The 115064-nt window shown below is 53.3% G+C and carries 111 protein-coding genes, 3 tRNA genes and 1 pseudogene (2 of these 115 running past the window's edge); 67 read left to right on the top strand and 48 right to left on the bottom strand.

The genetic code is table 11. The annotated features are described in order from the left end of the window. Window positions 1-1450 carry the 3' portion of a murein biosynthesis integral membrane protein MurJ gene (murJ, locus tag OGY08_RS18520; RefSeq protein ID WP_003832150.1) on the top strand. Its footprint begins 86 nt before the window's first position, so the window shows 1450 of its 1536 coding nt (coding positions 87-1536); its start codon lies beyond the left edge, outside the window; the stop codon is at window positions 1448-1450. Between the two features lie 85 nt (window positions 1451-1535). Here the strand turns inward: murJ and flgN are convergent, their stop codons facing one another. From flgN to flgA, 3 genes are all read right to left on the bottom strand, one after another. Next, complete coding sequence (gene flgN, locus OGY08_RS18515; RefSeq protein WP_003036178.1) at window positions 1536-1958, bottom strand: flagella biosynthesis chaperone FlgN; 423 nt, start codon at window positions 1956-1958, stop codon at window positions 1536-1538. Window positions 1959-1961: 3 nt separating this feature from the next. Beyond that, the gene (flgM, locus tag OGY08_RS18510; RefSeq protein WP_032942956.1) at window positions 1962-2255 is read right to left on the bottom strand and encodes a flagellar biosynthesis anti-sigma factor FlgM; all 294 of its coding nucleotides are present in this window, start codon (window positions 2253-2255) and stop codon (window positions 1962-1964) included. 93 nt (window positions 2256-2348) lie between these two features. Continuing rightward, window positions 2349-3008, bottom strand: a complete 660-nt coding sequence (flgA, locus tag OGY08_RS18505) for a flagellar basal body P-ring formation chaperone FlgA (protein ID WP_008784358.1) — start codon at window positions 3006-3008, stop codon at window positions 2349-2351. Window positions 3009-3165: 157 nt separating this feature from the next. On the opposite strand from flgA, the gene flgB reads away from it, so the two are divergent. From flgB to flgL, 11 genes are all read left to right on the top strand, one after another. Then, window positions 3166-3582, top strand: a complete 417-nt coding sequence (gene flgB / locus OGY08_RS18500; RefSeq protein ID WP_003036189.1) for a flagellar basal body rod protein FlgB — start codon at window positions 3166-3168, stop codon at window positions 3580-3582. A 3-nt stretch (window positions 3583-3585) separates the two neighbouring features. Then, on the top strand, window positions 3586-3990 hold the full coding sequence (gene flgC, locus OGY08_RS18495; RefSeq protein ID WP_003036191.1) for a flagellar basal body rod protein FlgC: 405 nt from the start codon (window positions 3586-3588) through the stop codon (window positions 3988-3990). An 11-nt stretch (window positions 3991-4001) separates the two neighbouring features. Next, window positions 4002-4700 carry a flagellar hook assembly protein FlgD gene (gene flgD, locus OGY08_RS18490; protein ID WP_125363406.1) on the top strand — a complete coding sequence of 233 codons (699 nt, stop codon included), beginning with the start codon at window positions 4002-4004 and terminating at the stop codon, window positions 4698-4700. A gap of 26 nt (window positions 4701-4726) precedes the next feature. Next, on the top strand, window positions 4727-6013 hold the full coding sequence (gene flgE, locus OGY08_RS18485) for a flagellar hook protein FlgE (RefSeq protein WP_125363407.1): 1287 nt from the start codon (window positions 4727-4729) through the stop codon (window positions 6011-6013). A 20-nt stretch (window positions 6014-6033) separates the two neighbouring features. Further along, the gene (locus tag OGY08_RS18480) at window positions 6034-6789 is read left to right on the top strand and encodes a flagellar basal body rod protein FlgF (RefSeq protein WP_003832161.1); all 756 of its coding nucleotides are present in this window, start codon (window positions 6034-6036) and stop codon (window positions 6787-6789) included. A 13-nt stretch (window positions 6790-6802) separates the two neighbouring features. Continuing rightward, a complete protein-coding gene (gene flgG / locus OGY08_RS18475; RefSeq protein WP_003036202.1) occupies window positions 6803-7585 on the top strand; it encodes a flagellar basal-body rod protein FlgG in 783 nt (260 codons plus the stop codon). A gap of 57 nt (window positions 7586-7642) precedes the next feature. Then, window positions 7643-8341 (top strand): flagellar basal body L-ring protein FlgH, encoded by a 699-nt coding sequence (locus OGY08_RS18470; RefSeq protein ID WP_032934415.1) that lies wholly within the window; start codon window positions 7643-7645, stop codon window positions 8339-8341. Between the two features lie 33 nt (window positions 8342-8374). Then, complete coding sequence (locus tag OGY08_RS18465) at window positions 8375-9451, top strand: flagellar basal body P-ring protein FlgI (protein WP_050579918.1); 1077 nt, start codon at window positions 8375-8377, stop codon at window positions 9449-9451. Next, complete coding sequence (gene flgJ, locus OGY08_RS18460) at window positions 9451-10401, top strand: flagellar assembly peptidoglycan hydrolase FlgJ (protein WP_016152632.1); 951 nt, start codon at window positions 9451-9453, stop codon at window positions 10399-10401. Before OGY08_RS18465 ends, flgJ begins: the two co-directional genes overlap by 1 nt. A gap of 64 nt (window positions 10402-10465) precedes the next feature. After that, on the top strand, window positions 10466-12124 hold the full coding sequence (gene flgK / locus OGY08_RS18455) for a flagellar hook-associated protein FlgK (RefSeq protein WP_071444809.1): 1659 nt from the start codon (window positions 10466-10468) through the stop codon (window positions 12122-12124). Window positions 12125-12138: 14 nt separating this feature from the next. After that, complete coding sequence (flgL, locus tag OGY08_RS18450; RefSeq protein WP_125363408.1) at window positions 12139-13092, top strand: flagellar hook-associated protein FlgL; 954 nt, start codon at window positions 12139-12141, stop codon at window positions 13090-13092. 78 nt (window positions 13093-13170) lie between these two features. Here flgL and OGY08_RS18445 read toward each other — a convergent pair whose 3' ends face one another. Then, entirely contained in the window at window positions 13171-14370 is a 1200-nt protein-coding gene (locus OGY08_RS18445) for an MFS transporter (RefSeq protein WP_125363409.1), read from the bottom strand. Between the two features lie 21 nt (window positions 14371-14391). On the opposite strand from OGY08_RS18445, the gene OGY08_RS18440 reads away from it, so the two are divergent. Continuing rightward, window positions 14392-15417 (top strand): LysR family transcriptional regulator, encoded by a 1026-nt coding sequence (locus tag OGY08_RS18440; protein WP_125363410.1) that lies wholly within the window; start codon window positions 14392-14394, stop codon window positions 15415-15417. A gap of 40 nt (window positions 15418-15457) precedes the next feature. On the opposite strand, the gene rne is transcribed toward OGY08_RS18440, so the two are convergent. Continuing rightward, window positions 15458-18721, bottom strand: coding sequence for a ribonuclease E (rne, locus tag OGY08_RS18435; RefSeq protein ID WP_125363411.1), 3264 nt, complete (start codon window positions 18719-18721; stop codon window positions 15458-15460). A 574-nt stretch (window positions 18722-19295) separates the two neighbouring features. Between rne and rluC the strand changes: the two genes are divergently transcribed. Next, window positions 19296-20249, top strand: a complete 954-nt coding sequence (rluC, locus tag OGY08_RS18430) for a 23S rRNA pseudouridine(955/2504/2580) synthase RluC (protein ID WP_003036228.1) — start codon at window positions 19296-19298, stop codon at window positions 20247-20249. A gap of 82 nt (window positions 20250-20331) precedes the next feature. Here rluC and OGY08_RS18425 read toward each other — a convergent pair whose 3' ends face one another. Next, window positions 20332-20916, bottom strand: coding sequence for a Maf family protein (locus OGY08_RS18425; RefSeq protein ID WP_003832177.1), 585 nt, complete (start codon window positions 20914-20916; stop codon window positions 20332-20334). Window positions 20917-21113: 197 nt separating this feature from the next. Here OGY08_RS18425 and yceD point away from each other — a divergent pair, with 197 nt between their 5' ends. From yceD to ptsG, 14 genes are all read left to right on the top strand, one after another. Next, on the top strand, window positions 21114-21635 hold the full coding sequence (gene yceD, locus OGY08_RS18420; RefSeq protein WP_003036239.1) for a 23S rRNA accumulation protein YceD: 522 nt from the start codon (window positions 21114-21116) through the stop codon (window positions 21633-21635). Window positions 21636-21651: 16 nt separating this feature from the next. Then, window positions 21652-21825, top strand: coding sequence for a 50S ribosomal protein L32 (gene rpmF / locus OGY08_RS18415; protein ID WP_003036242.1), 174 nt, complete (start codon window positions 21652-21654; stop codon window positions 21823-21825). A 123-nt stretch (window positions 21826-21948) separates the two neighbouring features. Continuing rightward, window positions 21949-23028 (top strand): phosphate acyltransferase PlsX, encoded by a 1080-nt coding sequence (plsX, locus tag OGY08_RS18410; RefSeq protein ID WP_071846967.1) that lies wholly within the window; start codon window positions 21949-21951, stop codon window positions 23026-23028. Between the two features lie 77 nt (window positions 23029-23105). Further along, window positions 23106-24059, top strand: a complete 954-nt coding sequence (gene fabH / locus OGY08_RS18405; RefSeq protein WP_003832181.1) for a beta-ketoacyl-ACP synthase III — start codon at window positions 23106-23108, stop codon at window positions 24057-24059. Window positions 24060-24074: 15 nt separating this feature from the next. Beyond that, window positions 24075-25004 (top strand): ACP S-malonyltransferase, encoded by a 930-nt coding sequence (gene fabD / locus OGY08_RS18400; RefSeq protein WP_003832182.1) that lies wholly within the window; start codon window positions 24075-24077, stop codon window positions 25002-25004. Window positions 25005-25016: 12 nt separating this feature from the next. Continuing rightward, window positions 25017-25751, top strand: coding sequence for a 3-oxoacyl-ACP reductase FabG (gene fabG / locus OGY08_RS18395; RefSeq protein ID WP_125363412.1), 735 nt, complete (start codon window positions 25017-25019; stop codon window positions 25749-25751). A gap of 154 nt (window positions 25752-25905) precedes the next feature. Further along, the gene (acpP, locus tag OGY08_RS18390; protein ID WP_000103754.1) at window positions 25906-26142 is read left to right on the top strand and encodes an acyl carrier protein; all 237 of its coding nucleotides are present in this window, start codon (window positions 25906-25908) and stop codon (window positions 26140-26142) included. Window positions 26143-26227: 85 nt separating this feature from the next. Continuing rightward, the gene (gene fabF, locus OGY08_RS18385) at window positions 26228-27469 is read left to right on the top strand and encodes a beta-ketoacyl-ACP synthase II (RefSeq protein WP_003036260.1); all 1242 of its coding nucleotides are present in this window, start codon (window positions 26228-26230) and stop codon (window positions 27467-27469) included. 135 nt (window positions 27470-27604) lie between these two features. Beyond that, on the top strand, window positions 27605-28414 hold the full coding sequence (gene pabC, locus OGY08_RS18380) for an aminodeoxychorismate lyase (RefSeq protein ID WP_125363413.1): 810 nt from the start codon (window positions 27605-27607) through the stop codon (window positions 28412-28414). A 2-nt stretch (window positions 28415-28416) separates the two neighbouring features. Next, window positions 28417-29439 carry a cell division protein YceG gene (gene yceG, locus OGY08_RS18375; RefSeq protein WP_125363414.1) on the top strand — a complete coding sequence of 341 codons (1023 nt, stop codon included), beginning with the start codon at window positions 28417-28419 and terminating at the stop codon, window positions 29437-29439. Further along, complete coding sequence (gene tmk / locus OGY08_RS18370) at window positions 29429-30070, top strand: dTMP kinase (RefSeq protein WP_008784374.1); 642 nt, start codon at window positions 29429-29431, stop codon at window positions 30068-30070. Before yceG ends, tmk begins: the two co-directional genes overlap by 11 nt. Then, complete coding sequence (holB, locus tag OGY08_RS18365) at window positions 30067-31071, top strand: DNA polymerase III subunit delta' (protein WP_125363415.1); 1005 nt, start codon at window positions 30067-30069, stop codon at window positions 31069-31071. The genes tmk and holB overlap by 4 nt, the downstream gene beginning before the upstream one ends. A gap of 10 nt (window positions 31072-31081) precedes the next feature. Further along, window positions 31082-31879: a metal-dependent hydrolase gene (locus OGY08_RS18360; RefSeq protein WP_020996495.1), complete on the top strand. Its 798-nt coding sequence runs from the start codon at window positions 31082-31084 to the stop codon at window positions 31877-31879. A gap of 416 nt (window positions 31880-32295) precedes the next feature. After that, entirely contained in the window at window positions 32296-33729 is a 1434-nt protein-coding gene (gene ptsG / locus OGY08_RS18355; RefSeq protein ID WP_003836725.1) for a PTS glucose transporter subunit IIBC, read from the top strand. A 55-nt stretch (window positions 33730-33784) separates the two neighbouring features. Here the strand turns inward: ptsG and OGY08_RS18350 are convergent, their stop codons facing one another. The 3 genes from OGY08_RS18350 to shiA form a co-directional block, all read right to left on the bottom strand. Then, window positions 33785-35563 (bottom strand): aminopeptidase P family protein, encoded by a 1779-nt coding sequence (locus OGY08_RS18350; RefSeq protein ID WP_241177280.1) that lies wholly within the window; start codon window positions 35561-35563, stop codon window positions 33785-33787. Window positions 35564-35578: 15 nt separating this feature from the next. After that, window positions 35579-37033: an AMP nucleosidase gene (locus OGY08_RS18345; protein ID WP_032942969.1), complete on the bottom strand. Its 1455-nt coding sequence runs from the start codon at window positions 37031-37033 to the stop codon at window positions 35579-35581. A gap of 118 nt (window positions 37034-37151) precedes the next feature. Then, window positions 37152-38468, bottom strand: a complete 1317-nt coding sequence (shiA, locus tag OGY08_RS18340; RefSeq protein WP_003832199.1) for a shikimate transporter — start codon at window positions 38466-38468, stop codon at window positions 37152-37154. 404 nt (window positions 38469-38872) lie between these two features. Here shiA and OGY08_RS18335 point away from each other — a divergent pair, with 404 nt between their 5' ends. Beyond that, window positions 38873-39094, top strand: a complete 222-nt coding sequence (locus tag OGY08_RS18335; protein WP_111465785.1) for a hypothetical protein — start codon at window positions 38873-38875, stop codon at window positions 39092-39094. 194 nt (window positions 39095-39288) lie between these two features. Here the strand turns inward: OGY08_RS18335 and OGY08_RS18330 are convergent, their stop codons facing one another. From OGY08_RS18330 to OGY08_RS18285, 10 genes are all read right to left on the bottom strand, one after another. Beyond that, the gene (locus OGY08_RS18330) at window positions 39289-40443 is read right to left on the bottom strand and encodes an MFS transporter (protein ID WP_048235640.1); all 1155 of its coding nucleotides are present in this window, start codon (window positions 40441-40443) and stop codon (window positions 39289-39291) included. A gap of 78 nt (window positions 40444-40521) precedes the next feature. Then, window positions 40522-41124 (bottom strand): TetR/AcrR family transcriptional regulator, encoded by a 603-nt coding sequence (locus OGY08_RS18325; protein WP_032942979.1) that lies wholly within the window; start codon window positions 41122-41124, stop codon window positions 40522-40524. A 371-nt stretch (window positions 41125-41495) separates the two neighbouring features. Continuing rightward, window positions 41496-42263 (bottom strand): Fe(3+) dicitrate ABC transporter ATP-binding protein FecE, encoded by a 768-nt coding sequence (gene fecE / locus OGY08_RS18320; protein ID WP_125363836.1) that lies wholly within the window; start codon window positions 42261-42263, stop codon window positions 41496-41498. Beyond that, complete coding sequence (gene fecD / locus OGY08_RS18315) at window positions 42264-43220, bottom strand: Fe(3+) dicitrate ABC transporter permease subunit FecD (RefSeq protein ID WP_125363837.1); 957 nt, start codon at window positions 43218-43220, stop codon at window positions 42264-42266. After that, window positions 43217-44215 carry an iron-dicitrate ABC transporter permease FecC gene (gene fecC / locus OGY08_RS18310; RefSeq protein WP_125363838.1) on the bottom strand — a complete coding sequence of 333 codons (999 nt, stop codon included), beginning with the start codon at window positions 44213-44215 and terminating at the stop codon, window positions 43217-43219. The genes fecD and fecC overlap by 4 nt, the downstream gene beginning before the upstream one ends. Beyond that, window positions 44212-45111: a Fe(3+) dicitrate ABC transporter substrate-binding protein FecB gene (locus OGY08_RS18305; protein ID WP_008784385.1), complete on the bottom strand. Its 900-nt coding sequence runs from the start codon at window positions 45109-45111 to the stop codon at window positions 44212-44214. The genes fecC and OGY08_RS18305 overlap by 4 nt, the downstream gene beginning before the upstream one ends. Window positions 45112-45186: 75 nt before the next feature. Then, the gene (gene fecA, locus OGY08_RS18300) at window positions 45187-47511 is read right to left on the bottom strand and encodes a TonB-dependent Fe(3+) dicitrate receptor FecA (protein ID WP_125363840.1); all 2325 of its coding nucleotides are present in this window, start codon (window positions 47509-47511) and stop codon (window positions 45187-45189) included. A gap of 86 nt (window positions 47512-47597) precedes the next feature. Next, window positions 47598-48551 (bottom strand): ferric citrate uptake sigma factor regulator FecR, encoded by a 954-nt coding sequence (gene fecR / locus OGY08_RS18295; protein ID WP_125363841.1) that lies wholly within the window; start codon window positions 48549-48551, stop codon window positions 47598-47600. After that, entirely contained in the window at window positions 48548-49069 is a 522-nt protein-coding gene (gene fecI / locus OGY08_RS18290) for a ferric citrate uptake sigma factor FecI (protein WP_008784388.1), read from the bottom strand. The genes fecR and fecI overlap by 4 nt, the downstream gene beginning before the upstream one ends. Window positions 49070-49359: 290 nt before the next feature. Continuing rightward, window positions 49360-50343 (bottom strand): alpha/beta hydrolase, encoded by a 984-nt coding sequence (locus OGY08_RS18285; RefSeq protein WP_125363842.1) that lies wholly within the window; start codon window positions 50341-50343, stop codon window positions 49360-49362. A gap of 183 nt (window positions 50344-50526) precedes the next feature. Here OGY08_RS18285 and OGY08_RS18280 point away from each other — a divergent pair. Then, window positions 50527-50613 (top strand): annotated as a pseudogene (locus OGY08_RS18280) (type II toxin-antitoxin system PemK/MazF family toxin); the annotation flags it as partial. 75 nt (window positions 50614-50688) lie between these two features. Here the strand turns inward: OGY08_RS18280 and OGY08_RS18275 are convergent. Continuing rightward, window positions 50689-50764: transfer RNA gene (locus OGY08_RS18275), tRNA-Asn, on the bottom strand. 326 nt (window positions 50765-51090) lie between these two features. Between OGY08_RS18275 and nac the strand changes: the two genes are divergently transcribed. Together nac and cbl are read left to right on the top strand one after the other, a co-directional pair. After that, window positions 51091-52008, top strand: coding sequence for a nitrogen assimilation transcriptional regulator NAC (gene nac / locus OGY08_RS18270; RefSeq protein ID WP_008784390.1), 918 nt, complete (start codon window positions 51091-51093; stop codon window positions 52006-52008). 101 nt (window positions 52009-52109) lie between these two features. After that, the gene (cbl, locus tag OGY08_RS18265) at window positions 52110-53060 is read left to right on the top strand and encodes an HTH-type transcriptional regulator Cbl (protein WP_048214440.1); all 951 of its coding nucleotides are present in this window, start codon (window positions 52110-52112) and stop codon (window positions 53058-53060) included. An 894-nt stretch (window positions 53061-53954) separates the two neighbouring features. Here the strand turns inward: cbl and OGY08_RS18260 are convergent. Further along, window positions 53955-54206, bottom strand: coding sequence for a YdgH/BhsA/McbA family protein (locus OGY08_RS18260; protein WP_060682370.1), 252 nt, complete (start codon window positions 54204-54206; stop codon window positions 53955-53957). A gap of 137 nt (window positions 54207-54343) precedes the next feature. After that, window positions 54344-55120, bottom strand: coding sequence for an SDR family oxidoreductase (locus OGY08_RS18255; protein ID WP_241177285.1), 777 nt, complete (start codon window positions 55118-55120; stop codon window positions 54344-54346). 148 nt (window positions 55121-55268) lie between these two features. Between OGY08_RS18255 and OGY08_RS18250 the strand changes: the two genes are divergently transcribed. Continuing rightward, window positions 55269-56162 carry a LysR family transcriptional regulator gene (locus tag OGY08_RS18250; RefSeq protein WP_241177286.1) on the top strand — a complete coding sequence of 298 codons (894 nt, stop codon included), beginning with the start codon at window positions 55269-55271 and terminating at the stop codon, window positions 56160-56162. Window positions 56163-56196: 34 nt separating this feature from the next. On the opposite strand, the gene OGY08_RS18245 is transcribed toward OGY08_RS18250, so the two are convergent. Both OGY08_RS18245 and OGY08_RS18240 read right to left on the bottom strand, forming a co-directional pair. Next, the gene (locus tag OGY08_RS18245) at window positions 56197-57186 is read right to left on the bottom strand and encodes an aldo/keto reductase (protein WP_241177287.1); all 990 of its coding nucleotides are present in this window, start codon (window positions 57184-57186) and stop codon (window positions 56197-56199) included. A 25-nt stretch (window positions 57187-57211) separates the two neighbouring features. After that, window positions 57212-58063 carry an aldo/keto reductase gene (locus OGY08_RS18240; RefSeq protein ID WP_241177289.1) on the bottom strand — a complete coding sequence of 284 codons (852 nt, stop codon included), beginning with the start codon at window positions 58061-58063 and terminating at the stop codon, window positions 57212-57214. 230 nt (window positions 58064-58293) lie between these two features. On the opposite strand from OGY08_RS18240, the gene OGY08_RS18235 reads away from it, so the two are divergent. Then, window positions 58294-58845, top strand: coding sequence for a TetR/AcrR family transcriptional regulator (locus OGY08_RS18235; protein WP_241177300.1), 552 nt, complete (start codon window positions 58294-58296; stop codon window positions 58843-58845). A 46-nt stretch (window positions 58846-58891) separates the two neighbouring features. On the opposite strand, the gene OGY08_RS18230 is transcribed toward OGY08_RS18235, so the two are convergent. The 3 genes from OGY08_RS18230 to OGY08_RS18220 form a co-directional block, all read right to left on the bottom strand. Continuing rightward, window positions 58892-59542 (bottom strand): cysteine hydrolase family protein, encoded by a 651-nt coding sequence (locus OGY08_RS18230; protein ID WP_241177304.1) that lies wholly within the window; start codon window positions 59540-59542, stop codon window positions 58892-58894. 179 nt (window positions 59543-59721) lie between these two features. Then, complete coding sequence (locus tag OGY08_RS18225) at window positions 59722-59970, bottom strand: hotdog family protein (protein ID WP_241177306.1); 249 nt, start codon at window positions 59968-59970, stop codon at window positions 59722-59724. After that, on the bottom strand, window positions 59967-60173 hold the full coding sequence (locus OGY08_RS18220; protein ID WP_241177308.1) for a hotdog family protein: 207 nt from the start codon (window positions 60171-60173) through the stop codon (window positions 59967-59969). Before OGY08_RS18220 ends, OGY08_RS18225 begins: the two co-directional genes overlap by 4 nt. Window positions 60174-60235: 62 nt before the next feature. On the opposite strand from OGY08_RS18220, the gene OGY08_RS25340 reads away from it, so the two are divergent. Then, complete coding sequence (locus tag OGY08_RS25340) at window positions 60236-60652, top strand: NAD(P)H-dependent oxidoreductase (RefSeq protein WP_502873291.1); 417 nt, start codon at window positions 60236-60238, stop codon at window positions 60650-60652. Here the strand turns inward: OGY08_RS25340 and OGY08_RS18210 are convergent. Beyond that, window positions 60592-61476 (bottom strand): LysR family transcriptional regulator, encoded by an 885-nt coding sequence (locus OGY08_RS18210; RefSeq protein ID WP_125362936.1) that lies wholly within the window; start codon window positions 61474-61476, stop codon window positions 60592-60594. The genes OGY08_RS25340 and OGY08_RS18210 overlap by 61 nt on opposite strands. Window positions 61477-61740: 264 nt before the next feature. On the opposite strand from OGY08_RS18210, the gene OGY08_RS18205 reads away from it, so the two are divergent. Both OGY08_RS18205 and OGY08_RS18200 read left to right on the top strand, forming a co-directional pair. Beyond that, window positions 61741-62799, top strand: a complete 1059-nt coding sequence (locus OGY08_RS18205) for an alpha/beta hydrolase (RefSeq protein ID WP_125362937.1) — start codon at window positions 61741-61743, stop codon at window positions 62797-62799. Between the two features lie 141 nt (window positions 62800-62940). After that, on the top strand, window positions 62941-64068 hold the full coding sequence (locus OGY08_RS18200) for an MFS transporter (protein WP_125362995.1): 1128 nt from the start codon (window positions 62941-62943) through the stop codon (window positions 64066-64068). Here the strand turns inward: OGY08_RS18200 and OGY08_RS18195 are convergent. Next, window positions 64065-64565, bottom strand: a complete 501-nt coding sequence (locus OGY08_RS18195; RefSeq protein ID WP_087050470.1) for an Lrp/AsnC family transcriptional regulator — start codon at window positions 64563-64565, stop codon at window positions 64065-64067. The two genes, OGY08_RS18200 and OGY08_RS18195, sit on opposite strands and share 4 nt — an antisense overlap. Before the next feature lie 84 nt (window positions 64566-64649). Between OGY08_RS18195 and OGY08_RS18190 the strand changes: the two genes are divergently transcribed. Then, window positions 64650-65822 carry an MFS transporter gene (locus OGY08_RS18190; RefSeq protein ID WP_125362938.1) on the top strand — a complete coding sequence of 391 codons (1173 nt, stop codon included), beginning with the start codon at window positions 64650-64652 and terminating at the stop codon, window positions 65820-65822. Between the two features lie 73 nt (window positions 65823-65895). Here OGY08_RS18190 and OGY08_RS18185 read toward each other — a convergent pair whose 3' ends face one another. The 5 genes from OGY08_RS18185 to OGY08_RS18165 form a co-directional block, all read right to left on the bottom strand. Beyond that, window positions 65896-66960: an alpha/beta hydrolase gene (locus tag OGY08_RS18185; RefSeq protein ID WP_219013522.1), complete on the bottom strand. Its 1065-nt coding sequence runs from the start codon at window positions 66958-66960 to the stop codon at window positions 65896-65898. A 137-nt stretch (window positions 66961-67097) separates the two neighbouring features. After that, the gene (locus OGY08_RS18180) at window positions 67098-67859 is read right to left on the bottom strand and encodes a carboxymuconolactone decarboxylase family protein (RefSeq protein ID WP_125362940.1); all 762 of its coding nucleotides are present in this window, start codon (window positions 67857-67859) and stop codon (window positions 67098-67100) included. Next, a complete protein-coding gene (locus OGY08_RS18175) occupies window positions 67837-68316 on the bottom strand; it encodes a (R)-mandelonitrile lyase (RefSeq protein WP_125362941.1) in 480 nt (159 codons plus the stop codon). Before OGY08_RS18175 ends, OGY08_RS18180 begins: the two co-directional genes overlap by 23 nt. A gap of 64 nt (window positions 68317-68380) precedes the next feature. After that, the gene (locus tag OGY08_RS18170; protein WP_241177314.1) at window positions 68381-69838 is read right to left on the bottom strand and encodes a heavy metal sensor histidine kinase; all 1458 of its coding nucleotides are present in this window, start codon (window positions 69836-69838) and stop codon (window positions 68381-68383) included. A 15-nt stretch (window positions 69839-69853) separates the two neighbouring features. Continuing rightward, the gene (locus OGY08_RS18165; RefSeq protein ID WP_063216386.1) at window positions 69854-70534 is read right to left on the bottom strand and encodes a heavy metal response regulator transcription factor; all 681 of its coding nucleotides are present in this window, start codon (window positions 70532-70534) and stop codon (window positions 69854-69856) included. 262 nt (window positions 70535-70796) lie between these two features. Here OGY08_RS18165 and OGY08_RS18160 point away from each other — a divergent pair, with 262 nt between their 5' ends. Further along, the gene (locus OGY08_RS18160; RefSeq protein ID WP_125362942.1) at window positions 70797-71846 is read left to right on the top strand and encodes an alpha/beta hydrolase; all 1050 of its coding nucleotides are present in this window, start codon (window positions 70797-70799) and stop codon (window positions 71844-71846) included. A gap of 389 nt (window positions 71847-72235) precedes the next feature. Here OGY08_RS18160 and OGY08_RS18155 read toward each other — a convergent pair. Next, window positions 72236-72311, bottom strand: a tRNA-Asn gene (locus tag OGY08_RS18155). A gap of 99 nt (window positions 72312-72410) precedes the next feature. After that, on the bottom strand, window positions 72411-73898 hold the full coding sequence (locus OGY08_RS18150; RefSeq protein WP_003846749.1) for an EmmdR/YeeO family multidrug/toxin efflux MATE transporter: 1488 nt from the start codon (window positions 73896-73898) through the stop codon (window positions 72411-72413). 160 nt (window positions 73899-74058) lie between these two features. Here OGY08_RS18150 and OGY08_RS18145 point away from each other — a divergent pair. Next, window positions 74059-74134: transfer RNA gene (locus OGY08_RS18145), tRNA-Asn, on the top strand. Between the two features lie 82 nt (window positions 74135-74216). Here OGY08_RS18145 and paaZ read toward each other — a convergent pair. After that, the gene (gene paaZ / locus OGY08_RS18140) at window positions 74217-76262 is read right to left on the bottom strand and encodes a phenylacetic acid degradation bifunctional protein PaaZ (protein ID WP_125362943.1); all 2046 of its coding nucleotides are present in this window, start codon (window positions 76260-76262) and stop codon (window positions 74217-74219) included. A 285-nt stretch (window positions 76263-76547) separates the two neighbouring features. On the opposite strand from paaZ, the gene paaA reads away from it, so the two are divergent. The 13 genes from paaA (at window position 76548) to paaY (ending at window position 87763) form a co-directional block, all read left to right on the top strand. Beyond that, on the top strand, window positions 76548-77477 hold the full coding sequence (gene paaA / locus OGY08_RS18135; RefSeq protein WP_032942998.1) for a 1,2-phenylacetyl-CoA epoxidase subunit PaaA: 930 nt from the start codon (window positions 76548-76550) through the stop codon (window positions 77475-77477). 10 nt (window positions 77478-77487) lie between these two features. Further along, window positions 77488-77775: a 1,2-phenylacetyl-CoA epoxidase subunit PaaB gene (gene paaB, locus OGY08_RS18130; protein ID WP_032943000.1), complete on the top strand. Its 288-nt coding sequence runs from the start codon at window positions 77488-77490 to the stop codon at window positions 77773-77775. Between the two features lie 7 nt (window positions 77776-77782). Continuing rightward, complete coding sequence (paaC, locus tag OGY08_RS18125) at window positions 77783-78538, top strand: 1,2-phenylacetyl-CoA epoxidase subunit PaaC (protein WP_125362944.1); 756 nt, start codon at window positions 77783-77785, stop codon at window positions 78536-78538. Window positions 78539-78550: 12 nt separating this feature from the next. Then, on the top strand, window positions 78551-79048 hold the full coding sequence (paaD, locus tag OGY08_RS18120) for a 1,2-phenylacetyl-CoA epoxidase subunit PaaD (protein ID WP_048214435.1): 498 nt from the start codon (window positions 78551-78553) through the stop codon (window positions 79046-79048). 7 nt (window positions 79049-79055) lie between these two features. Then, a complete protein-coding gene (gene paaE / locus OGY08_RS18115) occupies window positions 79056-80126 on the top strand; it encodes a 1,2-phenylacetyl-CoA epoxidase subunit PaaE (RefSeq protein WP_048235630.1) in 1071 nt (356 codons plus the stop codon). Beyond that, entirely contained in the window at window positions 80123-80890 is a 768-nt protein-coding gene (gene paaF / locus OGY08_RS18110; RefSeq protein ID WP_125362945.1) for a 2,3-dehydroadipyl-CoA hydratase PaaF, read from the top strand. The genes paaE and paaF overlap by 4 nt, the downstream gene beginning before the upstream one ends. Before the next feature lie 2 nt (window positions 80891-80892). Then, window positions 80893-81681, top strand: coding sequence for a 2-(1,2-epoxy-1,2-dihydrophenyl)acetyl-CoA isomerase PaaG (gene paaG / locus OGY08_RS18105; protein WP_125362946.1), 789 nt, complete (start codon window positions 80893-80895; stop codon window positions 81679-81681). Window positions 81682-81684: 3 nt separating this feature from the next. Beyond that, window positions 81685-83103, top strand: coding sequence for a 3-hydroxyacyl-CoA dehydrogenase PaaH (gene paaH / locus OGY08_RS18100; RefSeq protein ID WP_286566240.1), 1419 nt, complete (start codon window positions 81685-81687; stop codon window positions 83101-83103). After that, window positions 83096-83518: a hydroxyphenylacetyl-CoA thioesterase PaaI gene (gene paaI / locus OGY08_RS18095; protein WP_286566238.1), complete on the top strand. Its 423-nt coding sequence runs from the start codon at window positions 83096-83098 to the stop codon at window positions 83516-83518. The genes paaH and paaI overlap by 8 nt, the downstream gene beginning before the upstream one ends. Then, window positions 83518-84723, top strand: coding sequence for a 3-oxoadipyl-CoA thiolase (gene pcaF / locus OGY08_RS18090; protein ID WP_125362948.1), 1206 nt, complete (start codon window positions 83518-83520; stop codon window positions 84721-84723). Before paaI ends, pcaF begins: the two co-directional genes overlap by 1 nt. 28 nt (window positions 84724-84751) lie before the next feature. After that, a complete protein-coding gene (gene paaK, locus OGY08_RS18085) occupies window positions 84752-86071 on the top strand; it encodes a phenylacetate--CoA ligase PaaK (protein ID WP_100272610.1) in 1320 nt (439 codons plus the stop codon). 157 nt (window positions 86072-86228) lie between these two features. Then, on the top strand, window positions 86229-87155 hold the full coding sequence (gene paaX, locus OGY08_RS18080) for a phenylacetic acid degradation operon negative regulatory protein PaaX (RefSeq protein WP_185757613.1): 927 nt from the start codon (window positions 86229-86231) through the stop codon (window positions 87153-87155). An 11-nt stretch (window positions 87156-87166) separates the two neighbouring features. Next, window positions 87167-87763, top strand: a complete 597-nt coding sequence (gene paaY / locus OGY08_RS18075; protein WP_048235623.1) for a phenylacetic acid degradation protein PaaY — start codon at window positions 87167-87169, stop codon at window positions 87761-87763. Window positions 87764-87785: 22 nt separating this feature from the next. On the opposite strand, the gene fhuE is transcribed toward paaY, so the two are convergent. Next, window positions 87786-89972: a ferric-rhodotorulic acid/ferric-coprogen receptor FhuE gene (fhuE, locus tag OGY08_RS18070; protein ID WP_125362950.1), complete on the bottom strand. Its 2187-nt coding sequence runs from the start codon at window positions 89970-89972 to the stop codon at window positions 87786-87788. A gap of 348 nt (window positions 89973-90320) precedes the next feature. Here fhuE and hinT point away from each other — a divergent pair, with 348 nt between their 5' ends. From hinT to OGY08_RS18030, 8 genes are all read left to right on the top strand, one after another. Next, entirely contained in the window at window positions 90321-90680 is a 360-nt protein-coding gene (gene hinT, locus OGY08_RS18065) for a purine nucleoside phosphoramidase (RefSeq protein WP_071444757.1), read from the top strand. A gap of 2 nt (window positions 90681-90682) precedes the next feature. After that, entirely contained in the window at window positions 90683-91057 is a 375-nt protein-coding gene (locus OGY08_RS18060) for a YcfL family putative periplasmic lipoprotein (protein WP_008784425.1), read from the top strand. A 13-nt stretch (window positions 91058-91070) separates the two neighbouring features. Further along, window positions 91071-91712 carry a penicillin-binding protein activator LpoB gene (gene lpoB, locus OGY08_RS18055; RefSeq protein WP_008784426.1) on the top strand — a complete coding sequence of 214 codons (642 nt, stop codon included), beginning with the start codon at window positions 91071-91073 and terminating at the stop codon, window positions 91710-91712. Beyond that, window positions 91693-92517, top strand: coding sequence for a thiamine kinase (gene thiK / locus OGY08_RS18050; protein WP_125362951.1), 825 nt, complete (start codon window positions 91693-91695; stop codon window positions 92515-92517). The genes lpoB and thiK overlap by 20 nt, the downstream gene beginning before the upstream one ends. A 10-nt stretch (window positions 92518-92527) precedes the next feature. Beyond that, complete coding sequence (gene nagZ, locus OGY08_RS18045) at window positions 92528-93553, top strand: beta-N-acetylhexosaminidase (protein WP_032943019.1); 1026 nt, start codon at window positions 92528-92530, stop codon at window positions 93551-93553. 21 nt (window positions 93554-93574) lie between these two features. After that, the gene (gene ycfP, locus OGY08_RS18040) at window positions 93575-94117 is read left to right on the top strand and encodes an alpha/beta hydrolase YcfP (RefSeq protein WP_003030817.1); all 543 of its coding nucleotides are present in this window, start codon (window positions 93575-93577) and stop codon (window positions 94115-94117) included. Between the two features lie 236 nt (window positions 94118-94353). Further along, a complete protein-coding gene (gene ndh, locus OGY08_RS18035) occupies window positions 94354-95658 on the top strand; it encodes an NADH-quinone dehydrogenase (RefSeq protein WP_003832263.1) in 1305 nt (434 codons plus the stop codon). Window positions 95659-95826: 168 nt separating this feature from the next. Beyond that, complete coding sequence (locus OGY08_RS18030; protein WP_003030814.1) at window positions 95827-96366, top strand: glycine zipper 2TM domain-containing protein; 540 nt, start codon at window positions 95827-95829, stop codon at window positions 96364-96366. A 57-nt stretch (window positions 96367-96423) separates the two neighbouring features. Here the strand turns inward: OGY08_RS18030 and OGY08_RS18025 are convergent, their stop codons facing one another. After that, window positions 96424-98604: a TonB-dependent siderophore receptor gene (locus tag OGY08_RS18025; RefSeq protein ID WP_048235621.1), complete on the bottom strand. Its 2181-nt coding sequence runs from the start codon at window positions 98602-98604 to the stop codon at window positions 96424-96426. 254 nt (window positions 98605-98858) lie between these two features. Further along, complete coding sequence (gene comR, locus OGY08_RS18020) at window positions 98859-99494, bottom strand: TetR family copper-responsive transcriptional repressor ComR (protein ID WP_008784432.1); 636 nt, start codon at window positions 99492-99494, stop codon at window positions 98859-98861. A gap of 243 nt (window positions 99495-99737) precedes the next feature. Here comR and bhsA point away from each other — a divergent pair, with 243 nt between their 5' ends. After that, window positions 99738-99995 (top strand): multiple stress resistance protein BhsA, encoded by a 258-nt coding sequence (bhsA, locus tag OGY08_RS18015; RefSeq protein WP_003030810.1) that lies wholly within the window; start codon window positions 99738-99740, stop codon window positions 99993-99995. 86 nt (window positions 99996-100081) lie between these two features. Here bhsA and ldtC read toward each other — a convergent pair whose 3' ends face one another. The 3 genes from ldtC to OGY08_RS18000 all read right to left on the bottom strand — a co-directional run bounded on the left by ldtC (window position 100082) and on the right by OGY08_RS18000 (window position 105832). Continuing rightward, window positions 100082-101047 carry a L,D-transpeptidase LdtC gene (ldtC, locus tag OGY08_RS18010; RefSeq protein WP_219013523.1) on the bottom strand — a complete coding sequence of 322 codons (966 nt, stop codon included), beginning with the start codon at window positions 101045-101047 and terminating at the stop codon, window positions 100082-100084. A 155-nt stretch (window positions 101048-101202) separates the two neighbouring features. Continuing rightward, complete coding sequence (gene mfd / locus OGY08_RS18005) at window positions 101203-104649, bottom strand: transcription-repair coupling factor (RefSeq protein ID WP_008784434.1); 3447 nt, start codon at window positions 104647-104649, stop codon at window positions 101203-101205. Between the two features lie 118 nt (window positions 104650-104767). Next, a complete protein-coding gene (locus OGY08_RS18000) occupies window positions 104768-105832 on the bottom strand; it encodes an acyltransferase family protein (protein WP_125362953.1) in 1065 nt (354 codons plus the stop codon). A 261-nt stretch (window positions 105833-106093) separates the two neighbouring features. Here OGY08_RS18000 and lolC point away from each other — a divergent pair, with 261 nt between their 5' ends. From lolC to cobB, 5 genes are all read left to right on the top strand, one after another. Beyond that, window positions 106094-107293: a lipoprotein-releasing ABC transporter permease subunit LolC gene (gene lolC / locus OGY08_RS17995; protein WP_286566293.1), complete on the top strand. Its 1200-nt coding sequence runs from the start codon at window positions 106094-106096 to the stop codon at window positions 107291-107293. Continuing rightward, window positions 107286-107987, top strand: a complete 702-nt coding sequence (lolD, locus tag OGY08_RS17990; protein ID WP_286566228.1) for a lipoprotein-releasing ABC transporter ATP-binding protein LolD — start codon at window positions 107286-107288, stop codon at window positions 107985-107987. Before lolC ends, lolD begins: the two co-directional genes overlap by 8 nt. After that, window positions 107987-109231 (top strand): lipoprotein-releasing ABC transporter permease subunit LolE, encoded by a 1245-nt coding sequence (gene lolE, locus OGY08_RS17985; protein WP_003030804.1) that lies wholly within the window; start codon window positions 107987-107989, stop codon window positions 109229-109231. The genes lolD and lolE overlap by 1 nt, the downstream gene beginning before the upstream one ends. Window positions 109232-109320: 89 nt before the next feature. Then, entirely contained in the window at window positions 109321-110232 is a 912-nt protein-coding gene (gene nagK / locus OGY08_RS17980) for an N-acetylglucosamine kinase (protein WP_125362954.1), read from the top strand. Between the two features lie 15 nt (window positions 110233-110247). Then, complete coding sequence (gene cobB / locus OGY08_RS17975; protein WP_125362955.1) at window positions 110248-111069, top strand: Sir2 family NAD+-dependent deacetylase; 822 nt, start codon at window positions 110248-110250, stop codon at window positions 111067-111069. A gap of 21 nt (window positions 111070-111090) precedes the next feature. Here the strand turns inward: cobB and OGY08_RS17970 are convergent, their stop codons facing one another. The 5 genes from OGY08_RS17970 to potA form a co-directional block, all read right to left on the bottom strand. Further along, window positions 111091-111597, bottom strand: a complete 507-nt coding sequence (locus tag OGY08_RS17970) for a methyltransferase family protein (protein ID WP_125362956.1) — start codon at window positions 111595-111597, stop codon at window positions 111091-111093. A gap of 137 nt (window positions 111598-111734) precedes the next feature. Then, the gene (gene potD, locus OGY08_RS17965; RefSeq protein WP_125362996.1) at window positions 111735-112781 is read right to left on the bottom strand and encodes a spermidine/putrescine ABC transporter substrate-binding protein PotD; all 1047 of its coding nucleotides are present in this window, start codon (window positions 112779-112781) and stop codon (window positions 111735-111737) included. Between the two features lie 27 nt (window positions 112782-112808). After that, window positions 112809-113588: a spermidine/putrescine ABC transporter permease PotC gene (gene potC, locus OGY08_RS17960; protein WP_003030794.1), complete on the bottom strand. Its 780-nt coding sequence runs from the start codon at window positions 113586-113588 to the stop codon at window positions 112809-112811. After that, on the bottom strand, window positions 113585-114442 hold the full coding sequence (potB, locus tag OGY08_RS17955) for a spermidine/putrescine ABC transporter permease PotB (RefSeq protein WP_032943032.1): 858 nt from the start codon (window positions 114440-114442) through the stop codon (window positions 113585-113587). Before potB ends, potC begins: the two co-directional genes overlap by 4 nt. Beyond that, window positions 114426-115064, bottom strand: the 3' portion of a protein-coding gene (gene potA, locus OGY08_RS17950) for a spermidine/putrescine ABC transporter ATP-binding protein PotA (protein ID WP_003832287.1). The gene runs 498 nt beyond the window's last position; only the last 639 of its 1137 coding nucleotides appear in the window; its start codon lies off the right edge, out of view; it ends in the stop codon at window positions 114426-114428. The genes potB and potA overlap by 17 nt, the downstream gene beginning before the upstream one ends.

Genomic DNA, 115064 nt, shown 5'->3' with positions numbered 1-115064 from the left:
CAGAATCTTTGGTGCAGGGATGGCGACAGATGCCTTTTTTGTGGCATTCAAACTTCCTAACCTGTTGCGCCGAATTTTTGCCGAAGGCGCATTTTCGCAGGCATTTGTGCCGATTCTTGCTGAGTACAAAAGCAAGCAGGGGGAAGATGCTACCCGCGTGTTTGTTGCCTACGTTTCCGGACTGTTGACGCTGGCGCTGGCCGTGGTGACGGTAGCCGGGATGTTGGCTGCGCCATGGGTGATATTAGTCACCGCGCCGGGATTTGCCGACACAGCGGATAAATTTGCGCTGACCACTCAACTGCTGCGGATCACTTTTCCCTATATTCTACTGATTTCACTGGCCTCACTGGTTGGTGCGATCCTTAATACCTGGAACCGCTTTTCCATTCCTGCGTTTGCCCCGACCTTTCTGAATATCAGCATGATCGGCTTCGCGCTATTTGCGGCACCCTATTTTAACCCGCCGGTGCTGGCGCTGGCGTGGGCCGTTACGGTTGGCGGCGTGCTACAGCTGATTTATCAGCTTCCGCACTTGAAGAAAATTGGCATGCTGGTGCTGCCGCGCGTGAACTTCCGTGATGCGGGGGCGATGCGTGTCGTCAAGCAAATGGGCCCGGCGATCCTTGGGGTATCGGTCAGCCAGATTTCACTGATCATCAATACGATTTTCGCCTCGTTTCTGGCCTCTGGCTCAGTTTCATGGATGTATTATGCCGACCGTCTGATGGAGTTTCCGTCCGGTGTTCTGGGCGTGGCGCTGGGGACTATCCTGCTGCCATCGCTGTCCAAAAGCTTTTCCAGCGGTAATCATGATGAATATTGTCGCCTGATGGACTGGGGCCTGCGCTTGTGTTTCCTGTTGGCATTACCGAGTGCCGTAGCGTTGGGTATTCTGGCCAAACCGCTGACGGTGTCTCTGTTCCAGTACGGTAAATTTACCGCCTTTGATGCCGCGATGACCCAGCGTGCGCTGGTGGCGTACTCGGTAGGTTTGATTGGCTTGATCGTGGTGAAAGTGTTGGCTCCGGGCTTTTACTCGCGCCAGGATATTAAAACGCCAGTGAAGATTGCCATTGTGACGCTGATTATGACCCAGGTGATGAACCTGGCGTTTATCGGGCCGTTAAAGCATGCCGGGCTGTCGCTGTCGATTGGTCTGGCGGCATGTCTGAACGCTTCACTGCTGTACTGGCAACTGCGGAAACAGAAAATCTTTACCCCACAACCGGGCTGGAGCTGGTTCCTGGCGCGTCTGGTGATTTCCGTGCTGGTGATGTCTGCGGTGCTGGTTGGGATGCTCTACATCATGCCGGATTGGTCGCAGGGAACGATGTTGTGGCGTCTGCTGCGTCTGATGGCGGTCGTGGTGGCAGGTATTGCCGCTTACTTCGCAGCACTCGCCGTACTGGGCTTTAAAGTAAAAGAGTTTGTGCGTCGGACGGCGTAAAGGATCAATGCCGGATGGCGGCATAACGCCGTATCCGGCCTACAAAAGGCGTAGGCCTGATAAGCAAAACGTTATCAGGCTGACATCAAATAGAGAATTTTTTCCCGCCGCGGTGCGCAGCAGAGGTTTGACCGTTTGCGCCATACAACGCTGGTTCCTGGTGCGGTTTCAGCACTTGTATTGCTTGTTGATTACGCTCGATCTGCCCTTCCAGCAGCCAACCGTTGTGCTGGTTGAGGTCGCGTAAATGCTGTGTTTTCTTGGTGATAGTCTGCCAGCGTTCAGCAATCTCATCATTGGCGCTGCGCGTGGCGTCATGTTCCAGGCGGCGCTGCTGCTCAAGATAATCAAGGGTTGCCAGCAAGGAGCTTTTTTCTTCTGTAATACGTTGTAGCTGGCTGCCGTTGATATGCCCTGCGGAAAGCTGCTGCTGTTCAGCATCCATTACCGTTTTCAGGTCATTGAGGACGGTCGTCATCTGGTCAAGTATTTCTGACAAACGAGTCATACTTTATTTACTCTGTAGGTAGCTCTGCGCCTCGCGAATCAGCGAGTCGGCAATTTTTCCGGTATCCATTTTCAATTCACCGTTACGGATTGCGGTTTTCAGTGCTTCCACGCGTTCCATATTGATGTCATTGCTGCCGGGCTGCATCAGTTTGGCCTGGGCGTCGCTCAGCATGACGCTGGTGCTGGTGGTCGCGGTGGTTTTTTCCTTCCGCGCTTTTTGTACCGGCGCATCGCTGGTTTCACGCGGCTGAACGGTGCTTACTGGCTTCAATGGTGAGGTACGATCAATGCTCATTTTATTTTTCCTCATCGAGGGGTTACGCTATAGCGGCCCGCTGTAATCATTGGTTGTTTATCTATCGGCACACGCTAAAAAATCTTTAACCTATTATAGGTTAATAAGAATATTCCCATCAGAATCGACGACGCCGCTCACCACCTGGCCTGAAATCATCCGCACTCGCGCATTCTGTGCGACAGCGGCGTTGTTCAGCGCTTTACCTTCGGCATTGACCCGAAAGCCATCTCCGTTGGCAATAACCAGTACGCGCTGACCGGCCTTGATCCGCCATGCCTGGCGTAACATCGAAAGCTGTATCGGTTGGCCCGGCACCAGATCGCGCAGGCTCACTGCATCCTGCACCTGACTCATATCCAGCACCGCGCGCGGCGGTAGTTGGTCCAGTCGACCACGTTTCAGCGTTACGCTGGCTGGGGTCAGGGTGCTACCTCGCGCTACGGATGCAGCGGCAACAACGTAGTTTCCTGTCGCCTGCACGTTCACTTGCAGATAACGTTTTTCGTTGGCACAGCGGGCCAGCACATTCACATTGCCCCACAGTTTTGCGCTACCGGACACGCTTAATGCCGGTTGTTCGCAGTTGGGCAATAAGTTTGGTGACGTTCGGATAGTGACTACCACCTCATCGCTAAATCCGGCCAGGCGCTGGGAAAACCATGCCGTTAGCTGCGAATTCAGGTCTTGCGCCAGCGTCATAGGGCTGAACAGCAGTGCTGCCACGACTATTCCACGTTTAAACGTTTGCATCAAAACCTCGCGCTTTTTCAGGTAGTGGCAGGATTTTACCTGTGTGACGCAGTCATCAACGCAACAAATAGCGACGCATTTTGCGTTTATTCCGGCGATAACGCGCGCGTAATGGGATTTAAGCTGTCGGCTGAATTTTGTCATTTGCGGAGGAGATATGCTCGATAAGCTCGACGCCGCCTTACGTTTTCAACAGGAAGCGCTGAATTTGCGCGCCCAACGCCAGGAAATATTGGCGGCCAACATTGCCAATGCCGACACGCCGGGGTATCAGGCGCGCGACCTGGATTTCGCCAGTGAATTAAAAAAAGTCATGGTGCGAGGACGGGAAGAAACCGGCGGCGTTTCGTTGACGCTGACCTCTGCACAACACATTCCGGCCCAGACCGTTTCTGCGCCGTCTACGGAGCTGCTCTACCGTATTCCTGACCAGCCATCTCTTGATGGCAACACGGTAGATATGGACCGGGAGCGCACGCAATTTGCAGACAACAGCCTCAAATATCAAATGGGGCTGACGGCGCTGGGTGGACAAATCAAAGGCATGATGAACGTGCTGCAAGGAGGGAACTAATTCGTGGCGCTGTTAAATATTTTTGATATCGCAGGTTCTGCGCTGACGGCTCAGTCTAAACGCCTGAACGTCGCGGCCAGCAACATGGCGAATGCGGATAGCGTCAGCGGACCCGACGGTCAGCCGTATCGCGCGAAGCAGGTTGTTTTTCAGGTAGATGCTGCGCCAGGTGCGGCAACCGGTGGCGTAAAAGTCGCTGACGTCATTGAAAGTCAGGCACCGGATAAGCTGGTTTATGAACCCGGTAATCCGCTGGCCGATGCGAACGGCTACGTAAAAATGCCGAATGTGGACGTTGTTGGCGAGATGGTCAACACCATGTCTGCCTCACGTAGCTACCAGGCAAACGTCGAAGTGCTCAACACCGTGAAAAGCTTGATGCTTAAAACGCTGACGCTAGGCCAGTAAAGGAGGCGCACATGTCTATTGCTGTAAAAATGAATGACCCGAGCACGACGGGGGTTAATGCCGCCACGGGGAATAGCTCACTGATGGGCAGCAACGCCGCTGACCTGCAAAGCAGCTTTCTTACGCTGCTGGTTGCACAACTGAAAAACCAGGACCCTACCAACCCGCTGCAAAACAACGAACTGACTACCCAGTTGGCGCAAATCAGTACCGTGAGCGGGATTGAGAAGCTGAACACCACGTTAGGGTCAATCTCTGGGCAGATCGACAACAGCCAGTCGCTGCAGGCCAGTACGCTGATTGGCCACGGTGTCATGATCCCGGGTACGACCATTCTGACCGGTAAAGGGACAGAAGAAGGTGCCAAAACTACGACAACACCATTTGGCGTTGAGCTGCAGCAACCGGCAGATAAGGTTACCGCAACCATTACCGATAAAGACGGCAAAGTGGTACGCACCATTGACATTGGTGGATTGAAAGCGGGCGTTCATACCTTTACCTGGGACGGCACCATGACCGATGGCACGGATGCACCAAGCGGTTCTTACAACGTGTCAATTGCTGCCAGTAATGGCGGAACGCAACTGGTGGCCCAGCCGCTTCAGTTTGCGCTGGTGCAGGGCGTTATTCGCAGTAACGGCGGTAATACGCTGGATCTGGGCACCTATGGAACCACCACCCTCGACGAAGTACGGCAGATAATTTAAGCCTTCACACTTATCAGGAGCAAGTCATGGCCTTTTCTCAAGCGGTCAGCGGTCTGAACGCTGCAGCGACCAACCTCGATGTCATTGGTAACAACATCGCCAACTCCGCCACCTACGGTTTTAAATCTGGCACGGCATCTTTTGCCGATATGTTTGCCGGTTCGAAAGTCGGTTTGGGCGTTAAAGTTGCGGGTATTACTCAGGACTTTACCGACGGTACTACCACCAACACCGGACGTGGTCTGGACGTTGCTATCAGCCAGAACGGTTTTTTCCGTATGGTAGACAGCAACGGTTCCGTTTTCTACAGCCGTAACGGTCAGTTCAAACTCGATGAAAACCGCAATATCGTTAACATGCAGGGGCTGCAGCTGACGGGCTATCCGGCTACCGGTACACCGCCAACAGTTCAGCAGGGTGCGAACCCGGCACCGATCACTATCCCGAATACGCTGATGGCGGCTAAATCAACCACCACTGCGTCAATGCAGGTCAACCTGAACTCCACTGACAAGGTCCCTACCAAGACCCCGTTTAACCCAAGCGATGCCGATTCCTACAACAAAAAAGGCAGTGTTACCGTTTTCGATAGCCAGGGTAACGCTCATGACATGAACATTTTTTATGTCAAAACAGGCCCTAACAAATGGGATGTCTACACCCAGGACGCCAGCGTTGCGGGTTCAGTTGCCAGTAAGAATGCGGTTATGAACTTTAGTGCTAACGGTACGCTGACTTCTGTGAATAATTATGTTGAAGAGCCAGTAGACCCCTTAGATCCAACCGGACCAAAACATATCGTGGAAGGACCAGCCAACCCTCAACCGCAAATTCAGATCTCCACCGGTACGATCAATGGCGCAGTTCCGGCGAACTTCTCTCTGAGCTTCCTGAACTCCATGCAGCAGAACACCGGTGCCAACAACATCGTTGCCACGAATCAGAACGGCTACAAGCCGGGCGATCTGGTGAGCTACCAGATTAATAATGACGGTACGGTGGTCGGTAACTACTCCAACGAACAGCAACAGGTTCTGGGGCAGATCGTGCTGGCAAACTTTGCCAACAACGAAGGTCTGGCGTCTCAGGGCGACAACGTCTGGGCGGCGACTCAGTCTTCCGGCGTGGCGCTGCTGGGTACCGCAGGCGAAGGTAACTTCGGCAAGCTGACCAACGGCGCGCTGGAAGCGTCAAACGTGGATTTGAGTAAAGAACTGGTGAATATGATTGTCGCCCAGCGTAACTATCAGTCGAACGCGCAGACCATCAAAACCCAGGATCAGATCCTCAACACGCTGGTCAACCTGCGCTAAGCGCCTGACGGGATGGCTTAATGGATCACGCAATTTATACCGCTATGGGCGCGGCCAGTCAGACGCTGAATCAACAGGCGGTGACGGCCAGCAACCTGGCAAACGCCTCCACGCCAGGGTTTCGTGCGCAGCTCAATGCACTGCGCGCGGTTCCTGTAGAAGGATTGTCTTTACCGACGCGTACGCTGGTCGTGGCCTCCACGCCGGGGGCCGATATGACGCCCGGTCAGATGGACTATACCTCCCGCCCGCTGGATGTGGCGCTGCAACAGGATGGCTGGTTGGCTGTGCAGACCGCTGACGGTAGCGAAGGATATACCCGTAACGGTGCTATTCAGGTGAGCCCAACGGGTGAACTGACTATTCAGGGACACCCGGTAATTGGCGAAGCCGGACCGATCGCCGTACCAGAAGGCTCGGAAGTCACCATTGCGGCGGACGGGACCATTTCTGCACTTAACCCTGGCGATCCGGCTAATACGGTCGCGCCAGTGGGGCGGTTGAAGCTGGTGAAGGCTACAGGGCTTGAAGTGCAACGTGGCGATGACGGTATGTTCCGTCTGACCCAGGCCGCACAGGCCACCCGTGGTGCGACGTTACAGGCTGACCCCAGCATTCGCGTGATGTCGGGCGTGCTGGAAGGCAGTAACGTTAAACCGGTTGCTGCGATGAGCGACATGATCGCCAACGCCCGCCGCTTTGAAATGCAGATGAAAATTATCAGTAGCGTGGATGATAACGCGGGCCGCGCCAACCAACTGCTGTCGATGAGTTAATACAGGACATTTTATGATCAGTTCATTATGGATCGCCAAAACCGGCCTGGATGCGCAGCAAACCAACATGGATGTGATTGCCAACAACCTGGCAAACGTCAGCACCAACGGATTTAAGCGCCAACGTGCCGTATTTGAAGATCTGTTGTACCAGACGATTCGTCAGCCTGGCGCACAGTCTTCTGAGCAGACCACACTGCCGTCTGGTTTGCAGATTGGTACCGGCGTACGTCCGGTTGCGACCGAGCGTTTACACAGCCAGGGTAACCTGTCGCAGACCAACAACAGTAAAGATGTGGCGATTAAAGGCCAGGGCTTTTTCCAGGTCATGTTGCCCGATGGTACGTCCGCTTATACCCGCGACGGTTCTTTCCAGGTGGATCAGAACGGTCAGTTGGTGACGGCGGGTGGTTTTCAGGTTCAGCCTGCCATCACCATTCCGGCTAACTCGCTCAGTATCACCATTGGACGTGACGGTATTGTCAGCGTGACCCAACAGGGGCAGGCGGCGCCTGTTCAGGTCGGGCAGCTTAACCTGACAACCTTCATGAACGATACCGGTCTGGAAAGCATTGGTGAGAATCTGTACACCGAAACGCAGTCATCCGGTGCGCCGAATGAGAGCACGCCAGGGCTGAACGGCGCGGGTCTGCTGTATCAGGGCTATGTTGAAACCTCTAACGTCAACGTGGCGGAAGAGCTGGTAAACATGATCCAGGTTCAGCGCGCTTACGAAATCAACAGTAAAGCGGTATCGACCACCGATCAGATGCTGCAAAAACTGACGCAACTCTAAAGTGGAGCCCGGTGGGGTGAAAACCTCACCGGCACACTGATTTTGAAGATGACCGCAATGCGAAAATACGCGCTTCACCCATACCCAATTTTAGCCCTGCTGGTGGTTTCACTAACAGGATGTGCCTGGATCCCGGCCACGCCGCTCGTGCAGGGCGCAACGTCTGCCCAGCCCGTTCCAGGTCCAACGCCGGTGGCGAATGGCTCAATCTTCCAGTCGGCACAACCGATTAACTATGGTTATCAGCCACTCTTTGAAGATCGTCGTCCACGCAATATTGGCGATACGCTGACCATCGTATTGCAGGAAAACGTCAGCGCGAGCAAAAGCTCTTCGGCGAACGCCAGTCGCGACGGCAAGACAAACTTTGGCTTTGATACCGTACCGCGCTATCTGGAAGGATTGTTCGGTAACGAACGTGCAGACGTAGAAGCCTCCGGCGGTAACTCCTTTAACGGTAAAGGCGGCGCGAACGCCAGAAATACCTTCAGCGGTACGCTGACCGTAACGGTCGATCAGGTACTGGTGAATGGCAACTTACATGTCGTGGGTGAAAAACAGATCGCTATAAATCAGGGCACTGAATTCATCCGCTTCTCCGGGGTTGTTAACCCGCGCACCATCAGTGGCAGCAACTCCGTACCGTCAACCCAGGTTGCGGACGCGCGTATTGAGTACGTCGGTAACGGCTACATCAATGAAGCGCAGAATATGGGCTGGTTGCAGCGTTTCTTCCTTAACTTGTCGCCGATGTAAGCGAGGTACCCAGTGTTTAAATCTTTTGTTGGAATGGTACTGGTGCTGATAACCACCTTTGCGCATGCTGACCGTATTCGTGACCTGACAAGCGTTCAGGGCGTGCGGGAAAACTCGTTGATAGGTTATGGGCTGGTGGTGGGTCTGGATGGAACGGGTGACCAGACCACACAGACGCCGTTTACGACGCAAACGCTCAATAACATGCTTTCGCAGTTGGGGATAACCGTGCCAACTGGCACCAATATGCAGCTGAAAAACGTGGCGGCGGTGATGGTTACCGCGTCGTTTCCTGCATTCGGTCGTCAGGGACAAACCATCGACGTAGTGGTCTCCTCTATGGGGAATGCCAAAAGCCTGCGCGGCGGTACGCTGCTGATGACCCCGTTAAAAGGGGTCGATAGTCAGGTATATGCGCTGGCTCAGGGGAATATTTTGGTGGGCGGTGCGGGCGCGGCTGCAGGTGGCAGTAGCGTGCAGGTTAACCAGCTCAATGGTGGACGCATTACCAACGGCGCGATTATCGAACGTGAATTACCCAGCCAGTTCGGCGGTGGTAACACCATTAATCTGCAGCTTAATAATGAAGATTTCACGATGGCGCAGCAGATTACCGACACCATCAACCGCGCGCGTGGCTTTGGTAGCGCAACAGCATTGGATGCCCGAACCATTCAGGTGCGCGTGCCAAGCGGCAACAGCTCGCAGGTGCGTTTCCTCGCTGATATCCAGAATATTGAGGTGAACGTCACGCCGCAGGATGCGAAAGTGATTATCAACTCGCGCACCGGATCTGTCGTCATGAACCGTGAAGTGACGCTGGATAGCTGTGCTGTGGCACAGGGCAACTTGTCGATTACGGTAAACCGCCAGGCGAACGTCAGCCAGCCGGACACACCGTTTGGCGGTGGACAAACCGTGGTGACGCCTCAAACCCAGATTGACCTGCGCCAGAGCGGTGGCTCGCTGCAGAGCGTGCGTTCCAGCGCCAACCTGAACAATGTGGTACGTGCGCTGAATGCGCTGGGGGCAACGCCGATGGATCTGATGTCCATTCTGCAATCGATGCAGAGCGCGGGTTGCTTACGCGCCAAACTGGAAATCATCTAATGATTGGTGACAGCAAACTGTTGACCAGCGCTGCCTGGGATGCGCAATCACTGAACGAACTGAAAGCGAAAGCGGGCCAGGACCCGGCGGCGAATATCCGTCCGGTCGCCCGTCAGGTTGAAGGGATGTTCGTGCAGATGATGCTGAAAAGCATGCGTGAAGCGCTGCCGAAAGATGGCGTGTTTAGCAGCGATTCAACGCGCTTGTATACCAGTATGTATGACCAACAAATTGCGCAGCAAATGACCGCAGGCAAAGGTCTGGGGCTGGCTGAAATGATGGTCAAGCAGATGACTGAAGGGCAAGCGCAACCTGCGGATGACGCGCCGCAGGTGCCGATGAAGTTTTCACTGGAAACGGTGACCAGCTATCAAAATCAGGCATTGACGCAACTGGTCCGCAAAGCCATCCCCCGGGCGACAGAAAGCAATGATGAGCCGCTGTCAGGTGACAGTAAAGACTTCCTCGCCCAGCTATCGCTGCCGGCTAAGCTGGCCAGCCAGCAAAGCGGCGTCCCGCATCATCTGATTCTGGCACAGGCGGCGCTGGAATCCGGATGGGGGCAGCGACAAATTCGCCGTGAGAACGGTGAACCAAGCTTTAACATTTTTGGCGTGAAGGCTTCGGGAAGCTGGAAAGGTCCAACCACTGAAATCACCACGACTGAATATGAGAACGGTGAGGCGAAAAAGGTGAAAGCCAGATTCCGTGTCTATAGCTCTTACCTTGAAGCGTTGTCGGATTATGTCGGTCTGATATCGCGTAACCCGCGCTATGCGGCAGTGACCGCTGCCGCGACCGCCGAGCAAGGGGCGCAGGCATTGCAAAATGCGGGTTACGCCACGGACCCTAACTATGCGCGAAAATTAACCAGCATGATCCAGCAGTTGAAATCGATGAGTGAAAAAGTGAGCAAAACCTACAGCACGAACATCGATAATCTCTTTTAAATAGCTCAAGTCTACCGACCTGCTGCCGATAATAACGAGTATTGAAGGATTACAAGGAACCTCCATGTCCAGCTTGATTAATAACGCGATGAGTGGACTCAGCGCAGCGCAGGCCGCGTTGAATACTGCCAGTAACAACATCTCCAGCTATAACGTTGCCGGATATACCCGACAGACGACAATTATGGCGCAAGCGAACAGCACGCTGGGTGCGGGGGGCTGGGTAGGCAATGGTGTCTATGTTTCTGGTGTACAACGTGAATATGACTCCTTTATCACTAACCAGTTGCGAGCAGCGCAGAACCAGAGCAGCGGTCTGACGACACGTTATGAGCAAATGTCAAAAATCGACAATCTGCTCTCCAGCAAAACCAGTTCTATTTCGACCTCCATGCAGGACTTTTTTACCAGCCTGCAAACGCTGGTCAGCAACGCCGAAGATCCGGCGGCACGCCAGGCGCTAATCGGTAAAGCTGATGGGTTGGTGAATCAGTTTAAAACGACTGACCAGTATCTGCGCGATCAGGATAAGCAGGTCAACACCGCGATTAAAGCCAGCGTTGATCAGATCAACAACTATTCGAAACAAATTGCCAGCCTCAACGACCAGATTTCTCGTATGACAGGCGTCGGCGCAGGCGCGTCTCCTAACGACCTGCTTGACCAGCGCGATCAGCTGGTCAGTGAATTGAATCAGATTGTCGGTGTTGAAGTCAGCGTTCAGGATGGTGGCACTTACAACCTGACCATGGCCAACGGCTATTCGCTGGTGCAGGGCAGCAATGCACGTCAACTGGCAGCAGTGCCTTCCAGCGATGATCCTAATCGTACAACCGTGGCCTACGTTGATGGCGTTGCCGGAGCTGTTGAAATTCCGGAGAAACTGCTGAATACCGGTTCATTGGGTGGACTGCTCACCTTCCGTTCTCAGGAGCTGGATCAGACGCGTAATACCCTCGGCCAACTGGCGCTTGCATTTGCCAGTGCATTTAACGCCCAGCATAAAGAAGGTTTTGATGCCAACGGCGATCAGGGTAAGGATTTCTTTGCTATCGGCAGCCCGGAAGTCTTCAACAACGCGAAAAATACGGGCACAGGATCGTTAAGCGCTAAGATCACTGACAGCTCCGCTGTGCAGGCGACAGATTATAAAATCGTTTTTGATGGGACGGACTGGCAGGTTACTCGCCTGGCGGATAATACCAGCTTCAAAGCCACCGTTACCGGTGGAAAAATGTCTTTTGACGGGATGGAAATCACCGTTAATGCTGGCGCGAAAGCTAATGACAGTTTTACTGTAAAACCCGTGAGTAACGCTATCGTTGATATGAAAGTTATGGTGACCGACGAGTCGAAAATCGCCATGGCTCAAGTGTCTAAAAATGATACGGACCCCACCATCGATAAAGGCAAGAGCGACAACCGTAACGGTCAGAAACTGTTAGATCTGCAAACCAAAGCGACTGTCGGCAATAAGACCTTCAACGATGCATATGCCACGCTGGTAAGCGATGTCGGGAACAAAACCGCTACGCTGAAAACCAGTGCCACCACCCAGAACAACGTGGTGACACAGCTTTACCGGCAGCAACAATCTATTTCCGGCGTTAACCTCGACGAAGAGTACGGTAATTTACAGCGTTTTCAGCAGTATTACCTGGCTAACGCGCAAGTGCTGCAGACCGCGAATGCGTTGTTTGATGCACTGATTAATATCCGCTAAGGGAGAGGGACACAATGCGTATCAGCACCCAGATGATGTACCAGCAGAATATGCGTGGCATCACTAACTCTCAGGCTGAATGGATGAAGTTCGGCGAGCAGATGTCAACGGGCAAACGCGTGATCAACCCATCAGACGATCCGATTGCCGCCTCGCAGGCCGTGGTACTTTCTCAGGCTCAGGCGCAGAACAGCCAATATACGCTGGCACGCTCATTCGCGACGCAAAAGGTGTCGCTGGAAGAGAATGTTCTGAGCCAGGTGACGACGGCAATTCAGGCTGCACAGGAAAAAATCGTTTATGCCGGGAACGGAACGTTAAGTGATGATGACCGTGCATCGCTGGCCACCGACCTACAGGGGATCCGCGATCAGCTGATGAACCTGGCAAACAGTACCGACGGTAATGGTCGCTATATTTTCGGTGGATATAAAACAGAATCCGCACCGTTTGCCCAGACAGATGGCGCTTACAGCGGCGGTACAACAAACGTTACCCAACAGGTCGATGCCTCCCGAACCATGGTGATTGGTCATACTGGCGATAAAGTATTCGCCAACCTGACCAGCAACGCTGTACCGGAACCTGGTGGCGGCACTCAGGAAAAGAACCTGTTCAAAATGCTGGATACCGCTATTGATGCGCTCAAAACCCCTATTGAGGGTAATGACGTGGCAAAAGCTACCGCCGCTGCTGCCATTGATAAAACCAACCGTGGCCTGAAAAACTCGTTGAATAACGTCCTGTCCGTTCGTGCAGAATTAGGTACGCAACTGAGTGAATTAAGCTCGCTGGATTCACTGGGTGCCGATCGTGCATTAGGCCAAACTCAGCAGATGAGTAATCTGGTGGATGTCGACTGGAACGCCGCGATCTCGTCTTATGTCATGCAGCAGGCTGCACTACAGGCATCCTATAAAGCGTTCACCGATATGCAGGGAATGTCGTTGTTCCAGCTCAATCGTTAACGCCTCGTTTTGAAACATATCTTGAAACTGGGTATGTTTGTCTGCCCGCTCCTTTAACACCCCGGAGCGGGCATTTTTTTAGGCAACCGACGTCTTACTAAGCGACGGGTTCCCCGTCAGTCTTATGACCAACGCAATTGCGCTGCTGAAGGTAGCCAACGCAACGACACCTTCCCAATTGGCCAGGGCGTAGACCTGACTTCCGAGAACCGAACCCAGCGCCATACCGATAAACACCATCGTAAACAGCAGAGCGTTCAATCGTCCTCGTGCCAGAGGCTCCAGGCTATAGACCAGATTCTGGTGAGCAACTAGGCTGGATTGCAATCCGAGATCAAAACCTACCGCCGAAAGGGCGATGAGCAGCCACTGCCCCTGAACGGGCAGGGCGGGTAACAAAAACATCAGTGCGAAAGATACCGTTACCAGCAAAGCACCCAATTGCGTTACTTTTGCCGCACCCACTTTATCGGCAAGATGGCCCGCCATCGGTGCGGCAAGCGCTCCGGCTGCTCCCGCGATACCAAAAGCACCCGCTATAGCGCTACCCATGTGGTAATGCTCAGATAACATTACCGCCAGCGTAGACCAGAAGGCGCTAAAAGCAATGGACAGAAAGCCTTGTGCCAGTGCTGCGCGGCGCAAGGTGGAATATCGTTGCCAAAGTTGCGCCATTGAGAGCATTAATGATGGATAACTCAACGTGGAATGGACCGTAAAGCGAGGCAGTACTTTCCACATAATCGCGGTAATTACGGCAATGCTGACGGCAGCGAGTTGGTACATCTCGCGCCAGCCAAACGCTTCGCCCACTAGTCCACTGACGGTACGTGAGAGTAAAATCCCCAGCAGAAGGCCCGTCATCACCGTGCCCACCGTTTTTCCCTGCTTGCCTTCGGGCGCCAGTATTGCCGCCGCAGGCACAATATCTTGTGCCATGGTTGCCGCCATTCCCATCAGCAGGCTCACCAGTAATAGCGAATGCAACTGACCGGTAAAGCTACAGGCCAGCAGCAGCGCGGCAAGAGAGATGCTTTTCAGCAGGATTAATGTCCGGCGGTCATAACGATCGCCTAATGGCAATAAAAACAATATACCTAACGCATATCCCGCCTGGGTCAGCGTCGGGACCAACCCCATACCGGTGAGACTTAAGGCCAGATCCTGACCCATTAAAGGCAGAAGAGGCTGGGCGTAGTAGATAGCGGCCACGCTGAATCCGGCGCCCATTGCCAGAACAAAAATGACCCAACGGGAAAGTGCGGTATGTGTGTTCACAAATGATTCCTCAATCACAGGATGTGCGGCTATTTTTATCCTTCTGCGGGTGGTGCGGTAGCGAGCGCAGTGGTAAAACAGTTATACGCCAGACGTATGAAGAAACTGATAATGATAAAAACTGAACGTATAGATAGGGTGGAGCTGATGCGCACGTTTGTGCGTATCGTAGAAGCAGGATCGCTTTCGGCAGCGGCAAAACAGATAGGGACGACGCAGGCGACCGTAAGCCGACGGCTGCAATCGCTGGAGACGCTGCTGGGTGTGAAACTGCTTATGCGTACCACGCATGCGATGAAATTGACCGACGACGGCGAAAGAGGCTATCAGCATGCTAAGAAGATTATTGATGCCTGGCTGGCGCTGGAAGATGGACTTAATGTCACAGAAGATGAACCGGTGGGGACGTTGCGAGTCCGCGCACCGCATGCGTTCGGGCAACAACAACTACTTGAGCCGCTTTTGCAGTTTCTTTCGCGCTATCCCCAGTTGGCAGTAGAGTGGATGCTCAACGATAAAACCGTTGATTTTCTGAGCGATAATATTGATTGCGCGATCAGGGTTGGTGCTGAGGTGGATCCGGCCACGGTTTCCGTCTTACTGGCTGAAGTTCCCCGTAGTATGGTGGTGAGTCCAGGACTGCTGGAGCAATATGGCGAGCTTTCTCATCCTGAGCAGTTATCAGCGCTGCCCTGGATTGCCGTGAACACGTTTTATCAGCATAGCGTTTCGTTGTTGCACCAATTGCGTAATGAGCCAGTCACGCTGAATATTTCACCCAGATTAAGCACAGACAGTATTTATGTCGCAAGAAATGCCGCGCTGGCGGGGTTGGGAGTGACAATTGTTTCAAGCTGGATGGTGGCGGAGGATATTGCCAATGGACGTCTGGTTGCGTTGCTACCTGAGTGGCATGCGGCGCCGTTGCCTGTACATTTGGTTTATCCGTGGGCGCGTTACTATCCGACCCGCTTACGCAAGTTTCTGGCCCTAATGAAGGATGTTATGCCGCAGCTGACGGGGATGAAAGGTGTAGATCAGATATAAAAAAGCCGACCCGAAGGCCGGCTTTGATATTGATTATGGCTTACTCAACAGGCTGTGGACGTGTTGCTGGCGCAGTCGCTTGATGCGTTGCGCTGTGTCCACCTGCGGCACCTTTGCCTTCAAAGGCGAATGCCGGACGCTGCCAGTCGCTATGACGCGGCGCTTCTGGCACATATTCCGGTGCCGGAGCGCGGGTCATTGGCGCGGTTGCATGGCTGTGCAGGTGTTCAGCATCAGCGCTGGCTGCGACAACTTCAGCCTTAACGACTTCAGTTTCGACGACAGGCGCGGCAACAACGTCTTTCGGCGCTGCAACCTCTTCAACAACTGGCGCTGTTTCCACAACCTCAGTAATCTCTTCAACCACTTCTGGCTGGGGAATAACAACCTCTGCAGGCTCTTCGGCAACCGGTGCAGTCACAACGTCAACCACAGGTTCGGCTTCAGCGGCGATTTCTTCTGCTACGGGCGCATCAGATGCAGCGATAATTTGCGGTTGTTCCTCGACCGGGGTCGCAATCACTTCCGGATGCGTGGTTTCAACCTGTGTGGTTTCAACAACTGCGGCCTGAGGCTCAGCTACGACAACCTCTGGTTGCACGGCTTCAACCGGCGCAGGGGTATCCACAATGTGTTCAACGGCAGCGGCAGCAACCTGAGGTTCTACGGCGACAGGTGCAGCTTGCTGCGGGACCATTTCCTGTTCGCGCTGTTCTTCAACCTGCTGATCCTGAGGACGTGCAACAGGGTAGCGGATCCAAACCTTACCGGACGCTAATTCAGGAGATGCGCAGGCGACCGTTAACGGCATCGGCGACTGAACCGGATAACGCTCGTCACGGTAACGACGACGACGCTGTCCACTGACGCGCAGATGGCGAGGAGAGCGGCGAGAACGACGCGGCATACCGTGGGAGTCACGAGCTTCGCTGTTGTCTTCCTGCTCAGTCGCAACGACGGCTGGCAGATCAACTTTCGCCAGTTCGGTGCGCTGTGCCGGTACCGGCTGCTCTGTTGGTTGAGCAACAGCAGTTTCAGCGATTGCAGCAACAGCAGCCACTTCGGCTTCAACCGCCGGGCTGTCTGTGAAACGAACTTTCTGAGTCAACTGACGCTGTTTGCGGCGGGTTTGAGGCTGACGTACGCGCTCTTCCTGCTCGGTATCCTGCACAGGTTGTTCAGCCTGGTTCAGCTCTTTAACTTCCTGCTGAGCCTGACGCTTGTCATCGTTACGACGGCGGTTACGTTCGCGACGCGGCGCCTGCTGTTCATCACCGGATTTTGCTTTGTCTGCAACATCAGTGGTTTGCTGGCGGTTATCGCGAGCTTCCGCATTTTGCTGCTGGGACTGACGACGGTTACGGCGGTTATCTTCACGGTTTTCGCCGTTTTCTGAACGTTCGCTACGGTTGTCACGGTCACCGCGATTATCACGGTTATCACGACGATCGTTACGGTCGCGACGATTGTTCTGACGCGGTTTACGACGATCCTGCTGGCGTTCGGTTTTCTCTTCAGCTTTCGGCGCAGGTTGTTCAACCGGTTTCACTTCTTCGCTACCACCGAAGATGGACTTCAGTGCGCCAAAGAAACGGCTAATCAAACCGGGCTGTGCGGCAACGGCTGCGGTTGCTGCTGCAGCTTTAGGCGCGGCGGCTTTCGCGGCAGGTTCCTGCAGAGCAGGGGCTGGCGGAACGTCTGGCATAGCGAAGGTGGCCAGCGCCGGTTGCTCAGGCTGTTTACGCTCGACGTACTCTTCTTCCGTCGGCAATGCCATTGCCTCTTCATGCAGTTTCGGCAGCAGGTAGCTCAGGGTCGGTGTTTCTTCCCCTTTGCGTACGCGCAGCACAGAATAGTGCGGGGTTTCCATCTGATCGTTTGGCACAATCACACAGCGCACGCCATTCTGACGCGTTTCGATAGCATTAACCGCGGTACGTTTTTCGTTAAGCAGGTAAGAGGCGATTGGCACAGGAACAATAGCGTGAACTTCTTGCGTATTTTCTTTCAGTGCTTCTTCTTCGATCAGACGCAGAATAGACAGCGACAGTGATTCGTTATCACGTACGGTACCGGTGCCGGAGCAGCGCGGGCACACGTGATGGCTGGATTCACCCAGAGACGGGCTCAGACGCTGACGAGACATCTCCAGCAGACCGAAGCGAGAAATATGGCTGATCTGAATACGCGCTCTGTCCTGGCGTACGGCCTCGCGCAGACGGTTTTCAACCGCGCGCTGGTGGCGAACCGGCGTCATATCAATGAAGTCGATTACAATCAGACCGCCGAGGTCGCGAAGACGCAGCTGACGGGCAATTTCATCGGCTGCTTCAAGGTTAGTGTTGAACGCTGTTTCTTCGATGTCGCCGCCGCGAGTTGCGCGTGCGGAGTTGATATCGATAGCGGTCAGTGCCTCTGTGCTGTCAATAACGATTGAGCCGCCGGACGGCAGACGTACTTCGCGCTGGAATGCGGACTCAATCTGAGACTCGATCTGATAGTGGCTGAACAGCGGGATTTCGCCGGTGTACAGTTTGATTTTGCTGCTGAAATCCGGACGACCCAATGCGGCGATGTGCTGACGCGCCATCTCCATCACTTTCGGGTTATCGATAAGGATTTCGCCGATGTCCTGACGTAAGTAGTCACGGAAAGCGCGAACGATAACGTTGCTTTCCTGGTGGATCAGGAACGGAGCAGGGCGGCTGTCTGCGGCTTTTTGAATCGCTTCCCAGTGCTTCAGGCGGAAGCTCAGGTCCCACTGCAGCGCTTCGGCGGATTTGCCGACCCCTGCGGTACGCACGATAAGGCCCATGCCATCAGGCAGTTCCAGGCTTGCCAGCGCTTCTTTTAATTCGGTACGGTCGTCGCCTTCAATGCGGCGGGAGATACCGCCCGCGCGCGGGTTGTTCGGCATCAGAACCAGATAACTACCCGCCAGGCTGATAAAGGTAGTCAGCGCAGCGCCTTTATTGCCGCGTTCTTCTTTATCGATCTGAACGATGACTTCCTGACCTTCGCGCAACACGTCTTTAATGTTGGGACGACCATGGGAGTTGTAGTTAGCGGGGAAGTATTCGCGGGCAATTTCTTTTAACGGGAGGAAACCGTGACGTTCAGCGCCGTAATCAACAAAAGCAGCTTCCAGACTCGGTTCAATACGGGTAATTTTGCCTTTATAGATGTTGGCTTTTTTCTGTTCGTGTCCAGGACTTTCGATATCCAGATCGTACAGACGTTGCCCATCTACAAGGGCGACACGCAACTCTTCCTGCTGAGTTGCGTTAATTAACATTCTTTTCATCGTAACTTACTCATTATTCTTACATTGACGACTAAGCTGCGGGCAGAGTAATGCCTTTCCGGGTGTGAACCGATGGCCTCGTGTCTATTCGCGTCGCCAACCTCACGGTTATCGTCAGCTCAAAGAGGCGCAGAGTGTCGGTTGCCTGCATTTCATACGGAAACACAGCGCAATTATCAGGGGAACAGTCTGGGTGTTACTCTCCAGAAAAGCTTCCATATTACCGGTAAGGACTGCAACCCGCAGCCCGCTAACTGCCTGAAAGATCAATACGTCTTACGCCATTGCTGCGTTGATGATCGGTCGGGCAAAATTGGGTCATTCCGGAAAAGTTCTTGTTTTAACAAGATTCAACACGGAAACAACCTCATTATTCCACTGCTAACCTTGTTATAGCAAGATGACTTTTGCCATTTATCACCCGGTTACTCACAGTTTTTTCACTTCCGCGTAGTGATTGCTTTAATAACCACCAAATCGGCTATGTCAAACTTAAGTAATAGGGTATAGCAGTTAATATAAGCATAGAAAAATGTGTGGCGCGAATCTTGATGGCTATTTAAAATCGGCCCCCATGAAAACAGAGACTCCAGCCGTAAAAACAGTTGCCATTACTGCCGACGAAGCAGGGCAACGCATCGATAACTTTTTGCGCACCCAGCTTAAGGGCGTGCCGAAAAGTATGATTTATCGCATTTTGCGTAAAGGCGAAGTGCGGGTGAATAAAAAACGCATTAAACCCGAGTACAAACTCGAAGACGGGGATATTGTGCGTATTCCACCTGTGCGTGTCGCTGAACGTGAAGAAGAGGCCATTTCACCGAACCTGCAAAAGGTCGCGGCGCTGACCGACGTCATTTTATATGAAGATGACCACATTCTGGTGCTTAACAAACCTTCAGGTACGGCCGTACATGGAGGAAGCGGGTTAAGCTTTGGCGTCATTGAAGGATTACGAGCACTGCGCCCGGAAGCGCGTTTCCTTGAACTGGTGCATCGCCTCGACCGGGATACCTCTGGCGTGCTGCTGGTTGCCAAAAAACGCTCAGCCTTGCGTTCATTGCATGAACAACTGCGTGAAAAAGGCATGCAGAAAGACTATCTCGCGCTGGTTCGAGGCCAATGGCAGTCGCATGTCAAAACCGTGCAGGCGCCGCTGTTAAAGAACATTCTGCAAAGCGGCGAGCGTATCGTACGGGTGAACCAGGAAGGCAAACCGTCAGAAACACGTTTTAAAGTGGAAGAGCGCTATGCGTTTGCCACGCTTGTGCGCTGTAGCCCGGTGACCGGACGTACGCACCAGATTCGTGTGCATACCCAGTATGCCGGTCATCCAATTGCTTTTGACGATCGCTACGGTGACCGTGAGTTCGATAAGCAACTGGCGGATACGGGGTTGAATCGACTTTTCCTGCACGCCGCAGCGTTGAAATTTACCCATCCGGGAACGGGTGAAGTGATGCGTATTGAGGCGCCGATGGATAAGCAATTGAAGCGCTGCCTCGAGGTTTTACGCAGTAAAGCCTGATGCGCGTTGCTTATCAGGCCTACAACCGTGTGATGCACCGTAGGCCTGATAAGACGCATCGCGTCGCCATCAGGCAGATCAATCAGGCATTCAACGGGTTCATCTCTTCCCGCCGCAGCATTTGACACAACGCGATAAGCGGCAAACCGATCAGGGTATTTGGGTCACGACCCTCCAGGCGTTCAAAGAGTGCAATACCTAACCCTTCACTTTTGAAACTACCTGCACAATGGAGCGGGCGCTCTTTGCGCAGATAATCATCAATTTCCGCCTCGCTTAAATGACGGAAATGGACGTCAAAAGGTTCTACTTCGGTTTGTAAATGTCCGGTCGCAGAATTATACAGCGCCAGTCCGGTGTAAAACGTCACAATATTGCCACGGGCTTTGAGTAATTGTTGGCGCGCATTTTCTTCAGTTAATGGTTTGCCGGTTATTTCACCATCAAGAACACAAATTTGATCGGAGCCAATAATCAGATGCGATGGGTAACGGTGGGCGAGAGATTGCGCTTTTTTCTGCGCCAGTCGCAAGACTAAATGGCGTGGTGCTTCGCCGGGCAACGGCGTTTCATCAACCTCTGGCGCAGCGCATTCAAACGGGATTGCCAGTTTTTCGAGTAAAGCGCGACGCCAGGGGGAGGTAGAAGCAAGAATAAGTTGAGGCATATTTTTTCCCTCGCATATAGCGTATTGATGAGAGCCATTTTAAACTATGGACTTCGACCTACAAGCTGGCTGTAGTGGCTTGTCTTGAGCGATTTTAAGTCGATGACCCGCAATGTGTGCGAATTATTGGCAAAAGGCAACCACAGGCTGCCTTTTTCTTTGACTATATGACGTTACAAAGTTAATATGCGCGCCCTATGCAAAAGGTAAAATTACCCCTGACTCTTGATCCGGTTCGTACGGCTCAAAAACGCCTCGATTATGAAGGTATCTATACTTCTGATCTGGTTGAGCGCGTCGCCGATTCTGTAGTCAGTGTGGACAGTGATGTGGAATGCTCCATGTCGTTCGCTATCGATAACCAGCGTCTCGCCGTTATAACCGGTGATGCGAAGGTATCGGTTACGCTCGAATGTCAGCGTTGCGGGAAACCGTTCCCACTTCATGTTCACACAACATATTGTTTTAGTCCTGTCCGTTCTGACGAGCAGGCTGAAGCACTCCCGGAAGCGTATGAGCCGATTGAGGTTAACGAATTCGGTGAAATCGATCTGCTTGCAATGGTTGAAGATGAGATTATCCTCTCCTTGCCGGTAGTTCCGGTGCATGATTCTGAACACTGTGAAGTGTCCGAGGCGGACATGGTCTTTGGCGAATTGCCTGATGAAGCGCAAAAACCAAACCCATTTGCCGTATTAGCCAGCTTAAAGCGTAAGTAATTGAGGAGTAAGGTCCATGGCCGTACAACAGAATAAACCAACCCGTTCCAAACGTGGCATGCGTCGTTCTCATGACGCTCTGACCGCAGTCACCAGCCTGTCTGTAGACAAAACTTCTGGTGAACAACACCTGCGTCACCACATCACTGCCGACGGTTTCTACCGTGGCCGTAAGGTAATCGCTAAGTAATCACGCATGACTCAATGGCTTTCCCACTTCTGGTGAGAAAGACAAAGAGTGAACGCGTGATGAAGCTTAGTGAGGCTTTCCCCGGGTAACTGGGGAAACACCTAACCGGGCAGCGACGATACCTTGACACGTCTAACCCTGGCGTTAGATGTCATGGGGGGAGATTTTGGCCCTACCGTGACAGTGCCTGCAGCATTGCAGGCACTGAATTCTAATTCGCAACTCACACTTCTTTTAGTCGGGGATCCCGATACAATCACGCCATTACTTGCCAAAGCTGACTTCGAACAACGTTCGCGTCTGCAGATTATCCCTGCTCAGTCAGTTATTGCCAGTGATGCCCGGCCCTCGCAAGCTATTCGCGCCAGTCGTGGAAGCTCAATGCGTGTTGCCCTAGAGCTCGTGAAAGAAGGTCAGGCACAAGCTTGTGTCAGCGCCGGTAATACGGGCGCACTCATGGGACTTGCGAAGTTATTGCTCAAACCTCTTGAGGGGATTGAGCGTCCTGCGTTGGTGACGGTGTTACCCCATCAGCAAAAGGGCAAAACGGTGGTGCTGGATTTGGGCGCCAACGTAGATTGTGATAGCACGATGTTGGTGCAATTTGCCGTCATGGGTTCCGTGCTGGCAGAAGAGGTTGTTGGCATTGCCAATCCTCGCGTAGCGTTACTCAACATCGGCGAAGAAGAAACGAAAGGTCTCGACAGTATTCGAGATGCTTCAGCTGTGCTAAAAACAATCCCTTCCATTAATTATATCGGCTATCTTGAAGCCAATGAGTTACTGACTGGCAAAACCGATGTGTTGGTCTGTGACGGTTTTACAGGTAATGTCACATTAAAGACGATGGAAGGTGTTGTCAGAATGTTCCTTTCACTGCTGAAATCTCAGGGTGAGGGCAAAAAACGGTCGTGGTGGCTTCTGTTATTAAAACGTTGGTTACAAAAAAGCCTGACAAGGCGATTTAGTCACCTCAACCCCGACCAGTATAATGGCGCCTGTCTGTTAGGATTGCGCGGCACGGTGATTAAGAGTCATGGTGCGGCCAATCAGCGAGCATTTGAAGTCGCGATTGAACAGGCAGTGCAGGCGGTGCAGCGACAAGTTCCTCAGCGAATTGCCGCTCGCCTGGAATCTGTATACCCAGCTGGATTCGAACTGCTGGACGGTGGCGAAAGCGCAAAATCACGAGCACACAGATAACGGTGCGTTTGTGAATGTGGCCAACGTATCAGCGATTTGCTCGTAGCGGTATATAACCAAAAAGTGACTGAGCGTACATGTATACGAAGATTATTGGTACTGGCAGCTATCTGCCTGAACAAGTGCGTACTAACGCCGATTTGGAAAAAATGGTTGAGACATCTGATGAGTGGATCGTCACTCGTACAGGTATCCGTGAACGCCATATTGCAGCGCCAAATGAAACAGTTGCGACGATGGGCTTTGCCGCCGCAAACCGTGCGATTGAAATGGCGGGCATCGACAAAGAACAAATTGGTCTGATTGTGGTTGCTACCACATCATCCACTCACGCATTTCCAAGCGCGGCGTGCCAGATCCAAAGTATGCTGGGGATCAAAGGCTGTCCGGCGTTTGACGTTGCAGCCGCTTGTGCTGGCTTCACTTACGCCCTGAGCGTTGCCGACCAGTACGTTAAATCTGGCGCAGTTAAGCATGCTCTGGTCGTTGGCTCCGATGTCCTGGCCCGTACCTGCGATCCAACCGATCGCGGAACGATCATCATTTTCGGTGATGGGGCTGGTGCGGTTGTACTGAGCGCATCAGAAGAGCCAGGTATTCTCTCCACGCATCTGCACGCTGACGGTCGCTACGGCGAACTGTTGACGCTGCCTAACGCCGATCGCGTGAACCCGGAAAACCCGATCCACCTGACGATGGCGGGTAACGAAGTATTTAAAGTCGCGGTGACCGAGCTTGCGCACATCGTTGATGAAACGCTGGAAGCCAATAATCTCGACCGTTCTGCGCTGGACTGGCTGGTGCCGCATCAGGCTAACCTGCGCATTATCAGCGCGACAGCTAAAAAGCTGGGTATGTCGATGGATAATGTTGTCGTGACGCTCGACAGACATGGTAATACCTCTGCTGCCTCCGTACCGTGCGCGCTGGACGAAGCCGTCCGCGACGGGCGTATTAAAGCTGGGCAGTTGATATTGCTTGAAGCCTTCGGGGGTGGATTCACCTGGGGCTCCGCGCTGGTTCGTTTCTAGTATAAGGATTTAAACATGACGCAATTTGCATTTGTGTTTCCGGGGCAGGGTTCCCAGACCGTTGGGATGTTGTCTGAAATGGCAGCAAACTACCCAATTGTTGAAGAAACATTTGCTGAAGCATCAGCTGCACTGGGCTATGATCTGTGGGCGTTGACTCAGCAAGGTCCGGCTGAAGAACTGAATAAAACCTGGCAGACGCAGCCCGCGCTGTTGACCGCATCCGTTGCGCTTTATCGCGTATGGCAGCAGCAGGGGGGTAAAACACCTGCGCTGATGGCGGGTCATAGCCTGGGCGAATATTCTGCTCTGGTATGTGCGGGTGTTATCGGTTTTGCCGATGCCGTACGTCTGGTTGAACTGCGTGGCAAATTCATGCAGGAAGCGGTTCCGGAAGGCACTGGCGGCATGTCTGCTATTATCGGTCTGGACGATGCCGCTATCGCTAAAGCGTGCGAAGAGTCTGCCGAAGGCCAGGTGGTTTCACCGGTAAACTTTAACTCACCGGGTCAGGTGGTTATTGCCGGGCATAAAGAAGCCGTAGAACGTGCTGGTGCTGCCTGTAAAGCCGCGGGCGCTAAGCGTGCGCTGCCGCTGCCGGTCAGCGTTCCTTCTCACTGCGCGCTGATGAAGCCTGCCGCTGAGAAACTGGCCGTTGAGCTGCAGAAAATCACCTTTAACGCGCCGACTGTTCCGGTTGTGAACAACGTCGACGTGAAGTGCGAGACCACGGCAGACGCAATTCGCGATGCGCTGGTTCGTCAGCTGTATAGCCCGGTTCAGTGGACTAAAACCGTTGAATTTATGGCATCCCAGGGCGTAGAGCACCTGTATGAAGTCGGTCCGGGTAAAGTTCTGACCGGTCTGACGAAACGTATTGTTGACACCCTGACTGCTTCGGCACTGAATGAGCCGGCGGCATTGTCTGCGGCGCTAGAGCAATAAAAGAGGAAGACCATGAGTTTTGAAGGAAAAATCGCGCTGGTTACCGGTGCAAGCCGTGGCATTGGCCGCGCAATTGCTGAGACACTTGTTGCCCGTGGCGCGAAAGTTATCGGTACTGCTACCAGCGAAAGCGGCGCGCAGGCCATTAGCGATTACTTAGGTGCAAATGGTAAAGGTCTGATGTTGAATGTGACCGATCCGGCATCTATCGAATCTGTTCTGGAAAATATTCGCGCAGAATTTGGTGAAGTCGATATCCTGGTCAATAATGCCGGGATTACTCGTGATAACCTGTTAATGCGCATGAAAGATGACGAGTGGAACGATATCATCGAAACCAACCTGTCATCTGTTTTCCGTCTGTCAAAAGCGGTAATGCGAGCTATGATGAAAAAGCGTCATGGGCGTATTATCACTATCGGTTCTGTGGTTGGTACCATGGGAAATGCGGGTCAGGCTAACTACGCTGCGGCGAAAGCGGGTCTGATCGGCTTCAGTAAATCACTGGCGCGCGAAGTTGCGTCTCGTGGCATTACTGTAAACGTTGTTGCTCCGGGCTTTATTGAAACGGACATGACGCGTGCGCTGTCTGATGTTCAGCGTGCGGGTATTCTGGCGCAGGTTCCTGCGGGTCGCCTTGGCGGCGCTCAGGAAATCGCCAGTGCGGTTGCATTTTTAGCTTCTGACGAAGCAAGTTACATCACAGGTGAGACTTTGCACGTCAACGGCGGGATGTACATGGTTTAACCACGATGAAAAATATTTGCGTTATTGTAGGTCTTGGCCTCAAAATAACGTAAAATCGTGGTAAGACCTGCCGGGATTTAGTTGCAAATTTTTCAACATTTTATACACTACGAAAACCATCGCGAAAGCGAGTTTTGATAGGAAATTTAAGAGTATGAGCACTATCGAAGAACGCGTTAAGAAAATTATCGGCGAACAGCTGGGCGTTAAGCAGGAAGAAGTAACCAACAATGCTTCCTTCGTTGAAGACCTGGGCGCAGATTCTCTTGACACCGTTGAGCTGGTAATGGCTCTGGAAGAAGAGTTTGATACTGAGATTCCGGACGAAGAAGCTGAGAAAATCACTACCGTTCAGGCTGCCATTGATTACATCAACGGCCACCAGGCGTAAGTGAACATCTCCAGGCGGTCATTCGACCGCCTGAGTTTTATCTTTTTATCCCACTTGAATTATTTTCCCTCCCTGGAGGACAACCGTGTCTAAGCGTCGTGTAGTTGTGACCGGACTGGGCATGTTGTCTCCTGTCGGCAATACCGTAGAGTCTACCTGGAAAGCTCTCCTTGCCGGTCAGAGTGGCATCAGCCTGATCGACCATTTCGATACTAGCGCCTATGCAACGAAATTTGCTGGCTTAGTAAAGGATTTTAACTGTGAAGACATTATCTCGCGCAAAGAACAGCGCAAGATGGATGCCTTCATTCAATATGGAATTGTCGCTGGCGTTCAGGCCATGCAGGATTCTGGCCTCGAAATTACGGAAGAGAACGCTCATCGTATTGGCGCCGCTATCGGCTCTGGTATTGGCGGTCTCGGTCTTATCGAAGAAAACCATACCTCACTGGTAAACGGTGGACCGCGTAAGATCAGCCCGTTCTTCGTTCCGTCGACGATTGTTAACATGGTGGCTGGTCACCTGACCATCATGTACGGCCTGCAAGGGCCAAGCATCTCCATCGCGACCGCCTGTACTTCAGGCGTGCATAACATCGGTCATGCCGCACGTATCATTGCATACGGCGACGCAGACGCGATGGTTGCGGGTGGTGCTGAAAAAGCCAGTACGCCGTTGGGTGTGGGTGGCTTTGGCGCGGCACGTGCACTGTCTACGCGTAATGATAATCCGCAAGCGGCAAGCCGCCCATGGGACAAAGAGCGTGACGGCTTTGTGCTGGGCGACGGTGCTGGCATGGTGGTACTGGAAGAGTACGAGCATGCGAAAGCGCGCGGTGCAAAAATCTATGCTGAAGTCGTTGGTTTCGGTATGAGCAGCGATGCTTACCACATGACGTCGCCACCGGAAAACGGTGCAGGCGCTGCGCTGGCAATGGTCAACGCACTGCGCGATGCGGCTATCGAAGCGGGTCAGATTGGCTATGTCAACGCACATGGTACGTCCACCCCAGCGGGCGATAAAGCGGAAACCCAGGCAGTGAAATCTGTCTTTGGCGATGCGGCAAGCCGTGTAATGGTAAGCTCCACTAAATCCATGACCGGACACCTGTTGGGTGCGGCGGGCGCGGTAGAGTCAATTTTCTCTATCCTGGCGTTGCGCGATCAGGCTATTCCGCCAACCATCAACCTGGATAACCCGGATGAAGGTTGTGACCTGGACTTCGTACCTCACGAAGCGCGTCAGGTTAGTGGTCTGGAGTATGCGCTGTGTAACTCCTTTGGCTTCGGTGGTACCAACGGCTCTTTGATCTTTAAAAAGATTTAAGTCCGTCAGGTGATGCGCTAGCATCGATAGCAAATTGAAAAGGTCCGCTTGTCGGGCCTTTTTTTATTCGGTTTTCCGCCCTTGTCCTGTGTTACTCATCCTGCCAAACTAGCGGACCAGAAATAAGGAGCCACCATGTTCTTAATTAATGGCTACGAGCAAGATATGCTGGCCGCAAGCGATCGAGCGACCCAATTTGGTGATGGCTGTTTTACCACTGCCCGTATTATCGACGGTGAAATACCTCTCTTTGCAGCGCATCTTGAGCGTTTACAAGGCGCTTGCCAAAAACTGCTGATCTCTTTTGAAGATTGGTCCGAGCTGCAAAATGAAATGAAAATGCTGGCGAAAGGGCACGTACGCGGTGTGTTGAAAGTGATTATCAGCCGTGGCAGTGGAGGCCGGGGTTACAGTGGCAAAAATTGTCATAGTGCCACACGCATCCTCTCCGTTTCAGCCTGGCCCGATCATTACGATCGTTGGCGGCAAGAAGGCATTACGCTGGCGCTAAGCCCAGTGCGGCTGGGACGTAATCCACTGCTTGCCGGGCTTAAACACCTGAATCGACTGGAGCAGGTGTTGATTCGCTCTCATCTTGAACAGACGGACGCCGATGAAGCGCTGGTTCTTGACAGCGAGGGATGGGTTACGGAATGCTGTGCGGCTAATTTGTTCTGGCGTAAAGGCGATGTGGTTTACACGCCCCGGCTGGACCAGGCCGGAGTGAACGGTATTATGCGACAATTCTGTATCCGGATGCTGGCACAATCGCCATTCAGTATTGTCGAAGTGTATGCCGGGTTGGAGGAGGTAATGCAGGCTGATGAAATCGTCGTCTGTAACGCGTTAATGCCCATTATTCCCGTGCGTGCCTGTGGCGACACGTTGTTGTCTTCACGTTTGTTATTCGATTATTTAGCCCCACTTTGTGAGCACCCGAATTAGTCATGAAAAAACTGTTACTTGTTGTCCTGTTATTGCTGGTTGTGCTGGGCATTGCCGCTGGAGTGGGAATGTGGAAAGTTCGCCATCTGGCGGACAGCAAATTATTGATTAAAGAAGAAACGATTTTTACGCTGAAAGCGGGGACGGGCCGTCTGGCTCTCGGCGAACAGCTGTATGCAGACAAAGTTATCAATCGTCCGCGCGTGTTCCAGTGGCTGCTGCGTGTGGAGCCCGAGTTGTCGCATTTTAAGGCCGGAACATATCGCTTCACGCCTGACATGACGGTGCGGGACATGCTGCAACTGCTGGAAAGCGGCAAAGAGGCGCAGTTCCCGTTACGTCTGGTTGAAGGGATGCGCCTGAGCGATTACCTCAAACAGCTGCGTGATGCCCCGTATATCAAACATACGTTAAGCGACGATAGCTATGAGACCGTGGCCGAGGAACTTAAGCTGGAAAACCCGCAATGGGTAGAAGGCTGGTTCTGGCCAGATACCTGGATGTATACCGCCAATACTACTGACGTAGCGTTGCTAAAACGCGCGCATCAGAAAATGGTTAAAGCGGTGGATACTGTCTGGGAGGGGCGCGCTGATGGCCTGCCTTATCAGGACAAAAATCAGCTGGTAACCATGGCTTCTATTATTGAAAAAGAAACTGCGGTTGCCAGCGAGCGCGACCAGGTGGCTTCGGTCTTTATTAACCGCTTACGTATCGGTATGCGTTTACAAACCGATCCGACCGTGATTTACGGGATGGGTACACGGTATAATGGCAAATTGTCGCGTGTGGATTTAGACACCCCGACCGCCTATAACACCTATACCATCACGGGACTGCCGCCAGGCCCGATTGCCATGCCGGGAGAGGCTTCATTGCAGGCCGCGGCGCATCCGGCAAAAACGCCGTATCTCTATTTTGTGGCTGACGGTAAAGGCGGCCACACGTTTAACACCAATCTTGCCAGCCATAACCGGTCCGTGCAGGATTACCTGAAAGTGCTTAAGGAAAAAAATGGGCAGTAACTATATCGTCATTGAAGGCCTGGAAGGCGCCGGAAAAACCACCGCGCGTAACGTGGTGGTGGAGACACTTGAGCAACTCGGTATTCGTGACATGGTTTTCACCCGTGAACCTGGTGGAACGCAGCTGGCTGAGAAACTAAGAAGTCTGGTGCTGGATATTAAATCGGTCGGTGACGAGGTCATTACCGATAAAGCCGAAGTTCTGATGTTTTACGCGGCGCGTGTACAGTTGGTCGAAACCGTTATTAAACCTGCACTGGCGAAAGGCGCGTGGGTAATTGGCGATCGTCACGATCTGTCGACCCAGGCGTATCAGGGCGGCGGACGCGGTATCGATCAAAACATGCTGGCAACCCTGCGCGATGCGGTGCTTGGTGATTTTCGCCCGGACCTGACGATCTATCTGGATGTGACGCCAGAAGTCGGGTTGAAGCGTGCCCGTGCCCGCGGCGAGCTGGATCGTATTGAGCAGGAATCTTTCGACTTCTTTAATCGTACTCGCGCGCGCTATCTTGAGCTGGCTGCCAAAGACACCAGCATTCGTACTATAGACGCTACGCAGCCGTTGGAGGCTGTGATGGCTGATATCCGTCATACCATCACCCAATGGGTGAAGGAGCAGGGCGCATGAAATGGTACCCATGGTTACGACCGGATTTTGAAAAACTGGTAGCCAGCTACCAGACGGGTCGTGGTCACCATGCGTTACTGATTCAGGCGTTACCCGGAATGGGCGACGACGCGCTGATTTACGCCCTCAGCCGCTATTTAATGTGCCAGCAGCCGGAAGGGCATAAAAGCTGCGGACAGTGCCGCGGCTGTCAGCTAATGCAGGCGGGGACGCACCCTGACTACTATTCGTTGCTGCCGGAAAAAGGCAAAAGCACGCTGGGGGTTGATGCGGTACGCGAAGTCAGTGAAAAGCTGTACGAGCATTCGCGTCTCGGCGGTGCAAAGGTCGTGTGGATCCCGGATGCTGCCCAGTTAACCGATGCCGCCGCCAACGCCTTGCTGAAAACGCTGGAAGAACCCCCGTCACAAACCTGGTTTTTCCTCGCCAGCACAGAGCCAGCTCGCTTGCTGGCGACATTACGCAGTCGTTGCCGGTTACATCATCTTGCGCCACCTCCGGAGTCGTATGCGATCTCCTGGCTCGCTCGTGAGGTGACTGCATCGTCAGAAGCGCTGCTTAGCGCGTTACGCCTGAGTGCTGGTTCGCCAGGCGCGGCACTTACGTTGTTACAGGCTGAAAGCTGGGCGCACCGCACAGATTTTTGTGCGGCGCTGGTGAACACATTAAACACAGGCGACTGGTATATCTTGCTCGCGGCGTTAAATCACGATCAGGCTACCGCCCGTTTACACTGGCTGGCAACGTTGTTGACCGATGCGTTGAAACGTCCGTATGGCGTTTCCCATTTAACGAATCCTGATGCGTTGGACCTGATATCTTCTATCGCAGAACGGTTATCCGTTGCCCAGATACAGGCGATACTCGGTGACGTTTGTCATTGTCGTCAGCAACTGCTGAACGTAACGGGCGTAAACCGTGAACTGGTGTTAACCGATCTTATTCTTCGTATTGAGCATTACCTGCAACCGGGCACCGTACTGCCTGTTCCCCATCTTTGAGAGAGACATTATGTTTTTAGTCGACTCACACTGCCATCTTGATGGCCTGGATTATCAATCTCTGCATAAGGACGTGGATGACGTGCTGGCGAAAGCGGCCGCACGTGATGTGAAGTTCTGTCTTGCCGTTGCGACAACTCTGCCAGGATATCGCAGTATGCGCGAACTGGTCGGTGAGCGTGACAATGTGGTTTTCTCCTGCGGCGTGCATCCGTTAAATCAGGATGAAACCTATGATGTTGAGGACCTGCGTCGCTTTGCCGCCGAAGAGGGGGTTGTGGCGATGGGAGAAACCGGGCTGGACTATTTTTACACGCCGGAAACAAAGGTGCGCCAGCAGGAATCTTTTATCCACCATATTCAGATCGGCCGTGAGTTACAGAAGCCGGTTATCGTGCATACCCGCGATGCGCGAGCCGATACGCTGTCTATTCTGCGCGAAGAAAAAGTGACGGATTGTGGCGGCGTACTACACTGTTTTACAGAGGACAGAGAAACGGCGGGCAAATTACTGGACCTTGGATTCTATATCTCGTTTTCCGGCATCGTCACGTTCCGAAATGCAGAGCAGCTCCGTGATGCCGCCCGCTATGTTCCTCTGGACCGGTTATTGGTCGAGACGGATTCTCCCTACCTTGCGCCTGTACCGCATCGTGGAAAAGAGAACCAGCCCGCCATGACTCGTGACGTTGCAGAGTACATGGCCGTAGTGAAAGGTGTTGCCGTTGAAGAACTGGCGCAGGCAACCACTGATAACTTTGCCCGCCTGTTTCACATCGACGCTTCTCGCCTGCAATCTGTTCGTTAACTGACTTTTTTTAAAGCTCGTAATTAATCACTAATGCGAGTAAAGTTCACCGCCACAAAATGGGCGGTGAATAATCAGTTTGACACATTCAGAAACGCATTTTATCGGAATGTGCGGATTTTGCGGCCATTCACGACTGAACTGTGATAGCCGTCAAACAAAAACAAACTGAATTATTTTACTCTGTGTAATAAATAAAGGGTACTTAGATGCCCTGTACACGGCGAGGTTCTCCCCCCTCGCCAATGCGTGAGAACGTAGAATACATAAAGTCAATCAAGCTGCATCAAGGCGGCAAGTGAGTGAATTGCAGGAGCTTACTAGAGTAAGTGACTGGGATGAACGAGCGCAGCCCACCCTGAGGCGGTTTGAAGGATGAAGTGTATAAGCACAAATACTCAGGAGCACTCCTAATTATGTTTAAGAATGCATTTGCTAACCTGCAAAAGGTCGGTAAATCGCTGATGCTGCCGGTATCCGTACTCCCGATTGCAGGTATCCTGCTGGGCGTCGGTTCCGCTAACTTCAGCTGGCTGCCAGCCGTTGTATCGCACGTAATGGCAGAAGCAGGCGGTTCTGTTTTTGCGAACATGCCGCTGATTTTTGCTATCGGTGTTGCGTTAGGCTTCACTAATAATGACGGTGTATCTGCACTGGCATCCGTTGTTGCTTACGGCATCATGGTTAAGACCATGGCTGTTGTTGCGCCGCTGGTTCTGCATTTACCTGCTGAAGAGATCGCCGCTAAACACCTTGCTGATACGGGTGTTCTCGGGGGGATTATCTCCGGTGCGATTGCAGCGTATATGTTCAACCGTTTCTACCGTATCAAATTGCCTGAGTATCTTGGCTTCTTTGCGGGTAAGCGCTTCGTTCCTATCATTTCTGGTCTGGCTGCCATCTTCACAGGTGTGGTTCTGTCCTTCATTTGGCCGCCGATTGGTACTGCTATTCAGACGTTCTCTCAGTGGGCTGCATACCAGAACCCGGTCGTGGCGTTCGGTATCTATGGCTTCATTGAGCGCTGCCTGGTACCGTTTGGTCTGCACCATATCTGGAACGTTCCATTCCAGATGCAGATCGGTGAATACACCAACGCTGCGGGTCAGGTGTTCCACGGTGATATTCCTCGCTATATGGCGGGTGACCCGACTGCGGGCAAACTGTCCGGTGGCTTCCTGTTCAAAATGTACGGTCTGCCGGCTGCTGCTATCGCTATCTGGCACTCTGCTAAACCAGAAAACCGCGCGAAAGTGGGCGGTATCATGATCTCCGCGGCGCTGACCTCGTTCCTGACCGGTATTACCGAGCCGATCGAGTTCTCCTTCATGTTCGTGGCGCCGATCCTGTACATCATCCACGCGATTCTGGCTGGTCTGGCATTCCCGATCTGTATCCTGCTGGGTATGCGCGACGGTACGTCGTTCTCCCACGGTCTGATCGACTTTATCGTTCTGTCCGGTAACAGCAGCAAACTGTGGCTGTTCCCGATTGTCGGTATCGGTTATGCGATTGTTTACTACACCATCTTCCGTGTGCTGATCAAAGCGCTGGACCTGAAAACGCCAGGTCGTGAAGATGCTACCGAAGACAGCAAAGCAGGTGCGACCGGTGAAATGGCTCCGGCTCTGGTTGCTGCATTCGGCGGTAAAGAAAACATCACTAACCTGGATGCGTGCATCACTCGTCTGCGTGTCAGCGTGGCTGACGTTGCTAAAGTGGATCAGGCTGGCCTGAAGAAACTGGGTGCGGCAGGCGTTGTGGTAGCTGGTTCCGGTGTTCAGGCTATCTTCGGGACTAAGTCCGATAACCTGAAAACTGAAATGGATGAGTACATCCGTAACAGCTAAGCAGTAAGAAGTTGGGGAGAACTAAGGCAGCCTGCGGGCTGCCTTTTTTATTGCATTAATTAGCCTGAACGCGAATCGGTGCGGTGGCAGCGAACAGCCAGGGACGAGCCTCTGCGTTCACGCGCGGGGATAGTGTCTCTCTGACCTGCTGGTGGTAATCATCAATCCACTGTTTCTCAGCATCACTCAGCAGATGCAGTTCGACCAGATTCAAATCAATCGGTACCAGCGTCAGCGTTGAGAAACGACAGAAACCAGGACGACTGTTGATAATCTCCACCTGATTCTCAATACGGATCCCATATTGTCCGGCCAGATAATAACCCGGCTCGATGGTGATGATGTTGCCTGCGACCAGTGGCCACGGGTTTACTTTTTTGGCGATGCGATGGGGTTGCTCATGAATAAGCAACTGGTGACCCACGCCGTGTCCCGTGCCATGATCAAAATCCAGTCCCAGCTCCCACAACGCCCGGCGGCTAAAAGCATCCAGTTGATGGCCCTGAGTCCCGCTGGGAAACTGCAGCGAAATAAGCGACAAAAAGCCTTTCAACACGGCAGTGTAATGCAGGCGACGTTGCGGATCCTGTGGGCCAAACGCGAGGGTACGCGTCGTATCCGTCGTACCATTGTGGTACTGGCCACCGGAATCATTCAGATACATGGCCTGTGAGGTAATTGGCGTATTGGTTTTTTCACTGGAGTGGTAATGGCACATTGCGGCATTGCTGGCAGAGGCCGAAATCGTGCTGAAACTTTGCTCGATAAATCCCGGCTGCTGCTGGCGAAATTCCAGTTGCTTGGCCTGCGCTTCCAGCTCGGTGACCGGATTGCCTGCCGCTTCGCGCAAAGGAACTTCATGGGCCAGCCAGGCAAGGAAGTTTACCCAGGCTGCGCCATCTTGTTCATGGCATTCCCGATAGCCTGCCAGTTCAACGTCATTTTTGTGGGATTTCATCAGAGTGATGGGATCGGGCGCCCATAAGACGTTGCCACCGTGTTCTTCAATGGCAAAACGCAATGCGACCGGGGCGTAGTCTTTATCGACCAGGAAACGCTTCCCATTAGCTAATTGCTGGCAGCGAGTCAGAAAATTATCTTGCGGGGCCAGAGTAAGCGTATCCAGCAGTGATGCGGGGAGCTGTTGCGTTTTATTGCTATCCACAAACCATTCCAGCTCACCGCTGCGATGGAGCAGGGCAAACGAAAACGGCACTGGTACCATGGCCAGATCCGAACCACGCACATTCAATAACCAGGCAATGTTATCCGGCAGGGTAATTGCCAGCACGTCAGCCTGGTGTTGAGCGAGTTGTTCCACGACGCGGGCACGCTTTTGCGTGCTGCTTTCCCCGCTGATTTCAATGGGCATTTCACGAATGATGCCGCAGGGTGCTGCCGGGCGGTCTAGCCATACCTGGTCAAAAGGATCTTGCTCAAGAGGCACCAGCTCGCAGTGGGTTGCCGACAGTGCTTCAAACTGACTATTGACCATCAGCATTGGTTCAAAGCCGATACGTTTACCTGCTGCAACATGAGACTGCAAATAGTCGGCCAGCGGCTCATCGTGTAAATGATGAATTTCAAAATCATCCAGCGAGACTTCATTGCGTACCTGGACCTGATAGCGTCCATCGACAAACATTAACGCGCGATCCCGAAGGACCAACGCGAGGCCAGCAGAGCCGCTAAAACCGGTCAGCCAGGCTAGTTTATTGTCATGCGGCGTACAATCTTCACTTTGATGAGCATCGGCGCGCGGAACAATCATGCCATCCAGCCCCTGCGCTATCAGCAGGTTGCGCAGGGCGGAAAGAGGAGTTGAGTTGTGCATAGTTACCTTCAGGTCTTAACGGAACGGCGGTTCGTTGAATGTACGTAATTTACGGGAGTGCAGTCGGTCGCCTTCAGCACGCAAACGATCGATAGCCCGGATACCTATTTGCAGATGCTCAGAAATGGCACCTTCATAAAAACGGTTGGCCTGACCAGGCAGTTTGATCTCACCGTGCAGCGGCTTGTCGGAAACGCACAGCAGCGTGCCGTACGGAACGCGGAAACGATATCCTTGGGCGGCGATGGTGGCACTTTCCATATCGATAGCCACCGCGCGGCTGAGGTTAAAGCGTAGCGCAGAAGCGGAATAGCGTAGCTCCCAGTTGCGATCGTCAGTGGTGACGACGGTACCGGTACGCAGGCGTTGTTTAACCTCTTCGCCGGGCATACCGCTGACTTCTTTGGTAGCGTCATACAGTGCGCGCTGCACTTCCGCGATGCTCGGAATTGGAATATCTGGCGGTAGAACTGCATCCAGCACGTGGTCGTCACGCAGATAAGCGTGGGCCAGAACATAGTCGCCAATCGCCTGGCTTTCACGCAGTCCGCCACAGTGACCAATCATCAGCCAGACGTCAGGACGCAGTACGGCCAGATGATCGCAAATGGTTTTGGCGTTAGACGGGCCAACGCCGATATTGACCAGTGTGATCCCCTGACCGTCGGCGGTGATTAAATGCCAGGCGGGCATCTGGTGTTTCTTCCAGGCGAGATCGGAGATGGCTTCTTCAGGCGCTTCAGTTTCAGCGGTGATCCAGATCCCACCCGCACAAGAAAGCGCGATATACGGGCTGTCCGGGTCGAGGATCTGGCTGCAACCCCAACGCACAAACTCATCGACATAGCGGGTGTAGTTGGTGAACAGCACAAAAGGCTGAAAATGTTCAACCGGTGTTCCCGTGTAGTGGCGTAGTCGAGCCAGCGAAAAATCTACTCGTCGGGCGTCGAAGTGCGACAACGGGGAGAATTCCGCCGGATGATAGGTACCGTCGGCTGTTTCATCGCCAATCTGTGACAACTCGGTTGTGGGGAAATGGCGCGTTAGGCCGGCGCTCATCGAGCGGTCGAGCGTCAGTTCAGAACCGTCAATGACATACGGATAGGGAATTTCATGCTGCGACGGCTCAACTGAGATATGCGCATCATAATCCTGATACAGCAGCGTGAGTTGTTCTTCAAGATACGGACGAAAAAGCGACGGACGGGTAATCGTAGTGGTGTAGCAGCCCGCATGGGTAAAACGACCATAGGCGCGGGTTTTAGGGGGATTGGTGGCGCTGCCATCCCAGGTGACACACAGTGATGGGTAAACAAAAAGACCGTTATGGCGGGCGATTACGTCAGGGAGCGTCCCTGTTTCAATATACTTACCAATGGCGCTACGCAGTGCTTTTACCGACTGCTCGTACAGCGCGTCCAGTTTATCCAGTGCCTGAGCCGGGGTCAGGCTGGAGCCCTTATTGTTCATGTCTGTCTCCTTGTTCCACAGATGTACTGCTCTCCCGATAGTATGTCACAGGAATGTGAAACAAAAGTCAGACGTTGAGGAAGATTGTGCGAAGACCGGACGGCCTCCGCACCCGGGCTTAACCGTGCTGCTTATCCCGCATCAGCAATGCTGTAGTGGCGGAAATAAGACAACCCGCCATCAGATAAATGGCCACACTGTGCCAGTCTCCGCCGGAGAATGTTACCAGCGCAGCAGCAATGAAGGGGGTAAAACCGCCGCCAACCACGCTTGCTACCTGATAACCAACGCCTGCGCCGCTGTAGCGATAGCTTGCGCCAAACAAACCGGTAAACATAGGTTGCTGCACGCAGACCACCATATCGTGTGCAATGTTGGCCAACATAATCGCGAAGAAAACGATCCAGAAAATGGATTGCGCTTCTAACGCCATAAAGAACGGGAATGCGCTGAGCGTCCCGACCAGTGCGCCGGTAATGTAAACGCGCCGGCGACCAAAACGGTCGGCGAGCCAGGCGAAGCAGGGGATGGTCAGACAGCTCAGCCCACCCACCAACAAGCCGATATTCAGAAACAGTTCACGGGGTAAGCCCAGATTCTGCGTGGAGTAATTTAGGGCAAACGCAGTGACGATATACATCGTCAGCAGTTCACACAGGCGCAGAGCGATAATTTTCAAAAAGGCACCTGGATGACGGATTAACGCCTCGACTACCGGTAGTCTCTTTTTCTCTGGTTGCGGCGCCTGTTGCTGCTGTTCGAATTCGGCCGATTCATCCATTCGGTTACGCATCCACAACGCGCCCAATACCAGCACGATGCTGAACAGGAATGGAATACGCCAGCCCCAACTCAGGAACTGCTCATCGGTGGTTTGCGAGCTAATCAGCGAGACCAGACCGGTAGAAAGCAGTAGCCCGACGCCATAACCGACCTGAACACCGCTGCTGTAGAAGGCTTTTTTATTTTTCGGCGCGCTTTCGACCGAGAGCAACGCCGCCCCGCCCCATTCACCGCCAACGGCAAACCCCTGGATAGCGCGCAGCGTCACCAGCAGCACAGGTGCCCACCAGCCAATGGTGTCAAAGGAAGGAATAATCCCTATCAGTGCAGTGGCGATCCCCATCATCCAGACGGTGAGCATCAGCATACGTTTACGCCCCAGGCGATCGCCGAAGTGGCCGAAGATCACCCCGCCTAACGGACGGAACAAAAATCCAACGCCAAAGGTAGCAAATGCGGCAAGTGTCCCCATCGCCGGGCTGACCTGCGGGAAGAACTCGCGGTTAAAGACCAGTGCGGCAGTGATGCCGTAAAGCAGAAAATCATACCAGTCGACCACGGCACCCGCGAAGCTACCAAGCGCAGCGCGTCGGGCGCGGTTAAGTGAAGAGGCGTCCTGTTGGGGACCCGTGGAGGTGAGGGAGGAATCCATAGTTATCCTGTCTGTACTGTTTTTTAGTTATTAGTATTTGAGTTGGGTTACACACATTGCAGTCGCAATATTAACGACCGTTATGAGATTACCGCGACAGACGGGAAGTGAAAACGATTATCTCCCTCATCTGAGGGCAACATGAAAAATAAGATGAATGAGAAAACAGAAAAGCAAAAAAACCGCTCGAAAGCAGGGTGTTCAAAAATTGTTGCCTTTTGTTCAAAGTGTGCGCGGTAGATGCGGTGGCCCAGCGCATTAAGCAACATCGCGTCGCCGGTGTAGCTTCACGGATTTGTAATGTCATGAATGATTCCTGTCCTGGTAATAAATTAACGATTACTGAACTATATCAAAACTGTCAGTGATACAGTGGTATGCGAATATTTCAGAGGCTTATCAGTATGAAGATTGTTTTTATCCCTGCGTTGATCGCCGTCCTGATTGATAAAGAACAGGACATGGGACGGGAATTGACCCGCGATGAGGTTGAGTCCATCCGCGATGGCGCTACAGCCATCCGCCTGCCGGCCGAAGCAGCCGAGGATATAATCAGAGAGCGCGGCTACCGCGATATTGATCCTGAGAATGTCTGGCGCGAGTGGCAGGCGTATAAAGCTGACTGAATGTCGAAGGGAACACGCTGCTTTAGTGGCACATGAAAATTATGCTCTTACACGGATGCGTTTACTCCGCGCCTGACGTGGAGCTGAGGAGCAACTTTGAGCGATATGCGGCCAGTTAGCTTTGAATAAAATTTAACGGCTAAATCGACGCCCCGTGATTTTTATAAGTGGGGCATTTTTATCTTCAGAACCTATTAACTCCAGCCTTGTTTACTACGACGGATATAAGGTAATACGGATAATAAAGCCAGAACCGCTAATACCATTCCAATCCATAGAGCTGAACGTAAACCGAATCCAGATGAAATTGCCATTCCACCTAAATAAGAACCGCCACCTAATCCAATATTGATCACGGAAGTATGAACGGCATTGACCATTGGCCCTGGATGTGCCACGCTGACAATTCTTGCCATCATTGCCGGATTCATTGGCACGCCAGATAAACCGATAAGTATAACAGCCAGAATAGCAATGACCTGATATTGAACAAATAGCGCCATGCCGAGCAAAGAAATACTCAATATTGTTAAGCCGACAACCATAACAGTTAAACTATGGCGATATGCAAGACGTCCCGTTACCATATTCCCGATGATATTGGCTAGTCCATAAAGCATCAGAATGAAGGGAACCGTCTGCATTGTAAATTCACTGACATCCGTCAGCACGGGGACAAAATAACTGAATGCCGCAAAACTTGCTCCCAAAATCAAACAGCTGGTTGCACAGGCTTTCCAATAGGCTTTATTTTTAAATGCCTTAATCTCTTCAGCCATCTTGATAGCACCGCCGCCGCTCATATGTGGCAATAAACGTACTAATGCTAGCAGGCATATGAAAACCAGGACCGCGACCAGCCCAAAACTCATTTTCCAGCCCCAGTGCTGGTCAATGATTGTCGCGATAGGTACACCAAAGACATTGGATACCATAAAACCTGCTATCACTATTGATGCGGCACGAGGGCGATTTTCTACAGATACAAGAGCCATACTTGTCGCGAGTGAAAGACTTAAACACCCTGCACATAAAATACCTGTCACGATGCGAATGGCAACTAGCACATTGTAATCAGAGGCAAAGACGCTTAATCCTTGTACGATAACATATAACCCTAACAGCCATAATAATGTTGAGCGATAGGGCGCTTTAAACTTAAGAAAGGTGTAGGTTAATACCGGGCCACCTAGCATTACACCGAATGCATAATATGAAATCAAATGCCCGACTTCGCCGACTGTAACACCAAATGCTTCCGATAGCGTGGTCATCATACCCGCCACCATTAACTCTGCTGTACCTAATGAAAAAATGGCTAACCCTAAAATATAAACGACTAATGGCATGTTTTTTTATTTTTCCTTGTATTGGAATGATCGTTACAAAAATGAGTGCGAGTAAATAATGAATTTTTTCGCTTAAATTTATAAATTGATTAACAGACCAGCGACGACATCTTCGAGGATTTTTCTATCTGTAATGTTTTTATTCAGTACACGTAAACCGTAATAGCCTGCCATAAAGCCTCTCGCCATTTCGACGGCTGATGCTTTATTGTTCAGTTCGCCGCTTCGTTGGCCTTCGATGAATACCGACACCAGCGTTTTTTCTAAATGCTGACGATATTCATTATTCAGGCTCGCAACGGCTTCATCTTTACTGCCCATCTCCAGGGCTGAAAATAAGACCATCGCATCATGCTGCTCTGGCTGAGAAAGATCTTCGGCAATACCCCAGAGCAGAAGGGTGTGCAATCGCTCTTTTACCAGACCTGGCTGTGTGAGTATTGTTAACTGTGCTGACATAGTTTGTTCGTGGCTGCGCAACAAAGCTTGCTCGTACAGGGCTTGCTTGCTTCCAAAGGCATTGTATAGGCTTCCCCGCCCTAATCCCGTACCATTGCATAAATCTTGCGCAGAGGTGCCTGCATAACCATTGGCGCTGAAAACAGCGACGGCAGCATCAATGACATCCTGATCTTCGAACTTTCGTGGACGACCTGGAAAGGTTGGTTTTTCAGCACTCATAGGGATGTGGGACTTGAAATGAGTTGAGGCGGCATAGTATTGATTATGGAACGATCAGTCAAATAATTTTCATAAAAAAATCAGTGGTGATGCACCGACAGATTTTCTTATGAATTGCTATGCGTTTCTGTAGAGGGATGTGTGGATTTTATCCTTTCCAGGATAGTACGTTGATACAACGACAACCACGCGTAATGGTTAATCATCACACCGGAATCTGCCGTATTCTAGTGAACGTCCAACGTCCCCCTTCGATTAAGGATAGTGTTGCATCGACCGATTGAACTCATAGGGCAGAGTAAAGTCATCGCAGCGTGAGTGATATGACAGGCGACCTGTTGAAGCCATGGTACCATTACAGACTGTATCATCTACCTCACTACACACATCGGCCTGCCAGATACTGGTTCGGGGTGTATCTCCGTATCCACGCTGAATACGGTTCTCAGCAATCCAGGGTTCATCACCTCTTCTGGTGTGCCTTGCGCCATAACATGTCCCTTCGCCATGACCACCAGATGGTCGCAGTACCGGCTGGCCTGATTAAGGTCGTGCAGCACGGCGACCACCGTTTTCCCCTGAGCCCGGAGTTCGCCCATCAGCCGCATCAGTTCCACCTGATGATTGATATCGAGATAGGTGGTTGGCTCATCGAGTAGTACAACGGGCGTATCCTGCGCCAGGACCATCGCCAGAAATGCGCGCTGTCGCTGACCGCCAGAAAGATCGGTTAACCGTCGGTCGGCAAGATATTGGATCCGGGTCTGGTTCATAGCATCATGGACCCGCGTATTGTCTTCAACGGAGAGACGCCCCCAGAGTGACAACCACGGGTTGCGACCGTACGAAACAAGCTCCTGGACGGTGATCCCCTCGGGAGTTAAATGGTGCTGGGGCAGCAGCGCCAGCCTGCGGGCTAGCTGGCGTGATGAGAGCGTATTGATGGCACTATCGCCGAGAAATACGCCTCCGGACTGCGGCGTTAACAGTCGTGAAAAACAGTTTAACAACGTTGACTTCCCGCAGCCGTTAGGGCCGAGCAGGGCGATTGCCTTCCCCGCTGGTAGGGTGAGTGAAACGCCATCAAGCACCTTGTTTGTACCGTAACAGACCGTCAGATTTTCAGTTCGTAATGTCATTTATCGCATTCTCACAAGCAGCCAGACAAACCATGGTGCACCGATAATGGCGGTCAGCACGCCAGCCGGAAGTTCCAGAGGAGGATGAACAATTCGCGCCAGCAGGTCGGCAACCACCAGCAGTAACGCACCTGTCATGGCTGAAACGGGCAGCAGCCAGCGGTGACGTCCACCGGTAATGCTGCGCACCATATGCGGCACCACAAGACCAATAAAGCTAATTGGGCCGCAGACGGCCACGCCGGTCGATGTCATGGCGACGGCCAGTAGCAAAGCCTGGAGCCGAATACGCGGCACCGACACACCGAGCGTGGTGGCGCGCGCATCGCCCAATGCCAGGAGGTCGAGATCGCGGCAAAAACGCAGACTCAGCGGCAGAAACAAAATCAGCAGTGGGGCGGCTATTTTCACAAAGCTCCAGTCACGGCCCCATAAGCTGCCGGTCAGCCACAGCAGGGCGTTGTTCACATCCTGCGGACGCGAAAGCATCAGATAATCCGTCAGGCTTGCCCAGCAGGCAGAGAGCGCAACACCCGTGAGCGCCAGCTTCATCGGCTGGCTGGTGTTCGCCAGTATTCTCAGCAGGATCAGGCCCGCCATGCCACCGGCAAAGGCCAGTAGCGGCAGAGTAATCACCGGTAGTGACGGTAAGAGAAGCAGCGCGCCCACAGAGGCCAGGCTGGCGGCATGGTTTACGCCGAGGATATCCGGTGATGCCAGAGGGTTACGCACGATCCCTTGCACCAGCACGCCTGCCACCGCGAGGGCTGCACCGACAAGCAGCGCCAGCAGCAGTCGCGGCAGGCGGTACGCCGTTAATACGTAATGATATTCGCGCCCGGTCTGCCAGTCGCTCAGCAGAGCACGCCAGGGAACGGCGATCACCCCCATTTGTAGTGACAAAGCCGAAAGTCCTGCCAGCGCGAGGGTGATGAAAATGATGAACGCAATTTTCATCCACGCCTCCTGACCAGCCAGACAAAACAGGGTGCACCAATCAGCGCCACTACTGCCCCCGCGGGCAATTCGCCAGGGAAGGCCAGCGCTCGGGCCAGAACATCAGCCAGCAGCAGCAGCGTGGCGCCCATAAGCATGCTCATCGGCAGGACCTTGCGCTGATCGAATCCTACCCAGAAGCGAGCCAGATGCGGCATCAGCAGACCGATAAACGCCACCGGACCTGCCACGCTGACGCAGGTACCGACCAGAAGCAGCACCAGAACATTGATGATCAAACGGAGCTTCGGCAGATTCACCCCCAGCGTGCGGGCGGTGCTGTCACTGACGTTAAGCAGGTTCAGTTGATTAGCCAGCAGCAATACCACCGGTACAGCAACCACTACCATTGGGAAAAGCTGCCAGAACTCCTGCCAACGTGCGTGGGATACGCCTCCCGCAAGCCAGTAAAAAATGCCGTAGGCGTGATCTTCCGTCAGCAGCAGAGTGATGCGGGTAAGGGCCATGCAGAAAGCCGAGAACGCGATGCCCGCGAGGATCAGTTTGTTTCTGTCCTGGGTGTGGCGAAATCCACCACCTGCGGTCATCACCATCAGCCAGCTTACGCCACCGCCGAAGGCGGCGATAAAGGCGATGGAGTAACCCGTAACGGGCGCAGGGCTGATAGCGCTGGTAAGCGCCATCGTCAGCGCTGCGCCACTGTTAATACCGAGTAGTGAAGGGGAGGCCATTGCATTATGCGTCAGGGTCTGCAGCAGCGTTCCCGCCAGTGCCAGGCTTGCGCCGATCAAAATGGCGACCAGGCTTCTCGGCAAACGAAGGTTTTGCACCAGCGCTTGTGGAAGCGTCGGCGTATGGCCTGGTAGCAGGGCGTGAATGGCGTCAACGCCGGAAACAGGAATGGCCGAGTAGCAAAACAGACTCAGCCAGAAGATAGCGATAAGCGCGACAAGGGGGAGCCCCCACTGTAGCGCTGGATGTTTGAAAATTGTCATTTCACATCGGATAAAGGCTGGTGGTGAAAGATTTTTACCGTGTCGCTGGCAATGCGTTCGGCTGCGAAAATGCCGCGCATCCGCGCCCAGGCGTTACTGTCGACCGACGCCGTCTGCTGTTTTTGCGCCGCAGTTAACATCTGCCACAGCGGGTCTTGTTGCCAGCGTTTCACGATGCTCTCTTCACGATAGTGCGCGACCAGCAGCCATGCCGGATTGAGCGCCAGCAGCTGTTCCAGACCGATGGACGGCATAGACGAACCCGCCATAGCTGCAGGCACCGTCAGCCCCAGAGAGGTCAGGACGCCCCCGGTCCAGGTCTCCTGAGTATGCAGGTTGAACTGCTGCTCCCGGGACGTACCAAACACCACCATCGTGTCTTTTGGCAGTTGGCTGGCCCACGCTGACATCTGTTGTTGGTGTTGCGCCAGGCGTGACTGCATCTGTGCTTTCTTACCCACAATTTCACCGATGATGGCCGCAGATTGCAGATTTTCAGCGTAGGTTTCATTGCGAGACTTGAGCAGCAGCACAGGTGCTATTTGCTGTAAGGCGATGTAAATACCCGCATGGCGGCTGCTGTCGGCAATGATCAGATCCGGTTTCAGCGCGCTGATGGCTTCTAAACTCGGCTGCGCACGCGTGCCGACAGACTGCCAGGGTTTCAGATGGGCACGAACCTCTGGAAGAATGCGTGTGGCATCGTTATCGTCGGCAATGCCGACCGGACTGACATCGACAGCAGCCAGTGCGTCCGCGAACGACAGTTCCAGCACCACTATCCGTTGTGGCGTTTTATCAAGCGTAAAGGTGCCATGTTCGTCATGAACCGTGGCGGCAAAAGCATGGCCGGTGAGCAGCAGAGCGGCGAATAGCGTGCGTAATGGTGTGAACATGTAAATTGCCTGCGTCGGGTGGCGTTTCGTTTGCCCGACCTACAAAAACAGCATGCAGGCCGGGTAAACGGGGGTTTAGAACTTCAACGAACCCTGCATATACAGCGTGCGCGGCTGGCCTGCGTAGATGCCTTTGTTGTTGTCGTCGTAAGAGCGGGTGAAATAATCTTGGTCGAAGATATTTTTCACACCGAACGCCAGGTTCAGGTCTGCCATCTGCGGGCCGAAGTCATAGGCTACGCGTGCGCCCCAGAGCATAAAGCCAGGGATGCGACCGGTACTGCCGTCAGCGCTCTCTTTAACGGTGTTGGCGTTATCCGCAAACTGGCTGGACTGGAAATCGCTATTCAGGTTGAAGGTCCAGTTGCCCGGCTTATAGTCCACGCCCAACGTGCCTTTGTGTTTTGGTGAGAAGGGCACCTGATTGCCATAGGTATCGCCTTTCTCGCGAATCTCAGCGTTCACATACGCATAGTTTGCGTAGACTGAAACGTTGTCGAGCGTTGGCGTCAATGTGCCGAGATCATAGCGAGTCTGAGTTTCCAGTCCGGTATGGCGCGTTTTACCGCGTGCAGTAACGGTGTCGTTGGTTTGGTTGGAATCGTACTGATTATTAAAGTTAATCAGGAACAGCCCCATTTCCGCCGTCAGCGCGCCATCGTCGTATCGGGTTCCGAGCTCCCAGGTTCGCGCTTTTTCCGGTTCCACATTGCCGCTTTGCACAGCCTTGCCAATTTGGCTGTACTGTACGGTGCCGAATGAGCCTTCAGTGTTTGCATAAAGATTCCAGCTATCAGTCAGGTGATAAAGCACATTTAGCGCCGGAAGTGGGGCGTTGTAGCTTACTTCCTCATGTGTGCCTTTGATGGCGTTGTTCTGGTATGACTCGATATGTTCAAAGCGCATACCCGGTGTGATAGTCCAGTTGCCAATGTCGATTTTGTCATCCAGATACCAGGCGTGCGCTTCGGTGCCCGAACGAGTGTCGCGATCGTAAGGGCTGGCGCTGGACGGCAGTTGTCCACTGCTGGTGGCCGTGTAGTAACGCATTTCATGCGTCGACTCGCTCACATAACGGTATCCCACGCCCACTTCGTGCGCGGAAGGACCCACCATAAAGCTCTGACTGTAGCGTGGTTCAATGCCGCGTACCCAGTAGTTACGCGGTGAAAGGGTGAGGCGTTTTCCCTGTTCCAGGTAGCCGCTGCGCAGGGTTTCAGTGTAGAAGCCCTGAATATTGAATTTATGCTGGCTGTCCGGTTGGAACTGATAGCCGAGGCTTGCCAGCTTGCGGCGCCCCCAGAAGCGATCGTAAGGGCGCGTGGATTGCCAGCGGTCGGCGTCGTAATCCGCGCGAGACAGGCCACCGGGCATGTCGGCTTCACCGTCGTAGTATTGCAACAGACTGTTGAAGGTATGCACTTCGTTTGGCGCATATTTGCTTTTCAGCATCAGGTCGTCGATGCGGGTCGCGCTGTGTTCGCGCCAGTCGCTTCCACGTGTACCGGAGTAAAGCAGGGCGGTACCAAAACCGTTATCCGCCGTGCCGCCCACCATCAGGTTGTGCGTTTCTTTTGGGTTATTTTGTGAAGATGTTGGGCTGAGCTGGCCTTCCACGCCGGCTTCCATGCCGAAGTCTTGCGGAATAGCGCGGGTAACAAAGTTCACCACCCCGCCCACGCTCTGTGGCCCGTAACGCACCGCGCCACCGCCGCGAACCACGTCGATGGCGTCCATATTTCCGAGTGAGACGGGCGCCAGTGAAAGCTGCGGCTGGCCGTAAGGGGCAAACGGCACGGGAATACCGTCCATCAGCACTGTTGAACGGCTGGCCAGGCGCGGATTCAGGCCGCGAATACCAAAGTTCATTGCCAGATCGTGGCTACCGGTGCCGTTGTTTTCTGGGGCGGTAACGCCAGGAATGCGGTTCAGTACCTCGCGCATGGATGTTGCGCCGGTTTTGGCGAAATCCTCGCGGCGGATAACGTCACGTGCGCCAGCATGTTCGAAAACGTCGTTTTCGCGCGCATCCCCCAGCCAGTCGCCCACCACGGTCAGGGCATCTTCTTGCGGTGTTGGTGCGGGCTCCAGCGTCCAGCTATTATTACCCAGCGATTTCACCTGCAGGCCACTACCGTTCAGCAGGTGTTGCAGGCCGGTTTCGACGTCGTAGTCACCGTGAAGACCGTTACTCTGTTTGCCGCGAGTCAGGCTGGCGTCAACCGACAGGGTAATTCCGCTAAGCGCGGCATACTGATTAAGGGCTTTGTCGAGCGAACCCGGTGCAATATCAACCTGCGCTGCGAAGGCGGATAACGACAGCCCGGCCAGCGGCAGCAGGCTCAGGCGAACGGCGTTAACCAAAGGTGTTGTTTTGCGAAAAACGCGTAAAGGCGTCATACCTTCTCCATCATCATTTTTGTTGTGTTCATCTATGAGTCGAATGAGAAGGGGAAAAAGGACAATCGAAATGAGAATTATTTTTCTTACAGTGCGGAAATATTTACCCAGTATCGCGTAACTGACTGAATTTTCACTGGAAGAGTCTTGGCAATAACATCCAGGATTGCATCAGTATTTTTCAGCGGGAAAGTTCCACTCAGGCGTAATCCGGCCACAGCCGGATCGCAGCGCAGCACGCCGTTGCGATAACGGCTCAGCGTGGCAATCACTTCACCCAAAGGTTTATCGCTGAAGCTCAGAATGCCCTGCGTCCAGGTGGCGCTTTCATCATCCGCTGAGGCTATTGCACCAAATTCAGACGCGCTAAACTGCAGGCTCTCGCCAGCGCTGACGATGCGTTTTTCCTGCGGACGATTTGCCAGTAAGACTTCTACAGCGTGTTGTTGAACGACAACGCGTGTGACGTTGTCCTGCTGGTAGACGGTAAATTCTGTGCCTAATGCGGTGAGCTGGCCCTGGCGGGTCACAACGCGGAAAGGTCTCTGCTGCGCGTCTTTTGCGGTGGTAATAGCAATTTCGCCGTACCAGAGATGGACAGCGCGTTGACGCGTATCAAAACGAACATCCGCGGCGCTTTGTGTGTTGAGCGTCAGCAGAGAACCATCTTCCAGCCGCTGATGGCTCACCGCGCCTTTGGCGGTGCGGTAATCCGCGCGCAGACCTTCACCGGCTTCAGACTGCCAGAGCTGCCAGCCGCCGCCCACACCGAGCAGCAGCAGTAGCCCTTTCATGACATGACGACGGGTAAGGCGCGTATCGTGCAGCGCCCGGCTGGCAACATCGCCCGGTACGCGGCTGAGCTGGCTGCGCAGGTTTTCAACCTGTTGCCAGGCCCACTGATGATCTTTGTCCTCTTCGTACCATTGTTGCCAGCGCGCTTCTTGCTGTGGGCTGACACGCTCGCCGCTCAATACAGCATACCAGTGCGATGCCGAGCGCAATGCCTGGCGGCGAGAATCGGTGATAGAAGAATTCACAGGCCGTGCTCCAGACGAAACAGCAGACAATGTTCGATAGCCTTTGCCATATACTTTTTCACCGAGCTGACGGAGATACCGAGCTTCAGCGCGATCTCGCTGTATGTCAGACCATCCAGTTGCGAAAGCAGAAACGCTTCTCGTGTTTTTCCGTTCAGCCCGTCAAGCATGCTGTCGATGAGTTGCAGGGTTTCGAGCTGACTCTCGCGTTCCTCGGGGGAAGGCGCGAGCGCCTCCGGCATAAGCGCCAACATCTCCAGATAGGCTTTTTCCAGCGCGTTTCGGCGAAACAGGTCGACCATCACCCGTTTGGCGAGAGTGCACAGAAAGGAGCGCGGATCGCGGATCGTCGAGAGCGAGTCGCTGCCCATTACCCGTAGAAAAGTGTCCTGGGCAATGTCATCTGCATCAAAGGCGGACTGGAGTTTGCGCGTCAGCCAGCTTTTCAACCAGCCGTGATGTGCGCCATAAAGCGACTCGAGCGTAAAGGAAGCAGTGGTAGTGGCATGGTCAGACATGTGGAATGTATCAAAAGTTAATTATCACGCGATTATAGTAATATGAGAATGGTTATCATTACAATTAGAAATATAATTGTATTACGTTGAACTTCTTAATGCGTTGTTATTTATAAAAATGTAATGAGGTGGATATCGGATGGGGAAGGGGAGTCTGCTTCTGGCATGTGACGGTTGGAATGACATCTGACCATGTCTGCTGTGAGCATGGAGCAGACGAATGCTTTAAAGCATGCTGAACTCTTTAAAAGTAAACCGTTTTTGGGAGGACACCGAGAGCAGAGCAGCTGTTACTTTTCGGGAAAAAGTGAGTTGCGGATCAGGAAATGCTCAATCGAGTCGATTAAACCGGGAGCTAAGGGGAGCGCGGGTTCAGCGTATGTCGCGATATTCGCTTTGCGATCGTCCGAAGTCACCTCTTTCATAACATGGTTCATATTGGGCAGTATAACCAGGGACGCTTGAGGATTCGCGGCCTTAAGCAGTCTTGCATCCGTTTCCTCCACCTGGAGATCGCGTTGCCCTTGTAGCACTAACACGGGTTTGGCAATACTCGAAATGAGATGACCCGGATTATATGAAAACGCATTGATCAAAAACCCCTGAACAGCAGGATTAAAGATACTTTGCAGTGCTGGGTGAATATTCGTAATATCGACTCGCCGCCGATGCTCCAGAGCATCAATTATCGGCAGCGCCTGCTTTAATAGAATTTCATTTTCCGGATTAGCGTTAAGTTGCCCCCTCAACACCTCGCCCATCGGCCTCCCAGGCGTTGCGATAAGAACCACACCGCACACATTCTCTTCTTGAGCCGAGGCAAGTGCGACTACGCCCCCTTCGCTGTGTCCTAAAACCCAAACACAGGGAGTGTGCATGTGACGTCTAAGCACGTCTACCCAGGATCGAATGTCGTCAACATAGTCAGCAATCGTCACCGCATTGGCATCGTCTACGGCCATTGCGCTAGCGAACATTCCACGTTTGTCGATACGAAGCGTCGCAAAACCTTTGGCAGCCAGGCCTTCAGCAAGAAGTCGGTAAGGCGATGCATTCACACCAAGCGGGTTGTTTCCATCCCGATCGGTTGGCCCGGAGCCAGGAACGATAAGAACAACGGCTGTTGGTTTTGAATTCGGGGTGAGTAACGTGCCTTTCAAAGGGCCTTTTGGCCCTGCGGCATCCAGGGCAGTTTCGGAAAAGGTCTCCGGTACTGCCGCCAGACTCACAAATGGGCAAGCGCCCAAAAGGGCAATTGAGGCGGCAATATTCATTGGAGATGTTCCTGTAAAATTCAGCGTACCCGTCAATTTATATTATAAATATGGCCTGCTCTACATTGATTAATATATCAGCAGTGATAGAAAAGTCCTCTGCTGGCACAGAGCGAAGGTACTGGGTGAGTTTAAAGTCTACTGTGAGCGAAGAGTGGACATCTCAACTCATTGTTGTTCCTGTCTATTGATATGGAAGCCCGGAACGGTAAGCGTTTGGAACAAATACCTGCGGCTATTATGAATGAAGTGTTGGCCAGACTAAGTTGAGGTTTTGATATGCGCACTGAGCAATGGCATAAAAGCAAAAAGCCTGCTCAGTTTCCTAAGCAGGCTTCTTAAATATGGCTCCTCTGACTGGACTCGAACCAGTGACATACGGATTAACAGTCCGCCGTTCTACCGACTGAACTACAGAGGAATCGTTTGAACGAGGCGCATATTAGCGAGGGTGGTGAGGCTTGTCAAAGGGGTAAATACATTTGTGTGTTCGTTTGCTGACAAAATCAGCAAAGCGGCGATCTTTCCGTCTTTTTATGCTTTTGCCCCATTCTGGTGCGTGTCTACCTCTTCCAGGGCAGCCTGAATGAGATACTTAGGTGTGCAGAATGATCTCCCTTCGCTTTTACTCCTGACTTTACGCGGCTTTAACCGTAAAACACCGTTTTAGACGAAAGTGGCAAGCATCTTGCAATCCTGAATTTAATGACTGCCAGCACGGGTTCTGGTATTCCGACAGGAGGCAAAATGAACTTCAGACGACTGAAATATTTCGTGAAAATCGTCGATATTGGTAGCCTGACCCAGGCAGCGGAAGTGTTGCACATTGCGCAACCCGCGCTGAGCCAGCAGGTCGCTACGCTGGAAGGTGAGCTGGATCAGCAATTGCTGATTCGTACCAAGCGTGGCGTCACGCCGACGGAAGCAGGAAAAGTGCTATATACCCACGCCCGGACGATTTTACGTCAGTGCGAACAGGCGCAACTTGCGGTTAATAACGTGGGCCAGACCTTGAGTGGACAGGTCTCTATCGGCCTTGCGCCGGGGACAGTCGCGTCATCCATTACCATGCCGTTATTACAGACGCTACGTGCCGAACTGCCTGATGTGCTGGTCTATTTGCATGAAAACAGTGGGGCAGTGCTGAATGACAAGCTGCTCAGCGGGCAATTAGATATGGCAGTGCTCTATGAGCGTTCACCCGTGGCGGGCATCAGCAGTCAACCGTTGCTTAAAGAGGATCTGTACCTGGTTGGCACGCGTGAGTGTCCGGGGCAAAGCGTCGATTTAGCCGCAGTGGCGCAGATGAATTTGTTCTTGCCACGGGATTACAGCGCGGTTCGCCTGCGCGTGGATGAAGCTTTTTCGCTACGTCGCTTAACGGCTAAAGTGATTGGCGAAATTGAGTCTATCTCCACCCTAACGGCCGCCATTGCCAGTGGTATGGGTGTCACAGTGTTGCCTGAGTCGGCCGCCCGTTCATTATGCAATGCGGCTAACGGCTGGATGGCGCGCATTACAACACCGTCGATGAATCTGCCATTATCGTTGAACGTATCCGCCAGAGGGAGCTTATCGCCCCAGGCGCAGGCCGTGAAGGAGATCCTGTTGTCGCTGGTCAGCCGTCCGGCGCTGGAAAATCGCGAGCTGCAGCTGGTCAGCTAAACCTTATTCCCACAAGGAATAAGATGCAGGTTTTTATTATTTGTTATGCCGGGCATCAGACTTTAACAATAGCGTAATGTCTGATGTGCCCGGAGCGAAACGTGAATTTCCAGCAACTTAAAATAATCCGCGAGGCGGCCCGTCAGGATTACAACCTGACAGAGGTCGCGAATATACTGTACACCTCGCAGTCGGGCGTCAGCCGACACATTCGTGAACTTGAAGATGAACTTGGCATCGAGATTTTTATCCGTCGCGGTAAACGCCTGTTGGGCATGACCGAACCGGGTAAAGCCTTGCTGGTTATTGCCGAGCGTATTCTGAATGAGGCCAGTAATGTTCGTCGACTGGCGGATCTGTTTACCAATGACACGTCCGGCGTTCTGACGATTGCCACCACGCATACCCAGGCACGCTATAGCTTGCCTGCGGTGATAAAAGCCTTTCGTGAGCTGTTCCCTGAGGTGCGTCTGGAACTTATTCAGGGTACGCCACAGGAGATTGATGTCCTGCTACAAAATGGCGGGGCAGATATCGGAATTGCCAGTGAGCGGCTGAGCAGCGATCCATTGTTGGTGGCTTTTCCCTGGTTTCGTTGGCACCACAGCCTGCTTGTTCCTCACGACCATCCATTAGTGAAAGCTTCTCCGCTCACGCTGGAGTCTATTGCTCACTGGCCGTTAATTACCTATCGTCAGGGGATTACAGGGCGTTCCCGCATCGATGAAGCATTTGCTCGCAAAGGGCTGATACCGGATATTATTCTCAGCGCCCAGGACTCGGATGTGATTAAAACTTACGTGTCGCTGGGGTTGGGGATTGGGCTGGTGGCAGAGCAATCCAGCGGCGAGCAGGAAGAGGGGACCTTAACCCGTCTGGATACCCGGCATTTGTTTGATGCAAATACCGTTTGGCTAGGGCTTAAACGCGGACAGCTGCAGCGCAACTACGTCTGGCGATTCATCGAGTTATGCAATGCAGGGCTATCCGTCGATGAAATTAAGCGTCAGGCGATGGAGCCAGATGAGGCGGTGATTGATTATCAGATTTAACTACAAAAGCCCGTGAGCGAACGGGCTTCTCTGACGTTGCTGAATGGCGGGTAGAAAGCTGCGTTACCTCAAGGTCTCCAGCCTCAGATCCTGCGTCGGCACCCGCGACAATATCGAACAAGACACCGCCCGTCCCGAATCCGCATAAATAAACTGAAATCCATTCTTCACCGAAAGAACATCTCGATTGGTAAACGTATAGAATTTATTACTCTGACTACGCCGGGCATCGGAAACATAAAAACTATTGTTTTCCCACAGCACGCTAACATGCTGGAACAAATGAAATGTCACCTCCGCCCAGCCTCTGTCCGGGCAACGTAGCGTGACTTTCTCACCGGCTATTGTACTCAGTGGAATTACTAATAAAGCGGTTAGCGCTGCTTTCAGCAGTATCGGCATGGGCAAGTATGGGTCTCATTCTGATGTCGTTGCACGATAAGATACTTAACCATGACGTTAATGAATTGGATCATAGAGACATTTTGCATAAGCAGACGGACATTCTCCCGTCGGCAGTATGGAAAAACCTGGTGTGGAGTGAAGCGCTCTACCTGGCGAATGGGATCGCATAAAAGCAAAAAGCCTGCTTAGTTTCCTAAGCAGGCTTCTTAAATATGGCTCCTCTGACTGGGATCGCCTTAGCTATTAATTGGCTGAATATTAAGCTAAATAAGAAGTTCAGTCTTGTCAAGACCATAAAAATGAGCACCACGAGTAGCTGGTGAAAGGTCTCATGTATTTTGTGCTCGTTATTAAGATCATATTCATACGGATCGTCTGCTTAACGTCAAAAACGGGCGTCAATGGTAGATGTATAGAAAAGGTTATGGGTGGTGCAGGGTGCCAATCAGTTAGCTGCCTTCGTTAACAATAATATTAGTGTTTTATAATTTATTTATAGACCTCTGCAACCCCGTGCAGACGGTTATGCCCCGTGGTTGACAGAATTTTGAACGATGTTGCTCCTTGCTCATCAGCCTTACGAGAGAGTGCATTTGATAACTCATCAAGGGTATAGGCATTGCTGGCTGAGACTACGCCGATCTTTTCTTTCCCGTCTGCATGGTTAATTTCCTGAGCAGCAGAGGCGGCATTCACTGAAATAAACCCCATGACTAATGTAGTAATAAGTAGTGCTTTCATATCTAATACCTCTTTTAAAATCTATGTTTGAAACTGGATTCGTATCAGGAGAACTATCCCCGTCGGTATATTCAAATATACAGACCCAAGCTGTCATGATGCTGACCGCTAATTGACAAAATTGTCAGGGTTATAAATTAGCTATTTTTTGAATACAGGTTCATCTCGTTAATAATGCACTCCGGTTCTTCTCTGAGAGGCATATTGTCTATGTCCAGAACTCCATCATTTTTCTGTGGGTCATCAGTCTGCAGGTCTGCAAACAGTGGAGTAAGATCCTGTGGTGCTTCACCTTGTTCAGCCACCAGCTCGAACGTTTTATTTTTTGCCTCGTTGTGGGTCAGGGCACTGACCAGAACCTCTGCGATTTGCTCCCGGGATATCACACCATCTTCCGGTGTTACGGCATGACGCCTGTCTCCCTGAAGCATAACGATTCTGTGCTCATCATCATTGTTGTAATCAAACCAGCCGGGCCTGACGATGGTATAGGGATGACCGCTGGCCCTGACCAGACGCTCGGCACGTCTTTTCCAGTCATGAACTTCAGTTCGTTGATTCCAGGTGCTGAGCCGCTCAGTCACGCCAATCGTGGTCATCAGGCCGATACGAATAGGTGTATCCCTGAATATTCGTAAAATATTGCGCACTCCGCCGTAATCTATCGCTCTGGCACCAATACGCCCCTGGCCATCGGAACCGAGCGTGAAGATTATGCCATCAATATCTTTCGGCAAATCGGTGAGTGTTTCAGGCATTGAAACATCGCCATAAAAAACATCAGTTCCACGAGGAAGTAATTTTACTTTGCGTTTATTTCTGACCAGAGCGACGGGCTGATGGCCCATTTCAATAGCGGTATTCACGACATGAAGACCAATACTTCCTGTCGCCCCTGCAATGAGTATTTTCATTATAAACCTTCTGATAATTGTGACTTATTTTCGATACGGTCAGAATATCAATTATCATTATTGTCAGTAATGGGGCTAAAATGATTGTGTCTATGAACACCCTTCATGAGTGCGCGATGAAGGGAATGCCTCCATAAGGAAATCGCCGATGCTCAAAGAAAACTTCAACGAACTGCAAATCTTTCTGGTGGTGGCAAGGGAGCGAAGTTTTACCAAAGCAGCGGGTAAACTGGGCGTTTCTCAGTCTGCACTCAGCCACGCGATGAAGGCCCTGGAGGAAAGGCTGAATATCCGTCTTCTGACCCGTACGACCCGAAGCGTTGCCCCTACGGAAGCCGGTGAGAGAATTATTGCCTGCCTCGAACCTCGCATTGCCGATCTTGAACAGGAACTGGAATCGCTTGTTCAACTGAACGGCACTGCCTCTGGCAATATTCGTTTATCTGCCGGGGAGCATGCCGTACGAAGTCTGGTATGGCCGAAGTTAAAACCCTTTCTCAGGGAATACCCGGAAATCAATGTTGAACTGGTCGTTGATAACGGCTTTGTCGATATTGTTGAGGGGCGTTTTGATGCCGGGATCCGCTTGGGCGAAAGCGTCGATAAGGACATGATTGCGGTAAGAATTGGGCCGGACATGAGAATGGCTGTGGTGGGAGCACCGTCTTATTTCGCTGCAAATCCTGCCCCTGAAACGCCGCACAAGCTACAAAATCACCGGTGCATCAATATGCGCCTGCCGACTGCCGGTGGGCTTTACCACTGGGAGTTTGAGAAGGATGGGAAACCGTTACGGGTCAGAGTGGAAGGGCAGGTCACGTTTAATCTGCAAGCGGAAAGGATTGATGCGGCGTTATCCGGTTTTGGTATCGCCTGTATACCTGAAGACAGGGTGCAGGATTATATAAAGTCAGGAGAGCTTATTCAGGTTCTGCAGGACTGGTGCCCATCTTTCCCCGGATATTACCTCTACTACCCGAGCCGTAAGCAGCATCCGCCCGCTTTTGCGCTGATGATCGATGCACTTCGCTACCAGGAATAACGGGTCTGCCAATCTCAGCGGACCCTTCCGGATATTAACGGCCTACGCGGGCCTGATGTTCAGGGGAGTAACGCTTGCCGACGACTTTAATAGTTTCAAGCGCCTGGGTTATCTGCCGTGAGTCATCCTGCGACAGAATGATATCGGCGGCCCCCAGGTTTTCTTCCAGCCGGTGCAGTTTCGTGGTTCCAGGGATAGGAACAATCCACGGCTTTTGTGCCAGCAGCCATGCCAGCGCGATTTGCGCAGACGTCACGCCTTTCTCCGCCGCCAGTTCCCCCAGTAATGAGACCAGCTTTTCATTGGCTTCAATCGCCTGCTCGGCGAAACGTGGCACTGTGCTACGGTAATCATCCTTCCCAAACGTCGTTCCAGGCTTAATCGATCCCGTCAGGAAGCCTTTACCTAATGGGCTGAAGGGCACAAAACCGATGCCCAGTTCCTCCAGCAATGGCAGGATCTCCTGCTCAGGCTCGCGCCACCACAGGGAGTATTCGCTTTGCAGCGCAGTGACCGGTTGTACGGCATGCGCACGACGAATGGTTTGCGCACCCGCCTCGGACAGACCGAAATGTTTAACTTTGCCTTCAGCGATCAGGTCTTTCACCGTTCCTGCAACATCTTCAATCGGGACATCCGGATCGACACGGTGTTGGTATAGCAGGTCAATAACATCAGTCTTAAGACGACGCAGTGACCCTTCCACCGCTTCACGGATATGCTCCGGACGGCTGTTTAAAATCTGCTGCTTGTTGTCGTCGCCAAAAGTAAATCCAAACTTAGTGGCGATGACCACGCGGTCACGAAACGGTTTTAAGGCTTCGCCAACAACCTCTTCATTAAGGAAGGGGCCATACACTTCAGCGGTATCGAAGAAGGTGACGCCACGTTCAACCGCTGCGCGAATGAGCTCGATAGCCTGTCGGGTATCGGTCGCCGGGCCGTAGCCGTGGCTTAAGCCCATGCAACCGAGCCCAAGCGCGGAAACTTCGAGTCGGGATTTACCCAGATAACGTTTTTGCATTGAATGAAACCTCTCTTATCGCGACTTAAACATCAAGTTTGCGGCCAGTCAGCCATTCCACCATCGCCGGGTCACGGTGGGAGAAGAAGGCGCTGGTAGCGGTATCGAGGGCGGCAATTTGCAGCATATCCTCAGCGCTGAGTTCAAAATCGAGAATATTGATGTTCTCAGCCATGCGTTCTTTGCGGACCGATTTCGCCAGTGAAACGATGCCTCGCTGGAAGATCCAACGCAGCACAACCTGGCCCACGCTTTTACCGTACTTCTGGCCAATTGCTGTTAGCACGGGATGCTGGAACAGACCATTTTTACCCTCTGCAAACGGTGCCCAGGCTTCCGGCTGAATGCCACGGCTTTGATTCCATGGAACGGCATGCAGCTGCTGGTTGAAGGGGTTAACTTCAATCTGGTTCACCGCAGGGGCAACGTTGTTGAAGGCGATAAGGTCGGCCAGTCGGTCAGGATGGAAATTGCTAACGCCAATGGCGCGGATTTTGCCAGCCTGCTGCAGTTCTTCCATCGCACGCCATGCCCCATGGACATCGCCGTAAGGCTGGTGAATCAGATACAGGTCAACGTAATCAAGCTGCAGTCGGTTCAGAGAGCGTTCGAACTGGGCTTTCGCGCCTTCATAATTAGTATCATGCAGCCACAGTTTGGTGGTGACAAACAGTTCATCACGGGCGATGCCGGTCTGTTTCAGCGCGTTCCCGACCTGGGTTTCATTCTGGTAAGACGCGGCGGTATCGATCAGACGGTATCCCGTATCGATGGCATCAATAACGGCTCTTTCGCATTCCGCAGCATCCGTCATCTGGAAGACACCAAAGCCCAGCAGGGGCATTTCAATCCCGTTGTTCAGTTTTACAGTTTGCATGACGTTATCCTTCAGCTGTTGTGTTGGAAAAGCATAACGCAAAGTGATTTATTCGATTAGATGGGGTAATTAGCTAGGGTTTATTAGATGTGTTCATTAATTTAGAGGGGGAAGGAAGGTCGGCTTTGTGCCAGAAGCGGACATTCAAGAACCCTTGATAGGTCATTTATACGCGAGAATTTAGAGATGTCGTGTTAAAATAGATTACGATTAAAATCTATTATGGAGTGATGATGGGGCGTTCAAGTAAGCTGCAGGCCGAAGCTAACCGGGCACTGATTGTAGAAAAGGCCAGTGGCCTTTTCAGGGCACATGGCATAGCGAATGTTAGCGTCTCAGACATCATGAAAGCGGCGGGAATGACGGCGGGCGGGTTTTATAAGCATTTCGAATCCAAAGAGAGTCTGGCACGGGAAGCCGCTAGCCTGGCATTTGAAACATCCACTGCCAGCTGGGGCAATGTTCCCTCAGAGAAGAATGGCAATAAGCAACAACAGATAGCCCAATATTATTTCACGCCAAAACCTACAGATAAACGCTGTCCAATGCTGGCTTTTGGTAATGACTTAATGAAACGGGACGATCCGGTACTTGCCAATAAATGTACTGCAGGCATTAAAGAACTTTTTCAGGTTTTTGCGGAGCAAGTTACATCTAACAAAGGCGGCGACCGGGATCTCGCAATGTTTGCAGCAATGATTGGGGCAAATTATTTAAGTGAGCTGAGTAGTGACCCTGAATTTTCAACGCGAATCAGAAATGCTGTTCTCGACCTGTTGTGATCTCCAATCAATGAATACGGGAAACCAGCAGTCCTCCCGTATGTACTCAAGCTATAGGTAACTGTGAGGTGGCGGATTTTTTGATAGCGTTTACCAACTCTTCGGTGGTGAGAACTTCAGTTGCATATGTCGGGCCGTCAATGTCCATTGCGGCATGCAGGGCTTCGTGAGAACGGGCAGATGTTGCGTCTCTTACCAGAGTAACGTGGAAGCCAAGTTCCATACCAATACGGGCAGTAGCTTCAAGACAGGTGTTGGCTAAAAGACCTACACAGATGATTTTTTCCTTACCATAGCGCTTCAGTTTGTGTTCAAGATCAGTGTTCGGAAAGCCGCTTGATCCCCAGTGTTCGGTTGCGACCACATCCCCTTCATGTACCTGGAAATCGTCATGAAAAGTCCCCCCCCAGGTTCCTTTTGCGAATGCCTGACGTTGCCCGGCACCTAGTTGGTAAGGTGACGGATATTTCCAGTCTTCATAGTCACCCGGCTCCCAACGATGGTGTGGGACATGGTAAACGGTAATTCCAGCTTCACGTGCAGCCGCCACGATTTTACGCAGGTTCTCATGCATGTTGTTTTCTTCAGCGATATCTTTCACCCAGGGAAATAGCTTTCCGCCCTCGGCCAGAAAATCGTTATACAGATCGATGCACAGCAATGCAGTGATTTCGGGTTCATATACCGGGTTAGTCATGTCTTACCTCTCAATTCAATGGTGCGGACACCGTTAATGTAAAAATAGATTATGATCGTAATCTATTTAAGTAAAGAGAAAGTTAAGACAGTTTTGGTTTACTGAAGGCAAAGAATTTGTGACGAGGGTACACGCTTACGATTGCGTTCGGCCTGTTCTCTCGATGCTCTACCTATCTGTTACCCCTTCTTGCGCATGACGACCAACTTGGTAACCAGGCGTTGGCAGGTTTCGCCATTCTGATTCACCGTGCGGCATTCCAGCGATACGATTCCACGATCCGGTTTGGAGCGGGATGGAACGATGTCGAGAATCTTGCTGACTACGTGAAGGGTATCACCCGACCGGGTTGGCCGAGGCCATTCAATGTCTCCACCCGTGCCGATAATGCCGCTGCCCAGCGGCACGCTGGCCACCAACAGCTTCATTGTGATCGCAGCCGTATGCCAGCCACTCGCGCGAGCCCCTGAAACAGTGTGTTCTTTGCGGCTTCCTCATCAAGGTGGAAGGACTGAGGATCGAACTGGCGGGCAAAAGCGATGATCTGCTCCACATTGAGATGTTGTTCTGCACTACGGTATTCCGCGCCGACCACAAGGTCGTCGAGGAACAAAGGGGCGTGCTTCGTCATGTCGATAATCTCCGTGAGGGTAAATGCATTGCTTAGGGTGTTTCAAGCATACCCGGAAATAGATTGCAGCTGAATTCTATTTCAGTCATCTTCCCGGTGAGATCGCTTCAGGATACAAGCCTGTTGCCGGACGGCCGATAGTTACAGCCGAGCTGGAATCTGAGCGACAATTATCAGACGCTCTGGTCTCAGAATTTCTTGAAAGGGAGATGATTGTTCTCGGTGCGCAAATGTACAACTTTTCTGTCTCCAGCCAGTTGAAGGCCTCGACGGACAAAATCGCCCAGCCAGGGCAAACCTTGAGCTACAACCCAACCATTGCTATGTCCGTTCTTCGCTCAAAGCAGACCTTGGAATTGAAAGCAGAGGGACTACCTGACACAATTTTGTACAGTGAAGAGTCGGGCGTTGTTAACGTTCAGATTTTCAATGTATCAATGACCATCCGCAGGGCGGGAGAGATGTTGCGATGGGGATAATAGAGAAACAATCCTTCCATTCGCAGGCTGTAACGCTGCAACACCCTGATAAGCTTACCGCGTTCTAAATCATCCGCGACCAGTTCAACAGGAACATAGGCCAATCCGAGGCCCAGTCGGGCGGCCTCTGCTTCCATATAGCTGTCGGATAAGGCCCATTGGCCTTCGGGTTGATGAGTGATTTTTTTATCATCCTGAGTGAGTTCCCACTGGTATACGCTGCCGTCGGCAAACTGATAGGCGATACAGGGATGCGTCTTTAAATCTGCCGGGGTTTGTGGAAAACCGTAGCGACGAAAATGTTCCGGAGTACCCACAATCGCCATCTCCATATCGGGCGTGATGCGTACCGCGACCATACCCTGGCCGACTTCAGGCCCCAGACGGACGCCTGCATCGAATCTTTCCTCGATGATATCGACGAACCGGCTCTCATTCATCAGTTCCAGCCTGATATCAGGATAGCGCTGTTTAAATACCGCCAGCTTCGGCAGCAGGCATTTATCAATCGCGTGCTGGCTGGCATTGATACGCACCGTGCCGGAGGGCGTCTCCCGATAATGCGCCAGCGTGGCAAGCCCAAGATCTAACATATCAAATGCAGATGCCGTCTTCTGGTAGAGCTGCTCGCCTGCCTGCGTCAGCGACAGCTTACGCGTGGTGCGCACCAGCAACTGGACGCCCAGCCTTTCTTCAAGCTCGCGAACAGAGCGGCTGACCCCTGACTGAGCAAGACCCAGCCGCTGAGCCGCTGCGGTAAAGCTGCCTTCCCGTACCACCTGCATAAACAGGTACAGCTCGTTGTAGTTCTCCCTTTTCGCCATTGAAAAATCCCCCCTTCATGCCAGCAATCTCAGCATTAATTTATAACAATATGGTATCAATCTTAGCAGTAATCGCCCCCTAATCAGCACTAATTCTGCTCACTATAATGACCCCATCAAAGCAAAGCACCGCAGCGTTGTCCGTCGGAAAACTGTATCTGTCTGTTGTTTTTTATGGGGATTTTTATGAATGCCTTCACCCGAACGCTAAAAACCGCGATGCCGGCCATGCTGTTATTCGCATCATTAAGTGGAGTCACGATAATGAGTTATGCTGATTCAACCAATCCTAATGCCCCTGTGTCCATGACAGATACATGGGATAAAACGTTCGCCGAGAGCCAGAAAGTCGAACATCGTAAAGTCTCGTTCCCGAACCGATATGGCATCACCTTAGTGGGTGATCTTTACCTGCCTAAAGACCGTGGCGATCGCAAGCTGGCGGCGATTGCGGTCAGTGGGCCATTTGGCGCGGTGAAAGAGCAATCCAGCGGCCTGTATGCGCAGACGCTGGCGGAACAAGGGTTTGTTACCCTGGCGTTCGATCCTTCTTACACCGGGGAAAGCGGCGGCTATCCGCGAAACGTCGCCTCTCCGGATATCAACACGGAAGATTTCAGCGCGGCGGTGGATTTCTTAGGGCTGCAAAAAGAGGTGGATCGCAACCGTATCGGGCTGCTCGGTATTTGTGGCTGGGGCGGCATGGCGCTGAATGATGCCGCGATGGATACCCGCGTTAAAGCGGTGGCTACCAGCGTGATGTACGACATGAGCCGGGCGATGGGCCATGGTGTGGGGGATGGCAAAGACCGTTATTCCACCGCCGACCGTCGTGCTGTTCTGCAGTATCTGAGCGAACAGCGCTGGAAGGATGCGCAGAGCGGCACGTTCGCACACGGTGCTCATGATATTAGCGTCGACAGCAACGGCAAGGTCAGCGCGGGCGAGCGCGTTCTGCCAGAAACGCTGCCGGTAAATCCACATCCGGTACTGAAAGAGTTCTTTGACTACTATCGCATGCCGCGCGGCTTCCACGAACGTTCCGTTAACTCGACCGGGGCGTGGACGGCAACGATGCCGCTGTCGTTTATGAATATGCCGCTGCTGAGCTACGCCAGTGAAATCACCATCCCGACGCTGATTGTGACCGGTGAGAAAGCGCATTCACGCTATTTTGCTGAAGATGCTTTCAAGGCGGTCGGCAGTAAAGACAAAGAGCTGGTGGTGGTACCAGGGGCAAATCACGTGGACCTGTACGATAACGTGGCCGGAAAAATACCTTTCGCGAAATTCGAACAATTTTTCCAGACCAAACTGAAATAAATCCTCTCCTGAATTGATGCAAAGCCATCGATCTATGGCCGGTGGCTTTTATCCTGATCTTCGTGAAATTTCACTATGTCGACGCTAAACCAAACACCATCACCTCATCATCAGCGCGCATACTGGGGCGGTATTTTTGCCATGACCCTGTGCGTGTTTGTGCTGATTGCTTCTGAATTTATGCCCGTCAGCCTGCTCACGCCGATTGCCCGCGATTTAGGCGTGACGGAGGGGTTGGCTGGGCAGGGGATTGCTATCTCCGGCGCACTGGCGGTTCTGACCAGCCTGACGCTTTCAACGCTAGCTGGAAAGATGAATCGTAAGTTCCTGCTATTGGGAATGACGGTCCTGATGGCCGTATCGGGGCTTATTATTGCGCTGGCTTCCAGTTATCTGGTGTATATGGTCGGTCGTGCGATGATTGGTGTGGCGATTGGCGGATTCTGGTCGATGTCTGCGGCAACGGCGATTCGTCTGGTGCCGCAGCAACAGGTCACGCGTGCGCTGGCGATTTTCAATGCCGGTAATGCGCTGGCGACGGTCGTGGCCGCGCCGCTGGGAAGCTATCTGGGTGCCACGGTCGGATGGCGAGGCGCTTTCTTGTGCCTGGTGCCCATCGCGGTGGTCGCCTTTATCTGGCAGTGCATCAGCCTGCCCAGTATGGATGCGAATAAAAGCCGCACGTCACCTGGCGATGTATTCCGCATACTTAGCCGCCGCGTGGTTGCGGTTGGCATGCTGGCCTGCGGCCTGTTTTTCATGGGCCAGTTTACGCTATTTACCTATGTGCGCCCGTTCCTGGAGACCGTGACGCGGGTTGATTCCTCAGGCTTGTCGTTGATTTTGCTGATTATCGGCGTAGCCGGTTTTATCGGCACGCTGGTTGTTTCGACATTCCTCAACAGAAAATTCTACCCTACGCTGATGGCCATACCTGGGTTGATGGGCGTCATTGCCATCGGCCTGATGCTGACCGGGCATCATGTCTGGACGGTTACGCTGTTGTTAGGGCTCTGGGGCATGCTGGCCACCGCCGCCCCAACCGGATGGTGGACATGGATTGCGCGTACGTTGCCTGATAACGCTGAAGCCGGAGGCGGGCTCATGGTCGCGGTGATTCAGCTCTCCATCGCCCTTGGATCAACGGCAGGAGGCATCGTGTTTGACCACCTTGGTTGGCAGAGCACATTTGCCATGAGCAGCGTACTGCTCCTTTGCGCGGGCGTACTGACCTTTTTCACCGCCCGCCAGAAGGCCGGTGCGCGTTAATCCGGCGAGGGCCCGCGCTCCAGAAAAGTGGAAAGCGCAATATAGCTGCGTACGGAACGTACGCCCTCAAGGCTCTGAATCTCCATCAGGAAATTTTCCAGCGATTCGGTATCGGCGGCGCGTACTTTGATAAAGACGCAGCCGTCGCCGGCAACGGTATGCAATTCTTCCACCTCCTTGCGGCTGGTGAACTGCAAAAGGGCGCGCGTCGCCTGATAGCTACTGGTGTCGATAACCAGAAACGTTAACAGCGTCCGTCCCAGCTTGCAGCCATCCAGGACCGCCACGGTACCCTTAATCACCCCGTCACGCTTCAGTCGTTTTACGCGATCGTGAACTGCCGGGGCTGATAAATTCACAATTTCACTCAATTCCGTGTAGCTGCGTCCTGCGTCCTCTGCGAGGGCACTTAATATTTTTCGGTCAATAGCATCCAATTCCGCCGGTTTATGTCTTGTCTGCCGAATACCATCTTTTTCTTTATCAAATGCGCTCATTGGGCTTCTCATTCTGAATGAAAATATGAATATACTTAATTTTACCTAATATTATTAACTCACAAAACAGATAATGGAGTTGCAATGCCTATCGCACTTTTCGCCCTCGCTGTGGGCGCATTTGGTATCGGCCTGACGGAATTTGTCATCGCCGGGATCCTGCCACAAATCGCAGCAGAATTTAGCGTCAGTATCCCGAAGGCGGGAATGATGGCGACGTCATACGCGCTGGGCGTATTTATTGGTGCACCGCTGTTAACGATTGTCGGCGCGAAGATCCCCCGCAAGGCCATGCTGATTGCGCTGGCGGGTATCTTTACGATCGGTAATATCATGACGGCCATCGCGCCGACAATGGAGATAGCGATTATCGGCCGTATTATCACCTCATTTAATCATGGGGCCTTTTTTGGTATCGGCTCGATTATAGCCGCATCGCTGGTGGCGCCCGGACGCCAGGCAAGCGCCATTGCCTTTATGTTTTCGGGGCTGACATTAGCCAATCTGCTTGGCGTTCCGGCGGGGACCTGGCTTGCGCAAACCTTTAGCTGGCGGCTGGTATTCTGGATCATTGCCGGTATCGGGCTGCTGACGATGGCAAGCATAGCCGTGCTGGTTCCGCATATTGCGAAAGGCAAAGCGATTGCTTTACGTAACGAACTGAGAGCCTTTGTTGACCCGCAGGTGCTGCTGGTCATGGGGATCACGATTTTCGGCCCGGCTGCCTTTTTCACCTCGATTACCTACATTGCGCCAATGATGGTGCAGGAGGCCGGTTTCTCCGCAGGCGGCGTGGCTGGATTAATGGTGCTGTTTGGTCTGGGACTTGCCGTCGGTAACTGGATTGGTGGGCGCTTCGCTGACCGCTCTCTGTTTGGCACGCTGTTCGTCACCCTCGCGGCTCAGGGGCTGGTGCTGCTGGTTTTCTGGGCGGGTGTTGAAAGCCAGTGGGTTGCCAGCATCTCAGTCTTCCTGATGGCGGCCTTCGGCTTCGCGACGGTCTCACCGATTCAGAAACTGGTGATGGAGCGTGCCAGCCATGCGGGAGCCCCGACAATGGCGGCCTCGGTCAATATCGGCATGTTTAATCTGGGAAATGCACTGGGGGCATGGGCTGGCGGGGTAACCATTGCTGCGGGTTTTGGACTGGCTTCTCCGAACTGGGCGGGCGCGATTCTGTCCTTCATTGCGTTGGGCCTGGCTGTTCTTGCGTGGCAAAGTGCGCGTAAAGATTATATTTTGCCGGTACTTGAATAAGTTACCCAAGGCGATGAGCGCCCACTATGGGTTGGGTGCTCTTTTAAACGATTTAGGTGATTTTCTAAAACGGCTACTGCAGATTTTTCTCTTTCAAAAACTGACTCACCAGGTCAGCAATCTGCACATTATTGAGATCAGAGAACGGGAAGTGGGTATTCCCTTTGATTCCCACTTCAGGCAGATGCGTCACCGTCACATCCCCGCCATGCTTATTCACCACGTCACGCCACTCACGAGCCATCGCCAGACGTACGCGCCAGCTGTCCTGCGCGGGCATGGTGACAGGCTTATCAGGTATGTTATCGCCGTAAATAATCAGAATCGGGATTTTGGTCAGAGCCATAAACTGCGCCATTGGCACAGGTTCACCCTTCAACGTGTCGAACGCGCTTGGCATCGGGGCAGGGAGTTCTTTTTCCGGGAAGACAAAGCTGCTGCCGGGCTCAAAGGCGACAATGGCTTTGACCTTGTCGTTTTTCATCGCCGTGTACCAGCCTGGTCCGCCACCCTGAGAGTGGGTGAAGAGGATTGCCGGGCCGGATTTATCCACGACGGCGGACATCGCATCAGAGATAACATCGATATCAAACGGCCCGGTATTTGGGGTCATCTGACGGAAATACTGATTCAGTGCTTCTTTGTCGTGAGAGAACTGAACGCCTTTAAAATACTCTGGCCACACGCCTACGCGGAACTGGTTGAACCACATCTGTTCATCCGGTTTAGGCGTAACAGTACCTTCTACCGTCGTGCGCCCGGCGCTGCCCCGACGCGGCTGATCGACAAGATAGGTTGAGAACCCTCGACGCAGGAATATGTTCTGGAAACCTTCACGACCATCCGGGGTACTTTCCCAGGTACGGGAGAACTGACCTGCGCCGTGCAGCATGACGATAGGGTATTTATGCGAATTCTCGGGGATTTGGTAGAACACTGAGGCATGATCGCCATGATAGGTTTGGCCAGCTGAATCCAGCGGCTTTTTCGCATCAAATGTTCCTGGTGCGGTGATGATAGTGCCACCCGCAGAAAAGCTTCCCTGTTCCTGAATGACCAGCGGCTCGGCATAGACCGACTGAGCCACCAGGCCACCCGCTATTACGCAGATGGCCAGCGTTTTTAAGATTGTCTTCAAGATTACATCCTCTGTTATGTTTGCCGTTCAATAATATCTGAGTTATCAGCGTTAATTATTTAGCACCCCTGATTGCCCTTATTTGGCAGACTCATGAATGCGGACGATTAATGCGTATCGCCTCTAACCAACTGACCTTATTTGCTACCGAGCGCCTGTTGCAGCGCCTTTTCAGCCCGCGTTGCTGCATCATTTTCGCCATGTTCACGCAGAAGCTGTGCCAGCTGGCGCAGCTGCGCTGCCGTCAGGCCGACCCGCATGCTGGCTCGCATATGTGACAGCAGTTGTGATTCAACGCCCGGCGTGGCCGCTAAAGCGCCAACCGTTGCCAGCTCGCGGCTTTGCAAGTCGAGGTTATCGCGGGCGAAAATGTCACCGAAAAGGTGCGCTTGCAGGAACTGGTTAATGACCGGGGCAAAATCAAACAGCGGGCCCTGGACGGGCGCGCCTGAGATTTTTGTCTGGTTTGCGGTACCGACACGGCGAAGCTCATCCCCGACAGGGATCGGGGCAACCGGCTCTTTACCCTCGACGTCTTTGATGCCACGTTGTTTACGTGCTTCGACGACCTTCATCAGCTCGCTAAGCGCATTCAGGCTACGGGGGAAGCCCGTATAGGCATAAAGCTGGACGAGAATCTCTTTGGTTTCGTTTATTGAGAGCCCTGCGTCAAGACCCTGATTCAGGGCGGCATTCAGCTTATCCATCTGGCTGCTGGCCATCGATGCCGCAATCAACGGGATGGCCTGTTGGCGGGCTGACAGCGTATCTGAAACGGTTTGTTGGTGGCTCATTTCTGAGGCTCCTTGATTGACGGGCGCAGCATGTGCCGCGAGACCAAAACCAAAGGTCAGCAGTACCGCTGCCGCTAATGCTTTAATGGGCGTGGTATTGTTCATCTGTCACTAACTCCTTCCAGTTAACGCTTTTGCCATCCACACTCCCGGTTATCGCCAGATGCGTCATCGCGCTGCCGGGTGCCGCTCCGTGCCAGTGTTTGACCCCCGCCGGGCAAGAGACAACGTCACCGGCGCGGATAACCTGCACCGGCTGGCCTTCTTGTTGGGTGAGCCCAACGCCCGAGGTCACAATCAGCCGCTGGCCTGCCGGATGCGTATGCCAGGCGGAACGAGCACCGGGTTCAAAGGTGACATAAGCCCCGGAAACAGGGATGTCGTTATCCGGTTTGAAGAGAGGAGCAACCCGGACGTGACCGGTAAAATTCTCGGCGGGCCCATACACTGCGTTCTGACTTCCTGCGGGGGCGATATGGACAGAGGGATTTTGTTCCGCTGCCCAGGATGAAAATGTGAAGAAGGGCAGTAACAGCCCGAGGTAACGTAAATGTCCGATCATGCAAAGCGTCCTTATCAATGAAGAGGGGATTGCCTGCGATGATTTTATCGAGGGGGTAATGACGTCAGGCTGACGCCCCCCTGACAATTCTGTCAGTTAACCCGGGTTCCGGCTCAGTGCCGGAGTGAGCGTTGCCCGAAGCTTTATCGTCTTGCATCGCAAAGGTGAGGCCAAATGTATTGATGCCAGCTTCACTACGGGCAAAGACATCTCCTCGGTGCATAATGGCGACGGCACGCACGATCGACAGGCCCAGTCCATGATGGGTATCACTCCTGGCCCGGGAGGTGTCAACGCGATAGAACCGCTCGAAAAGTCGGTGTAAGTGCTCTGGTGCTATTGGATCGCCCGGGTTTGACACTTCAACACAGGCTTGATGACCTTTTTCGCTTAAGCGTACCGTAACCGTACTATTGGAGGGTGAATGCCTTGCGCTGTTTTCCAGTAAATTAGCCAGTGAGCGGTGGAACAGCCGTCGGTCGATGTGCGCGGTGACGTCGCCTTCCACATACAGAGAAAGCTGTTTTTCAGCAAAAGAGGGTTCAACGTACTCCGCTGTTTTCAGGGTTTCTTCCCGCAGGGACACCTGCGTAAGCTGGGAAGCATGCTCACCCGCATGAGCATGGGACAGGAACAGCATGTCGTTAACTATCGACGTCATGCGTTCAAGTTCTTCCAGATTGGAACCCAATAACTCTTCCAGTTCATCATGTGAACGTCGGCGTGAGAGACCCAGCTGCGTCTGGCCGATCAGATTAGTCAGTGGGGTTCGAAGTTCATGCGCAACATCAGCATTAAAGCTTTCGAGTTGTCGCCAGGCGACCTCTTGCCGTTCCAGCACGCCATTAAAAGATGATGCTAATTGCTGTAATTCGTCAGGTAATGCTTCGGTATTCAGGCGCTGACCATGGTCCCCGGGAGCGAGATGCCGGGCCTGTTTACTGAGCGCCCCAACGGGACGAAGACCGATCCTTGAAACGACGTACCCCAGTAAGGCGACAATCACGACGCCCAGTGCGGTAATGATCAACAATGTACGGGTGAACGCATCGAGTGTGCCCATGTACGGCGTGGAGTCGATGGCAACCACATAGCGAAGCTCAGGCCTTTCACCGTTGGCGGGAATCGTTTTCACTAACAAAAACAGCGAGCAGGCACCTTCTGATGCGCCGGGCACTTTATTAAACCCTTCCCGCAAAGAAGACCACTGAACACCCACCGGTGGTGTTCCCCCCATGCTAAAGCGTGGGTCATCGCTCACTATCCAGTAGCGAACGCGTTCACCTTCAGAATTGGTTAACACGGTGAATTTATTGGCAAGCAGTGACCAGCCGTCAGCCGAAGTTCGGGCGGTGATCCACGGGCTCATTAATGATTCACGGAATAACAATTCGTTGTGCATCTGCTTTTGCAAAGAGTCATGCAAGGAGCTTCTAAGCAGGATACCGATAATGGACACTATCAGTAGCGCGGATAAGGCAAACATCAGCGCCAGGTGAACGGAGATGGAACGCTTAAACATGCTTATCCCCTTCATTTATTCGGACCGGACTTCAAGGACATACCCCATGCCACGAACGGTATGCAGCAGTTTGATATCGAATGGGGCGTCCACTTTGGCCCGCAGACGTTTAATGGCCACTTCAACCACGTTGGCATCGCTGTCAAAATTCATGTCCCATATCTGCTCCGCAATCATCATTTTTGACAGAATCTCCCCCTGATGCCGGGCCAGAAGGCTCAACAGGGAAAACTCTTTTGCGGTCAGCTCCAGGCGCGTTCCGGCTCGAAATACGCGGCGAGCCAGTAGGTCGAGATGCAAATCGTGAATTTGTAGTTGGGTGATGTCTGCGCCATCCGTAGAGCGGCGGCGCACCAGTGCCTGAATTCGCGCCACCAGCTCAATCAGCGAGAAGGGCTTGGGCAGATAATCATCCGCGCCAAGGCGAAGCCCTTTAACGCGCTCATCAACCGAACCCCGTGCCGAGAGCATCAGCACAGGCGTTTGTTTGGCTGCTCGCACCCCCTCAAGTACCCGGTAGCCGTCCATCCCCGGTAGCATCACATCCAGTATTATCGCGTCGTAGTCGAACTCCAGCGCGTAATGAAGACCTTCAGCTCCGTCTGCAGAAACATCTACTGTAAACCCGGACTCACCCAGCGCACGGGAGAGATAGGTTGACGTTTTTTCTTCATCTTCGACTAACAACAGGCGCATAACGGGACTTCCTCTTAACTTTTCAACGGTGCTTCAATACCTGAACAACCCTGTGACTGAGACCATTTTGCCTCCCGGTTGCCAACATAAAGCTGACAGTTACCTGACAGCATTGTCAGAATCGCTTAGCCTTCCCAGCCCGTTTCCTGACAAAAATGTTATTTCCCTGTCACCTGGCTGACAGTCCTCTCGCCCTAATCTGGGTCAGCATATTTAAATCCGCGAGCCTGAGTAACCAGGCCGACACTCATCGGGAGAGACCATGAAATTCACGCTTATCAGTGCAATGCTACTCACGGCAATGGCTGGAGTGACCTCAGCCAATGCAGCTGATTACAAAAAGAATCCATTCACACTCGTCTATGAAGGTGCCATCACCGAGAACGTTAAAGGCAAGGTCAATATTCACCCCGTGAAATACGATCTACATGGCATCCAGATTGCTGCTAATGTCTATACCCCTGCTCACTACGATCCCGCCAAAAAATACCCTGCTGTGGTGGTCGCGCATCCTAATGGCGGCGTAAAAGAACAGGTCGCCGGGTTGTATGCCCAGCGCCTTGCCGAGCAGGGCTACATCACCATTACCGCCGATGCGGCTTATCAGGGCGCTAGCGGTGGGATGCCGCGCAGCGTGGATAAACCCGCTAATCGCATTGAGGATATCCACGGTATGGCTGACTACATTAGCCAGTATCCTGGTGTAGATTCCGCCCGCCTTGGTCTGCTGGGTATTTGCGGTGGCGGCGGTTATTCACTTGTTGCGGCTGAAACTGACAAGCGGTTTAAATCGATAGCAACCATCAGCATGTTTAATTCAGGCCTTGTGCGCCGCAACGGTATGCAGGATTCACAGCTAGATACAATCCAGCAGCGTCTTCAGCAGGCGTCTGACGCACGTGCTCAGGAAGCAGCCGGAGGAGAAGTGCTTTACTCCGGCGATGCCAACCTGACTGATGAACAGATTGCTAAATTACCTTTTGCCTTGTATCGCCAGGGCTACGAGTACTACTGGAAAACCCACGCGCACCCGAACTCCACGTTTAAATACACCACCAGCAGTCTTCTGGATTTGATGAGCTTTGACGTGACGGACCATATCAATCTCATCAATAAACCGCTGCTGATGATTGCCGGTACAAAAGCGGATACACTCTATATGACTGAAGATGCGTTCGCGAAAGCATCCGGTACGAAGGACAAAGAGCTTTTCCTGATCGACGACGCTACCCATATCGAGACATATTGGGTGCCTAAATATGTTGATAAGGCTTTGCAAAAGTTAGACGTCTTCTTTGATAAAAATATCTAGTTAGCCACAGATGATGCCCCAGCCGCAGCAGGCTGGGGTATGCCTTTCAGTTGTAGTCACTTGCCGCTGCAATTCAAATTGCGTATTCACGCGATATACCCAGATTAACGATGTTGCGGTTAAAGATAATTACGCTGATTAGATAGGCGCTATGAGTTAAATTCATAAGCGTTGTGGATATGTGGTGGTTATTTTTATAGATGAACGGTCAGTGCCATCATGGTGCTGGCAGCTGTAAACAACGCAATTATCCAGCCCATCGTCCATGGCGTGCCGTCACTGAACAGAGTGAGAAGAAGTGAAGAGATGATGCGATCCTGAAGAAGGGGATAACCAACTGATAGAAATGCAGAAAGCAGACGTCAGTGAACGTCTGCTTCCCTAAAATATGGCTCCTCTGACTGGACTCGAACCAGTGACATACGGATTAACAGTCCGCCGTTCTACCGACTGAACTACAGAGGAATCGTGTGAACGAGGCGAATATTAGCGATGCCGCTCAGCGTTGTCAAAGCCTGAATAGATAAATGCGATCGTTTGCTGAAATATTCCCCATTTCGCCGCTTATTCAGACGCAACCGGTTGTTTTATGCACTTTTCGCGTTCGGGGCGCGGGTATTTCCACAACCAGCGGCCGGTGACCATACGCCAGTAAAATAACGCAGCGCGTACGGCCCAGTCGAAGAACATACCTAACCAAACGCCGACAACTCCCCATCCTAATACAATACCCAGGGTGTAACCCGCGACTACGCGGCAGCCCCACATGCCCAGCATCGATACCCACATAGCAAAACGTGCATCTCGCGCACCTTTAAAGCCTGCTGGTAACACCCAGGAGGCTGCCCATATCGGCATAAATGCTGCGTTGAGCCAAATCAGGATGACTATGACCTCTTTTACATCCTGATCGTGGGTATAAAATGAGGCCATTACCCCGGCGAAAGGAGCGGTTAACCAGGCAATTGCCGTCAGGCCGATCGTCGACAGCCAAAATACATGCCGTAGCTGGATTTCAGCCTGGGCAATCTGGCCATTTCCCAGACGCCTGCCGGTAATGATTGTCGACGCGGAACCTAAAGCATTCCCCGGTAAGTTGATAAGCGCGGCGATAGAAAATGCAATAAAGTTCCCGGCGATAACGCTGGTTCCCATGCCTGAAACAAACATCTGCGTCAAAAGTTTACCGCCATTGAACAGCACTGACTCGATACTTGCCGGAATGCCGATCCCCATCACCTCCCAGATAATGGCGAGATTGAGTGGCTTAAAATAGCTTTTGAAGGGAATTCGCAGCGCGGGGTTAAAACCAATCATCAGTACCCAGATGATGGCAATCGCCCCGATGTAGCGCGAAATGGTCAGTCCCAGGCCTGCTCCCACAAATCCCAGACCTTGCCAGGAAAAGATCCCGTAAATCAGGATGCTACTGATGATGATATTCAGGATGTTCATGCCGCCGTTAATCAACAACGGTATTTTTGTATTTCCGGCTCCACGTAGTGCGCCACTGCCAATCAGCGCAATGGCTGCTGCCGGGTAGCTGAGCACCGTCAGCTCCAGATAGGTGAGTGCCAAAGCTTTAACGTCTGGCGTTGCTTCACCTGCGACAACGTCAATAATCTGTTGACCAAAATAGTGAATGACCGCTGCCAGAACGGTAGCAAAAATTGTCATGATCACCAGTGATTGTCTGGCCGCGGCTCTGGCCCGTCGACGATCTCGTTTCCCGAGGCTAAATGCTACAACCACGGTGGTGCCCAGATCGATGGCGGCGAAAAATGCCATGATGACCATATTAAAGCTGTCGGCGAGTCCGACACCGGCCATCGCTTCTTTTCCCAACCAGCTGACCAGGAAGGTACTGAGAACACCCATCAATAGCACACAGGTGTTTTCCAGAAAAATGGGGACAGCCAGCGGAGTGATTTCGCGCCAAAAGAGAACCTTATAACTCTTGCGTTTGGCATACCAGGGCGTGCGGGAAGCGACCTGGCGTAAGGCAGCGGAGACGTTCAAAGTGGACCTTAACGAAGAAAGTTGAAACCTCATTTCAAATGATGAGGGAGAATCAAAAAAGCTGCAAAGTTTTTTCTATTTAAAATGTCTGTAAATGCAACAAACTGTCGAGAGAAGCATCAATTGATTCGCATTCGAGGAAATGGGGTTTGACAAAATTTTTTTCGCCGCTAAGATAAGCCTCCACAACGATTCCTCTGTAGTTCAGTCGGTAGAACGGCGGACTGTTAATCCGTATGTCACTGGTTCGAGTCCAGTCAGAGGAGCCATATTTAAGAAGCCTGCTTAGGAAACTAAGCAGGCTTTTTGCTTTTTGTTTCAAACCTGATCGAGCGAACCTACACCGGAATCTTAGGCCGGGAAATCCCCATGCTGACGCGCAACCAACGTCAGAATGGAATACAGCGCCACCGCCTGCTGGTGCTGATTAAAGATCTCCACTGACCACTCCACCACGCCGGTCGCTTTTTCTTCGGCATTGCGCTGACGTTTCACCGTTTTGCGTTTGCAGGTTAAACGCACCTGGATAGTGTCGCCCGGCTTAACCGGCTCGATAAAGCGCAGGTTTTCCATGCCATAGTTAGCAATCACCGGACCGACGCCCGCGTCGACAAACAGACCGGCTGCGGCGGAAATCAGGAAGTAACCGTGCACCACACGCTCGCCGAAAATGGAATCGGCTGCTGCAATCTTGTCCATATGGGCGTAGAAGTGGTCACCGCTGAGGCAGGCAAAGTTAACGATATCCGCTTCGGTCAGTGTACGACGTGGCGTCAGCAGGCTGTCGCCCGGCTGGATCTCTTCGAAGTATTTACGGAACGGGTGAATACGATCTTCCTCCACCCGAGCGCCACGCACCCACTGTTGGCTTACCGCCGCGAGCATGGTTGGGCTGCCCTGAATGGCGGTGCGTTGCATGTAGTGTTTCACCGCGCGCAGACCACCCAGCTCTTCACCGCCGCCTGCACGTCCAGGCCCGCCGTGGACCAGCTGTGGCAGCGGAGAGCCGTGACCGGTCGATTCCGCCGAGGACTCTTCGTTCAGCACCTGAATACGCCCGTGGGCGCGGGCCGCACCGAGGACAAACTCTCGCGCCAGTTCGCCGCTTGCCGTCACCAGTGTTCCTGCCAGACTGCCTTCACCGGCGCGCGCCAGCGTCATGGCATGCTCGGTATTTTGATACGGCATCAGCGTGGCGACCGGACCAAAGGCTTCAATTGCATGTACCGCGGCAATTTCATCCGGCTGCGGACAAAACAGCAGCGTTGGCGGGAAGAAAGCCCCAGCCGTGCTCAGATCTGCTTTTCCACCCAGCAGCACCTCACACCCGGCTTCAACCAGACGATTCACATTATCCTGCACGTCCTGACGCTGATCGTTATTCACCAGCGACCCCATCTTCACGCCTTCCTGCGCCGGATCGCCCACTACCACTTTTTGCAGACGGGTAATCAGCGCCTCGCTGACCGCTTTCACCTGCGCCTGTGGCACGATAATGCGGCGGATAGCGGTACATTTCTGCCCGGCTTTGGTCGTCATCTCGCGCACTACTTCACGTACAAACAATGCAAACTCAGGCTGTTCTGGGGTGACGTCATCACCCAGCACGCAGCAGTTGAGTGAATCCGCTTCCATGGTGAAAGGAACCGATTTAGCCACCAGATTGGGGTGCACGCGCAACTGTTGCCCGGTATGAGCAGAACCGGTAAAGGTCACCACATCCTGGCTGTCGAGGTGATCGAGCAGGTCACCCGCGCCGCCGCAGATAAGGCTAATTGCGCCGTTCGGTACCAGGCCACTGTCGATAATCGCTTTCACCATTGCCTGAGTGAGCTGCGCGGTGGCGGTTGCAGGTTTGATAATGGCTGGCATCCCGGCAAGCCAGGTTGGCGCCAGCTTCTCCAGCATACCCCAGCAGGGGAAGTTAAAGGCGTTGATATGCACCGCAACACCGGATTTGGAGGTCAGCACGTGGCGTGCGGCAAAACCGCCCTGTTTGGACAGCGGGATCAGTTCGTCTTCCGGCCACAGCGTATCGTCCGGCAGCTCGCGGCCACCGAGACTGGCATAAGTGAAAAGCGTGCCAATGCCGCCTTCGATATCGACCCAGCTGTCACCGCGCGTTGCTCCGGTTTGCGCGGATATGGCATAGAAATCGGCTTTCAGTTCCATTAAATGCTTCGCCACCGCTTTTAGCATCGCGCTGCGCTCAATAAAACTCATTGCCTGTAACGCTTTGCCGCCGTGCTCAATAGCAAAGCGGCGCGCTTGCGCCATATCCAGTCCAACGCTTGTCACTTCCCAAAGCGCTTCACCGGTAAGGGCGTGGTGGATGGTGCGGGTGCGGCCCCGGCCTGTCTGCCAGGCACCGGATAAATAACTGGCTAACTGCTGCATCGTTAATCTCCAGATGTGTTCCGTAATATCTCTTTAAATAGTTCTTTTATGAATCACAAAATGCAAGCGAGATTTTAATAATTTATTAACAATGCGATCGCGAACACTTTACCTTAATTGGTTATCTATCTGTTATTAAAGGATAAACAAAAACCATTTGCGACAAGCATCGCAAAACCAGCAAACAAAATTTGTGGTTTTATTTAACCAAGATGTAACTTTTATAAAACAAAGTGATTCACAAATATTGATTTGTTGAAATTATCGGAATCATAAGGTGATGACGTGACAGAAGAACAACGCTTTGACCAGCGCATCGCGCAGGAAACGGCCATCGAGCCGCAGGACTGGATGCCGGACGCATACCGTAAGACGCTGATCCGCCAGATTGGCCAGCATGCGCACTCGGAAATTGTCGGCATGTTGCCGGAAGGCAACTGGATAACCCGCGCACCCACGCTGCGGCGTAAGGCCATTCTGCTCGCAAAAGTACAGGACGAGGCCGGACACGGTCTGTACCTCTACAGCGCGGCGGAAACACTGGGCTGCGCGCGTGAAGATCTGTACCAGAAGATGCTCGACGGCCAGATGAAATACTCCTCCATCTTCAACTACCCAACCCTGAGCTGGGCGGATATCGGTGTGATCGGCTGGCTGGTCGATGGCGCGGCGATTGTTAACCAGGTGGCGCTGTGTCGTACCTCCTACGGCCCGTATGCCAGGGCGATGGTCAAAATCTGCAAAGAAGAGAGCTTCCATCAGCGTCAGGGCTTCGAAGCGTGTATGGCGCTGGCTACTGGTAGCGAGGAACAGCGTCAGATGCTGCAGGACGCCATCAACCGTTTCTGGTGGCCTGCGTTGATGATGTTTGGCCCGAACGACGACAACTCACCGAACAGTGCCCGCAGCATGGCGTGGAAAATCAAACTGCACTCCAACGACGAACTGCGTCAGCGCTTTGTTGATAACACGGTCCCGCAGGTAGAAATCCTCGGTATGACCGTGCCGGACGCCGACCTACAGCTTGATGAAGCGACGGGGAAATATCGATTCGGTGAGATCGACTGGCAGGAATTTAATGAGGTCATCAACGGTCGTGGTGTCTGCAACCACGAACGTCTGGGCGCAAAGCGTAAGGCCTGGGAAGAAGGGGCATGGGTGCGCGAGGCCGCACTGGCGCACGCCGAAAAGCAACAGGCCCGCGACGCGGCGTAAGGAGAGAGTCATGAGCAAAACATACTGGCCGTTATACGAAGTTTTTGTCCGCAGCAAACAGGGGTTATCACACCGTCACGTTGGCAGTCTGCATGCCGCCGATGACCAGATGGCGCTGGAAAATGCACGCGATGCCTATACACGCCGCAGCGAAGGCTGCTCCATCTGGGTGGTGAAAGCCAGCGAAATTGTTGCGTCACAGCCGGAAGAACGCGGTGAATTCTTTGACCCGGCGGAGAGCAAAGTCTATCGCCATCCCACGTTCTACACCGTGCCGGACGGCATGGAACATATGTGAGGCAACGATGAATAACCTGAATCCCGTTGCAACCTATGCCCTGCGTCTGGGCGATAACGGCCTGGTGCTGGCTCAGCGTCTGGGTGCCTGGTGCGGTTATGCGCCGGAGCTGGAAATTGATCTGGCGCTGGCTAATATCGGCCTCGACCTGCTGGGGCAGGCGCGCAACTTCCTCAGCTACGCCGCCGAACTGGCGGGTAAAGGCGACGAAGACACGCTGGCTTTTGGTCGTGACGAGCGTCAGTTCCGCAATCTGTTGCTGGTGGAACAGCCTAACGGCAACTTTGCCGACACGATCGCTCGCCAGTTCTTTATCGACGTCTGGCATGTGGCGCTGTTCACTCATTTGGTTAACAGCCGCGATAAGCAGATTGCGGCTATCGCTGCCAAAGGACTGAAAGAAGTGCGTTATCACCTGCGCTTCAGCCGCGGCTGGCTGGAGCGACTGGGGAATGGTACTGACTACTCCGCGCAACTGATGCAGAAGGCGGTGGACAATCTGTGGCGTTACACCGGCGAATTGTTCCTTGCCGACGAACTGGAGATCGCTCTGGCCAGGCAGGGCATTGCCGTCGATCCGCGCGAACTGCAAACCGAATGGCAGACGACGGTACACACTGCGCTGATTGATTCTGGTTTACACGTTCCGCAAGAGGCGGCGTTTCGCAACGGCGGTAAGCAGGGGCTACACAGCGAACATCTCGGGCCGATGTTGGCCGAGATGCAGTACTTGCAGCGTGCGTATCCTGGTCAGCAGTGGTAGCAGGGGGTGGCTATGCAACGTCTTACCGCGGTCGCACCGCCAGAGGTGCACACCGTTTGGGGGCTGTTAAGTGCGATTTCCGATCCGGAAGTGCCGGTGCTGACCATCACCGATCTCGGCATGGTACGCAGCGTTGAGCGCTGCGGCGACGGCTGGGTAATCGGCTTTACGCCGACATACTCCGGCTGCCCGGCCACCGAGCATCTACTGGGTGAAATTCGCATGATGATGGCGGAGCACGGCTATACGCCAGTACATATCGTCTTGCAGCTTGACCCACCGTGGACCACTGACTGGATGAGCCCGGACGCCCGCGAACGCCTGCGCCAGTATGGTATCAGCCCGCCGCAGGCCCACGCCTGCCATGCCGAAATGCCAACTGACGTACAGTGCCCGCGCTGCGCCAGCACCCATACCTCGCTGATTAGCGAATTCGGATCCACGGCCTGTAAAGCGTTGTATCGCTGCGACAGCTGCCGTGAACCCTTTGATTACTTTAAATGTATTTGAGGTTGCGATGACAACATTTCATTCGCTTACCGTGGCCAACGTCGAAGCGGAAACGCGCGATGCGGTGACCATCACTTTCACCATTCCTGACGCGCTGCGTAATGACTACGCCTTTCGACCGGGCCAGCATTTGACGCTGAAAGCTCACCTCGGTGGAGAAGAGCTGCGTCGGTGTTACTCCATTTGTCGCAGCCGCTCGCCGTCGGAAATTAGCGTCGCGGTTAAAGCTATTGACGGTGGGCGTTTCTCCCGCTATGCCCAGCAGGATATCCAGCAGGGTATGGCGCTGGAAGTGATGGTGCCGCAGGGGCACTTCGGCTACCAGCCGCAGGCCGAGCGCGAAGCCGAATATCTGGCGATTGCCGCCGGGTCCGGCATTACGCCGATGATGGCGATTATTGAAGCGACGCTGACGACCGAACCGGCCAGCCAGTTCACCCTGATCTACGGCAACCGCAGCAGCCACAGCATGATGTTCCGTCAGGCGCTGGCCGATCTGAAAGACCGCTATCCGCAGCGTTTACAGGTGGTGCACCTGTTCAGTCAGGAGTCGATGGACAGCGATCTGCTACAGGGTCGTATCGACGGCGACAAACTGCGTGCGCTGGGCAAAAACCTGCTCGATTTCAGCCGCTTTGACGACGCCTTTATCTGTGGCCCATCGGCAATGATGGATGAAGCCGAAGTGGCACTGCGCGAACTGGGCATAGCGGAAAAATCCATTCACCTTGAGCGTTTCAATACGCCGGGGACCAGCGTGAAACGCGCCACCGGCGTGCAGGCGGAAGGCCGCACGGTCACCCTTCGTCAGGATGGGCGCGATCGCCTGATTTCACTGAGTGCGGAAGATGACAGCATTCTCGACGCCGCGTTGCGCCAGGGCGCTGACCTGCCGTTCGCCTGTAAAGGCGGCGTGTGCGCCACCTGCAAATGCAAGGTGGTCAGCGGCGAGGTGGCGATGGCCGCCAACTACAGCCTTGAAGCCGATGAACTGGCGGCGGGCTATGTGCTGAGCTGCCAGGCGCTGCCAACCAGCGGTGACGTAGTGGTCGACTTCGATGCGCGGGGGATGGCATGAGCGAACTGCTGATTTCCCGTCACGACCGTGTACTGCAACTGACCCTGAACCGTCCGCAGGCGCGTAACGCCCTGAACAATGCGCTGCTAACGCAGATTGCTGATGCGCTGGAAAGCGCGGCGGCGGACGCCAGCATCAGCGTTTGCGTGATTGGCGGCAACCCGCGCTATTTCGCCGCCGGGGCCGATCTTAATGAAATGGCGGAAAAAGATCTGCCCGCCACTTTCGACGATATTCGTCCTCGCCTGTGGGCACGTATTGATGCCTTCAACAAGCCGTTGATCGCGGTGGTTAACGGTTACGCGCTGGGAGCCGGGTGCGAGCTGGCTCTGCTGTGCGACCTGGTGATTGCCGGGGATAACGCCCGCTTTGGTCTGCCGGAGATTACTCTCGGCACCATGCCAGGGGCGGGCGGTACGCAGCGGCTTATCCGTTGTGTTGGCAAAGCGCTGGCCAGCCGAATGGTGCTGAGCGGTGAAAGTATTGATGCAGAACGAGCACAATGGGCCGGGCTGGTGAGTGACATTCACCCGGCGAACCTCTCCGATGAATACGCGCTCAAGCTGGCGGCGACCATCGCCCGTCACTCACCGCTGGCGCTGCGGGCGGCAAAACAGTCTCTACGCGCTGCGCAAGAAGTGGGTCTCCAGGCCGGTCTGGTGCAGGAACGTCAGCTGTTTACGCTGCTGAGCGGCACCGAAGATCGTTGTGAAGGCGTCAGCGCCTTTTTAGAAAAACGCACACCGGAATTTAAAGGACGCTAATCGTGGACGCATTTATTCTCAGCGAAGTGGAGCAGGGCGTGATGACTATCACCCTGAACCGACCGGACCGACTCAACAGCTTTAACGACGTGATGCACCAGCAGCTTGCCGACTGCCTGAAACAGGCCGAGCGCGACGACACCATTCGTTGCCTGCTGATCACCGGCGCCGGACGCGGATTTTGCGCCGGACAGGATCTGAACGACCGTAACGTTGACCCGAGCGGCCCCGCGCCGGATCTGGGCATGTCGGTGGAACGCTTCTACAACCCGCTGGTGCGCCGCTTAGCCGCGCTGCCGAAGCCGGTTATCTGCGCCGTCAACGGCGTTGCCGCTGGTGCTGGTGCCACGCTGGCAATGGGCTGCGACATCGTCCTCGCCGCGCGCTCGGCGAAGTTTGTCATGGCCTTCAGCAAGCTCGGTCTGGTGCCGGACTGCGGCGGAAGCTGGGTGCTGCCGCGCGTAGTCGGTCGCGCTCGCGCCGTGGGTTTGCTGATGCTTGGCGATAACCTCAGCGCCGAACAGGCCGCGCAGTGGGGCATGATCTGGCAAGTGGTCGACGATGCCGAGTTGAAAGATACCGCGTTGACCATGGCGCGCCATTTCGCGACGCAGCCGACCTATGGCCTGGGGCTGATTAAGAAAGCCTTGCAGCTTTCCGAAACCAACACGCTGGATCAGCAGCTTGAGCTTGAGCGCGACTACCAGCGCATGGCCGGTCGCAGCGACGACTATCGCGAAGGGGTCAGCGCCTTCCTCGCCAAACGTCCACCACAGTTCAGCGGGAAATAAGCCATGACGCAAACTCTTCACCGCGTTGCCGTGATCGGCGGCGGAACAATGGGTGCAGGCATTGCCGAGGTGGCTGCCAGCGCCGGACATTCGGTCCTGCTGTATGACATTTCCGCTGAGGCGATTACTCGCGCCATTCAGGGTATTCGCCAGCGACTCGACGTTCGTGTTGGTCGTGGAAAAATCAGTGCGGAACAGGCTAGTGAGCTGCTGGCACGGATCGCCCCCGCGACTGAACTGAATCAGCTTGCCGATGCACAACTGGTGATTGAAGCCGCTTCCGAGCAGCTGGAAATTAAAAAAGCGCTGTTTAGTCAGTTGGCGGAGATCTGTTTGCCGTCAACGCTGCTAACCAGTAATACCTCGTCGATCTCAATTACCGCGATTGCGGCGGGCATTAAACACCCAGAACGCGTGGCTGGGCTGCATTTCTTTAACCCGGCACCGGTGATGAAACTGGTGGAAGTGGTGAGCGGGCTTGCCACCTCAACGGAAGTGGTCGAGCAGCTTTGCCAGTGCGTGACTGCCTGGGGCAAGCAGCCGGTGCGCTGCCGCTCAACGCCGGGTTTTATTGTCAACCGCGTGGCGCGTCCGTACTACGCTGAAGCCTGGCGCGCGTTGGAAGAACAGGTTGCGTCAGCGGAAGTGATTGATGCGGCGCTGCGTGACGGCGGCGGCTTCCCGATGGGACCGCTGGCGCTGACCGACTTGATTGGTCAGGACGTCAACTTTGCCGTGACCTGTTCGGTGTTTGACGCCTTCTGGCAGGACCGCCGTTTTCTACCGTCTTTGCTGCAACAGGAGCTCGCTCTGGCGGGGCGTCTGGGCAAGAAGAGTGGCCACGGCGTCTATTGCTGGCCTGCTGAGGTATCGCCTGAACTGGCTGTTGCAGCGGTAGCGCCTGAAAATGCAGCAAAAAATATCAAGCGTGACGTTGTCACTGAACTGGATGATGTGCTGCTCCTTGAAACTACCGGTGAAACCGCGCTGGCCTTAAGCGCGCAGCACCAGCGCCCGGTGGTGGTGTATGACCATGCTGCGGGCGACACCGTCGTTCTGGCAAGCGCACCAACCAACCCGGCTTCAGCCACCGACAAAGCGGTGTACTACTTCCAGCAGCAGGGCAAAAAAGTGCTGCGTATTGCCGACTATCCAGGGCTGCTGGTATGGCGCACGGTAGCGATGCTGGCGAACGAAGCGCTGGATGCGCTGCAAAAAGGAGTCGCCAGCGCCGAGGATATCGATACCGCCATGCGCTTGGGGGTCAACTACCCGCACGGGCCGCTGGCCTGGGGCGAATCGCTCGGCTGGGGACGTGTGCTGCGTCTGCTGGAAAATCTACAACAGCACTACGGCGAAGAACGCTATCGCCCGAGTGCGCTGCTGCGCCAGAAAGCGCTGATGGAGATGCGTCATGAGTAATGAAGCCTGGCGCAACGCCCGCGCCATGTATGTGAAAGACACCTGCGCGCAGGCGCTGGGGATTGAAATTATTGAGATGGACGACGGTTATTCGCAGATGACCATGACCGTGTCGCCGTCGCAGCTGAATGGACATCAGACCTGTCACGGTGGGCAACTGTTCTCGCTGGCGGATACCGCCTTTGCTTACGCCTGCAACAGTCAGGGACTGGCAGCAGTAGCCTCAGCGGCCAGTATCGACTTTCTGCGTCCGGCTTTTGCAGGTGACAAACTGACCGCCACCGCGCGGGTTAAGCAGCAAGGCAAACTCACTGGCGTTTACGACATTGAAATTGCCAATCAGCAACACAAAACCGTGGCTCTGTTTCGCGGCAAATCCCACCGCATCGGTGGCACGATTACAGGAGAAGTCTAATGCGTGACGCATTTATTTGTGACGGTATTCGTACCCCGATTGGTCGCTACGGCGGGGCGCTGGCAGGCGTGCGTGCCGACGATCTGGCGGCCATCCCGTTGCGTGAATTACTCAACCGCAACCCACGCCTGGATCCCAGCGCTATTGACGATGTGATCTTCGGTTGCGCCAACCAGGCGGGCGAGGATAACCGCAACGTGGCGCATATGGCGACCTTGCTGGCGGGGTATCCGCACAGCGTTGCCGGCACGACCATCAACCGTCTGTGCGGCTCCGGGCTTGATGCGATCGGCTTCGCTGCTCGCACGATCAAAGCCGGTGATGCCGACCTGCTGATCGCTGGTGGTGTTGAGTCAATGTCACGCGCGCCGTTTGTAATGGGCAAAGCGACCGTGCCGTTTCAGCGTCAGGCAGAGATGTTTGATACCACCATTGGCTGGCGTTTTGTGAACCCGCTCATGCAGCAACAATTCGGAACTGACAGCATGCCGGAAACGGCGGAGAATGTAGCTGAATTGTTAAATATAAGCCGAGAGGACCAGGACGCCTTTGCGTATCGCAGCCAGCAGCGCACGGCGAAAGCCCAGCGTGACGGCATTCTGGCGCAGGAAATTGTACCGGTACAAATCATTGGCAAGAAAGGGGCAGTTAGCGCAGTACGTGAAGATGAACATCCGCGTGCAGAAACCACGCTGGAGCAACTCGCACAACTGAAAACACCGTTTCGTAAGAACGGCGTGGTCACCGCAGGCAATGCCTCTGGGGTGAACGACGGGGCGGCAGCGCTGATTATCGCAAGCCAGCAGCAGGCCGCAGCGCAGGGTTTAACGCCGCGTGCACGCATTGTCGCGATGGCGACGGCGGGCGTGGAGCCGAAGTTTATGGGGCTTGGGCCAGTTCCTGCGGTACGAAAAGTGCTGGAGCGCGCCGGGCTGAATATCAACGATATGGATGTGATTGAGCTGAATGAAGCCTTTGCCGCCCAGGCGTTGGGTGTGATGAGACAGCTTGGACTGGCAGATGACGCAGAACACGTGAATCCCAATGGGGGGGCTATCGCTTTAGGTCACCCGCTGGGGATGAGCGGTGTGCGGTTAGCGCTGGCTGCAACGCTGGAGCTGGAACGACGCAATGGACGTTATGCGCTGTGTACGATGTGTATTGGCGTGGGTCAGGGCATTGCCATGATCCTTGAGCGAGTGTGAGCTAATTGACCTGCGAGTGCCCTACAAAATGACAACGACAACAACAAAATTAGATCCGATTGAAACCGCATCGCGTGACGAATTACAGGCTTTGCAAACCGAGCGCCTGAAATGGACGTTAAAACACGCCTATGAAAATGTCCCGATGTACCGCCGTAAGTTCGACGCGGCGGGGGTTCACCCGGATGATTTCCGTGAGCTGAGCGATCTGAGCAAGTTTCCCTGCACCACCAAGCAGGACCTGCGTGACAACTATCCCTTCGACACCTTCGCGGTACCGATGGAGCAGGTGGTGCGTATCCATGCATCATCCGGCACCACGGGTAAACCGACGGTGGTGGGCTATACGCAAAATGATATCGATACCTGGGCTAACATCGTCGCCCGCTCGCTGCGTGCCGCAGGCGGTACCGCGAAAGATAAAATCCACGTCGCTTATGGCTATGGCCTTTTCACCGGCGGACTGGGCGCGCACTACGGCGCGGAACGCCTGGGGGCAACGGTTATCCCGATGTCCGGCGGTCAAACCGAGAAACAGGCGCAGCTGATTCGCGATTTCAAACCTGACATGATTATGGTTACGCCATCCTACTGTCTGAACCTGATTGAAGAGCTGGAGCGCCAGATGGGCGGTGACGCGCGGGGTTGTTCGCTGCGTACCGGTGTCTTTGGCGCAGAGCCGTGGACAACGGGGATGCGCGCGGAGATCGAACGTCGCCTGGGTATTACGGCGCTGGATATTTATGGCCTCTCGGAAGTGATGGGGCCGGGCGTGGCGATGGAGTGCATCGAAACGAGTGATGGTCCGACAATATGGGAGGATCATTTCTTCCCGGAAGTGGTCAATCCGGATGACGGTACGCCACTGGCCGACGGCGAGCACGGCGAACTGCTGTTCACCACGCTGACGAAAGAAGCGCTACCGGTCATTCGTTATCGTACCCGCGACCTGACGCGCCTGCTGCCGGGTACCGCGCGCACGATGCGTCGTATGGATCGCATTAGCGGGCGCAGCGACGATATGCTGATTATTCGCGGCGTCAACGTCTTCCCATCGCAGGTGGAAGAAGAGATCCTCAAGATTGAACATCTGGCTCCACATTACCAGTTGGAAGTGGATCGCCGAGGGCATCTTGATTCGCTTTCGGTACGCGTGGAGCTTAAAGAGAGTAGCCTGGTGCTAAGCCATGAGCAGCGCTGCCAGATTTGCCATCATTTGCGTCATCGTATTAAGTCGATGGTCGGTATTTCAACGGACGTAAGCATTGTTAACTGCGGCAGCATCCCGCGCTCAGAAGGAAAGGCGTGCCGGGTGTTCGACCTGCGCAAAGTTGCCGCCAACGGTTAAGACTCGTAGGCCTGATAAGCGCAGCGCCATCAGGCGAGAGCGCACAAGTTACCGGATGGCGGCGTTGCCTTATCCGACCTACAAATTCCTGCCATATCGCGGAAATTATCCTGTGCTATGATTCAAAAAGGAAAAAAAAGACAACAGTATGAATCATATGGAAAAACTCGATAGTTTTATTCAGCAGGCGGTAACCGCAATGCCGGTCAGCGGCACCTCTCTTATCGCCTCGCTTTACGGGGACTGTTTATCGCAACGCGGTGGAGAAGTCTGGCTCGGTAGCGTTGCCGCGCTGCTGGAAGGGCTTGGCTTCGGTGAGCGTTTTGTACGTACCGCGCTGTTTCGCCTTAATAAAGAAGAATGGCTGGACGTAGTACGTATCGGCCGCCGCAGTTTCTACCGCCTGAGTGATAAAGGGCTACGCTTGACGCGCCGCGCCGAGAGCAAAATCTACCGTGCCAGCGCCCCTGAGTGGGACGGTACCTGGCTGCTGCTGCTGTCGGAGGGGCTGGAGAAAAATACCCTGGCCGAAGTTAAAAAGCAGCTGTTATGGCAAGGTTTTGGCGTACTGGCGCCGAGTCTGCTGGCGTCGCCATCGCAAAAGCTGGCGGACGTACAGTCGCTGCTTCATGAAGCTGGGGTAGCGGAAAACGTCATCGTTTTTGAGGCGCATTCGCCGTTGGCACTCTCCCGCGCTGCGCTGCGTGAGCGGGTAGAAGTGTGCTGGCACTTAACCGAACAAAATGCCATGTACGAGGCGTTTATCATGCTGTTCCGTCCGTTGTTACCGCTACTGCGTGACGCCGGGCCGGACGAACTTACGCCAGAGCGCTGCTTCCAGATCCGCCTGTTGCTCATTCACTTCTATCGTCGGGTTGTGCTCAAAGATCCGCTGCTGCCGGAAGAATTGTTGCCTGCTCACTGGCTGGGTCAGACGGCGCGTCAGCTGTGCATTAATATTTATCAACGTGTTGCGCCCGGCGCCCAGGTTTTTGTCAGCGAAAAAGGCGAGAGCTCGGTGGGGGAACTGCCCGCGCCGGGGCCGCTCTATTATCAACGCTTCGGCGGATTAGCCGAGGTGTAACAGGAGAAGCCATGCCGATTTACCAGATTGACGGGATGATCCCGGTAGTTCCTGCAGAAAGCTATGTTCACCCAACCGCAGTGCTGATTGGCGATGTCATTCTCGGCAAAAGTGTTTATGTTGGTCCCAACGCCAGCCTGCGCGGAGATTTTGGGCGTATCGTGGTTAAAGATGGGGCGAATATCCAGGATAACTGCGTGATGCACGGATTTCCCGGCCAGGATACGGTAGTGGAAGAGGACGGACATATCGGCCACGGCGCGATTCTGCATGGCTGTGTGATTGGGCGTAACGCGCTGGTCGGCATGAGCGCGGTGATTATCGATGGCGCGACCATCGGTGAAAACAGTATCGTTGGTGCTTCGGCGTTTGTGAAAGCGCGCGCTGAGATGCCCGCCAACCATCTGATTGTCGGCAGCCCGGCAAAAGCGATTCGCATGTTAACTGAGCAGGAACTGGTGTGGAAAAAACAGGGCACTCGCGAGTATCAGGTGCTGGTGGAGCGCTGTCAGCAGACGCTTGCAGAAGTGAAGCCGCTGACTGCGGTAGAACCCGACAGAAAGCGGCTGGAGTTTGATGAGAATTTGCAACCTAAGTCAGCGAGTTAGCGATTCTACGCAATACCCGGTGTCAGAACTGATAGCTGGCGGTAACACTGACGTTACGCGGCTCACCATAAACGATAGAACCGTCGATATTCGTGTCGTAGGTTTTATCGAACAGGTTATTAAGGTTACCCTGCACTGAGAAGTTTTTTGTTACCTGGTAGCGGGTGAACAAATCTACCAGGGCGTAGCTTCCTTGTTCCGCGCGGAATGTGCCATAAGGCGTGACCGTATCGCTGTAAACACGGTTCTGCCAGTTAACTCCACCGCCGACGGTCAGTTCCGGCATGGCTGGCTGGCGATAACGGGTAAACAGTTTTACCGTGGTCCGCGGCAGGTTTGGGTTTACTGCATTGCCTTCGTTGTCTTCTGCAACATAGCGTGTCGCACCAAACGTCATCTGCCAGTTATCAGTGATCGCACCGTTAATCTCGAATTCGACCCCTTTGCTGACCGTACCATCCATCGCTTTAAAGGCCGTGTCGCCATTGCTACCGGCGATTGGCACGCCGGTTGATTGCGCTACGTTATCCTGTTCAATGCGGAACACCGCGAGCGTGGTGGTTAAACGGCTGTTCATCCAGTCGGACTTCAGGCCAAGCTCATAGTTGTTGCCGGTGATCGGAGAGAGATATTTACCGGAACTGTCGCGCTTGTTCTGCGGCTGGAAGATTGAGGTATAGCTGGCGTAGGTAGACCAGTTATCGTCAATGTCATAGACCAGACCCGCATACGGCGTGGTGTGGTTTTGCTCCATGCTGTAGGTCAGGGTGTCGATACGCCAGTTGGTGTAACGTGCGCCAACAATCAAATGCAGTGGGTCGGCCAGCGAAATACGCGTTGCGGCGTACAGCGATTTCATGTGCGTGGTATCGTCCTGAGCCAATGACTGCGGGTTCCAGTTGGTTTCCGGGAAGTTACCATCGTAGGTATAGAAGCTGCCGATTTCGTTGGGGAAAACGTTCGCCCACGAGCTTTCATAACGGTTATTCTGTTTACTGTAGCTGCCGCCCAACATCAGATTATGCTGGCGACCAAACAGATCATAACCGCCGTCGGCGAATAGATCGACAGCATCCACTTTACGTTTGCCGCTGTTCCAGCCGGTTCCTCCGACGTAGTCATATCCTGGACCATAGTTACCATATGGGCCAATCAGCGTGCCGTCGGCCTTATTAACATAGGCATCGACGTACATCATTTTACTGTCGAACTTGACCTCGGAGTGGGTGGCGTTCATGGTCGCCTGCCAGGTATCGGCAAAACGTTGTTTGATGGTGACAAACACTTTGTTGAAGTCTTTATCGTTGTAAGCCCAGTCCGGCGCAGTGCTACGCGAGCGGTCGTAGCTGTTTTTACTGCCATCGGTATTCCAGCGCGGCAATCCACCCCAGGTTGGGCTGTTGATATCAATGCGCTGATATTCATAGCCCGCAGACAGGCTGGTGGTGTCACCCAAATCGGCATCGACAATCCCGGAGAAGAACATTTTTTCGCTATTGTAGCGATCAAGCCAGGAGTCGTTATTCTGGTAACCCGCCACGATGCGGCCGCGCACGTTGCCGTCTGCTGTAAGCGGGCTTTGCAGATCGGTCACATAGCGTTGTTTGTTCCAGCTGCCATATTCCGCTGAAACATTACCGGTGAACTCGCGGCTGGTGGCATGCTTACGGATCATGTTAATGGAGGCTGAAGGGTTACCCGTCCCGGTCATTAGCCCGTTTGCGCCACGGACCACTTCGACACGCTCAAAAAGGGCGGTGTCAGAAAGGGCGTCACCGAGATTCCAGCGGGATTCAAAATAGGTCGGGATCCCATCGACCATATAGTTATCAATCTGAAATCCGCGCGAGTAATAGCTGCTGCGATCTGAATCCGCCTGGCTTTTGCTTATCCCCAACGTGTTATCCATCACATCGCCCAGCGTTTGCAACTGCTGATCTTCCATGCGCTGCTGGCTGACAATGCTGACCGATTGCGGAATATCGCGCTGCGTCATTTGCATTTTTGTGCCAGCGGTCGTCGATTTAACGCTGTAATCCTGCTCCTCACTTGATGCGGATGGAGCAGAACCCTCCACGATCACTGTCTCTTCTGCAGGGGCTGCGAGGCTGGTGGAAGGTAAAAGGGCTAGCGTGACGCATGCTGCCAGCAAAGAAGGGGCAAGCCCCGGTTGGCGTTGAACATTCCCGTTGAGTGTTGTGAAAGACATCGAAAAGTCCTTGATAATTATTAATATTAAGTTCGAATCACCGGTAGTGTGATGAACCCTTTGGTTGTAAATTATTAAGTGCGCATGTAAATACAAATGCGAAATATACGCATTAGCACTCAATGTGTAAACAGATGCTACGGCATAAATGAAATATTGTTTCAGTACTATGCTTGAGCAATAGCGCAGGGAAATGGTTATAAGAGCAGCACTGACTGGGGTTTTCGCTTAAAAAATCGAGGGTTAAAGTTGAAAGAGCGTGAGTAACTCGCTCATACTCTATACTCGCAGAGTTACCCGGCGTAGCATGGCAAAACGCTTGGGCTGTTAATGAAAAAGGAAAACGTCGTGGCAGAAGAAACTATATTCAGCAAAATTATTCGTCGTGAGATTCCGTCGGATATCGTATACCAGGATGAACTGGTCACTGCGTTTCGTGATATTTCCCCTCAGGCACCAACGCATATCCTGATCATTCCTAACATTCTGATCCCCACTGTCAATGATGTGACGGCGGAACATGAACAGGCATTGGGCCGCATGGTCACCGTTGCGGCGAAAATTGCTGAGCAGGAAGGCATTGCTGCAGATGGGTACCGCTTAATCATGAACACCAACCGCCACGGGGGGCAGGAGGTGTATCACATTCATATGCACCTGCTGGGTGGACGTGCGCTTGGCCCAATGCTTGCGCATAAAGGTCTGTAAGCATGACCAGAGGATGCATTGCGCTTTCACTGGGCTTGCTGTTGCTGGCGGGTTGTCGAACACATCCTGAAATCCCGGTAAGTGATGAACAGTCGCTGGTGATGGAATCAACAATTCTGGCGGCGGGTATTACAGCAGAGCAGCCCACGTTAACAACGTCTGATATTCAGGCTTCGGCATCCTCTCGACTCTATAACGAAAGACAAGAACCCGTTACCGTTCATTATCGGTTTTACTGGTATGACGCCAGAGGGCTGGAAATGCACCCTCTGGAAGCGCCACGCAGTGTGACTATTCCGGCTCATTCGTCGGTGACGCTGTACGGCAGCGCCAATTTTCTGGGGGCGCACAAGGTTAGACTTTATCTTTATTTGTAAGGGGTGAATCTTGATGAACAAAATGAATCGCTACGCACTGATTGCCGCGCTGGCGATGTTTCTCTCTGGCTGTGTGGCGCAACGTGAGCCCGCGCCGGTAGAGGAAGTGAAGCCGGTACCGGAACAGCCTGCGCAGCCGCAACAGCCGGTGCCGGTTGTGCCAACGGTGCCAAGCATACCGCAGCAGCCGGGCCCAATTGAGCATGAAGACCAAACGGCGCAGCCTACGCCACGTCAACGTCACTATGACTGGAACGGGGCTATGCAGCCGATGGTCGGCAAAATGCTGCAGGCAGACGGCGTCAAAGCGGGCGGCGTTCTGCTGGTTGATAGCGTGAATAACCGCACCAACGGCTCGTTGAACGCGGGTGAAGCCACCGAAACCTTACGTAATGCGCTGGCGAATAACGGTAAGTTTACGCTGATTTCTGCCCAACAGCTGGCTGTCGCCAAACAGCAGTTAGGTCTGTCGCCGAATGACAGTCTGGGAACGCGCAGTAAAGCGATTGGTATCGCCCGTAACGTTGGCGCGCAGTATGTGCTTTATTCCAGCGCATCAGGCAATGTCAATTCGCCTGCGCTGCAAATGCAATTAATGCTGGTACAAACTGGCGAGATAATCTGGTCAGGTAAAGGTGCCGTTCAGCAACAATAGCAGACTCACGCGCGGCGAAGTGTTGTCGCGCTATTTCCCGCAGTATCATCCCGTCGCAACCAGCCAAACCGGCCTGAGCGGCGGGAGCTGCATCATTGAACACCGTTCCCACCGGCTGGTACTGCGCTGCCATCACGATCCTGACGCGCCGGAATCTCATTTCTTACGCCAATATCATGCGTTAAAACACCTGCCAGAAAGCCTTGCGCCACGTCCTCATTTTTATACGCGTGGGTGGATGGCAGTCGAGTTTTTTCACGGTAAGGTAGAATCCAGATTACCGGACGCCGACGAACTCGCAGGCTTACTGTATCATCTGCACCAGCAACCCCGATTGGGCTGGCGAATCAACCTGCTTCCGCTACTTGAACAGTACTGGCAGTGTGGCGATCCGGCGCGTCGTACACCATGCTGGCTGCGCGCGCTGAAGCGGCTAAGGAAACGAGGTGAGCCTCGACCTTTGCGCCTGGGGCCGCTGCATATGGATGTTCACGGTGACAACATCGTACGTACGGCATCAGGGCTGCGGCTGATTGACTGGGAATACGCCGGAGACGGTGATATTGCCCTGGAGCTGGCGGCAGTATGGGTTAGCGATGAATCCCAGCACCAACAGTTGGTTAGCACCTACGCCCAACGAGCGCACATTGAGCCAGACGTTTTGTGGCGACAGGTCAGACAATGGCAACCCTGGATAATGATGCTGAAGGCGGGGTGGTTTGAGTATCGCTGGCGGCAAACCGGCGATCGACAATTTATCAGGCTGGCCGATGAAACCTGGCGGCAGCTAACAATGAAAGGATAAGGAGAGCAGTGTGGGCCCAGTAATGTTGGATGTCGAAGGGTATGAGCTGGACGCTGAAGAGCGTGAGATTCTGGCACATCCGCTGGTAGGTGGGTTGATCCTCTTTACCCGAAATTATCATGACCCGGAACAGCTGCGTGAATTAGTGCGTCAGATCCGGGCTGCGTCACGTAACCATCTGGTGGTGGCGGTAGATCAGGAAGGCGGACGCGTACAGCGTTTTCGTGAGGGCTTTACCCGCCTGCCTGCGGCTCAATCCTTTGCTGCGTTGCATGGTTTGGAAGAGGGCGGCAAATTGGCTCAGGACGCCGGGTGGTTGATGGCCAGCGAAATGATCGCGATGGACATTGATATCAGCTTTGCACCCGTGCTGGATGTGGGCCATATCAGCGCGGCAATCGGCGAGCGTTCTTACCATGCCGATCCGCTAAAAGCGCTGGCGATGGCGACCCGCTTCATTGACGGGATGCATGCTGCTGGCATGAAAACGACCGGTAAACATTTCCCAGGACATGGGGCGGTGACGGCGGATTCACACAAAGAAACCCCAACCGATCCACGCCCTGAAGCCGAGATTCGTGCGAAAGATATGTCCGTGTTCCAGACGTTGATTACGGAAAACAAACTGGATGCCATTATGCCTGCGCATGTCATCTACAGTGATGTCGATCCGCGTCCGGCGAGTGGCTCACCTCACTGGTTGAAAACGGTGCTACGTCAGGAACTTGGCTTCGATGGTGTCATTTTCTCCGACGATTTGTCGATGGAAGGGGCGGCGATTATGGGAAGCTATGCGGAGCGTGGACAGGCGTCGCTGGATGCAGGTTGCGATATGATCCTGGTCTGCAATAATCGTAAGGGAGCGGTCAGTGTGTTAGATAATCTGTCGCCGATCAATGCAGAACGTGTTACACGTTTGTATCATAAAGGTTCATTTTCACGTCAGGAACTGATGGACTCGGCACGCTGGAAGACGGTAAGCGCTCAGCTTAACCAACTTCATGAGCGCTGGCAGGAAGAGAAAGCAGGTCATTAACGCAAGTTTGGCGAGGATGCGATGATTATCTATTTACACGGTTTTGACTCTAACAGCCCGGGCAACCATGAGAAGGTGTTGCAGCTGCAATTCATCGACCCGGATGTCAGGCTGATTAGCTACAGTACGCGGCATCCTAAACATGATATGCAGCATCTGCTGAAAGAAGTGGACAAAATGCTGCAGCTGAATGTGGATGACCGTCCGCTGATTTGTGGTGTGGGGCTCGGGGGATATTGGGCTGAACGGATTGGTTTCCTGTGTGATATTCGTCAGGTAGTGTTTAATCCCAACCTGTTCCCGTATGAGAACATGGAAGGCAAAATCGACAGACCTGAGGAGTATGCAGACATCGCAACAAAATGCGTGACCAATTTCCGTGAGAAGAATCGCGATCGCTGCCTGGTGATCCTGTCACGTCATGATGAAGCGCTTAACAGTCAGCGTTCGTCGGAAGAGCTGCATCATTTTTACGAGATAGTCTGGGACGAAGAGCAGACGCATAAGTTTAAGAATATCTCTCCGCATTTGCAGCGCATCAAAGCGTTCAAGACGTTAGGTTAATTCTTATTGAGTGTGTAAAAAACCAGCCATCGGGCTGGTTTTTTTGTTCTTAAAGTTCCGGTTGTCTATCTTTTCAGCATCAAAACTTGATACATATCAATTTTGGTATGACCAATGCACCGTTCGTGTTATTCTCACTCTCGAAGAACATTTTCATTGCCGTAACTTGTTGTTAATTAAAGGCTATACTCATAACTTTTAATTAACAATTGGTTAATAAATTTGAGGGGGTCACGTTGACTACACCATTGAAAAGGATCGTGATTGTCGGCGGCGGTGCTGGCGGACTGGAAATGGCGACGCAGTTGGGTAAAAAACTCGGGCGTAAGAAAAAGGCCAAAATCACACTGGTAGACAGAAACCACAGTCACTTGTGGAAACCGTTACTGCATGAAGTGGCGACGGGTTCACTGGACGAAGGTGTGGATGCGCTGAGTTATCTGGCACATGCCCGTAACCATGGCTTCCAGTTCCAGTTAGGCTCGGTGGTGGATATCGATCGTGAAGCGAAGACCATTACTCTTGCTGAGCTGCGCGATGAGAAGGGTGAGCTGCTGGTTCCTGAGCGTAAAGTGCCGTATGACACGCTGGTGATGGCGTTGGGCAGTACGTCCAACGATTTCAACACCCCTGGCGTGAAAGAAAACTGCATTTTCCTCGATAACCCGCATCAGGCGCGTCGTTTCCACCAGGAGATGCTGAATCTGTTCCTGAAGTATTCCGCGAATCTGGGCGCTAACGGAAAAGTGAATATCGCCATTGTGGGTGGCGGTGCGACGGGTGTTGAACTCTCCGCTGAGCTGCACAATGCGGTAAAACAACTGCACAGCTATGGTTACAAAGGGCTGACCAATGACGCGCTGAACGTTACGCTGGTCGAAGCCGGTGAGCGTATTCTGCCTGCGTTGCCGCCGCGTATTTCCGGTGCTGCGCATAATGAGTTAACCAAACTGGGCGTACGCGTACTGACCCAGACGATGGTAACCAGCGCTGATGAAGGCGGACTGCACACCAAAGATGGCGAATACATTAAAGCCGATCTGATGGTGTGGGCGGCGGGTATCAAAGCGCCAGACTTTATGAAAGACATTGGCGGTCTGGAAACGAACCGTATTAACCAACTGGTGGTTGAGCCAACTCTGCAGAGCACGCGCGATCCTGACGTGTACGCGATTGGCGACTGCGCTTCCTGCGCTCGCCCGGAAGGCGGTTTTGTGCCTCCGCGCGCTCAGGCAGCACACCAGATGGCGACCTGCGCGATGAACAATATTCTGGCACAGATGAACGGTAAGCCGCTGAAAGCGTATCAGTACAAAGATCACGGCTCTCTGGTCTCGCTCTCTAACTTCTCTACCGTGGGTAGCCTGATGGGCAACCTGACCCGTGGTTCGATGATGGTGGAAGGACGTATTGCGCGCTTTGTGTACATCTCACTGTACCGCATGCACCAGATTGCTTTGCACGGCTACTTCAAAACCGGGCTGATGATGCTGGTCGGCAGTATCAACCGGGTGATTCGCCCGCGTCTGAAACTGCATTAATATCGACCTGTGGCGTCGGATGATTTTACGCATCCGACGCCTTCCTTCAGAGTTGTCTGAATCATTCCGCTTTCGCTCCACCTCCCGCTATTTTCATCCGTAATCTGATTGGCATTCCTTACCTTCTGTTGCAAAGTTGTTGCTAATAGCAAAAAAGGAGGTAGTCCCGTGAATAAATCAATGTTGGCGGGTATAGGGATTGGCGTAGCTGCTGCGCTGGGTGTTGCAGCGGTGGCCAGTCTGAACGTTTTCGAGCGTGGCCCACAGTATGCGCAAGTTGTCTCTGCAACACCGATTAAAGAGTCGGTAAAAACACCGCGTCAGGAGTGCCGGAACGTAACGGTCACCCACCGCAAGCCGGTACAAGATGAAAACCGTATCGCGGGTTCCGTACTGGGCGCGGTTGCGGGTGGTGTTATTGGGCATCAGTTTGGCGGTGGACGTGGTAAAGATATTGCTACCGTGGCCGGTGCTTTAGGCGGCGGCTATGCAGGTAACCAGATTCAGGGTTCGATGCAGGAAAACGATACTTACACCACCACGCAGCAGCGTTGTAAAACGGTGTATGACAAATCTGAAAAGATGCTGGGCTACGACGTGACGTACAAAATTGGCGATCAGCAGGGGAAAATCCGTATGGATAAGGACCCCGGCGCGCAAATTCCGTTGGATAACAACGGACAGTTGGTACTGAATAACAAAGCGTAAAATAGCATTATCCTGAACATTAGCCCCCCATTCGCTCAGGCTGGGGGGCTTTTTTTATCAGAAGGTTAAGGCGTAGTTCAGACCAAAAGTACGACCCCGGCCCTTGTATTCATACAGTGACGGGCTGCCGTAGGTTGGGCTATACAGCAGTGGCGCACGTTGTCCCCACAGTGTGGTGTACTCTTCATTCAGCAGGTTTTCCACGCTGAAGGTCAGCTTACCCAACGGGAGCTGATAGCTGCCGATAAAGTCCATCGTGTTATAGCCATCCAGCTTGTTACCGCTGGCGTCGGTCAGATCAAATGTTTGCTGGCTCTGTACGCGCAAGGTCCACGGTTCTGGTGCCCAGCCGACCCACGCGGTTGCTTTGGACGGTGAGGCCAGCGTGACATCCCATTTTTGCCATTTACCGTTCTGTTTCACTTCCGATTTAATGACGTTGAAGTTGCCACCCAGGCTCCAGTCCGTGTCCGCAATGAAATAATCCACCGCACCTTCAACGCCATAAATGCGGCGATCGTCGGGCTGAACGTTAATGGTCATATCGCTACGGTTGATAACGATCGATTTATCTGAAGTCGAGTAGTAAGCGGCCAGTTGCGTGCGCAGACTATCGCCGGTGTAGCGCCACCCCAGTTCGTACGAGTTAACTTTAATTCCTTCCAGACGTGAATCCGCCACGTTGACGCTGCGCTGGAGCTGGTAATGATCGCCAACCAGCGAATAGGTACCGTTACCGTAATATTTCCCTGGGTCCGGAAGCTCCACGCCCTGAGAAAAGTTAAACCACGTTTGCTGACGGTCGGTCAGGTGGGCAAGGATACCGGCGTTGAACAGGAAATTATCGTAATCGGTTTTGCCGCCCGGAATAGTATCGGCAGAGTTCGCAAGCCCGGTCGCGATTCCCTGCTGTTGAGCATAGCCAACGAAATCATCAACCCTGTTTTCGGTCCACTGATAGCGCACGCCGCCGCTGAGGGTAAAAATGTCGTTAATGTCATAGCTGTTTTGCAGGAAAGGCGCGAAGTTGGTGATGCTGTAACCGGGGTAACGCCCGGTGGTATAAGCGGTACGGTTGTCCATGCCGCCGGAGGGCAGGGACCAGGCCAGATCGAAGAATTTCTGATTGGAGTCGAAGGTTTCGTGATCGGCATCGACACCCCACGTCAGCTCCCAGTTATCCATCAACTGGCTGTTGAGGGTAATTTTGGCACCAAACTGGTCGGTGTCCTGCTGTGATGCGGAGAAACTGGTGACTTTGCCTTTGCTGAGCGTAGGGAAGGGGTAGAATTTCAGCGATTCGTCACGGTAATAGATTTGGCTGACCAGGTTCTGGCCAAAAAAATCCGCATCTGAATATTGCAGGCTAATAAGATGACGTTCGGTGCCGGGAATACGATCGGAATTCAGTCCGCTGCTGGTGTATGCTTTGCCGTTTCCGGTCACGGCGGACATGTTCTCGCCGAGATCCAGCCCGTAATCGTCATCCCCCTGACTTTTATAGTACTGCGTAACCAGTTGCAACTGACGGTTGTCGTCAAGTTCAATCGTCCCTGTGCCCATGACGTCCAGGCGATCGGAGTGCTGTAGCCCGGTTTGGGTGTTATCGAGCAGCAGGGCATCGTGATTACCGTCATACCAGCCGCCAAATCGTTGATACGCGACGGACATACGCCCGGAAGCGCGATCGGTTCCGCCACTCACCGCCGCGGCAACGCGTTCATCATGATCGTTGCTATTGTTGAAGCCGCTTTTGCTCCCCAGTTCGAGTTCTACTTCACGCTCCGGCTGACCTTTTTTGGTGACAATGTTGATTAATCCGCCGGTACTGCCACCGCCATAAAGAGAGGTTGCGCCTGAAATGACTTCAATGTGCGCAATGTTAAATGGGTCAATGGAGTCAAGCTGACGGCTGTCGGTTCGCGAGGAGTTCAGACGGACACCGTCAATTAGCACGACAATGGCGCGACCGCGCATGTTCATGCCGTAGTTTGTGCGTCCCTGGCTACTAACATCGATTCCTGGGATTAGCTGAGCAAGAACATCCTTGAACTCTTTACCTCCCTGAACCTGTTGTTCAATCTCGCTTCCTTCAATAACCCAGGTCGTTTGCGCCATTTCTGCCACTGTGCGCTGGCTACGGTTGGCGCTGACGATGAGGTTCTCTTCCTCAGCCGCAACAGCGGGTAGAGTTAAAGATAACAGGAGAGGATTGAGCACCCAGAGACGCTTATGCATTTGTATTCCTTTTAAAAAAGTCGGTCTGTTTTTGTTATAGCGGTAGAGAAACCGATGGTTACATTGTGAAACAGGCATTAAAACAAATGCGAATATTGCTGATAATAATTGTCGTTATCAATACTTTTTACAAAAAATGATCGGGTAACACGATGAAAACAATGAGAAATGTAGGGACAATAGAACGGGAATCTAACCGGGGGCTTTATCAGCTCCCGGTGGTATGAGTACAGCGGGGGAATTGCGGGAAAGGGTTAAGCTTTGACGAGTTCGGGCCACAGCCGCAGAGTTGTGTGTGCGATCTGCATCAGTTTTTCAAACGTTGCGCCTTCACGGGCGCTGATCGACATACCTTGTAAAATACAGTTCAGGTATTCGGCCAGTTTTTGCACGTCGCAATGGGCCGGAATTTCGCCTCGTTGCTGGCGCTGGTGAAGGAACTGGGTAAGCGTCTGTTCCTGCATTGCATGGCGGGATTTCACCGTGTGCGCAATATCGCGGGAAGAGGCTGCCAGCGTCGCAGAAGTATTAATCATGAAACATCCCGCCGGGGTGTCCTTGCTGGTAAAGCAGGTCGCTATAGCGGTGAAATAGTCTTCAAGTGCGGACTCAAGGCTTTTTTCTTCACAAAACAGCTGGGCTTCGTGTTTCGCCGCAAAGCGGGTGATGTAGCGATCCAGTACGGCACGGAACAACCCTTCTTTATTGGTGAACTCCGCATACAGCGTGGGCGCTTTTGCGCCGGTGGCTTCCACGAGATCGGCGAGCGAGGTCGCTTCATATCCGTGCTGCCAGAAGAGTGTCATGGCCTTATCAAGCGCGGCTTCCCTGTCGAACACTTTTGGTCGGCCACGGCTTTTTTTTGCACAACCTGTCGTTTCAGTTGTCATGGCGCCGATGTACCTTTGTTGGGTTTATTGAATAACCATTATAAAAATATTCGACTGCACACTCCAGCGGATTCACGATAAAAATAATTTATAGCTATTAGTATGAAAAATAAGACCTTTATATTTTATATAACGATCATTATAAAAAAATGTTGACGTGTGACCTGGATCACATCTATGATTTACCTATCGATCGTTAAGTTAATCTTTTCGACACCTATTCATCTGCTAAAGGTCACTATCATGAAAAACGTAAAAACACTGTTTGTCGCTGCTGTTCTTAGCTCACTGTCATTTGCAAGCTTTGCCGCTGTTGAAGTTCAGTCCACTCCTGCGGGCCAAGAGAAAGTCGGTACTATTTCTGCGAATGCGGGGACTAACCTAGGTTCTCTGGAAGATCAACTGGCGCAGAAAGCCGATGAGATGGGTGCGAAGTCTTTCCGTATTACTTCCGTTACCGGTCCTAACACTCTTCACGGAACTGCTGTTATCTACAAATAAGATTTAACCCATCGCAATGCCACTGCGAGTTAAATAAAAAACCCCCGCGGAATAAAATCCAGCGGGGGTTTTTTTATACGCTACGTTTACAGCGGTTGTTGAGCAACGTCATGATGACGGGTCACATCGACCGGCATGCCTGAGCGAATCTCCATCGCATGATCCATGACGGCGGTATCTGTTTGCGCCGCATTTTTAAATGTCTGCATGGACGCGTTCAGCACGATCGGCAGCAGTTGCGGGTCGTCATTGATTTTTTCGGACAGCGGTTGGTGTACTTCCACCAGGCGCACGCCGTTAGGCTCAACGGATGCTTTGATCGGCGTATTGATAATATTGACCTTAGTTCCGGGCGTTACCTGACGGAACAGGGTTTCTATATCACCGTCGCGCAGACGAATACAGCCGGAGCTGACGCGCATTCCGATGCCAAAATCAGCATTTGTACCGTGCAACAGGTACACGCCGCCGTATGCCGCTAAGCGAATCGCATGATGGCCCATCGGGTTATCCGGACCGGCAGGCACAACGGCAGGCAGGTCAATCCCGTTTGCTTTGTATCGCGCGCGGATATTTGCCGTCGGCGTCCAGGTGGGGTTGGCGCGTTTATCAGAGATGGTGGTTACCATCGTAGGCGTCAGCGTGTCACCACCTAACTGGCCAATACCAATAGGATACACGGTCACCGAATTGGTCCCCGGCTGGTAATAATAAAGACGCAGTTCAGCGAGGTTGATAACAATACCTTCGCGCGGGGCATCAGGTAGCAGAGTTTGTAACGGGATCGTCAAAACGCTGCCCGGACGTGGTACGTAAGGGTCAACGCCAGGGTTGGCCTGCAGCAGCGCGAGAAAGCCGACATTGTACTTTTTTGCAATCGCTTCCAGAGAACCGCCATTGTCTTCAACAACGTGAACGGCATTCTGACCCACCAGACGGCTTCCCGGTGGCGGCAGCGGCCAGATGTTTGCCTGAGCCGGAAGTGCTAACGCGAATGTCGCTGCAAGCGTAAAAAACGCGAGCCAGCGAGAGAGTCGTTTATTGTTTAACATCACCATAAATCCATTGTTTTTACGTGGTTTTTATTATGTAAAAGTAAACGAGAATTATGGCTGTTTGCTGTGTCGGGAAGTGCAGGGAAGTGCAAAGAGTTTGTAAATTCATCAGGCCGGGTGAGTGGTGTGCTCACCCGGCCTGTTCACTATGCTTATGCTACGGCGTTTTCTTCAAGCTGACGCATAAACTGGCGGACCCAGTCGATCCGCGTTTTACGCTCGCTCAACTCCTGCATAAATTTCAGCCGGGTTGGACCGTCCAGACGGAAGTGCTGCGGCTGCTTTTGCAGTAAACCAATCAGCCAGACCGGGTTGACGTGGTTTTTCTCGGCAAATTCAATGGTACCGCCTTTTTCATTGCCTTCGAGCTTTCTGATCCCCAGTTTCTGCGCCTGCTGGCGTAAACGGGCGATATCCAGCAGCGTACGAGCCGGGTCGGGCAGCAAGCCAAAACGGTCTATCAGCTCAACCTTAATTTCTTCCAGTTCGTTTTCGCCTTTCGCACTGGCAATGCGCTTGTAGAACGACAGTCGGGTGTTTACATCCGGGATATAGTCATCCGGCAGCAGAGACGGCATGCGCAGCTCAACTTCGGTTTGCTGGCTGGTGAGATCTTCCAGTGACGGCTCACGCCCTTCTTTGAGCGCATCGACCGCGTTTTCCAGCAGTTCCATATACAGCGAGAAGCCGATGCTTTCCATGGAACCACTCTGATCTTCACCCAGTAATTCCCCGGCGCCGCGAATTTCGAGGTCGTGGGTCGCCAGCGCAAAACCTGCGCCCAAATCTTCCAGCGAGGCGATGGCTTCCAGACGTTTTTGCGCGTCGGTGGTCATTGCTTTCGGATGCGGCGTCAGCAGCCAGGCGTAAGCCTGGTGGTGAGAACGTCCCACACGACCGCGCAGCTGGTGTAATTGCGCTAAACCGAAGTGATCCGCTCGTTCGATGATGATGGTGTTAGCGGTGGGGATGTCGATCCCGGTTTCGATAATGGTGGTACACACCAGCACGTTAAAACGCTGATGGTGGAAATCGTTCATCACGCGTTCCAGTTCGCGCTCGCGCATTTGTCCGTGACCGATACCAATACGCGCTTCCGGCACCAGTTCTGCTAATCTGTCAGCGGTTTTCTGGATGTTTTCGACGTCGTTAAACAGATAATAAACTTGTCCCCCGCGCAGAACTTCACGCAGGATCGCCTCGCGTACCACCAGGTTGTCGTATTCGCGCACGAAGGTTTTGACCGCCAGACGACGAGCGGGTGGCGTGGCGATAATCGACAGATCGCGCATGCCGCTCATTGCCATATTGAGCGTACGTGGAATTGGCGTTGCCGTCAGGGTCAGAATATCGACATCTGCGCGCATCGCCTTGATGCGTTCTTTGTGGCGAACGCCGAAACGGTGCTCTTCATCGACAATCAGCAGACCCAGATCTTTTAACTTCACATCCGCTTGCAGCAGTTTGTGCGTGCCGATGAGAATATCAATTTTTCCCTCGGCAACTTGCTCCAGAATCTGCGCTTGCTCTTTGGCGCTACGGAAACGGGACAACATCTCAATGCGTACCGGCCAGTTGGCAAAGCGGTCGCGGAAGTTGTCGAAGTGCTGCTGTGCGAGCAGGGTGGTCGGCACCAACACGGCAACCTGCTTGTGGTTCTCTACGGCGAGAAAGGCCGCGCGCATCGCGACTTCGGTTTTACCAAAGCCGACGTCGCCGCAGACCAGGCGGTCCATGGCCAGCGGTTGACACATATCGCTGAGTACCGCGTTAATCGCCTGCGCCTGGTCAGGCGTGGTTTCAAACGGGAAGCTGTCGCAAAACAGCTGATACTGTTCACGGTCATGCTTAAAGGCAAAGCCTTCTTTCGCCGCGCGCTGGGCATAAATATCCAGCAGCTCTGCCGCAACATCGCGCACCTTCTCAGCGGCTTTCTGTCGGGCACGTGACCAGGCATCGCCGCCAAGTTTATGCAGCGGCGCATTCTCTTCTGCGCCACCTGCATAGCGGCTGATGAGATGCAGTGACGACACCGGCACGTACAGTTTGGCGTCGTTGGCATAGGTGAGCATCAGATATTCACCGGTTATGCCGCCCGCTTCCAGCGTGGTCATACCGGCATAACGACCCACGCCATGCTCCAGATGCACCACCGGCTGACCGGGATGCAGCTCTGCGAGGTTACGAATTAACGTATCCGGGTTGATGGTGCGACGAGAATCCTGGCGGCGGCGCGCCACGCGTTCCCCAAGCAGATCGCTTTCACAAATCAGCGCCAGATTGCGTTTGCTATCGATGAAGCCGTGCTCAGCTGCGCCAATCATCAGATAACGACCGTTATCTACGGCTTCATCGAGTCGCAATATCCGCTTCGGCGCCACTTTGATACGGGCGAGCAGTTCGCCAAGTGCTTCACGGCGGCCTTCACTTTCCACCGAGAAAATCACCGGACCGGTGAAGCCTTCAAGGAATTTACGTAACGCATCTAACGGCGCTTTTTGCTGTGCCTGAACGGCGATATCCGGCAGCTTCTGGAACCCGAGGTTAGTATTCGCTGCTTTGTTCGCCAGACTCTCGGTTTTCAGTTGAACGCGCGGCCAGCGTTTAAGTTCAGAAAACAGCTCATCAACCCGCAGCCACAGCGATTCCGGCGGCAGAAGCGGGCGCATCGGATCAACACCGCGATTTTCAAAGCGCGACAGGGTATCGGCCTGGAAGCGTTCTGCGCTGGTCTCGATATCACCGGTATTCACCAATAACGTATTGGCGGGGAAGTAGCTGAACAGCGGCGGCAGCGGCTCGCTGAAAAACAGCGGTTGCCAGTATTCAATACCCGCAGGTAACGTGCCTTTGCTGACCTGCTGGTAAATATGTTCGGCGTCGCGTTTCACCTCAAAGGTATCACGCCACTGGCTGCGGAATAGCTCGATGGCCGTTTTGTCAGTCGGGAATTCGTGTGCGGGAAGCAAATTAATGGCATCGACTTCTTCCAGCGTGCGCTGGGTGTCGGTATCAAACAGACGCAGGCTGTCGATTTCGTCATCAAAGAAATCCAGACGATAAGGCAACTCGCTGCCCATCGGGAACAAATCCAACAACGCGCCGCGTGTGGCGTATTCGCCGTGTTCCATGACCTGATCAACATGGCGATAGCCCGCACTGTCCAGCTGTTCACGCAGAGCGTCACGTGAAAGTCGCTGGCCCTTTTTCATGACCAGCGCATGACCGTGCAGATAGCTGTGCGGACAAACGCGCTGCATCAGTGTATTTACCGGAACGATCAGCACGCCGCGCTGCATGGCAGGCAGCTGATACAGCGTGGAGAGCCGCGAGGAGATAATCTCCTGATGGGGAGAAAAGCTGTCGTAGGGTAGCGTTTCCCAGTCGGCCAGGTTCATCACCATCTGGTCAGTAAACTGACGAATTTCATCATGCAAACGCAGCGCATTTTGCATGTCCGGCGCGATCAGGACCACTGGACCCGCGTGATGTTCGGCGATTTCGGCGACCAGCGTTGCGCAGGCGGCACCGGTAAGCTCACCTAACTGGCGCTGATCGCCAGCTTTCGCCGGGAGCGTGTAACGATGTTGTTCAGGCATTCGGTTGTCAGGATCTCGTTTAGATATACATCTGATAAGCAATGTTCTTTATTATCCGTGATCGTTTCTCATAAGCAAATTGATTCGCCCCCTGATGGGGGCAAAAAGCGCGTAGGGGCTAGTGCGAGACAGCCGATAAAGAAGGCGGGGAAAAGAGCAGGTCGGCCACTGTTTTTTGTGAAATTTTACGTACCAACAGGCCAAACAAGGTGCACAGTAGCAGGCAGGCGAACGGATACACCAGCAGCAGGGCCAGCTCCGCATATGCTGGCCAGGCGGTATGATTGATTTTGGGGATTAGCGTTAAGCTGAACAGCTCAACCAGAATACGGTGGGTGGTGTAGATGGCGATGGTATTGGCACCAATCACGCTTAACGGGCCGGACTCACGCATACCAAAGCGCAGCTCAAATTGATAAAACAGCTTCATGATCAGCACAATGGAAAGCAGAGAAAGTAATAGTGAGACATTTGCCAGCCACGCGACGACGGCGGCGATTGCGCTAACCAGAACAATGACCGCATGGCGGCGCAGGGGCACCTCCTTGATCCATACCATCAGCGTTGCGCCAAACCATGCACCGAGGCTGTACCAGGGCAGATTGCGAATCACGCTGTTCATTCCCCACCACGGCGTCGGGACAAAATTGATCGCCACGCTCAGCACCACAAATAACGCCAACAGCGGTACCGCCCAGCGGCTGAAAATTTTACACAGAACAAAATAGACAATCAGCGCGTACAGATACCACAAGCTGGTACTGGCGGTCAGCATTCCGTGGGTAAAACCCGCGATCGAATCGGCATACGCGGCGTTGGCAGCATGGCTCAGATCGCGCTGTGGGGCCAGCCAGTTATTGAGCGCGACTAACGCCAGCCATTGCACTACTCCCCAAAGCACCAGCACCCAGGCAATGCTCCAGATCCGCTTATCCACGCAGGCGGTCCACGGGACGCTATCAATATAGCGACGGATCAGATACCCCGAAATAAAGAAAAAGACCGGCATGCGAAACGGCGCCAGGTACAAATTGAGGTAAATCCAGCATTTGCTCAGCAGCTCTGAAAGCGGATGCTGAAAAGTAGTGAGGTGCGGGTAAAACGTGATTACCGAGTGGTAAATCACCACCAGACAAATACATAACCCTTTGATTTGATTAATCCATAGTTCTTTTTTCTTCATCGAGACGGCGTATCCATATTGTTGGCTATAGCCTGCCATCCTGCGCAACCCGCTGTGCGCTGTAATGCGTAACTGTCTGCATTTTGTTTTTTTAAGATAAAGATCAGGGACCCGGGCTGAAGGGTAGAGGGACAACTTTAGCGAATTGATTTATTTATACTTTTAGGAATAGTGCTGACGAACACTTACGGTTCAGTCATTTACCCATTCCGCTTTCGCTTATATACTCGTGACTTTGCTAACAGCAACCAGACGGATTTCATGTACCAACCTGTCGCTCTATTCATCGGCCTGCGTTATATGCGTGGGCTTGCAGCAGATCGCTTCGGTCGCTTCGTTTCCTGGCTCTCCACCATAGGCATTACTCTCGGGGTAATGGCGCTGGTCACGGTGTTGTCGGTGATGAACGGTTTCGAGCGCGAGCTGCAAAACAATATTCTTGGCCTGATGCCTCAGGCTGTACTCTCGTCTGAACAGGGTTCCCTCAACCCGCAACAACTGCCGGAAAAAGCGGTGGTGTTGAACGGCGTCAACCGCGTTGCACCCATAACTACGGGAGATGTGGTGCTGCAAAGTGCGCGTAGCGTGGCGGTCGGCGTGATGCTCGGTATCGATCCGGCGCAAAAAGATCCGTTAACGCCGTATCTGGTCAATGTGAAGCAAACAGATCTGCAACCGGGTAAGTATAATGTCATCCTCGGCGAGCAGCTTGCCGGGCAGTTGGGCGTGAACCGTGGCGATCAAATCCGTGTGATGGTGCCCTCGGCCAGCCAGTTTACGCCGATGGGGCGTTTGCCGAGCCAGCGTTTGTTTACGGTGATTGGCACTTTCGCCGCCAACAGCGAAGTCGATGGCTACCAGATGCTGACCAACATTCAGGATGCCTCGCGTCTGATGCGCTATCCGGTGGGTAATATCACTGGCTGGCGTCTGTGGCTGAACGAACCGTTAAAAGTTGACACGCTGAGCCAGCAAACGCTGCCGCAGGGCACCAAATGGCAGGACTGGCGCGAGCGCAAAGGGGAACTGTTCCAGGCCGTGCGCATGGAAAAGAACATGATGGGGCTGCTGCTTAGCCTGATCGTGGCGGTGGCAGCTTTTAATATTATTACCTCGCTGGGTCTGATGGTAATGGAGAAGCAAGGGGAAGTGGCGATTTTACAAACGCAGGGGCTAACGCCGCGGCAGATAATGATGGTGTTTATGGTTCAGGGGGCCAGTGCCGGGGTGATTGGCGCGCTGCTGGGCGCTGTACTGGGTGCCTTGCTCGCCAGCCAACTGAACAATCTGATGCCAATTATTGGTGTGCTGCTGGATGGCGCTGCGCTGCCGGTCGCTATCGAGCCGCTGCAGGTTATCGTCATTGCGCTGGTGGCGATGGCCATCGCGCTGCTGTCTACGCTTTATCCTTCCTGGCGCGCTGCCGCCACTCAACCCGCTGAGGCTTTACGTTATGAATAAGATCCTGTTGCAATGCGACAACCTGTGCAAACGCTATCAGGAAGGCACTGTGCAGACCGATGTACTGCACTATGTCAGTTTTTGCGTCGGCGAAGGTGAGATGATGGCGATTGTCGGCAGCTCAGGCTCCGGCAAGAGTACGTTGCTGCATCTGTTAGGTGGGTTGGATACCCCGACTTCCGGCGACGTCATTTTTAGCGGTCAGCCAATGAGTAAGCTCTCGTCGGCGGCGAAAGCGGAACTGCGTAATCAGAAGCTGGGCTTTATTTACCAGTTCCACCATTTGCTGCCGGATTTTACGGCGCTGGAAAACGTAGCGATGCCGCTGCTGATCGGCAAGAAAAAACCGGCTGAAATCACCGAGCGCGCACGGGATATGCTGAAAGCGGTAGGGCTGGATCATCGTGCCAGTCATCGCCCGTCTGAACTGTCTGGCGGCGAACGCCAGCGGGTGGCCATCGCGCGTGCGCTGGTGAATAACCCGCGCCTGGTTCTGGCAGATGAGCCAACGGGTAACCTGGATGCGCGTAACGCGGACAGCATTTTCGAGCTTCTGGGCGAGCTGAACCGCTCTCAGGGCACGGCATTTCTGGTGGTGACGCACGATCTGCAACTGGCGAAGCGGATGAGTCGCCAGCTTGAAATGCGCGATGGTCGCCTGACGGCTGAACTGAGCCTGATGGGAGCTGAGTAATGGCTTCGCCTTTATCGTTATTGATTGGTCTGCGCTTTAGCCGTGGTCGGCGGCGCGGCGGTATGGTTTCGTTGATTTCGGTGATATCTACCGTTGGCATCGCGTTGGGTGTGGCGGTGTTGATCGTCGGTTTAAGTGCCATGAACGGATTTGAGCGTGAGCTGAACAACCGTATTCTGGCCGTAGTCCCACACGGAGAGATTGAAGCCGTAAATCAGCCGTGGAATAACTGGCAGGAAGCGCTCGACAAGGTACAAAAAGTGCCGGGTATTGTCGCCGCGGCGCCTTATATCAACTTTACCGGACTGGTGGAGAGCGGGGCGAACTTACGCGCGGTGCAGGTGAAGGGCGTAGACCCGAAACAGGAACAGCGTTTAAGCGCGTTGCCATCCTTTGTGCAAAACCACGCCTGGGATAATTTTAAAGCCGGTGAACAACAAATCATCATTGGTAAGGGTATTGCCGATGCGCTGAAGGTGAAGCAGGGTGACTGGGTGTCGATTATGATCCCTAACGCCAGTGCGGATCATAAGCTACAGCAGCCTAAACGCGTGCGTTTGCACGTGACGGGGATCCTGCAACTGAGCGGTCAGCTCGATCACAGCTTTGCCATGATCCCAATGGAAGATGCGCAGCAATATCTTGATATGGGAACCAGTGTTTCCGGGATCGCGCTGAAGGTTAACGACGTGTTTAACGCCAATAAGCTGGTGCGAGACGCGGGTGAAGTCACCAATAACTATGTTTACATCAAGAGCTGGATCGGCACCTACGGCTATATGTACCGCGATATTCAGATGATCCGCGCCATTATGTATCTGGCTATGGTGCTGGTTATTGGCGTGGCCTGTTTTAATATCGTTTCCACGTTAGTGATGGCGGTAAAAGACAAAAGCGGCGATATTGCGGTATTAAGAACCCTCGGGGCGAAAGATGGGTTGATCCGTGCCATTTTTGTCTGGTACGGCCTGCTGGCGGGTCTGTTCGGTAGCCTGATAGGCGTCGTCATAGGGGTGGTTGTGTCGTTGCAACTGACGCCGATCATAAACGGGATTGAGGCGCTTATCGGCCATCAGTTCCTGTCCGGCGATATCTATTTCATTGACTTCCTGCCATCGGAATTACACTGGCTGGATGTGATTTACGTGCTGGTGACAGCACTCGTGCTGAGTCTTTTGGCAAGTTGGTATCCGGCGCGTCGCGCCAGCAATATTGATCCTGCGAGAGTACTTAGCGGCCAATAACAACAATAATACACGACAGCATTCATGCTGCATCAAGGCGTAGCCAACGTAGAGGCATCTTGAAGGATGACGTGTATCAAGGAGCGGTGATGTATTACGGATTTGACATCGGCGGGACCAAAATTGCGCTGGGCGTGTTTGATAAGCAACGTCGTCTGCAATGGGAAAATCGCGTTCCTACGCCTCGCGACAGCTACGACGCTTTCCTTGATGCGGTCTGCAATCTGGTGACGGAAGCGGATCAGCGGTTCGGCATCAAAGGTTCGGTAGGCATCGGCATTCCGGGCATGCCGGAAACCGAATACGGCACGCTGTACGCGGCCAACGTTCCTGCTGCCAGTGGCAAACCACTCCGTGCCGATCTCAGCGCTCGCCTTGACCGCGATGTGCGTCTGGATAACGATGCGAACTGTTTTGCTCTCTCCGAAGCCTGGGATGACGAGTTCACCCAATATCCGCTGGTGATGGGGTTGATCCTCGGTACGGGCGTCGGCGGCGGCCTGGTGCTTAACGGGAAATCCATCACCGGACGCAGCTATATCACCGGTGAGTTTGGTCATATTCGTTTGCCGGTCGATGCGCTGACGCTGATGGGCTTTGATTTCCCGCTGCGCCGCTGCGGATGCGGTCAACTGGGATGCATCGAAAGCTATCTTTCCGGCGGTGGATTTGCGTGGTTGTATCAGCATTACTACCATCAACCGCTGGATGCCCGCGAAATTATCGCGCTGTGGGAGCAGGGTGATGAACACGCGCGTGCCCACGTTGAACGCTATCTGGATTTGCTGGCAGTGTGTCTTGGGAATATCCTGACTATCGTCGATCCTGATTTGGTGGTGATTGGCGGAGGCTTGTCGAATTTTACCGCTATTACGACGCAACTGGCGGATCGACTGCCACGTCATCTGCTGCCGGTTGCCCGGGTACCGCGTATTGAGCAGGCACGGCACGGTGATGCCGGCGGGATGCGCGGGGCTGCTTTCCTACATCTTACCGATTAATACAAAGAGGTTGTTATGCTGTCGCGTCGGGGTCATCGGTTAAGCCGCTTTCGTAAAAATAAACGCCATTTGCGCGATCGCCTGCGTCAACGAATCTTTTTCAGAGACAGAGTGGTGCCTGAATTGATGGAAAAACCAAGAGTGCTGGTACTGACTGGAGCGGGAATCTCCGCTGAGTCAGGAATTCGAACATTCCGCGCGGCGGATGGTCTCTGGGAAGAACATCGGGTAGAGGACGTTGCGACTCCGGAAGGTTTTAGTCGAAACCCGGAACTGGTTCAGTCGTTTTATAACGCCCGTCGCCATCAGTTGCAACAGCCGGAAATCCAGCCCAACGCGGCGCATATCGCACTGGCAAAACTCGAAGCCGAGCTGGGCGATCGTTTTTTACTGGTGACGCAGAACATTGATAACCTGCACGAGCGTGCGGGCAGCCAGAACGTTATCCATATGCACGGCGAGTTGCTCAAAGTTCGCTGTTCGCAAAGCGGGCAGATTCTGGAATGGACGGGCGATGTGACCCCGGAAGATAAATGTCATTGCTGCCAGTTTCCGGCACCGCTGCGACCACACGTCGTGTGGTTTGGTGAAATGCCGCTGGGAATGGATGAAATTTATATGGCACTGGCAATGGCAGATGTGTTCATTGCGATTGGCACATCGGGACATGTTTATCCGGCAGCGGGTTTTGTGCATGAGGCGCGGCTGCATGGGGCACATACGGTAGAACTCAATCTCGAACCGAGCCAGGTAGGCAGCGAGTTTGAAGAGAAGTATTACGGTCCGGCAAGCCAGGTAGTGCCTGAGTTCGTTGAGAGGTTATTGAAAGGGCTGTAACGGCTATCCGGATAATACTGTTTAAGCCTGTACAAGCTGGCGGTCCTCACGCAGGGCCGCCATAATCAAAAATCCTACGATGTAAAAACAACAGATCAGCCCCAGTGCGCTCAGCCATATGGGTAGTCGGGTAATGTAAACCAGGCTGCACGAGATAATCACCAGAATAATTCCGGTATACATGGGGTGCGCAATCCAGGCAAAAATGCCGCGCGTAACCCTTTTTGCACGAGGTAAATAGTAGCCTGTCCATGTGTGGCTCTCCCCCAAATCCCATTTTCCTTTGATGACCAGCGCGTTACCTACGATCGCCAAAATCAGACATCCCCACTCCACCGGGCCAATCTGATGACTGAAAAAAAGGCTATAACCAAAAACCAGGATCGGTATTAAAAAGGTGAGCCGTAGCAGGCGGATTGCGGTGACAGGCAGCAAAGGACGAGCGTTTACCGGCTGCTTACGAGGGAGAATCACCAGCGTAAATACGATCAGATTAGCCAACTCAAGTAGCAGCCAGAGCGTTGTCATTGGAAGCCTCAGAAGCCGGCCTGGAATACTGTAAGCATAGCCAGAAACTGGGGAGCGGGAATCAGCCGAAAGGCGTAAAAAGTAGGGATTGGCAGGTAGCAACCCGGCGCAGCGACGCCTGCCGGGTTGCACGAGTATTAGCGTCCTGCTTTTAGCTTCTGATAATACTCTTCGTAGATAGCGCTGGCGGAACCGACATCGTTTTGCCATTCCCCTTTGTTGATGGTTTCCGCGTCAGGGTAGAGCGTTTTGTCGTTCGCGACCTCAGGACTTAACAGCTTGCGTGCTGCCAGATTCGGCGTCGGGTAACCGATAGTTTCTGCGACTTCTTTCGCGACGTCCGGGCGCAGCAAGAAGTTAATCAGCTTCAGCGCACCTTCTTTGTTTTTCGCGTTAGCCGGAATAGACAGGCTGTCCATCCAGAAAATGCCACCTTCTTTCGGCCATACCACTTCCAACGGTGTGCCCGCCTGACGCGCAACATACGCGGAGCCGTTCCACACCATCCCCAGATTAACTTCGCCTTCCATATACGGGTTGGCCGGGTTGTCAGAGTTAAATGCCGCAACGTTAGGCATCAGCTTCTTCAACTCGTTATAGGCGGCTTCAATCTCTTTAGGATCGGTGGTATTGCCGGAATATCCCAGCTTGCGCAGCGCCATCTGGAACACTTCTCGCGCATCATCCGTTAACAGCAGACTGCCTATGTACTCCGGCTTCCACAGATCGGCCCAACTGGTGACGGTTTTCGGATCGATAGCATCGCTGTTGACGCCAATGGCCGTTGCACCCCAGATATACGGGATGGAGTAGTCATTGTTTGGGTCAAACGGCTTGTTGAGCATTTCCGGATCGAGGTTGTGGAAGTTGGTCAACGACGACTTGTCGATCTTCTGGATCATGCCTTCTTTACGCATTTTATCGACGTAATAGGTGGACGGAACCACCAAATCGTATGCGCCGTCTTTATAGGTTTTGAGCTTGGCGTACATGGTTTCATTCGACTCGTAGGTCGAATAGATAACCTTAATGCCGGTTTCTTTGGTGAACTGTTCCAGCAGACCCGGTGGGACGTATTCAGTCCAGTTATAGAAATAGAGCGTGTTGTTGTCATTCGCGTGAGCGGCGCTCATGCCCAGTGCCAGAGCACCCGCCGCGAGCAGGTGGCGTGACCATTTTTTCATCATTTAACGTCCCCTGAATTAAGGGCCTTAGCGGCCCTTGGTTTTATCACGTGCAATAAGCTGGCTGGCAATCACCATAACCAGCGACAGAACCAACAAAATGGTCGCCAGCGCGTTCACCTCTGGTGATACGCCGACTTTAACCATTGAGTAGATTTTTAATGGCAAAATTTCATAACCCGGTCCGGTGACGAAAGATGAAACAACAACATCATCCATCGACAGCGTAAAACTCAGCAACCAACCCGCAGCCACCGCAGGCATAGCCAGTGGTAGTATTATCTTGCGCAGAATAGTTACTTCGCTGGCACCCAAATCTTTAGCCGCCTCAAGCATGCGGACATCAAAACCTTTCAGGCGAGAGTAAACCGTCACCACCACAAAAGGCAGACAAAAAGTGATATGCGAGAACAGCAGCGACCAGAAGCCCAGTTGAATGCCGATCAGCATAAATAGCACCAGCAGAGATATTGCCATCACAATATCCGGCGACATCATCACCACGAACAGCATGCCACTGACGAACGGTTTACCGCGAAAACGGTAGCGGTATAGCGCAACCGCAGTGAGTGAGCCGATCAAGGTGGCAAAGGTGGCGGATAGCACCGCCATCGTCAGCGAGTGCTGCGCCGCCTGCAACAGGCTGTCGTTATTCATCAGCAGGCCGTACCATTTAGTAGTAAAACCCTGCCAGTTGATGCCAAAGCGCGAACTGTTAAAGGAGTTCACAATCAGAATGATGATTGGAATATACAGATACGCGTAGATAGCGGTCATAAAACCGCCGCGAAGCAGTCGACCGATCATTCGAGTTCCACCTTCTTGTTCAGTAAGCGGGAGGCGCGCCAGTAGATCAGCAGCATCAGACCCATCACGATGGTCAGCGTAATGCTGGTGGCTGCACCAAACGGCCAGTCGCGGATGTTCAGGAACTGAACTTTAATCACGTTACCAATCAGCAGGTTTTTCGCGCCGCCCATTAAGTCGGAAACGTAAAACAGCCCCATTGCGGGCAGCATGACCAGCAAACATCCGGCGATAATCCCCGGCATCGTTAACGGAATAATGATGCGGGTGAAGGTCTGAAGCTTACTGGCGCCTAAATCGCGTGCGGCTTCCAGCAGCGGTTTATCGAGCTTTTCAATGCTGGAATAGAGCGGCATCACCATAAACGGCAGCAGGATGTATACAAGCCCGATAATCACCGCGCTGGGGGTAAACATAATGCGAATGGGTGTATCGATAACGCCGAGCCATAACAGAAACTCGTTGAGATAGCCTTTGGTACTGAGGAAAATTTTGAGTCCGTAGATGCGAATCAGAGAATTGGTCCAGAACGGAACAATCAGCAGGAACAGCAGCAGCGGGCGTACTTTTTCCGGCAGTTTCACCAAAAACCAGGCAAACGGGTAGCCGAGTACCAGACAGGCGAGCGTGGCAATCAGCGCCATATTGAGGGAGTGAACCAGTACCTCAAAATAGAGCGGATCGAGCAGGCGCGTATAGTTCTCCAGCGTAAAGACCATTTTGACGAAATTGGCGTCGTCACGGGTCAAAAAGCTGGTGCCGATGATCATCAGGTTGGGCAGAAAGACAAATAACACAAGCCAACCGACAATGGTGAAGATCACCACACTCTGGAATTTACTTGTGCTCTTCATCAGCCAGTACGACCTCCCAGCTTTCTACCCAGTTAATTGCCATTTTCTGGTCGAGCGAGTGGTCAAAGTCAGGATCGTCTTCGTTGAAGAATTCGCTGACCATCACCATCTTGCCATTTTCCAGTTCTACAACCGACTCCAGCGTCATGCCTTTGTAGTTGCGTTCGCGCACGTAGCCGATCAGGCCTTCGATATGATTATCATCATTGATTTCATCAACGCGCAAATCTTCAGGGCGTAACAGGACGTGCAGCTTTTGTCCGGGAACTACCGCGAAGTTGACATAAATATTGCACTCGCGGCCTTCAACGTTAGCACGAACACGCTGTTCATCCAGACGTTCAATCACCGTGGCGTTAAACATATTGATCTCGCCGATAAACCCGGCGACAAACAGATTCTTTGGCTCTTCGTAGATTTCGCGCGGCGTACCGTCCTGCTCAATCTTACCATCGCGCATCACCACGATGCGGTCGGACATGGTTAGCGCTTCTTCCTGATCGTGTGTGACAAAGACAAAAGTGATACCAAGCTTACGCTGCAGTGCTTTCAGTTCATTCTGCATCTGCTTACGCAGTTTGTAGTCCAGCGCAGAGAGGGATTCATCTAACAAGAGTAAGCG

Source organism: Citrobacter sp. Cpo069, from assembly GCF_030332785.1.
Classification (GTDB): Bacteria; Pseudomonadota; Gammaproteobacteria; order Enterobacterales; family Enterobacteriaceae; genus Citrobacter; species Citrobacter portucalensis.
The sequence above is the reverse complement of the archived record's forward strand: the minus strand, read 5'-3'. Positions and strand labels throughout refer to the sequence as shown.

What these genes read in the sequence shown, in the direction of transcription:
- OGY08_RS18345 (WP_032942969.1), bottom strand. Translation starts at nt 37,033, where the DNA reads ATGAACAATAAGGGCTCCAGCCTGACCCCGGCTCAGGCACTGGATAAA.
- OGY08_RS18170 (WP_241177314.1), bottom strand. Translation starts at nt 69,838, where the DNA reads ATGTTTAAGCGTTCCATCTCCGTTCACCTGGCGCTGATGTTTGCCTTA.
- paaB (WP_032943000.1), top strand. Translation starts at nt 77,488, where the DNA reads ATGAGCAAAACATACTGGCCGTTATACGAAGTTTTTGTCCGCAGCAAA.
- OGY08_RS18305 (WP_008784385.1), bottom strand. Translation starts at nt 45,111, where the DNA reads ATGTTCACACCATTACGCACGCTATTCGCCGCTCTGCTGCTCACCGGC.
- ycfP (WP_003030817.1), top strand. Translation starts at nt 93,575, where the DNA reads ATGATTATCTATTTACACGGTTTTGACTCTAACAGCCCGGGCAACCAT.
- fhuE (WP_125362950.1), bottom strand. Translation starts at nt 89,972, where the DNA reads ATGTCTTTCACAACACTCAACGGGAATGTTCAACGCCAACCGGGGCTT.
- OGY08_RS18195 (WP_087050470.1), bottom strand. Translation starts at nt 64,565, where the DNA reads ATGAGCGCATTTGATAAAGAAAAAGATGGTATTCGGCAGACAAGACAT.
- pcaF (WP_125362948.1), top strand. Translation starts at nt 83,518, where the DNA reads ATGCGTGACGCATTTATTTGTGACGGTATTCGTACCCCGATTGGTCGC.
- rne (WP_125363411.1), bottom strand. Translation starts at nt 18,721, where the DNA reads ATGAAAAGAATGTTAATTAACGCAACTCAGCAGGAAGAGTTGCGTGTC.
- flgB (WP_003036189.1), top strand. Translation starts at nt 3,166, where the DNA reads ATGCTCGATAAGCTCGACGCCGCCTTACGTTTTCAACAGGAAGCGCTG.
- nagK (WP_125362954.1), top strand. Translation starts at nt 109,321, where the DNA reads ATGTATTACGGATTTGACATCGGCGGGACCAAAATTGCGCTGGGCGTG.
- OGY08_RS18240 (WP_241177289.1), bottom strand. Translation starts at nt 58,063, where the DNA reads ATGCAAACTGTAAAACTGAACAACGGGATTGAAATGCCCCTGCTGGGC.
- bhsA (WP_003030810.1), top strand. Translation starts at nt 99,738, where the DNA reads ATGAAAAACGTAAAAACACTGTTTGTCGCTGCTGTTCTTAGCTCACTG.
- ptsG (WP_003836725.1), top strand. Translation starts at nt 32,296, where the DNA reads ATGTTTAAGAATGCATTTGCTAACCTGCAAAAGGTCGGTAAATCGCTG.
- paaC (WP_125362944.1), top strand. Translation starts at nt 77,783, where the DNA reads ATGAATAACCTGAATCCCGTTGCAACCTATGCCCTGCGTCTGGGCGAT.
- flgJ (WP_016152632.1), top strand. Translation starts at nt 9,451, where the DNA reads ATGATTGGTGACAGCAAACTGTTGACCAGCGCTGCCTGGGATGCGCAA.
- flgL (WP_125363408.1), top strand. Translation starts at nt 12,139, where the DNA reads ATGCGTATCAGCACCCAGATGATGTACCAGCAGAATATGCGTGGCATC.
- flgA (WP_008784358.1), bottom strand. Translation starts at nt 3,008, where the DNA reads ATGCAAACGTTTAAACGTGGAATAGTCGTGGCAGCACTGCTGTTCAGC.
- lpoB (WP_008784426.1), top strand. Translation starts at nt 91,071, where the DNA reads ATGAACAAAATGAATCGCTACGCACTGATTGCCGCGCTGGCGATGTTT.
- OGY08_RS18210 (WP_125362936.1), bottom strand. Translation starts at nt 61,476, where the DNA reads ATGGCGAAAAGGGAGAACTACAACGAGCTGTACCTGTTTATGCAGGTG.
- OGY08_RS17970 (WP_125362956.1), bottom strand. Translation starts at nt 111,597, where the DNA reads ATGACAACGCTCTGGCTGCTACTTGAGTTGGCTAATCTGATCGTATTT.
- OGY08_RS18245 (WP_241177287.1), bottom strand. Translation starts at nt 57,186, where the DNA reads ATGCAAAAACGTTATCTGGGTAAATCCCGACTCGAAGTTTCCGCGCTT.
- OGY08_RS18190 (WP_125362938.1), top strand. Translation starts at nt 64,650, where the DNA reads ATGCCTATCGCACTTTTCGCCCTCGCTGTGGGCGCATTTGGTATCGGC.
- potC (WP_003030794.1), bottom strand. Translation starts at nt 113,588, where the DNA reads ATGATCGGTCGACTGCTTCGCGGCGGTTTTATGACCGCTATCTACGCG.
- fecC (WP_125363838.1), bottom strand. Translation starts at nt 44,215, where the DNA reads ATGACAATTTTCAAACATCCAGCGCTACAGTGGGGGCTCCCCCTTGTC.
- flgK (WP_071444809.1), top strand. Translation starts at nt 10,466, where the DNA reads ATGTCCAGCTTGATTAATAACGCGATGAGTGGACTCAGCGCAGCGCAG.
- potD (WP_125362996.1), bottom strand. Translation starts at nt 112,781, where the DNA reads ATGAAAAAATGGTCACGCCACCTGCTCGCGGCGGGTGCTCTGGCACTG.
- yceG (WP_125363414.1), top strand. Translation starts at nt 28,417, where the DNA reads ATGAAAAAACTGTTACTTGTTGTCCTGTTATTGCTGGTTGTGCTGGGC.
- cobB (WP_125362955.1), top strand. Translation starts at nt 110,248, where the DNA reads ATGCTGTCGCGTCGGGGTCATCGGTTAAGCCGCTTTCGTAAAAATAAA.
- OGY08_RS18225 (WP_241177306.1), bottom strand. Translation starts at nt 59,970, where the DNA reads ATGAAGCTGTTGGTGGCCAGCGTGCCGCTGGGCAGCGGCATTATCGGC.
- OGY08_RS18350 (WP_241177280.1), bottom strand. Translation starts at nt 35,563, where the DNA reads ATGCACAACTCAACTCCTCTTTCCGCCCTGCGCAACCTGCTGATAGCG.
- fecD (WP_125363837.1), bottom strand. Translation starts at nt 43,220, where the DNA reads ATGAAAATTGCGTTCATCATTTTCATCACCCTCGCGCTGGCAGGACTT.
- lolE (WP_003030804.1), top strand. Translation starts at nt 107,987, where the DNA reads ATGGCTTCGCCTTTATCGTTATTGATTGGTCTGCGCTTTAGCCGTGGT.
- OGY08_RS18440 (WP_125363410.1), top strand. Translation starts at nt 14,392, where the DNA reads ATGTGCGGCTATTTTTATCCTTCTGCGGGTGGTGCGGTAGCGAGCGCA.
- OGY08_RS18175 (WP_125362941.1), bottom strand. Translation starts at nt 68,316, where the DNA reads ATGATCGGACATTTACGTTACCTCGGGCTGTTACTGCCCTTCTTCACA.
- flgM (WP_032942956.1), bottom strand. Translation starts at nt 2,255, where the DNA reads ATGAGCATTGATCGTACCTCACCATTGAAGCCAGTAAGCACCGTTCAG.
- paaE (WP_048235630.1), top strand. Translation starts at nt 79,056, where the DNA reads ATGACAACATTTCATTCGCTTACCGTGGCCAACGTCGAAGCGGAAACG.
- OGY08_RS18200 (WP_125362995.1), top strand. Translation starts at nt 62,941, where the DNA reads ATGACCCTGTGCGTGTTTGTGCTGATTGCTTCTGAATTTATGCCCGTC.
- OGY08_RS18360 (WP_020996495.1), top strand. Translation starts at nt 31,082, where the DNA reads ATGTTTTTAGTCGACTCACACTGCCATCTTGATGGCCTGGATTATCAA.
- paaD (WP_048214435.1), top strand. Translation starts at nt 78,551, where the DNA reads ATGCAACGTCTTACCGCGGTCGCACCGCCAGAGGTGCACACCGTTTGG.
- OGY08_RS18060 (WP_008784425.1), top strand. Translation starts at nt 90,683, where the DNA reads ATGACCAGAGGATGCATTGCGCTTTCACTGGGCTTGCTGTTGCTGGCG.
- OGY08_RS18330 (WP_048235640.1), bottom strand. Translation starts at nt 40,443, where the DNA reads ATGCCATTAGTCGTTTATATTTTAGGGTTAGCCATTTTTTCATTAGGT.
- paaK (WP_100272610.1), top strand. Translation starts at nt 84,752, where the DNA reads ATGACAACGACAACAACAAAATTAGATCCGATTGAAACCGCATCGCGT.
- acpP (WP_000103754.1), top strand. Translation starts at nt 25,906, where the DNA reads ATGAGCACTATCGAAGAACGCGTTAAGAAAATTATCGGCGAACAGCTG.
- fecE (WP_125363836.1), bottom strand. Translation starts at nt 42,263, where the DNA reads ATGACATTACGAACTGAAAATCTGACGGTCTGTTACGGTACAAACAAG.
- OGY08_RS18465 (WP_050579918.1), top strand. Translation starts at nt 8,375, where the DNA reads ATGGTACTGGTGCTGATAACCACCTTTGCGCATGCTGACCGTATTCGT.
- OGY08_RS18480 (WP_003832161.1), top strand. Translation starts at nt 6,034, where the DNA reads ATGGATCACGCAATTTATACCGCTATGGGCGCGGCCAGTCAGACGCTG.
- OGY08_RS18335 (WP_111465785.1), top strand. Translation starts at nt 38,873, where the DNA reads ATGAAGATTGTTTTTATCCCTGCGTTGATCGCCGTCCTGATTGATAAA.
- OGY08_RS18165 (WP_063216386.1), bottom strand. Translation starts at nt 70,534, where the DNA reads ATGCGCCTGTTGTTAGTCGAAGATGAAGAAAAAACGTCAACCTATCTC.
- flgG (WP_003036202.1), top strand. Translation starts at nt 6,803, where the DNA reads ATGATCAGTTCATTATGGATCGCCAAAACCGGCCTGGATGCGCAGCAA.
- paaZ (WP_125362943.1), bottom strand. Translation starts at nt 76,262, where the DNA reads ATGCAGCAGTTAGCCAGTTATTTATCCGGTGCCTGGCAGACAGGCCGG.
- ldtC (WP_219013523.1), bottom strand. Translation starts at nt 101,047, where the DNA reads ATGTTAAACAATAAACGACTCTCTCGCTGGCTCGCGTTTTTTACGCTT.
- OGY08_RS18325 (WP_032942979.1), bottom strand. Translation starts at nt 41,124, where the DNA reads ATGAGTGCTGAAAAACCAACCTTTCCAGGTCGTCCACGAAAGTTCGAA.
- holB (WP_125363415.1), top strand. Translation starts at nt 30,067, where the DNA reads ATGAAATGGTACCCATGGTTACGACCGGATTTTGAAAAACTGGTAGCC.
- pabC (WP_125363413.1), top strand. Translation starts at nt 27,605, where the DNA reads ATGTTCTTAATTAATGGCTACGAGCAAGATATGCTGGCCGCAAGCGAT.
- tmk (WP_008784374.1), top strand. Translation starts at nt 29,429, where the DNA reads ATGGGCAGTAACTATATCGTCATTGAAGGCCTGGAAGGCGCCGGAAAA.
- fabD (WP_003832182.1), top strand. Translation starts at nt 24,075, where the DNA reads ATGACGCAATTTGCATTTGTGTTTCCGGGGCAGGGTTCCCAGACCGTT.
- flgD (WP_125363406.1), top strand. Translation starts at nt 4,002, where the DNA reads ATGTCTATTGCTGTAAAAATGAATGACCCGAGCACGACGGGGGTTAAT.
- yceD (WP_003036239.1), top strand. Translation starts at nt 21,114, where the DNA reads ATGCAAAAGGTAAAATTACCCCTGACTCTTGATCCGGTTCGTACGGCT.
- flgE (WP_125363407.1), top strand. Translation starts at nt 4,727, where the DNA reads ATGGCCTTTTCTCAAGCGGTCAGCGGTCTGAACGCTGCAGCGACCAAC.
- OGY08_RS18230 (WP_241177304.1), bottom strand. Translation starts at nt 59,542, where the DNA reads ATGACTAACCCGGTATATGAACCCGAAATCACTGCATTGCTGTGCATC.
- OGY08_RS18160 (WP_125362942.1), top strand. Translation starts at nt 70,797, where the DNA reads ATGAAATTCACGCTTATCAGTGCAATGCTACTCACGGCAATGGCTGGA.
- potB (WP_032943032.1), bottom strand. Translation starts at nt 114,442, where the DNA reads ATGAAGAGCACAAGTAAATTCCAGAGTGTGGTGATCTTCACCATTGTC.
- nac (WP_008784390.1), top strand. Translation starts at nt 51,091, where the DNA reads ATGAACTTCAGACGACTGAAATATTTCGTGAAAATCGTCGATATTGGT.
- OGY08_RS18425 (WP_003832177.1), bottom strand. Translation starts at nt 20,916, where the DNA reads ATGCCTCAACTTATTCTTGCTTCTACCTCCCCCTGGCGTCGCGCTTTA.
- OGY08_RS18260 (WP_060682370.1), bottom strand. Translation starts at nt 54,206, where the DNA reads ATGAAAGCACTACTTATTACTACATTAGTCATGGGGTTTATTTCAGTG.
- fabH (WP_003832181.1), top strand. Translation starts at nt 23,106, where the DNA reads ATGTATACGAAGATTATTGGTACTGGCAGCTATCTGCCTGAACAAGTG.
- lolC (WP_286566293.1), top strand. Translation starts at nt 106,094, where the DNA reads ATGTACCAACCTGTCGCTCTATTCATCGGCCTGCGTTATATGCGTGGG.
- OGY08_RS18250 (WP_241177286.1), top strand. Translation starts at nt 55,269, where the DNA reads ATGCTCAAAGAAAACTTCAACGAACTGCAAATCTTTCTGGTGGTGGCA.
- paaI (WP_286566238.1), top strand. Translation starts at nt 83,096, where the DNA reads ATGAGTAATGAAGCCTGGCGCAACGCCCGCGCCATGTATGTGAAAGAC.
- rluC (WP_003036228.1), top strand. Translation starts at nt 19,296, where the DNA reads ATGAAAACAGAGACTCCAGCCGTAAAAACAGTTGCCATTACTGCCGAC.
- shiA (WP_003832199.1), bottom strand. Translation starts at nt 38,468, where the DNA reads ATGGATTCCTCCCTCACCTCCACGGGTCCCCAACAGGACGCCTCTTCA.
- OGY08_RS18025 (WP_048235621.1), bottom strand. Translation starts at nt 98,604, where the DNA reads ATGCATAAGCGTCTCTGGGTGCTCAATCCTCTCCTGTTATCTTTAACT.
- OGY08_RS18470 (WP_032934415.1), top strand. Translation starts at nt 7,643, where the DNA reads ATGCGAAAATACGCGCTTCACCCATACCCAATTTTAGCCCTGCTGGTG.
- fecI (WP_008784388.1), bottom strand. Translation starts at nt 49,069, where the DNA reads ATGTCTGACCATGCCACTACCACTGCTTCCTTTACGCTCGAGTCGCTT.
- mfd (WP_008784434.1), bottom strand. Translation starts at nt 104,649, where the DNA reads ATGCCTGAACAACATCGTTACACGCTCCCGGCGAAAGCTGGCGATCAG.
- OGY08_RS18205 (WP_125362937.1), top strand. Translation starts at nt 61,741, where the DNA reads ATGAGTTATGCTGATTCAACCAATCCTAATGCCCCTGTGTCCATGACA.
- OGY08_RS18000 (WP_125362953.1), bottom strand. Translation starts at nt 105,832, where the DNA reads ATGAAGAAAAAAGAACTATGGATTAATCAAATCAAAGGGTTATGTATT.
- flgN (WP_003036178.1), bottom strand. Translation starts at nt 1,958, where the DNA reads ATGACTCGTTTGTCAGAAATACTTGACCAGATGACGACCGTCCTCAAT.
- fabG (WP_125363412.1), top strand. Translation starts at nt 25,017, where the DNA reads ATGAGTTTTGAAGGAAAAATCGCGCTGGTTACCGGTGCAAGCCGTGGC.
- OGY08_RS18180 (WP_125362940.1), bottom strand. Translation starts at nt 67,859, where the DNA reads ATGAACAATACCACGCCCATTAAAGCATTAGCGGCAGCGGTACTGCTG.
- OGY08_RS18220 (WP_241177308.1), bottom strand. Translation starts at nt 60,173, where the DNA reads ATGACGAAGCACGCCCCTTTGTTCCTCGACGACCTTGTGGTCGGCGCG.
- OGY08_RS18150 (WP_003846749.1), bottom strand. Translation starts at nt 73,898, where the DNA reads ATGAGGTTTCAACTTTCTTCGTTAAGGTCCACTTTGAACGTCTCCGCT.
- OGY08_RS18255 (WP_241177285.1), bottom strand. Translation starts at nt 55,120, where the DNA reads ATGAAAATACTCATTGCAGGGGCGACAGGAAGTATTGGTCTTCATGTC.
- paaX (WP_185757613.1), top strand. Translation starts at nt 86,229, where the DNA reads ATGGAAAAACTCGATAGTTTTATTCAGCAGGCGGTAACCGCAATGCCG.
- paaY (WP_048235623.1), top strand. Translation starts at nt 87,167, where the DNA reads ATGCCGATTTACCAGATTGACGGGATGATCCCGGTAGTTCCTGCAGAA.
- fecA (WP_125363840.1), bottom strand. Translation starts at nt 47,511, where the DNA reads ATGACGCCTTTACGCGTTTTTCGCAAAACAACACCTTTGGTTAACGCC.
- paaF (WP_125362945.1), top strand. Translation starts at nt 80,123, where the DNA reads ATGAGCGAACTGCTGATTTCCCGTCACGACCGTGTACTGCAACTGACC.
- OGY08_RS18235 (WP_241177300.1), top strand. Translation starts at nt 58,294, where the DNA reads ATGATGGGGCGTTCAAGTAAGCTGCAGGCCGAAGCTAACCGGGCACTG.
- rpmF (WP_003036242.1), top strand. Translation starts at nt 21,652, where the DNA reads ATGGCCGTACAACAGAATAAACCAACCCGTTCCAAACGTGGCATGCGT.
- comR (WP_008784432.1), bottom strand. Translation starts at nt 99,494, where the DNA reads ATGACAACTGAAACGACAGGTTGTGCAAAAAAAAGCCGTGGCCGACCA.
- OGY08_RS18285 (WP_125363842.1), bottom strand. Translation starts at nt 50,343, where the DNA reads ATGAATATTGCCGCCTCAATTGCCCTTTTGGGCGCTTGCCCATTTGTG.
- paaH (WP_286566240.1), top strand. Translation starts at nt 81,685, where the DNA reads ATGACGCAAACTCTTCACCGCGTTGCCGTGATCGGCGGCGGAACAATG.
- lolD (WP_286566228.1), top strand. Translation starts at nt 107,286, where the DNA reads ATGAATAAGATCCTGTTGCAATGCGACAACCTGTGCAAACGCTATCAG.